The sequence below is a fragment of the Bradyrhizobium sp. SZCCHNS3016 genome (genome assembly GCF_032484535.1).
Lineage (GTDB): Bacteria > Pseudomonadota > Alphaproteobacteria > Rhizobiales > Xanthobacteraceae > Bradyrhizobium.
This window is the reverse complement of the sequence record NZ_JAUETE010000008.1, coordinates 56,839-167,460: the sequence shown is the minus strand read 5'-3', so window position 1 is coordinate 167,460 and position 110,622 is coordinate 56,839. Positions and strand designations below refer to the sequence as shown.

The 110,622-nt window shown below is 65.1% G+C and carries 116 protein-coding genes (2 of these 116 cut by a window edge); 64 read left to right on the top strand and 52 right to left on the bottom strand.

From position 1 onward, the window contains the following. Positions 1-519: the 5' portion of an AraC family transcriptional regulator gene (locus QW881_RS17180; RefSeq protein ID WP_315755629.1), read on the bottom strand. The gene continues 276 nt to the left of window position 1, outside the view; the window shows 519 of its 795 coding nt (coding positions 1-519); its start codon is at positions 517-519; its stop codon lies off the left edge, out of view. A gap of 186 nt (positions 520-705) precedes the next feature. On the opposite strand from QW881_RS17180, the gene QW881_RS17175 reads away from it, so the two are divergent. The 6 genes from QW881_RS17175 (at position 706) to QW881_RS17150 (ending at position 6,478) form a co-directional block, all read left to right on the top strand. Further along, positions 706-1,062, top strand: a complete 357-nt coding sequence (locus tag QW881_RS17175; protein ID WP_315755630.1) for a cupin domain-containing protein — start codon at positions 706-708, stop codon at positions 1,060-1,062. Positions 1,063-1,219: 157 nt separating this feature from the next. Then, positions 1,220-2,386, top strand: coding sequence for an amino acid aminotransferase (locus tag QW881_RS17170; protein ID WP_315755631.1), 1,167 nt, complete (start codon positions 1,220-1,222; stop codon positions 2,384-2,386). A 25-nt stretch (positions 2,387-2,411) separates the two neighbouring features. Then, entirely contained in the window at positions 2,412-3,023 is a 612-nt protein-coding gene (locus tag QW881_RS17165) for a YitT family protein (protein WP_315755632.1), read from the top strand. 262 nt (positions 3,024-3,285) lie between these two features. Continuing rightward, positions 3,286-4,350, top strand: coding sequence for a ketopantoate reductase family protein (locus QW881_RS17160; RefSeq protein WP_315755634.1), 1,065 nt, complete (start codon positions 3,286-3,288; stop codon positions 4,348-4,350). Between the two features lie 102 nt (positions 4,351-4,452). Continuing rightward, a complete protein-coding gene (locus tag QW881_RS17155) occupies positions 4,453-5,466 on the top strand; it encodes a Na+-dependent transporter (RefSeq protein ID WP_315755809.1) in 1,014 nt (337 codons plus the stop codon). 133 nt (positions 5,467-5,599) lie between these two features. Beyond that, positions 5,600-6,478, top strand: coding sequence for a transporter substrate-binding domain-containing protein (locus QW881_RS17150; RefSeq protein ID WP_315737759.1), 879 nt, complete (start codon positions 5,600-5,602; stop codon positions 6,476-6,478). Positions 6,479-6,612: 134 nt separating this feature from the next. On the opposite strand, the gene QW881_RS17145 is transcribed toward QW881_RS17150, so the two are convergent. From QW881_RS17145 to QW881_RS17125, 5 genes are all read right to left on the bottom strand, one after another. Continuing rightward, positions 6,613-7,281 (bottom strand): amino acid ABC transporter permease, encoded by a 669-nt coding sequence (locus QW881_RS17145; RefSeq protein WP_315755635.1) that lies wholly within the window; start codon positions 7,279-7,281, stop codon positions 6,613-6,615. Positions 7,282-7,312: 31 nt separating this feature from the next. Beyond that, positions 7,313-8,563, bottom strand: a complete 1,251-nt coding sequence (locus QW881_RS17140; protein WP_315755636.1) for an FAD-dependent oxidoreductase — start codon at positions 8,561-8,563, stop codon at positions 7,313-7,315. Between the two features lie 22 nt (positions 8,564-8,585). After that, a complete protein-coding gene (locus tag QW881_RS17135; RefSeq protein ID WP_315755637.1) occupies positions 8,586-9,344 on the bottom strand; it encodes an SDR family NAD(P)-dependent oxidoreductase in 759 nt (252 codons plus the stop codon). A gap of 158 nt (positions 9,345-9,502) precedes the next feature. Beyond that, positions 9,503-9,832: a hypothetical protein gene (locus QW881_RS17130; protein WP_315755638.1), complete on the bottom strand. Its 330-nt coding sequence runs from the start codon at positions 9,830-9,832 to the stop codon at positions 9,503-9,505. Positions 9,833-9,904: 72 nt separating this feature from the next. Beyond that, on the bottom strand, positions 9,905-10,846 hold the full coding sequence (locus tag QW881_RS17125; RefSeq protein WP_315755639.1) for a GlxA family transcriptional regulator: 942 nt from the start codon (positions 10,844-10,846) through the stop codon (positions 9,905-9,907). A 144-nt stretch (positions 10,847-10,990) separates the two neighbouring features. Here QW881_RS17125 and QW881_RS17120 point away from each other — a divergent pair, with 144 nt between their 5' ends. After that, on the top strand, positions 10,991-11,689 hold the full coding sequence (locus QW881_RS17120; RefSeq protein WP_315755640.1) for a DJ-1/PfpI family protein: 699 nt from the start codon (positions 10,991-10,993) through the stop codon (positions 11,687-11,689). A gap of 88 nt (positions 11,690-11,777) precedes the next feature. Here QW881_RS17120 and QW881_RS17115 read toward each other — a convergent pair whose 3' ends face one another. Continuing rightward, entirely contained in the window at positions 11,778-12,188 is a 411-nt protein-coding gene (locus QW881_RS17115) for an NADH:ubiquinone oxidoreductase subunit NDUFA12 (RefSeq protein WP_315755810.1), read from the bottom strand. 162 nt (positions 12,189-12,350) lie between these two features. Between QW881_RS17115 and QW881_RS17110 the strand changes: the two genes are divergently transcribed. The 10 genes from QW881_RS17110 to QW881_RS17065 all read left to right on the top strand — a co-directional run bounded on the left by QW881_RS17110 (position 12,351) and on the right by QW881_RS17065 (position 23,957). Continuing rightward, positions 12,351-13,025, top strand: a complete 675-nt coding sequence (locus QW881_RS17110) for a BA14K family protein (RefSeq protein ID WP_315737752.1) — start codon at positions 12,351-12,353, stop codon at positions 13,023-13,025. A 451-nt stretch (positions 13,026-13,476) separates the two neighbouring features. Further along, complete coding sequence (locus tag QW881_RS17105) at positions 13,477-15,810, top strand: CHASE3 domain-containing protein (protein ID WP_315755641.1); 2,334 nt, start codon at positions 13,477-13,479, stop codon at positions 15,808-15,810. A 214-nt stretch (positions 15,811-16,024) separates the two neighbouring features. Then, positions 16,025-18,277: a CHASE3 domain-containing protein gene (locus tag QW881_RS17100; RefSeq protein WP_315755642.1), complete on the top strand. Its 2,253-nt coding sequence runs from the start codon at positions 16,025-16,027 to the stop codon at positions 18,275-18,277. 418 nt (positions 18,278-18,695) lie between these two features. Further along, complete coding sequence (locus QW881_RS17095; protein ID WP_315755643.1) at positions 18,696-19,685, top strand: methyltransferase; 990 nt, start codon at positions 18,696-18,698, stop codon at positions 19,683-19,685. Between the two features lie 49 nt (positions 19,686-19,734). Further along, complete coding sequence (locus QW881_RS17090; protein ID WP_315755644.1) at positions 19,735-20,007, top strand: hypothetical protein; 273 nt, start codon at positions 19,735-19,737, stop codon at positions 20,005-20,007. 49 nt (positions 20,008-20,056) lie between these two features. Beyond that, a complete protein-coding gene (locus tag QW881_RS17085) occupies positions 20,057-20,953 on the top strand; it encodes a diiron oxygenase (protein ID WP_315755645.1) in 897 nt (298 codons plus the stop codon). A gap of 31 nt (positions 20,954-20,984) precedes the next feature. Next, the gene (locus QW881_RS17080) at positions 20,985-21,938 is read left to right on the top strand and encodes a nitronate monooxygenase (RefSeq protein ID WP_315755646.1); all 954 of its coding nucleotides are present in this window, start codon (positions 20,985-20,987) and stop codon (positions 21,936-21,938) included. Positions 21,939-21,969: 31 nt separating this feature from the next. Then, complete coding sequence (locus tag QW881_RS17075; protein WP_315755647.1) at positions 21,970-22,809, top strand: hypothetical protein; 840 nt, start codon at positions 21,970-21,972, stop codon at positions 22,807-22,809. A gap of 76 nt (positions 22,810-22,885) precedes the next feature. After that, positions 22,886-23,302 (top strand): thioesterase family protein, encoded by a 417-nt coding sequence (locus QW881_RS17070; RefSeq protein WP_315755648.1) that lies wholly within the window; start codon positions 22,886-22,888, stop codon positions 23,300-23,302. After that, a complete protein-coding gene (locus QW881_RS17065) occupies positions 23,259-23,957 on the top strand; it encodes a 4'-phosphopantetheinyl transferase superfamily protein (RefSeq protein ID WP_315755649.1) in 699 nt (232 codons plus the stop codon). The genes QW881_RS17070 and QW881_RS17065 overlap by 44 nt, the downstream gene beginning before the upstream one ends. Here QW881_RS17065 and QW881_RS17060 read toward each other — a convergent pair. Next, positions 23,912-24,808 (bottom strand): IclR family transcriptional regulator, encoded by an 897-nt coding sequence (locus tag QW881_RS17060; protein WP_315755650.1) that lies wholly within the window; start codon positions 24,806-24,808, stop codon positions 23,912-23,914. The two genes, QW881_RS17065 and QW881_RS17060, sit on opposite strands and share 46 nt — an antisense overlap. A gap of 283 nt (positions 24,809-25,091) precedes the next feature. Here QW881_RS17060 and QW881_RS17055 point away from each other — a divergent pair, with 283 nt between their 5' ends. Further along, positions 25,092-25,856: a sulfite exporter TauE/SafE family protein gene (locus QW881_RS17055; protein ID WP_315755651.1), complete on the top strand. Its 765-nt coding sequence runs from the start codon at positions 25,092-25,094 to the stop codon at positions 25,854-25,856. A gap of 13 nt (positions 25,857-25,869) precedes the next feature. Here the strand turns inward: QW881_RS17055 and QW881_RS17050 are convergent, their stop codons facing one another. Next, on the bottom strand, positions 25,870-26,763 hold the full coding sequence (locus QW881_RS17050; RefSeq protein ID WP_315755652.1) for a DMT family transporter: 894 nt from the start codon (positions 26,761-26,763) through the stop codon (positions 25,870-25,872). Positions 26,764-27,596: 833 nt separating this feature from the next. Between QW881_RS17050 and QW881_RS17045 the strand changes: the two genes are divergently transcribed. The 3 genes from QW881_RS17045 to QW881_RS17035 all read left to right on the top strand — a co-directional run bounded on the left by QW881_RS17045 (position 27,597) and on the right by QW881_RS17035 (position 32,904). Next, on the top strand, positions 27,597-31,370 hold the full coding sequence (locus QW881_RS17045; protein WP_315755653.1) for a vitamin B12-dependent ribonucleotide reductase: 3,774 nt from the start codon (positions 27,597-27,599) through the stop codon (positions 31,368-31,370). Positions 31,371-31,474: 104 nt separating this feature from the next. Beyond that, a complete protein-coding gene (locus tag QW881_RS17040) occupies positions 31,475-32,491 on the top strand; it encodes an SDH family Clp fold serine proteinase (RefSeq protein ID WP_315755654.1) in 1,017 nt (338 codons plus the stop codon). A 140-nt stretch (positions 32,492-32,631) separates the two neighbouring features. Beyond that, positions 32,632-32,904 (top strand): hypothetical protein, encoded by a 273-nt coding sequence (locus QW881_RS17035; RefSeq protein WP_315755655.1) that lies wholly within the window; start codon positions 32,632-32,634, stop codon positions 32,902-32,904. 44 nt (positions 32,905-32,948) lie between these two features. On the opposite strand, the gene QW881_RS17030 is transcribed toward QW881_RS17035, so the two are convergent. Further along, positions 32,949-33,338 (bottom strand): protein-tyrosine phosphatase family protein, encoded by a 390-nt coding sequence (locus QW881_RS17030; RefSeq protein WP_410052595.1) that lies wholly within the window; start codon positions 33,336-33,338, stop codon positions 32,949-32,951. Further along, positions 33,325-33,474: a hypothetical protein gene (locus QW881_RS17025; RefSeq protein ID WP_315755825.1), complete on the bottom strand. Its 150-nt coding sequence runs from the start codon at positions 33,472-33,474 to the stop codon at positions 33,325-33,327. Before QW881_RS17025 ends, QW881_RS17030 begins: the two co-directional genes overlap by 14 nt. Positions 33,475-33,681: 207 nt before the next feature. Between QW881_RS17025 and QW881_RS17020 the strand changes: the two genes are divergently transcribed. After that, a complete protein-coding gene (locus tag QW881_RS17020) occupies positions 33,682-33,939 on the top strand; it encodes a hypothetical protein (RefSeq protein WP_315755656.1) in 258 nt (85 codons plus the stop codon). A gap of 530 nt (positions 33,940-34,469) precedes the next feature. On the opposite strand, the gene QW881_RS17015 is transcribed toward QW881_RS17020, so the two are convergent. From QW881_RS17015 to QW881_RS17005, 3 genes are all read right to left on the bottom strand, one after another. Further along, positions 34,470-34,598 (bottom strand): hypothetical protein, encoded by a 129-nt coding sequence (locus tag QW881_RS17015; RefSeq protein WP_015666732.1) that lies wholly within the window; start codon positions 34,596-34,598, stop codon positions 34,470-34,472. Between the two features lie 413 nt (positions 34,599-35,011). Continuing rightward, positions 35,012-36,553: a hypothetical protein gene (locus QW881_RS17010; RefSeq protein WP_315755657.1), complete on the bottom strand. Its 1,542-nt coding sequence runs from the start codon at positions 36,551-36,553 to the stop codon at positions 35,012-35,014. Between the two features lie 413 nt (positions 36,554-36,966). After that, entirely contained in the window at positions 36,967-37,719 is a 753-nt protein-coding gene (locus QW881_RS17005; protein WP_315755658.1) for a glucose 1-dehydrogenase, read from the bottom strand. A 90-nt stretch (positions 37,720-37,809) separates the two neighbouring features. On the opposite strand from QW881_RS17005, the gene QW881_RS17000 reads away from it, so the two are divergent. Next, on the top strand, positions 37,810-38,121 hold the full coding sequence (locus QW881_RS17000; RefSeq protein WP_315755659.1) for a helix-turn-helix domain-containing protein: 312 nt from the start codon (positions 37,810-37,812) through the stop codon (positions 38,119-38,121). Positions 38,122-38,279: 158 nt separating this feature from the next. Here QW881_RS17000 and QW881_RS16995 read toward each other — a convergent pair whose 3' ends face one another. Both QW881_RS16995 and QW881_RS16990 read right to left on the bottom strand, forming a co-directional pair. Continuing rightward, positions 38,280-38,513, bottom strand: a complete 234-nt coding sequence (locus QW881_RS16995; protein ID WP_315755660.1) for a DUF2171 domain-containing protein — start codon at positions 38,511-38,513, stop codon at positions 38,280-38,282. A gap of 802 nt (positions 38,514-39,315) precedes the next feature. Next, positions 39,316-41,385 carry a methyl-accepting chemotaxis protein gene (locus QW881_RS16990; RefSeq protein ID WP_315755662.1) on the bottom strand — a complete coding sequence of 690 codons (2,070 nt, stop codon included), beginning with the start codon at positions 41,383-41,385 and terminating at the stop codon, positions 39,316-39,318. Between the two features lie 128 nt (positions 41,386-41,513). Here QW881_RS16990 and QW881_RS16985 point away from each other — a divergent pair, with 128 nt between their 5' ends. The 6 genes from QW881_RS16985 (at position 41,514) to QW881_RS16960 (ending at position 44,642) form a co-directional block, all read left to right on the top strand. After that, positions 41,514-42,329, top strand: a complete 816-nt coding sequence (locus QW881_RS16985; protein ID WP_409998968.1) for a transglycosylase SLT domain-containing protein — start codon at positions 41,514-41,516, stop codon at positions 42,327-42,329. Positions 42,330-42,476: 147 nt separating this feature from the next. Beyond that, a complete protein-coding gene (locus QW881_RS16980; protein WP_315712263.1) occupies positions 42,477-42,761 on the top strand; it encodes a DUF2312 domain-containing protein in 285 nt (94 codons plus the stop codon). Positions 42,762-42,893: 132 nt separating this feature from the next. Further along, entirely contained in the window at positions 42,894-43,244 is a 351-nt protein-coding gene (locus QW881_RS16975) for a zinc ribbon domain-containing protein YjdM (RefSeq protein ID WP_315755663.1), read from the top strand. Between the two features lie 63 nt (positions 43,245-43,307). After that, positions 43,308-43,499, top strand: a complete 192-nt coding sequence (locus QW881_RS16970) for a hypothetical protein (protein WP_315755664.1) — start codon at positions 43,308-43,310, stop codon at positions 43,497-43,499. A 467-nt stretch (positions 43,500-43,966) separates the two neighbouring features. Then, positions 43,967-44,182, top strand: a complete 216-nt coding sequence (locus QW881_RS16965; protein WP_315741157.1) for a hypothetical protein — start codon at positions 43,967-43,969, stop codon at positions 44,180-44,182. Between the two features lie 229 nt (positions 44,183-44,411). Continuing rightward, the gene (locus QW881_RS16960; RefSeq protein ID WP_315755665.1) at positions 44,412-44,642 is read left to right on the top strand and encodes a zinc ribbon domain-containing protein; all 231 of its coding nucleotides are present in this window, start codon (positions 44,412-44,414) and stop codon (positions 44,640-44,642) included. 27 nt (positions 44,643-44,669) lie between these two features. Here the strand turns inward: QW881_RS16960 and QW881_RS16955 are convergent, their stop codons facing one another. From QW881_RS16955 to QW881_RS16930, 6 genes are all read right to left on the bottom strand, one after another. Further along, positions 44,670-45,104, bottom strand: a complete 435-nt coding sequence (locus QW881_RS16955; protein WP_315755666.1) for a Rieske (2Fe-2S) protein — start codon at positions 45,102-45,104, stop codon at positions 44,670-44,672. Between the two features lie 116 nt (positions 45,105-45,220). Then, positions 45,221-45,943, bottom strand: coding sequence for a DUF3750 domain-containing protein (locus QW881_RS16950; protein ID WP_315755668.1), 723 nt, complete (start codon positions 45,941-45,943; stop codon positions 45,221-45,223). A 132-nt stretch (positions 45,944-46,075) separates the two neighbouring features. After that, on the bottom strand, positions 46,076-46,909 hold the full coding sequence (locus tag QW881_RS16945) for an SH3 domain-containing protein (RefSeq protein WP_315755670.1): 834 nt from the start codon (positions 46,907-46,909) through the stop codon (positions 46,076-46,078). 111 nt (positions 46,910-47,020) lie between these two features. After that, a complete protein-coding gene (locus QW881_RS16940) occupies positions 47,021-47,854 on the bottom strand; it encodes a DUF2066 domain-containing protein (RefSeq protein ID WP_315755671.1) in 834 nt (277 codons plus the stop codon). A gap of 25 nt (positions 47,855-47,879) precedes the next feature. Continuing rightward, entirely contained in the window at positions 47,880-48,176 is a 297-nt protein-coding gene (locus tag QW881_RS16935) for a copper-binding protein (protein WP_315741151.1), read from the bottom strand. A gap of 899 nt (positions 48,177-49,075) precedes the next feature. Continuing rightward, positions 49,076-49,927 carry a 3-hydroxybutyryl-CoA dehydrogenase gene (locus tag QW881_RS16930; protein ID WP_315741150.1) on the bottom strand — a complete coding sequence of 284 codons (852 nt, stop codon included), beginning with the start codon at positions 49,925-49,927 and terminating at the stop codon, positions 49,076-49,078. Between the two features lie 488 nt (positions 49,928-50,415). Between QW881_RS16930 and QW881_RS16925 the strand changes: the two genes are divergently transcribed. The 10 genes from QW881_RS16925 (at position 50,416) to QW881_RS16880 (ending at position 58,891) form a co-directional block, all read left to right on the top strand. Then, a complete protein-coding gene (locus tag QW881_RS16925; protein WP_409998970.1) occupies positions 50,416-50,637 on the top strand; it encodes a DUF2231 domain-containing protein in 222 nt (73 codons plus the stop codon). Continuing rightward, positions 50,610-50,807: a hypothetical protein gene (locus QW881_RS16920; RefSeq protein WP_315755672.1), complete on the top strand. Its 198-nt coding sequence runs from the start codon at positions 50,610-50,612 to the stop codon at positions 50,805-50,807. The genes QW881_RS16925 and QW881_RS16920 overlap by 28 nt, the downstream gene beginning before the upstream one ends. A 129-nt stretch (positions 50,808-50,936) precedes the next feature. Continuing rightward, positions 50,937-51,143, top strand: coding sequence for a hypothetical protein (locus QW881_RS16915; protein WP_315755673.1), 207 nt, complete (start codon positions 50,937-50,939; stop codon positions 51,141-51,143). Between the two features lie 95 nt (positions 51,144-51,238). Then, complete coding sequence (locus QW881_RS16910) at positions 51,239-52,033, top strand: DUF72 domain-containing protein (RefSeq protein ID WP_315755813.1); 795 nt, start codon at positions 51,239-51,241, stop codon at positions 52,031-52,033. 846 nt (positions 52,034-52,879) lie between these two features. Continuing rightward, positions 52,880-53,617 (top strand): Crp/Fnr family transcriptional regulator, encoded by a 738-nt coding sequence (locus QW881_RS16905; RefSeq protein WP_315712288.1) that lies wholly within the window; start codon positions 52,880-52,882, stop codon positions 53,615-53,617. Between the two features lie 61 nt (positions 53,618-53,678). Next, entirely contained in the window at positions 53,679-55,745 is a 2,067-nt protein-coding gene (locus QW881_RS16900; protein WP_316158548.1) for a PAS domain S-box protein, read from the top strand. A gap of 522 nt (positions 55,746-56,267) precedes the next feature. Beyond that, the gene (locus tag QW881_RS16895; RefSeq protein ID WP_315755675.1) at positions 56,268-57,158 is read left to right on the top strand and encodes a hypothetical protein; all 891 of its coding nucleotides are present in this window, start codon (positions 56,268-56,270) and stop codon (positions 57,156-57,158) included. A gap of 133 nt (positions 57,159-57,291) precedes the next feature. Further along, positions 57,292-57,498, top strand: a complete 207-nt coding sequence (locus QW881_RS16890; protein ID WP_315712292.1) for a hypothetical protein — start codon at positions 57,292-57,294, stop codon at positions 57,496-57,498. Positions 57,499-57,605: 107 nt separating this feature from the next. Next, the gene (locus tag QW881_RS16885; protein WP_315741145.1) at positions 57,606-58,013 is read left to right on the top strand and encodes a hypothetical protein; all 408 of its coding nucleotides are present in this window, start codon (positions 57,606-57,608) and stop codon (positions 58,011-58,013) included. A 203-nt stretch (positions 58,014-58,216) separates the two neighbouring features. After that, positions 58,217-58,891, top strand: coding sequence for an HAD family hydrolase (locus QW881_RS16880; protein WP_315755676.1), 675 nt, complete (start codon positions 58,217-58,219; stop codon positions 58,889-58,891). Between the two features lie 4 nt (positions 58,892-58,895). Here QW881_RS16880 and QW881_RS16875 read toward each other — a convergent pair whose 3' ends face one another. The 4 genes from QW881_RS16875 to QW881_RS16860 form a co-directional block, all read right to left on the bottom strand. Then, entirely contained in the window at positions 58,896-59,732 is an 837-nt protein-coding gene (locus QW881_RS16875) for an HD domain-containing protein (protein WP_315741143.1), read from the bottom strand. A gap of 282 nt (positions 59,733-60,014) precedes the next feature. Then, positions 60,015-60,392: a cytochrome C gene (locus QW881_RS16870; RefSeq protein ID WP_315755677.1), complete on the bottom strand. Its 378-nt coding sequence runs from the start codon at positions 60,390-60,392 to the stop codon at positions 60,015-60,017. Then, complete coding sequence (locus tag QW881_RS16865; protein WP_315755678.1) at positions 60,382-61,266, bottom strand: hypothetical protein; 885 nt, start codon at positions 61,264-61,266, stop codon at positions 60,382-60,384. Before QW881_RS16865 ends, QW881_RS16870 begins: the two co-directional genes overlap by 11 nt. Positions 61,267-61,488: 222 nt before the next feature. Continuing rightward, positions 61,489-61,671, bottom strand: coding sequence for a hypothetical protein (locus tag QW881_RS16860; RefSeq protein WP_315741166.1), 183 nt, complete (start codon positions 61,669-61,671; stop codon positions 61,489-61,491). A 208-nt stretch (positions 61,672-61,879) separates the two neighbouring features. Here QW881_RS16860 and QW881_RS16855 point away from each other — a divergent pair, with 208 nt between their 5' ends. Together QW881_RS16855 and QW881_RS16850 are read left to right on the top strand one after the other, a co-directional pair. Continuing rightward, positions 61,880-62,113 carry a DUF6894 family protein gene (locus QW881_RS16855; protein ID WP_315755679.1) on the top strand — a complete coding sequence of 78 codons (234 nt, stop codon included), beginning with the start codon at positions 61,880-61,882 and terminating at the stop codon, positions 62,111-62,113. A 141-nt stretch (positions 62,114-62,254) separates the two neighbouring features. Next, positions 62,255-62,638, top strand: a complete 384-nt coding sequence (locus QW881_RS16850; protein ID WP_315755680.1) for a hypothetical protein — start codon at positions 62,255-62,257, stop codon at positions 62,636-62,638. 13 nt (positions 62,639-62,651) lie between these two features. On the opposite strand, the gene QW881_RS16845 is transcribed toward QW881_RS16850, so the two are convergent. From QW881_RS16845 to QW881_RS16830, 4 genes are all read right to left on the bottom strand, one after another. Beyond that, on the bottom strand, positions 62,652-63,578 hold the full coding sequence (locus tag QW881_RS16845) for a glyoxylate/hydroxypyruvate reductase A (RefSeq protein ID WP_315755815.1): 927 nt from the start codon (positions 63,576-63,578) through the stop codon (positions 62,652-62,654). Continuing rightward, positions 63,575-64,873: an ArgE/DapE family deacylase gene (locus tag QW881_RS16840; RefSeq protein WP_315755681.1), complete on the bottom strand. Its 1,299-nt coding sequence runs from the start codon at positions 64,871-64,873 to the stop codon at positions 63,575-63,577. The genes QW881_RS16845 and QW881_RS16840 overlap by 4 nt, the downstream gene beginning before the upstream one ends. 40 nt (positions 64,874-64,913) lie before the next feature. After that, a complete protein-coding gene (gene gabT / locus QW881_RS16835; protein ID WP_315755682.1) occupies positions 64,914-66,203 on the bottom strand; it encodes a 4-aminobutyrate--2-oxoglutarate transaminase in 1,290 nt (429 codons plus the stop codon). Positions 66,204-66,324: 121 nt separating this feature from the next. After that, positions 66,325-67,212 carry a LysR substrate-binding domain-containing protein gene (locus QW881_RS16830; RefSeq protein ID WP_315755683.1) on the bottom strand — a complete coding sequence of 296 codons (888 nt, stop codon included), beginning with the start codon at positions 67,210-67,212 and terminating at the stop codon, positions 66,325-66,327. Between the two features lie 362 nt (positions 67,213-67,574). Between QW881_RS16830 and QW881_RS16825 the strand changes: the two genes are divergently transcribed. Continuing rightward, positions 67,575-67,823: a hypothetical protein gene (locus QW881_RS16825; RefSeq protein ID WP_315741135.1), complete on the top strand. Its 249-nt coding sequence runs from the start codon at positions 67,575-67,577 to the stop codon at positions 67,821-67,823. A 96-nt stretch (positions 67,824-67,919) separates the two neighbouring features. Here the strand turns inward: QW881_RS16825 and QW881_RS16820 are convergent, their stop codons facing one another. Together QW881_RS16820 and QW881_RS16815 are read right to left on the bottom strand one after the other, a co-directional pair. Then, positions 67,920-68,510, bottom strand: coding sequence for an NAD(P)H-dependent oxidoreductase (locus QW881_RS16820; RefSeq protein WP_315755684.1), 591 nt, complete (start codon positions 68,508-68,510; stop codon positions 67,920-67,922). Positions 68,511-68,639: 129 nt separating this feature from the next. Then, the gene (locus QW881_RS16815) at positions 68,640-68,876 is read right to left on the bottom strand and encodes a hypothetical protein (protein ID WP_315755685.1); all 237 of its coding nucleotides are present in this window, start codon (positions 68,874-68,876) and stop codon (positions 68,640-68,642) included. A gap of 363 nt (positions 68,877-69,239) precedes the next feature. Here QW881_RS16815 and QW881_RS16810 point away from each other — a divergent pair, with 363 nt between their 5' ends. Further along, positions 69,240-69,698 carry a hypothetical protein gene (locus tag QW881_RS16810; RefSeq protein WP_315755686.1) on the top strand — a complete coding sequence of 153 codons (459 nt, stop codon included), beginning with the start codon at positions 69,240-69,242 and terminating at the stop codon, positions 69,696-69,698. Between the two features lie 1,365 nt (positions 69,699-71,063). Here the strand turns inward: QW881_RS16810 and QW881_RS16805 are convergent. Both QW881_RS16805 and QW881_RS16800 read right to left on the bottom strand, forming a co-directional pair. Further along, on the bottom strand, positions 71,064-71,321 hold the full coding sequence (locus QW881_RS16805) for a hypothetical protein (protein WP_315712312.1): 258 nt from the start codon (positions 71,319-71,321) through the stop codon (positions 71,064-71,066). A gap of 66 nt (positions 71,322-71,387) precedes the next feature. After that, on the bottom strand, positions 71,388-72,431 hold the full coding sequence (locus QW881_RS16800; RefSeq protein ID WP_315755816.1) for a DUF2778 domain-containing protein: 1,044 nt from the start codon (positions 72,429-72,431) through the stop codon (positions 71,388-71,390). Between the two features lie 225 nt (positions 72,432-72,656). Here QW881_RS16800 and QW881_RS16795 point away from each other — a divergent pair, with 225 nt between their 5' ends. The 3 genes from QW881_RS16795 to QW881_RS16785 all read left to right on the top strand — a co-directional run bounded on the left by QW881_RS16795 (position 72,657) and on the right by QW881_RS16785 (position 74,919). Then, on the top strand, positions 72,657-73,091 hold the full coding sequence (locus QW881_RS16795; RefSeq protein WP_315755687.1) for a DUF1810 domain-containing protein: 435 nt from the start codon (positions 72,657-72,659) through the stop codon (positions 73,089-73,091). A 168-nt stretch (positions 73,092-73,259) separates the two neighbouring features. Then, positions 73,260-73,505 (top strand): hypothetical protein, encoded by a 246-nt coding sequence (locus QW881_RS16790; protein WP_315741131.1) that lies wholly within the window; start codon positions 73,260-73,262, stop codon positions 73,503-73,505. A gap of 232 nt (positions 73,506-73,737) precedes the next feature. Then, positions 73,738-74,919 (top strand): DUF3592 domain-containing protein, encoded by a 1,182-nt coding sequence (locus tag QW881_RS16785; protein ID WP_316172684.1) that lies wholly within the window; start codon positions 73,738-73,740, stop codon positions 74,917-74,919. 58 nt (positions 74,920-74,977) lie between these two features. On the opposite strand, the gene QW881_RS16780 is transcribed toward QW881_RS16785, so the two are convergent. The 3 genes from QW881_RS16780 to QW881_RS16770 all read right to left on the bottom strand — a co-directional run bounded on the left by QW881_RS16780 (position 74,978) and on the right by QW881_RS16770 (position 78,386). After that, on the bottom strand, positions 74,978-76,600 hold the full coding sequence (locus tag QW881_RS16780; RefSeq protein WP_315755689.1) for an ABC-F family ATP-binding cassette domain-containing protein: 1,623 nt from the start codon (positions 76,598-76,600) through the stop codon (positions 74,978-74,980). 104 nt (positions 76,601-76,704) lie between these two features. Continuing rightward, a complete protein-coding gene (locus QW881_RS16775; protein WP_315755690.1) occupies positions 76,705-77,163 on the bottom strand; it encodes a hypothetical protein in 459 nt (152 codons plus the stop codon). Positions 77,164-77,351: 188 nt separating this feature from the next. Next, on the bottom strand, positions 77,352-78,386 hold the full coding sequence (locus QW881_RS16770) for a glutamine synthetase beta-grasp domain-containing protein (RefSeq protein WP_315712320.1): 1,035 nt from the start codon (positions 78,384-78,386) through the stop codon (positions 77,352-77,354). A 544-nt stretch (positions 78,387-78,930) separates the two neighbouring features. Here QW881_RS16770 and QW881_RS16765 point away from each other — a divergent pair. Then, positions 78,931-79,125 (top strand): DUF2735 domain-containing protein, encoded by a 195-nt coding sequence (locus QW881_RS16765; protein WP_315755691.1) that lies wholly within the window; start codon positions 78,931-78,933, stop codon positions 79,123-79,125. Positions 79,126-79,388: 263 nt separating this feature from the next. Then, positions 79,389-80,132, top strand: a complete 744-nt coding sequence (locus tag QW881_RS16760) for a tyrosine-protein phosphatase (RefSeq protein WP_315755692.1) — start codon at positions 79,389-79,391, stop codon at positions 80,130-80,132. 31 nt (positions 80,133-80,163) lie between these two features. Here QW881_RS16760 and QW881_RS16755 read toward each other — a convergent pair whose 3' ends face one another. Further along, entirely contained in the window at positions 80,164-80,382 is a 219-nt protein-coding gene (locus tag QW881_RS16755) for a hypothetical protein (protein WP_012044361.1), read from the bottom strand. Between the two features lie 91 nt (positions 80,383-80,473). Beyond that, the gene (locus QW881_RS16750) at positions 80,474-81,232 is read right to left on the bottom strand and encodes an SGNH/GDSL hydrolase family protein (RefSeq protein WP_315755693.1); all 759 of its coding nucleotides are present in this window, start codon (positions 81,230-81,232) and stop codon (positions 80,474-80,476) included. 71 nt (positions 81,233-81,303) lie between these two features. Between QW881_RS16750 and QW881_RS16745 the strand changes: the two genes are divergently transcribed. The 3 genes from QW881_RS16745 to QW881_RS16735 all read left to right on the top strand — a co-directional run bounded on the left by QW881_RS16745 (position 81,304) and on the right by QW881_RS16735 (position 83,161). Then, the gene (locus QW881_RS16745) at positions 81,304-81,984 is read left to right on the top strand and encodes an SDR family oxidoreductase (RefSeq protein ID WP_315755694.1); all 681 of its coding nucleotides are present in this window, start codon (positions 81,304-81,306) and stop codon (positions 81,982-81,984) included. Between the two features lie 95 nt (positions 81,985-82,079). Then, positions 82,080-82,778: a DUF2161 domain-containing phosphodiesterase gene (locus tag QW881_RS16740; RefSeq protein WP_315755695.1), complete on the top strand. Its 699-nt coding sequence runs from the start codon at positions 82,080-82,082 to the stop codon at positions 82,776-82,778. Positions 82,779-82,855: 77 nt separating this feature from the next. After that, positions 82,856-83,161: a hypothetical protein gene (locus QW881_RS16735; RefSeq protein WP_172109527.1), complete on the top strand. Its 306-nt coding sequence runs from the start codon at positions 82,856-82,858 to the stop codon at positions 83,159-83,161. Between the two features lie 95 nt (positions 83,162-83,256). Here the strand turns inward: QW881_RS16735 and QW881_RS16730 are convergent, their stop codons facing one another. The 3 genes from QW881_RS16730 to QW881_RS16720 form a co-directional block, all read right to left on the bottom strand. Beyond that, a complete protein-coding gene (locus tag QW881_RS16730; protein ID WP_409998061.1) occupies positions 83,257-83,913 on the bottom strand; it encodes an N-acetyltransferase family protein in 657 nt (218 codons plus the stop codon). A gap of 126 nt (positions 83,914-84,039) precedes the next feature. After that, positions 84,040-84,438 carry a PaaI family thioesterase gene (locus QW881_RS16725; RefSeq protein WP_315755696.1) on the bottom strand — a complete coding sequence of 133 codons (399 nt, stop codon included), beginning with the start codon at positions 84,436-84,438 and terminating at the stop codon, positions 84,040-84,042. A gap of 131 nt (positions 84,439-84,569) precedes the next feature. Further along, positions 84,570-85,850 carry an ArgE/DapE family deacylase gene (locus QW881_RS16720; protein WP_315755697.1) on the bottom strand — a complete coding sequence of 427 codons (1,281 nt, stop codon included), beginning with the start codon at positions 85,848-85,850 and terminating at the stop codon, positions 84,570-84,572. Between the two features lie 147 nt (positions 85,851-85,997). Here QW881_RS16720 and QW881_RS16715 point away from each other — a divergent pair, with 147 nt between their 5' ends. The 3 genes from QW881_RS16715 to QW881_RS16705 all read left to right on the top strand — a co-directional run bounded on the left by QW881_RS16715 (position 85,998) and on the right by QW881_RS16705 (position 87,878). Further along, complete coding sequence (locus QW881_RS16715) at positions 85,998-86,150, top strand: hypothetical protein (protein WP_315712328.1); 153 nt, start codon at positions 85,998-86,000, stop codon at positions 86,148-86,150. Further along, positions 86,150-86,419 carry a DUF6719 family protein gene (locus tag QW881_RS16710; RefSeq protein ID WP_315755699.1) on the top strand — a complete coding sequence of 90 codons (270 nt, stop codon included), beginning with the start codon at positions 86,150-86,152 and terminating at the stop codon, positions 86,417-86,419. Before QW881_RS16715 ends, QW881_RS16710 begins: the two co-directional genes overlap by 1 nt. A 112-nt stretch (positions 86,420-86,531) precedes the next feature. Beyond that, a complete protein-coding gene (locus tag QW881_RS16705) occupies positions 86,532-87,878 on the top strand; it encodes an HlyD family type I secretion periplasmic adaptor subunit (RefSeq protein WP_315741120.1) in 1,347 nt (448 codons plus the stop codon). A gap of 11 nt (positions 87,879-87,889) precedes the next feature. Here the strand turns inward: QW881_RS16705 and QW881_RS16700 are convergent, their stop codons facing one another. After that, a complete protein-coding gene (locus QW881_RS16700) occupies positions 87,890-89,575 on the bottom strand; it encodes an adenylate/guanylate cyclase domain-containing protein (protein ID WP_316172677.1) in 1,686 nt (561 codons plus the stop codon). Between the two features lie 177 nt (positions 89,576-89,752). Between QW881_RS16700 and QW881_RS16695 the strand changes: the two genes are divergently transcribed. Together QW881_RS16695 and QW881_RS16690 are read left to right on the top strand one after the other, a co-directional pair. Continuing rightward, positions 89,753-91,474: a type I secretion system permease/ATPase gene (locus tag QW881_RS16695; protein ID WP_315755702.1), complete on the top strand. Its 1,722-nt coding sequence runs from the start codon at positions 89,753-89,755 to the stop codon at positions 91,472-91,474. Positions 91,475-91,514: 40 nt separating this feature from the next. Continuing rightward, positions 91,515-92,288, top strand: coding sequence for a hypothetical protein (locus QW881_RS16690; RefSeq protein WP_315755703.1), 774 nt, complete (start codon positions 91,515-91,517; stop codon positions 92,286-92,288). Between the two features lie 52 nt (positions 92,289-92,340). Here the strand turns inward: QW881_RS16690 and QW881_RS16685 are convergent, their stop codons facing one another. Beyond that, a complete protein-coding gene (locus QW881_RS16685; RefSeq protein WP_409998969.1) occupies positions 92,341-92,733 on the bottom strand; it encodes a hypothetical protein in 393 nt (130 codons plus the stop codon). A gap of 439 nt (positions 92,734-93,172) precedes the next feature. Between QW881_RS16685 and QW881_RS16680 the strand changes: the two genes are divergently transcribed. Then, complete coding sequence (locus QW881_RS16680; protein ID WP_315755704.1) at positions 93,173-93,319, top strand: hypothetical protein; 147 nt, start codon at positions 93,173-93,175, stop codon at positions 93,317-93,319. Here QW881_RS16680 and QW881_RS16675 read toward each other — a convergent pair. After that, positions 93,309-93,860 (bottom strand): CreA family protein, encoded by a 552-nt coding sequence (locus QW881_RS16675; RefSeq protein ID WP_315755819.1) that lies wholly within the window; start codon positions 93,858-93,860, stop codon positions 93,309-93,311. The two genes, QW881_RS16680 and QW881_RS16675, sit on opposite strands and share 11 nt — an antisense overlap. 225 nt (positions 93,861-94,085) lie before the next feature. Between QW881_RS16675 and QW881_RS16670 the strand changes: the two genes are divergently transcribed. The 4 genes from QW881_RS16670 to QW881_RS16655 all read left to right on the top strand — a co-directional run bounded on the left by QW881_RS16670 (position 94,086) and on the right by QW881_RS16655 (position 98,308). After that, complete coding sequence (locus QW881_RS16670) at positions 94,086-95,873, top strand: L,D-transpeptidase (RefSeq protein WP_315755705.1); 1,788 nt, start codon at positions 94,086-94,088, stop codon at positions 95,871-95,873. 155 nt (positions 95,874-96,028) lie between these two features. Next, positions 96,029-96,604, top strand: coding sequence for a glutathione peroxidase (locus QW881_RS16665; RefSeq protein ID WP_315755706.1), 576 nt, complete (start codon positions 96,029-96,031; stop codon positions 96,602-96,604). 161 nt (positions 96,605-96,765) lie between these two features. Continuing rightward, positions 96,766-97,728 carry a polysaccharide deacetylase family protein gene (locus QW881_RS16660; protein ID WP_315755707.1) on the top strand — a complete coding sequence of 321 codons (963 nt, stop codon included), beginning with the start codon at positions 96,766-96,768 and terminating at the stop codon, positions 97,726-97,728. A 19-nt stretch (positions 97,729-97,747) separates the two neighbouring features. Next, complete coding sequence (locus QW881_RS16655; RefSeq protein ID WP_315755708.1) at positions 97,748-98,308, top strand: dihydrofolate reductase; 561 nt, start codon at positions 97,748-97,750, stop codon at positions 98,306-98,308. Between the two features lie 9 nt (positions 98,309-98,317). On the opposite strand, the gene QW881_RS16650 is transcribed toward QW881_RS16655, so the two are convergent. Continuing rightward, entirely contained in the window at positions 98,318-98,773 is a 456-nt protein-coding gene (locus QW881_RS16650; protein ID WP_315755709.1) for a DoxX family protein, read from the bottom strand. A 148-nt stretch (positions 98,774-98,921) separates the two neighbouring features. Beyond that, a complete protein-coding gene (locus tag QW881_RS16645; protein ID WP_315755711.1) occupies positions 98,922-101,234 on the bottom strand; it encodes an NADP-dependent malic enzyme in 2,313 nt (770 codons plus the stop codon). A 240-nt stretch (positions 101,235-101,474) separates the two neighbouring features. Here QW881_RS16645 and QW881_RS16640 point away from each other — a divergent pair, with 240 nt between their 5' ends. Next, a complete protein-coding gene (locus QW881_RS16640) occupies positions 101,475-103,451 on the top strand; it encodes a hypothetical protein (protein ID WP_316158549.1) in 1,977 nt (658 codons plus the stop codon). 657 nt (positions 103,452-104,108) lie between these two features. Here QW881_RS16640 and QW881_RS16635 read toward each other — a convergent pair. After that, complete coding sequence (locus QW881_RS16635) at positions 104,109-104,357, bottom strand: hypothetical protein (protein ID WP_316158550.1); 249 nt, start codon at positions 104,355-104,357, stop codon at positions 104,109-104,111. A 184-nt stretch (positions 104,358-104,541) separates the two neighbouring features. Here QW881_RS16635 and QW881_RS16630 point away from each other — a divergent pair, with 184 nt between their 5' ends. Next, positions 104,542-105,045: a hypothetical protein gene (locus QW881_RS16630; protein WP_316158551.1), complete on the top strand. Its 504-nt coding sequence runs from the start codon at positions 104,542-104,544 to the stop codon at positions 105,043-105,045. Between the two features lie 356 nt (positions 105,046-105,401). On the opposite strand, the gene QW881_RS16625 is transcribed toward QW881_RS16630, so the two are convergent. The 3 genes from QW881_RS16625 to QW881_RS16615 all read right to left on the bottom strand — a co-directional run bounded on the left by QW881_RS16625 (position 105,402) and on the right by QW881_RS16615 (position 108,002). Further along, entirely contained in the window at positions 105,402-105,863 is a 462-nt protein-coding gene (locus QW881_RS16625) for a hypothetical protein (RefSeq protein ID WP_315755715.1), read from the bottom strand. Positions 105,864-106,019: 156 nt separating this feature from the next. Further along, positions 106,020-106,259, bottom strand: coding sequence for a hypothetical protein (locus QW881_RS16620; protein ID WP_315755716.1), 240 nt, complete (start codon positions 106,257-106,259; stop codon positions 106,020-106,022). Positions 106,260-106,445: 186 nt separating this feature from the next. After that, positions 106,446-108,002 carry an ABC transporter substrate-binding protein gene (locus tag QW881_RS16615; protein ID WP_315755717.1) on the bottom strand — a complete coding sequence of 519 codons (1,557 nt, stop codon included), beginning with the start codon at positions 108,000-108,002 and terminating at the stop codon, positions 106,446-106,448. A gap of 575 nt (positions 108,003-108,577) precedes the next feature. Here QW881_RS16615 and QW881_RS16610 point away from each other — a divergent pair. Beyond that, positions 108,578-109,165, top strand: coding sequence for a cytochrome b (locus tag QW881_RS16610; protein WP_315712351.1), 588 nt, complete (start codon positions 108,578-108,580; stop codon positions 109,163-109,165). A gap of 158 nt (positions 109,166-109,323) precedes the next feature. On the opposite strand, the gene aspS is transcribed toward QW881_RS16610, so the two are convergent. Then, a protein-coding gene (gene aspS / locus QW881_RS16605) for an aspartate--tRNA ligase (protein ID WP_315712352.1) crosses the window boundary here: on the bottom strand, positions 109,324-110,622 show its 3' portion. The gene runs 489 nt beyond the window's last position; the window shows 1,299 of its 1,788 coding nt (coding positions 490-1,788); its start codon lies off the right edge, out of view; its stop codon occupies positions 109,324-109,326.

Sequence of the window (110,622 nt, the reverse complement as noted above, 5' to 3'; positions counted from 1 at the left end):
ACGTCCGAGATTGGCATCAAGATGAGCGCGGGCGCGTTCGAGGGCTCGCGCATCTATCAACGCACTTTCGAATCGCCGAATGGACGCATTGTTGGCCAGCAGGCCGTCGGCCAGAAGGACTGCGATCTCGTCCAGCGCAGTCGGCTCCAGCACGCGCTCCATATCGGTGCATGCGGCGTGGACGGCATGCAACAGGCTCGGGTCCTCAAAGACCGCGTTCTTCACGAACGGAAGCGTCGAGGCCCGCGGGCCAAGCGCGTCGCGCACGATCGACGGCTCGATATAGATCATCCGATAGTGGAAGCCGTCCTCGGTGCCTGCTTCCCCGGTGTGAATCTCGTCGGGATGCAACACGATGACCTGCCCCGGCGTGCTGTCGGCGCGCGCGCCGCGGTAATCAAAGCTCTGCACGCCGTGAATCGTGTAACCGATCGAATAGGTATCGTGCCGGTGCGGGGCATAGGCTTGGCCAGAAAAGAAGGCTTCGATGCGCGCAATGCCCTGTTGCCACGGCGCCATCCGCACCCAATCCCGCGCGCACGAACGTTCAAGACCGGGGAGAACACCCCGTGCTGTCTTGCCTGCGGATTTTCGCGCGCGTGCGATTGGTATTGCTCCGAGCCGTCGCGCTGAAACCTATATCGCAGGCGAGCCAACCGGAAGACCGGCCACCTCACATGTGTTCACGGAAGCAGGAGAACCGGCATGAAGACAGTGAACCTCTCCGAAAAGCTGAGCCAATTCTCGAGCCATTGGGACCCTCACGTGGTCGCGGACTACAACGAGAATGACGTGATGGTCGTGAAGTTCATGGGAGAATATCCGTTCCACAAGCATGACACGACGGATGACTTCTTCTTCGTGCTCGAAGGCGAGATGGAGATGGACATCGAGGGCGAGCGCTCTCGAACGGTCAGGGCTGGCGAATTGTTCATCGTGCCCAAAGGCGTCGTTCATCGGCCGCGGGCTGAGAAGGAGGTCAAGGTCCTCTTGATCGAACCCATGGGTGAGCCCAACTCCGGCGACTCCGACCGGGCGCCCGCCCCGAAGCCGCGCATCTGAGGGGGAGACACGCCCCTTCGCTGGCAAAACTCGCTGAAACCAGGAAGTCCGGCAAAATTCTCTCTGATTTTGCGCCGCAACCAAGGTAGTTTGGCCGTGCACGCCCCCTTCGAAGACCAAGCCGCGGCATCCAGCCGCGTCAACAGGAATGACCGTGATGTTCGAGCGACTGAGCCGCCAACCCGATGACCCCCTCCTTGCCCTGATCGGCATCTTCAAAGCCGATCCGAGGCCGGACAAGGTCGATCTCGGCGTCGGCGTCTATCGCGACGAGGCCGGCAATTCGCCGGTCTTCCGCGCCGTGAAGGCGGCCGAGCGCGTCATCTGGGAGAGCCAGGACAGCAAGAGCTATGTAGCGCCGGAAGGCGACCAGCGCTTCCTCGACCTGTTGTGGTCGCTCGTCGGCGGCCCCGCGCCATCGGTCCATGCCGCAGGCGTGCAGACTCCGGGCGGCTCGGGCGCGCTCCGCCTCGCCGCCGATCTGATCCGGCAGGCCGGCACCGGCAAGATCTGGCTCGGCCTGCCGAGCTGGCCCAACCACGCCGGCATCTTCGCCGCGGCGGGGCTCGAGGTCGAGACCTATCCATACTTCGACGTGCCATCGCAGACCCTGCAGCTCGACAGCATGCTCGACGCGCTGAGGCGCGCTCAGCCGGGCGATGCCGTTCTGATCCATGCCTGCTGCCATAACCCGAGCGGCGCTCCCCTCAGCGCCGACGACTGGACGCGGATCACCGCCATGATCACCGCGCGCGGCCTCGTGCCGCTGATCGATTCCGCCTATCAGGGCTTCGGCGCCGGCCTCGACGGCGATGCGGCCGGTCTGCGGATGCTGATCGCGGCCGTCCCCGAGGCGCTCGTCGCAGTGTCCTGCTCGAAATCGTTCGGACTCTATCGTGAGCGCACCGGCGCGCTCTATGCCATCGCAGCGTCGCAGGCGGCAGCCGACACCGCGCGCTCCAACCTCGTCGCGATCGCGCGCACCAGCTACTCGATGCCGCCGGACCACGGCTCGGCGATCGTGAAGACCATTCTCGGCAGCCCCGATCTGCGGCGCGACTGGAGCGAAGAGTTGGAATCGATGCGCCTTCGCCTTGCGACGCTGCGCCGTGCCTTTGCCGAGGCGCTCGGTGGCCGCTGGTCGAACACCGTCGCCATCGGCGTCCAGGAAGGCATGTTCTCGCTGCTGCCACTTACCCCGGCGGAGGTGCTGACCCTGCGCGAGAAGAGCGGCGTCTACATGCCGACCTCGGGCCGCATCAATGTCGCCGGCCTGAAGCTGTCAGACGTGACGCGCGTCGCCGGCCTGTTCAAGTCGCTTTGAGCGAGCGCGGGCGAGGAATGACAGCTTGACCGAGATCGTCCAGGAACGGCACAAGCTCTACGAAGACGCAATGGCCCTGACGCTCGGCACGCTGTTCGTCTCGCTGGGCATGCTCATCTACAGCAAGACGGTGCTGCTGGTCGGCAGCACCGCCGGCCTGTCGTTGCTGTTGAGCTATATCAGCGGCTACGGCTTCGGCTTGAGCTTCTTCCTGCTCAACCTGCCCTTCTACGTGCTGGCCGTGAAGCGCATGGGCTGGCCGTTCACGATCCGCACCTTCCTGGCGGTCGGGCTTGTGGCGCTGTTCTCGCGCCTGACGACGTCCTGGGTGGAGATTGCGTGGATCGAGCCGATCTATGCCACCATCATCGGCGCCGGCCTGACCGGCACAGGGCTGCTGATGCTGTTCCGCCATCGCACGGGCCTCGGCGGCATCAACATCCTGGCGCTGTATCTGCAGGAGCACTGGAAGATCAGGGCCGGCTACTTCCAGCTCGCGGTCGACGTCCTGATCATGATCGCCGCCTTTTTCGTCATCCCCGTGAACCGGCTGGCGCTGTCGATCATCGGCATCGTGATCGTCAACGTCATCATCGCGATCAACCACAAGCCGGGGCGCTACATGGCGCTGAGCTGAACGGCCGAGCTCCAACCGCAAGATCGATCTGCGCTCGGATAGCCCCCACCGTGACACGCGCCGGATGCCGCATGGGTGCACTGCACCTTGCCAGACGGCGCATTCCGTGGGATGAAAGCTCTGGTATGCCAGCAACCGAGGCAATGGGTTACCGCCTCCGTCCGCCCCTGCGGGGCGCCTGACGGACTCTTCGGCGCGGCTGGATCGCCAACAAGAAACGCGAACGCAAAATCTCGAACCGATCTCTGGGGACGACCAAGGTATGGCACGCAACATTCTGATTCTCGGGGCTTCCTACGGCTCCCTCCTCGGCACCAAGCTGCTGATGGCCGGCCACAACGTGACGCTGGTCTGCCGCAAGAAGACCGCCGAGCTGATCAACCGCGACGGCACGGAAGTCCGCATCAAGCTGCGCGACGAGCCGGCGCATCGCTCGATCTTCTCGCGCGACCTGCCCGGCAAGCTCGACGCCGCCACGCCGGATAGCGTCGACCTGTCGCGCTACGACCTGGTTGGTCTTGCGATGCAGGAGCCGCAATACACCAACCACACCATTCGAGTGCTGATGGTGAAGATCGCCGAGGCCAGGCTTCCGTGCCTGTCGATCATGAACATGCCGCCGCTGCCCTATCTCAAGCGCATCCCGGCGCTCGCCAACGTCGACCTCGACGAGGCCTACACCAACCCCGCGGTGTGGGAACGCTTCACGCCCGGGCTCGTCACGCTGTGCTCGCCGGATCCGCAGGCCTTCCGTCCCCCGGAGGAAGCCGCCAATGTGCTGCATGTCGGCCTGCCGACCAACTTCAAGGCCGCCGCCTTCGAGGACGAAAAGCACAATGCGCTGCTGCGTGAGCTGGAGCGCGACATCGACGCAGTCAGGCTCGACGGCCAGGACGTCCCCGTGAAGCTGAAGGTGTTCGACTCGCTGTTCGTGCCGCTGGCGAAGTGGTCGATGCTGCTTACCGGCAACTATCGCTGCATCACGCGCGGCGAGCCGCAGGCGATCCGCGATGCCGTTCATGGCAATCTCGCCCAGTCGAAATCGATCTACGAGCACGTCGATGCCATCGCGCGCAAGCTCGGCGCAGATCCGAGCGACCAGGTGCCGTTCGAAAAATACGCCAAGGCGGCCGAGAGCCTGCTCAAGCCGTCGTCGGCCGCGCGGGCCGTCGCCGCGGGCGCGCCGTTCATCGAGCGCGTCGACCTTCTGGTGAAGCTGATCTCGCAGCAGCTCGGCATGCCCAATGCCGAGATCGACCAGACGGTGCAGACCGTCGACTTCAAGCTCAACGAGAAGATCGTGGTCGGCGGCTCCAGCGCGCAGTGATGAGCAGGCGCCGACATCGTCCGTAACCAGATGTGACTTTGCATGAACGCGCGGCCAACGCATGGTTCGCGCGTTCATTGATTCACAGCGTTCGGAATGAAGATGCCGTCCTTCGGGCCTCTCGCTTTTCCTCTGCAGGCCCTGAGCTGGCTCGGCAATCAGGGCACCCGCGCCATCGTCGCGGTGCTGCTGGCGGCGATCGCCGTGCCGCCGCTCGGCGAGCTGGCGCGCCCCTACGTCACGCACGCGATCTTCCTGCTGCTCTGCATCTCGTTCATGCGCGTCGACGTCGCGATGCTAACAGCGCACCTGCGCCGCCCGCTGCTGGTGGTGGCCGCGACGGCCTGGACCACGATCGCCGTGCCGGCGCTGGTCGGCTCGATCGGGCGCATCACGGGCGTCGATGCCACAGCACCCGACCTGTATCTCGCGCTGATGCTGCAGGGGACGGCCTCGCCGATGATGGCCTCGCCCGCGCTCGCCGCGCTGATGGGGCTCGACGCGACGCTCGTTCTCATCACGCTGGTGACCTCGACCGCGCTGGTGCCGCTGACGGCGCCGCTGTTCGCCTATATGTTTTTGGGCGAGACATTGTCACTGTCTCCGGCCGCGCTAGGGCTGAAGCTCGCCGCCATCCTTGCGGGCGCGCTGGCTGCGGCCGCCGCGATCCGCCTTGCCTTCGGCATCGATACGATCCGCCGCCATCGCGCGCCGATCGATGGCTTCAACGTCCTCATCCTGTTCGTGTTCGCCTCCGCCATCATGGCTCATTTCCTGGCCGACCTGACCGCGAGCCCGTTCCGCATGCTGGGACTGGCACTGCTCGCCTTCACCGTGTTCTTGCTGTTGCTTGGTACCACGATGCTGCTGTTTCGCGGCGCGGGCCGCGAACGCGCCATGGCGCTCGGCATGATGGTGTCGCTGCGCAACATGGGGCTGATGCTGGCGGCGACCGAGGGCGCGATCCCGGGCACCACCTGGCTGTATTTCGCGATGAGCCAGTTCCCGATTCACCTTGCCCCGCAGTTGCTGCGGCCGCTCGCCGAGCGCTTGCGTCCCAAGGCGCTTCCATCTGGCGGGACCGATCACAGCTTGATCAGCCCTGCATCGGAATGAGGCAGAGCAGCAACGGCCTGCGGCCGCTTCGGCATGACGCGACGGCCAGCCGCTTACTATCAAGGCCGACATGGTTGTTGCTGGCGTGCAAGGCCGGCGCTACGCTCCGTGCCTGTTGGTGCAGGAGGATTATGTGACCACGTCAGACGATCAGAAAATTTCCGAAGACCGCCGCGATGCGCTGCGCTACGCGCTCGCCATCGGATCCGGTGCCGCGCTCGCGTCCGCCATGACGACGACGCCCGCCTCGGCGCAAGCGGCCGACAACACGCTCGACCGGGTCCGCGCCAACAAGGTGCTGCGCATCGCCGTGCTGCCGGGCGAGCTGCCCTATTTCAACAAGGACCTCGCCTCCGGAACGTGGTCGGGCTTCTCGATCGAGATGGCCAACGACATCGCCAAGCTGCTCGACGTGAAGCTCGAATATGTCGAGTCGACCTACGGCAATTCGGTGCTCGACCTGCAGGCCGGCAAGATCGATCTTGGCTTCGCGCTCAACCCGACGCCGCAGCGCGCGCTGGTCATCGACTTCTGCGGCACGGTGTTTCCGCATCCGTTCGGCGCGATGCTGAAGAAGGGGATGGAGGCCAAGACCTGGGCCGACATCAACAAGCCGGAAGTGAAGATCGCCGTCGACGTCGGCTCGGCCAACGAGGCGGTGGCGCGCCGTTTTGCGCCGAACGCGACCATCAAGTCGCTGAAGTCGCGCGACGAGGTGATGCTGGAGATGGCATCGGGCCGCGTCGACGTCGTCGTCAACGCGCTGATCCTGGGCCTCACCGCGATCGCCAAGAACCCCAATCTCGGCACCTACAAGATCCTGCAGTCGCCCTCGGTCGCGATCCCCTCCAGCATGGGCGTGCGCCGCGAGGCCGACAAGCGCTGGCGCGACTTCCTCGCGGTGTGGATCGACTACAACCGCGGCATCGGCCAGATGCGCGAATGGTTCGTCAAGGGCCTGGGGCTGGCCGGCGTCAAGGCCGAGGACGTGCCGGTCGAAGTGAATATCTAATATCTAAGCGAAGCCACGCTCTCTCCTACCGTCATTGCGAGGAGCGCAGCGACGAAGCAATCCAGGACCGCGCGTGCCGCCCTGGATTGCTACGCTTCGCTCGCAACGACGGAGGCATTCGATGATGTATCGCCTCACGCCTTGTCGTAGGTCATGCCGCGCTCGAAGCGGCGGCCGAGCAGCGTCGCCGGAAACAGGATCGCGAAATAGATCAGCGCGATGATGGTGTAAACCTCGAGCGGCCGATACGTGTCGGCGTTGATCAGCGTCGCGTTGTAGACGAGATCCGGCACCGCGATCACCGACACCAGCGAGGTGTTCTTCAACTGCGTCACCGACTGGTTGACGTAAGGCGCCAGCATCGGCTTCAGCGCCTGCGGCAGGATCACGAGCCGCATCATCCGCCACGGACGCAGACCCAGCGCGCGCGCCGCATCCCACTGCCCGCGCGGCACGCTCTCGATGCTGCCGCGCACGATCTCGGCATAGAACGCCCCGGCATAGAGCGACAGCACGGTGACGGCGGCGACATGCGCCGGAATGTTGATGCCGATCACCACCGGGAACGCGTAGTAGAACCAGATGATCTGCACCAGCAGCGGCGTGCAGCGGAACAGCTCGATATAGCCGATCAGCAGCCAGTCGATCACCACCGGGCGGCGCAGCCTGACGATGCCGACGACGAGCCCGATCACCGAGCCGAGCAGGATGGTGCCGAGCGTGTACGCCATCGTCCAGCCGAGCCCCACCCAGAACAGATGGCTGTACTTGGCGAGGATGGCGAAATCCCAGGTATAGTTCATCGCAGCTCCGGCGTGACGCGGTCGCGGCCCCTCACAGATACCGGCTCGGAGCAAAGGCGGAGGCGTCGAACGGCGGCGCCTCGCCCGCGATCATCGCGGCGATCGCCGCGCCCGTGGCCGGCCCCGTGGTGAAGCCGATGTGCTGATTGCCGAATGCAAGCCACAGGCCGGAATGGCGCGGCGCCGGCCCGATCATCGGCAGCGAATCCGGCAAGGTCGGCCGCGCGCCGCGCCAGGGCTGGGCCACGGCCTCGCCGAACTCGACCACGCCGCGCGCCAGCGGCACCACCTGCTCGAGCTGGGCGAAATTCGACGGCGCATCGCGATCGGTCAGCTCGACGCCGGAGGTGACGCGCACGCCGTTCTCCATCGGCGTCATCAGGAAGCTGCCCTCGGCGTCGTGGATCGGACGGTGCAGCATGCGCGCCGGATTGGGTGTGAACTCCTGGTGATAGCCGCGCTCGAACGCCATCGGCACGCGGTAGCCGAGCGACCTGAGAATGTCCGGCGACCACGGCCCGAGCGCGACCACGACCTGGCGGGCGCGGATCTCGCCGTCGCCGAGCACGACGCGCCAGCCATCGCCGTCGGCCAGCAAGGCCCTGATCTCGGACTGGCGCAGCACGCCGCCCGCGCCCTCGAACATGCGCGCATAGGCCTTGGTGACGTTGCCGGGCGAATCGACCGACGCCGTCTGGCTATGCAGCAGGCCGACCTTGTAGACCGGCAGCAAATTCGGCTCGAGCGCCGAGATGCCCTGGCGGTCGAGCAGCTCGCTCTTGATGCCATATTCGGCCAGGAACGCCTGCTCGGCCTTGGCAGCTGCGACCGCATCGCTGCGCCACGCCTTGAGCCAGCCAGTCTCGCGGATGCGCTGCGGCTCGCCAGATCGGACGATCCAGTCGCGATGCAGCGTCAGCGAAGCGCCGATCAGGCCATGCAGCGCGGTCGCGCGCGGCTTGACGCGGGACTCCACGGCATTGGCGAGGAAGCGCAGCACCCATTCGAGGTTGCGCAGAGTCCACGATGGATCCCAGCGCACGGCCGCACTCCGATTGCGGAGATAGGACGGCAGCGCCGAGAACAGCGAGGGCTTGTTGAGCGGCAGGATCGAGCCGGAGGAGAGAATGCCGGCATTGCCATACGATGTCTCCTCGCCCGGCGCCTTGCGGTCGACCAGCACCACCGAGAACCCACGCTCCCGGATGGCGTAGGCGGAGGAGACGCCGACGATCCCCGCTCCCAGCACGACCACGTCGGCTGTCTGCTGCATACGCTCCATCGTCTCTCGATCCATCCGCCGTTTACATCAGGGTCAGGCCGCCATCGACCGGCAGCACCGCGCCGGTGACGTGGCCGGCATCTTTCGACAGCAAGAAGGCGACAGCCGCGGCGATGTCGTCGGACTCGGCAAGGCGCTGTTGCGGATTGGCAGACGCCGCCGTCTGCCACGCGGCCGGATCGAGCGAGCCGAGCCGTCCCGCATCCTTGCGCGTATAGCCGGGCACGACGACATTCGCCGTGCCGCCGCACGCAGCCAGCTCGATGGCCAGACATTTCACCAGCGCCTCCAGCGCCGCCTTGGCGGCGGCCGAGGCCGGGAAGGTGCCGCCCGGCACGAAGCGGTGCGCGACGAAGCTGGAGATCGCGACCACGCGCGCATGGGTGCTCTGCACGAGGTCAGGGAGCGCGGCGCTGGCGAGTTCATGAAAGGCCGCCGGCATCACTGCGAGTGAGCGGTCGAGCCCGTCGCGCGGCAGATCGCGAAAGCTGCGGCGGTCGGCAAAGCCAGCGGCATGCACCACCGCGTCGATCCGGCCGAAACGCGTTCGTGCCGCAGCCGCCAAACCGGTGGCAACGCCCTGCCTGGCCAGGTCACCGCAATGAAACTCGGCTTCGGCGCCGGCCTCCCGGCACGCCGCGGCGACGTCCCGCAGACGCGCGAGACCCGGTTCGTCAGCCCCCTGCCCGTGCAGCATCACGGCCTGCCCCGGCGCGGCCAGGCGGCGCGCCACGGCAGCGCCGATGCCGGCCCCGCTGCCGGTGATGATGGTGACACGCATCGCGCCCTGGTCTGCCCCTCGTTTCGCGGGGCGGACTATAGGTCCCGGACCTGCCGATGCCAACACGCGGACGGACATGCGCCGATGTCCGCCGCGCGGGACTGCCTGTTACCTCAGACGTTCGGAACCGTCCGAGCGAAGCTGATAAAATCAGTTGCTCAGCATTTGGCGCCGACGCTGCACGTCTTGGTCGACTGGGAGATCGTGCCGCCGGCCGTGCGGCATGCGGCGGCATTGGCGTTCACGCAGGCCACCTTCACCGACGTGCAGCCCGCATGATCGTTCTTCACACATTGCGTCTCGCTATAGGTGCTCAGCACGCTGCCGCCCTTCTTGCAGACGCACATTCCGGTGAGTTCGGCCTTCGCCGCAAAAGCGCTGTCGAGACCGCCGACCGCGGCAGCAACGAATAAAATCAGGTAAAGCAATACGCGCATCGTATCCTCCATGAACAGTGGCAATGCGCTCACTATGAGCGCATCCTGCATATTATACAACTTTAAATTGCTTCAATTGCCGACGAGGATCTCTGCCCGCGGCTCCTCGTCCACTGATGCAGGTCAGGTGGTGACGCGTGCCGCGCGCCGCAGGGCCTGCGGCGGCTGGCCGAAGGCGCGAATGAAGGCGCGACGCATCCGCTCAGGATCGCGAAAGCCGGTCGCTTCCGCCACCAGCTCGATCGGCTGATGCGAGGCCTGCACCCGATCGCGCGCCACTTCCAGCCGCAGACGCTCGATCGCCTTCGACGGCGTGGTGCCGGTCTCGGCGACGAAGGCGCGGGTGAAATGCCGCGTGCTCATGCCGGCACGCTCGGCGAGATCGTCGACGGTCAGCGGGGCATCGAGGTGCTCCCGCGCCCAGGTGAGCAGATCCGCAAAGCGGCCGCTCGGCGCCTTCAGCTCCAGCAGCGAGGAGAACTGCGACTGCCCGCCGCTGCGGCGATGATACAGCACGAGCTGCCGTGCCGTCTTTTGCGCGATCTCCTCGCCGTGATCGTCGGCGACCATGGCAAGCGCGAGATCGATGCCGGCAGTGATCCCAGCCGAGCTCCAGACATTGCCGTCGCGGACATAGATGCTGTCAGGCTCGAGCTTCACATGGGGGTAGGCGCGCAGGAACTGCCGCGTGCGCTGCCAATGCGTCGTCGCGCGCCGCCCGTCCAGCAGGCCCGCTTCGGCCAGCACGAAGGCGCCGGAGCAGATGCTGGCAAGACGGGTGCCGCGCTGCGCGACCTTACGGACGAAGTTCAGCGTGCATGCGTTGCGGCTCGCCGCTTCCACGCCCTCGCCACCGGCGATCAGCAGCGTGGTCAGCGCCGACACCGGACCGAATTTGCGCGCCAACATCTCAGCCCCCGACGACGACCGCACGGGTCCGGGCGTGGCGGCGACGACCCTGATCGATGGCGCGGCGCGCGCATAGCGCGAAGCGATCTCGAACACCGAGATCGGCCCGGCGGCGTCGAGCAACTGAAAATCGGGATAGATGAGCACGCCGATCATGGTGGATGGCTCCGTGATCTCAAGTCCGCGATCCCAGGTGTGAAATCCAAGTCTGTCCGGAAACGAGGGAACTTTGGCATATCAGCCATCCAGCGGACCATGCAGAATGACGGCCGTCAAGCACCAGACCCTGCGAGCACCGCCATGGCCCAACCGCTCTCGATCGCTCTCGTCCTGTTTCCACATCTGACCCAGCTCGATCTCACCGGTCCAGTGCAGGTGTTCTCCAGCGTGCCCGGCGCGACGCTGCATCTGGCGTGGAAGAGGATCGAGCCCATTCCGACAGACTCGGTTCTCACTCTGATGCCGACCACAACCTTCGCCGCCTGTCCGCAGGCGGACGTCATCTGCGTTCCCGGCGGCTTCGGCGTCGACGCCATCCTCGATGATGCTGAGGTCATCGGCTTCATCCGCCGCCAGGCCGAAGGGGCCAGGTACGTCACGTCGGTCTGCACAGGCTCGCTCGCGCTCGGCGCCGCCGGCCTGCTGGATGGCTATCGCGCGGCGACCCATTGGAGCGCGCGCGAGTGCCTGCCGCTGTTCGGCGCGACCGTCAGCACCGAGCGCGTCTGCATCGACCGCAACCGGATCACCGGCGGCGGCGTCACGGCCGGCATCGACTTCGCGCTGACCCTGGTGGCGCAGTTGGTCGGTCGTCAGACGGCGGAGGCGATCCAGCTCCGGCTCGAATATAATCCGGCGCCCCCTTTCACCGCCGGTTCCCCCGACACGGCGCCGCCCGAAGTGGTGTCACGCATGCTGGAGCGGATCGCACCTTCCCGGAAGCGGCGGATTGCGGCGGCGGAGCATGCGGCGGCCGCCCTCAGGACCAACCCGACGTAGCGCAGGCTTGGCAGGCTCCCGAAAGCAAAGAGGCCGCCCGGAGCTGGGGGCGGCCTCTTCCGATCGGATCATCTTGAGCGAAATCGAATCAGCTGCCGGGAGTCCAGGGCTGATAATCACCGGTGGCCTTTGGCCTGCGACCGCTGGCCAAGGTCGAGCCGGCCGGGCGATACGCCAGTGCAGTCCCCGTCAGGTTCGGCTGATGCGGCTTTTCCCACTCGCGCGGCTTGTAGCCGTCCTGAGTCGGCGGCACGTCGACCATATGATGCATCCAGGCGTGCCATTCGGGCGGAATGCGGCTGGCTTCGGCCAGGCCGTTGTAGATCACCCACCTGCGCTCGAAATGCAGCACCGGATCGATCTTGCCGCCGGCGGTCCGGTAATAGCGGTTGCCTTGTGCATCCTGCCCCACGAGCTCGCCGAACCGCCAGGTCCACAATTGCGTGCCGAAAGTCTGGCCGTTCCACCACGTGAAGAGCTTGAGAAAGAACTGTTTCATGGGCTTGGGGCCGGTTCTGTGAAGGTCCCGGCTCTGATGCCACCCCGCCCGCATCTTGTCCAGTGTTGCACCGCCTCCGCCCGCGACGATGTATCGGTTCGCGGCGGGGAACGACATCCGCGGCCTGCGGTTAGGTCATTTTCCCCTGATGGAGCGATAGCGATGACCAGACTGAAGACATGGAGCACTGCGGCGGCAGTGGCGCTGATTCTGCCGCTGGCGGCAGCGACGACGAGCTTTGCCCAGGGTCCCGGCGGCGGCGGTCGTGGTCCGGGCGGTGGTGGTGCCGCCATCGGCGGTGGCGGGGGCGGTGGCGGTGGCGCGGCTATCGGTGGTGGCGGCGGCGGCGCGATCGGCGCCGGCGGACGCGGCGGCTTTGCGGCCGGCCCGGGTGGCGGCGGCATGAGCGGCGGCAGCTTCGCCGGACGCGCAGCCGTTGGCGGCGCAGCCCTGGCGGGTCGCGGCCCGGCGGCCGGCGCCAACGTCGCCGTCAACACTGGTGGCGGCCGCGGCAACTGGAGCGGCGGCAATTGGAGTGGCGGCGGCTGGCAGGGCGGTCACCGTGGCGGCTGGCATCGCCGCGGCGGCGGCTTCTGGCCGGGTGTCGGCGTTGGCGTCGGGATCGGATTGGGTAGCAGCTATGCCTACTACAATGATCCGTATTATTACGGGCCCGACTATTACTCCGACTACTCGTACTATGACGACTCTGCGCCTGTCGCCGTCATCGGAACCGAAGGCGTCGACCCGAGCTATTGCGCACGCCGGTACCGCTCGTATGATCCGGCTTCGGGAACCTATCTGGGCTATGACGGTTTTCGCCATCCATGCCCGTAAGAATCTGACGTAGTAGCTGCGACAATAAGGCGGCGAGGCTATGCTCGCCGCCTTTTTCGCGCCGCATTGTTGTTTGTTCTGTGTCTGAAGCGCCACGTTGCAGGCTGATTTTCGCCCATATTCCAAAATGTGCCCCGCGACATGCAGATGATCCGCCCGTTCCGGTCCAATATCGTTTGAGCTCGTGATTCTGCCCGTACGGGCCGTTTCGCAGGCTGGGTTGATATCTCTCGATGGGCACATGGATTTTCGCGGGACTCGCGCAGTGCAAACGCCGCGGGTGAGCGGCTTGGGCCTGCCGCCCGCGAACGCGCCAGGAACTTCGAACAAGGAGGCGCGCCTTGCCGACATATCTTCACTGCTTGGACGCAGATCGCAACTCGGATGCATGTGGCTGGCCGCGGTGATCCCCGGCCCAGCTGGCGGACATGTCGATGATTGAGAAACGCAGATGACCTATCAGCGCCTCGCATTGGGGCTCGGTCTTGGAACGCTGCTGGCGATCGGCGCTGCGTCCACGGCGCTCGACATCAAGTCGCGCCACGACGCGGCCTGGGTGAATTCCTCGCTCGACATCCTGCAGAAGACCTCCGATCTGCGCCTGCTGCTCCGCGAAGCGGAAGCGACCTCTCGCGGCTACGCGCTCGTCGCTGACGATCAGTTCAGGACGGAGTTTGCCGATGTCAGCACGAGAATCCCGGTCGCCGTGGCCGAGCTGCGGCGCGCCGTGGCCGACAATCCCGAACCGCTGGAGCTTCTGACCGAGACCGAAGCCCTGATTGCCCGCAGGGTCGAGCTCGCTGCGGAGCTGATCCGGTTGCGCGCCGCCTCGGATCGTGAGGGGCTCGAAGCGCTCAGAAGCCGCGCCGAAGGCCCGGCGACCATGAGCGAGATCACGGCCCATCTCGACCGTTTCGTTGCCGATCAGCGCAAGCTGCTGACGCAGCGTTCGATGACGTCGAAGGCCACCGGATCGCTGCTGCTCACGATCGACCTGTGCGGCCTGGCGCTGCTGCTGATCATCGCCTTCTATCTCATCCGGCGGACGTATCTGCACGATCGTGCGCTGCGCGCGTCCCTGGTCCGCTCCGAAGCCGAGGCCATCTCGCTGGCGGAAAAGGCCGAGCAGCAGCATCTCGACTTGATCGCCGCCCATGAGAGGCTGCGCCATTCCGCCGACATCCTGCAGAGCACGTTCAACAGCATGGCAGAGGGCGTGCTCGTCATCGATGCCGCGGACACCGTGGTATTCTCGAACCCCGCGGTCGAACATCTGCTCGGCTACAGCCCGGGAAAGAATCTGACCGACGTCCGCGCGCACCTCCGCGTCTACGAAAGCGACGGCGTGACGCCGGTCGCAGCGCACGACCTGCCGACGCCGCGAGCCTTGCGGGGCGAGAGCTTCGACCGCCGCGAGCTGATCGTCTACCGGCCCGACCGGGACGAGACGCTGCGGCTGATGATCTCCGGCCGCCCGCTGCGCGACGCCGCCGGCGGCATTACCGGCGCGGCGATGGTCTATCACGACATCACTACGGCGCACGAGACCGAGCGGCTGCTGCAGCAGGCGCAGAAGTTGGATGCAATCGGCAAGCTCACCGGCGGCGTCGCACACGACTTCAATAACATGCTGACGATCATTACCGGCACCATCGAGACGCTGGCCGACGAGGTGAAAGACCGCCCCGCCGCCGCGGCGACCGCCGCGCTGATCGGACAGGCGGCAGACCGCTGCACCGAGCTGATCCGGCATCTGCTCGCCTTCGCCCGCAAGCAGCCGCTGCATCCGCGCGACAGCGACGTCAACAGCACGATCCTCGACATCGCAAAGCTGCTGCGTCCGACGCTTGGCGAGCAGATCGAGATCAACTCGATCCTCGAAGAGGAGACGCTGATCACGCATATCGATTCGGCGCAGCTCGCCAACTCGTTGGTCAACATGGCGATCAACGCCCGCGACGCGATGCCCAATGGCGGCAAGCTGCTGCTGGAATCGCGCCGGGTGGAGCTCGATGAGGCCTATGCCTCAGCCAACGCCGGCGTGACTCCCGGATCCTATGTCATGGTCGCCGTCAGCGACACGGGTACTGGCATGTCGCCGGAGGTCCGCGACCGCGCCTTCGAGCCCTTCTTCACGACGAAGGAAGCCAGCAAGGGCTCCGGCCTCGGCCTCAGCATGGTCTATGGCTTCGTCAAGCAATCCGGCGGCCACATCAAGATCTACAGCGAGGAAGGACGGGGCACCACGATCCGGCTCTACATCCCTACACCCAAGGGACAGGCTGCGAGCCCCGCTCCGCCCGAGCCGCCGCCGCCGCGCGGCGAGGAGACGATCTTCATCGTCGAGGACGATCCACTGGTGCAGGATTTCGTCGTCACGCAGTTGCAGAGCCTCGGCTACAAGACTATCACCGCATCGACCGGAGTCGAGGCGCTGGCCAAGATCCACTCCGGCCAAAGCTTCGATCTCCTCTTCACCGACGTCATCATGCCCGGCGGCGTCAACGGCAAGGAGCTCGCCGAGGAGGCGCTGCGGCAGCGGCCCGGCACCAAGGTGCTGTACACGTCCGGCTATACCGACAATGCGATGGTCGAGCACGGCCGCCTCGACCAGGCGGCGCTGCTGCTCACCAAGCCCTATCGCAAGTCGGAGCTCGCCAAGATGGTGCGGCTCGCGCTGGCCGGCGCCGCCGCGGACGCCTTGGCCGATGACGCCTTGGCCGATGATGCCTTGGCCGAGAACGCCTTTTCCGAGGAGGCGCCGACGCGCGCTCACTTCTCCTGACTTGACCATCGCGCGGATTGGAACTGCAATCATCACGGAGCTCGGCGCCACAAATTCCGATGGAAACCTACCCCATGCAATTGGCAGGACGCGACGCGCTGCTTACAACTCACAACATTGGCTGACCGAACTATTCGCCATACACGATAGGGCAAGTCATAGTCACGATGCTGCTTGATCGACCGAGCGCATCCCGCGCCATTGGAAGCCACCGATGATCCGCCAGCGCGTGGTCATCAGGCTCGGCCTTGGAACTCTGCTCGCGATCGGCGCCGCGTCGACGGGGCTGGACATCAAGGCGCGCAACGATACCGCCCTGGTCGAGCACACGATGGAGGTGCTGGAGAAATCCTCCGAGCTCCGCGTCCTGCTGCGGCAGGCAGAAGCGGCCTCGCGCGGCTTCGCATTGTCCGGAGCCGACCGGTTCATCACCGAGCTTCGGGAGACGAGCGGACTTATCCCTGCGGCCTGGGCGGACCTGCAGGGGCTCGTCCGGGATAATTCCTCGCAGCGCGAGCGGCTGCGATCGATTGACGGCATCGTGCAGCGGCGCATCCAGCTTGCCGGCGAGCTGATCCGTCGTCACGCGGCGAACGATCGCGACGGCCTGCAGGCGCTGGCGGCGAGCGCGGCCGGTCCGGCGGCGATGACGACGATCAACCGGGCGCTCGACGCCTTCACCGACGACGAGCGCCGGCTGCTGGCGGACCGCGCCACGATCTCGCGACGGACCGGATCCTGGCTGCTGGCGATCGACCTCGCCGGTGTCGGCCTGCTGCTCCTGATGTCGGCCTATCTCGTCCGGCGCGCTCATCTTTCCGACCGGGCGCTGCGCTCGTCCCTCACCCGGTCGCAGGAGACCGCGACCTCGCTGGAAGCCCAGGCCATGCAGCAGCGCGGCGATCTCGCCGCCGCCTATGACGAGCTGCGCCGCTTCTCCGCCATTCTCACAAACACCTTCAACAGCATGGCCGAGGGCGTCCTCGTCGTCGATTCCGAAGGCACGATCATGCTGTCGAACCAGGCGGTGGGACGTTTCTTGGGAACGAATGTGGGCGAGACCTTCGCCGAGATGCTGGCCGCAAACCAATTCTACGAGAGCGACGCCGTCACCCGCATCGTCGACGAGGAGCTCCCGATCGCGTGGGCCTTGCGCGGGCTGTCGTTCGACCGCCGCGAGGTCGTGGTCAAGCCGACCGACGGCCGGCCGCAGTTTCGCCTGATGGTCAGCGGGCGGCCGCTGCGCAATTCCGCGGGCGCGATCAGCGGCGCGGCGCTGGTGTATCACGACGTCACCGACGTGCATGAGACCGAGCGCCTGCTGGAGCAGGCGCAGAAGCTCGATGCCATCGGCAAGCTCACCGGCGGCGTCGCGCACGACTTCAACAACATGCTGACGATCATCACCGGGTCGATCGAGGTCCTGATCGACGCGGTGCAGGACCGGCCGGCGGCGGCCGAGTTCGCGGCCCTGATCGGCAGGGCCACCGATCGCTGCACCGAGCTCATCCGGCATCTGCTCGCCTTCGCCCGCAAGCAGCCGCTACGTCCGCGCGACATCGACGTCAACGCCACGGTGGAGGACATCGCCAAGCTGCTGCGGCCGACCCTCGGCGAGCAGGTCGAGATCAGGACCGTTCTTGCCGACGAGGATCTCATCGCTCATGTCGATTCCGCGCAGCTCGCGAACGCGCTGGTCAACATGGCGATCAACGCGCGCGATGCGATGCCCGACGGCGGCAGGCTGCGCCTGGAGACGATGAAGACCGCGCTCGACGAGGCCGACGCAGCCGCCAATCCCGGCATCGTGCCCGGCTCCTACGTCATGGTCGCGGTCAGCGACACCGGCAGCGGCATGCCGCGGGAGGTGAGGGATCGCGCCTTCGAGCCGTTCTTCACCACCAAGGATGCCGGCAAGGGCTCCGGTCTCGGCCTCAGCATGGTCTATGGCTTCGTCAGGCAGTCCGGCGGCCACCTCAAGCTTCAGAGCGAGCAGAACCGCGGCACGACGATCCGGCTCTATCTGCCGGCGGCGCAGGCGGTGCAGCAGATCGAGCCGGAGCACGAGCAGGCGCTGCCGCATGGCCGCGAGACGATCCTGGTGGTCGAGGACGATCCGCTGGTGCGCAACTTCGTGCTCGCCCAGTTGCAGGGCCTCGGCTACACCACCCTCGTCGCCGTGCAGGCGGCTGACGCGCTGGCCATCGTCGATCAGGGCCGGGCGTTCGATCTGCTGTTCACCGACATCATCATGCCCGGGGGCGTCAACGGACGGCAGCTTGCCGACACCATCTTGGCCACGCGGCCCTCGCTGCGCGTGCTCTACACCTCCGGCTATACGGACGATGCGATCATCGAGAACCGGCAGCACGTGCCCGACGCGCTGCTGCTGACGAAACCCTATCGCCGCGCCGAGCTGGCGCAGATGGTCCGGCGGGCACTCGACGGTGCGCCAGCAGGCGACTGACGCCAGCTCACTCGCCCTCCAGCCGGCTCCAATGCACGAGGTCGGAGCACGTACTCCCTGAGGGAGCCGGCGGAAGAGCTCGATGACGACATCACGATCGACTTGCGACGGTCAGCAGGACCGCCCTGCCCCTGATTGCAGCTGTCCTTTCCAACTCGTCAAAACGTTGCGGTCGGGCCCATCCCGGCCGTCCCTGCCCCAATGTACGCGCATTGGTCCATATTGTAGACCACATGCAATCTATGGTATTGACCTTTGGCTTCACAGCCGGTATTGTTCAACCTATACGCACTGCCTTCGGCAGCTAAATCATCGCAATTTGAACCTTGCCCGAATGCTTTTGGATTTCCGGCGATAGGTCCACCTTATGGACCTTCCGTGTCGTTCCAGCCGGCACGGCGAACGAAGAGGAGAAACAATGGATCTCGGCTTTATTGCCCTGTCGCGATTCGCGTTCGGGTATTGGGAGGCGCAGACCCTTTTCAGTCTCGTCGAATTTGGCGTCCCGGAGCGGCTTGGAACGCGGGCGCTCACGACAGCCGAGTTGTCAGGCGAACTCGATCTTCCCGAGCAGACCATCGAACGCCTCCTCAATGCGTCCGTGGCTCTGAAGCTGCTCGATCACAGCGAGGGCCGATACAGCAACAGCCCGATGTCTCAGCGTTTCCTGGTGCCCGGAACGAGCGAGACGCTGCTGAACTGGGTTCGCGTTATGGGGAGGTGGGCACCGCCATGGACGAAGTTGTCCGACGCGATCCGGACCGGCTCTCCCGTCGAATCGCAAGATGCGCGCCTCGGCGCCGATCCGGACTACATGCGCGACTTCATTCTTGGGATGCACGAATTTGCGCGGCGTTCGAGCGCGCTCCTGGCTCCTTTCGTCGACCGTCACGCCCGCGCATTGATCGATGTCGGTGGTGGCGCCGGTACCTATTCGATCGCGCTGTGCAAGGACCTGCCTGAACTCCGTGCAACCGTGCTGGACCTCGCGCCGGTGTTGGCCGTGACGCGGCAGACCGCCGCGTCGGAAGGGGTGGCCGACCGACTTGGAACGGCGATAGCGGACTACCGAACCGATCCGTTCGGCAGCAACGCAGACATCGTGCTGATGTCGAACGTTCTGCACCAGGAAACGACGGAGATCTGCCGCTCCATGCTGCACCGGGCCCATGATGCGCTTCGCCCCGGCGGACAGGTTTTGGTGCAAGGCTACTTTCTCAGCGCCGACAGAGTTTCGCCGACGTTTGTCACCCTGCACAATTTGTCGGCGTTGGCGCTTTGGGCCGGGGGCAGCAGCCGCACCGTTGCCGAGATGGTCGAAATGCTCCGCGAAGCCGGGTTTTCCGGCATCGACGCAGCCGCACTCGGCAGCAGCGGCTTGAGCCTGATCAGGGGCCGAAGGGAATAGCGCCGATCGCGGAACGGCCTGCCTTCGAAACGAGAATGGAGATCTCGACATGGTGACGCAAACGAACGAAGCGATCGAGGAAAGAATCGTCGCATGGTTGCAGGCCGTGAAGCCCAAGGCAACCGTAGCGGACATCCTCTCTTCGGACCTCATTGAGACACGCATTCTGGACAGCATGCAGTTTCTCGACTTCGTCTTCTTTCTGAACGAGCTGTGCGAGACCGATGTTTCGCGGCGCGTAACCGTCGACAATATGCGGAGCTTGCGAAAGATCGTCGCCTTCGTCGAAGGGCAGATGTCGGAGAAAGCACCCGCCTCCTAGGCGGCGCTCCACACCAGTCTTCATGTCAAGTCATAAATGGTGGTGTGCGATGCTTCAGATCGAAGTCAACCGTGAGCAGATCGGGCGTCTCCTGGCCCTCTCCAAGGCCGGCGCCTACAATCCATATGAGCGCTTTTCTTGGCCCGACCACGTCGCACTCGACCGCTTATGGTGCGACGAAGATCTGCTTACAACTTATGGGACGGAGCTGCACGAGCAGCTCACGCCGGAGCAGAAGATCACGCTCAGCAAATGGGAGGCGATCAACTTCTTCAGCCTCAACGTTCACGGAATAAAGGGGGTTCTCGAGTTCGTCAGCCAGATCATTCATGAAGAGATGTACGACGACATCGTGTCGGACTACATGCACATCTTCATCTCGGAAGAGAACGCACACATGTGGTTCTTTGCCCATTTCTGCAAATGCTATGCGGGCAAGATATATTCATCGACCGGCTTCCCCAGCAGCAAGATCGAAGACCGGCTGGAGCGCGATCTGTATATGTTCGCAAGCACCTTGATCTTCGAGGAGTTCGTGGATTTCTACAATCACAAGGTCGGCGCCAATGAAACGGTTCCGGCCATCGTCAGGGACATCAACCGGCAGCACCACATCGACGAATCACGGCACGTGTCTTTCGGACGCGAGATCGTAAGGCAATTGTTCCACATGCTCGTCGAAAACGACAAGTCCGGAGAGAAGCGAGCACGCATCTCCGGCACCCTGAAGGACATGATCCGCTACTTCGTCGGCCTGATGTATCGGCCTGAGGTCTATGCGGACGCGGGAGTCGTCACGGAACGGTTCTCCTCCCCCAGTGCTCTGCGCAACTGGCTGCGCAACAGTCCCGACCGGAAAAAGTTTCATGGAATCTGGTTTCGGCGGACTGCGGATTTCTTTCAGCGTGCCGGCATGATCGACGACGCGGCCTTTCTGACTCAATAGGTCCGACGCCTTAATCAAAGGGATTGCCGGCATGTCGCCGCACAAGGAGTTCCTGTCGATGACGGGGGCCTCAATCGCCCTCGTTCAGTCGGGCATGGGCGGGGTGGCCCAGGCACAGCTCGCAGCCGCTGTCGCGGAAGCTGGTGCCATCGGAATGATCGGGCTCTACCGGCATCTGCCCGACGAGATCGAGCAGATGCTCGCAGAAACGGCGGCGCTGACGACGCGACGTTTCGGTGTCAATTTCGTCTCGTTCGTTCTGTCCGAGGAAGAACTGAGCGAGCGACTGGACGTCGTTCTGGCACACGAGGCATGTCCGCTGGTCACGTTCTTCGGCCTCCCATGGGCGAGTTGCTTGCGCCGAGCGGCGCGCCATACGATTTGCGGCGTCCAGGTCGGCAGCACGGCGGATTGCGAGGCAGCGTTCGAAGCTGGCGCTCATTTCGTCGTCCTGCAGACGCCTGCGGCTGGAGGACACCATCTTGGCCATTCGCACCAGGATGATCTCCTTCGCGAGCTCCACGAGACACGGCTGCGTCATCGTCCGATACTGCTGGCGGGCGGACTGAGCTCGCCCCAGGCGGTCGCCAATGCCATGGATGCGGGTTTCGCCGGGGTCTTGTGCGGCACCATATTTGCTGCGTCCGCCGAGTCATCGGCCCACGCGGAATACAAGCACATGATCGTGTCGGCGAGCTCCGGGGACACGATCACAACTGACGCGTTTTCGATCGGATGGCACACGCATCTGCATCGGGTCATTCGCAATCAGTCGTGCTCCAAGCGCGAGCCCGCAGGGATCATCGGGTCCACAACATACTTTGGAAAGCGATATCCGATCTTGCGCTACAGCGTGGCAGTGCCGGTATCGACGACGGAAGGAGCCATCTCGCAGATGGCACTCTATTGCGGAACATCGTGCGACGGAGTTTCCGCAGTCGAACCGGCGCGAGACATTGTGCAGCGCATGGCTGAGGGATTCTAGCAAAAAAAAGCAAGCGACACGGAGGATAGTAATGAAGCTGGATCACGGCTGGTACCAGGTAAGGATCGATCTGGAGCGGCTTCTCAACCGGACGTTCGGTTTCGACGATACGGACATCGTCGAGTTCGACAGCATCCTGAGCTTCGAGGACATGAACGCTTTGGGCTATGCGCGGAACTTCCCTCACCTGACCTGCGTCATGTGCGCTCTTCCGAAGGAGCGCCTTGCATCGTTCTCCTGCGACGAATCCACTCTGTCGCGAGACGATCGAACATTCGACGGCAAGCTCGCGCTGCTGCCAGCGACTTGTTACAAACATTACCTGTCTCTTCGCAATCAGAACCTGACCGCAGAGCAGGTGTGCGGCTGCATCGCCCGCTGCTTTCGCAATGAGGACAAGCCACTCGACGCGTACCGCGGGATCAATTTCACCATGAAGGAATTCGTCTATGTCGGGACGGCGAACGGCGCCGCAGCCCACCTCGAAAAAGGCGCTGAGACAATCGGCGCGATATGGCAGCGTCTCGATCTCGACTACGATATCGAGGTCGCGACGGACCCCTTCTTCGACACATCCAGCTCCGTGGCCGTGATGTCAAGGCTGCTTCCAACCAAGCGTGAGTTCGTGTTCGAGGGGCATGCTTTGAGCTCTTTGAACTATCATCGCAATTATTTCGGTGAGAAATTCGGCATCTCTCTGCACGGAGATCCGGTTCATACCAGCTGCGTTGCCTTCGGCCTCGAGCGATGGATCTCCATGCTCCGGCAGCGCTTCCCCTCCCCTCACGAAGCCAGAGCTGCGCTCGCCGCAGTCGACAGGTCGGCCGGCTGGAGAGAGCTTGCCGGCGGGCTCGAAATGGAGCGAGGGTAGCGGCGGTGGCGGACCACACCATTGTCCCCATGCGCATCGGCCGGGCATCTATGGGCCGCATCGTGCGGATGGCAGGATGACCCCGCCATCTGAAACGGTTGCCCCGTCTGGCGCGGAACGTCGCCTTGTGCGGGGAGCGACGCGCACGCACGACTTTTCGGTCGGAGAGTCGGAGACGGCGCGATTCATTGGTGGCGACGTCGACGCATTGAGCACGCCCGTGCTGATGTATTGGGTGGAACTCGTCGCATCGCAGCTGATCCGATCTGAATCGGAGGGCGAATGCGGGTCTGTAGGCGTACGCGTCGACGTCCAGCACACCGGCGCCGCGCATCCCGGTGATCGCGTCACCGTGACCGTCACGGTGGCCGCGATCATTTGGGGAATGGTTCGGTTCACCGTTCGCGTCACAGATGAAACAGGGTCCGTAACTCTCATGGAGGGTCGGCATGATCGGGCGCTGGTGCGGAACGACGCCAGCCATCGTCGTTGAAATCGTCCAACGAGATGCCCCCCTGGTCGATGCGCGCCGACAATGGCTGACCGCGATCCATCGGGCAACGCGCCGGACACGCAGCGGAAAACCCTACCTCGCGGGTGTCGGATCGTTCAGCGTATCCGACACGGAGACGTGCACGGCCTACGCATTCGCAGATCGAAAATATGTCGGCATAGACCTGGAAGCATATGACAGACCCGATTTGCGGAACATCAGTCGCCGGCTCGGCCACGTCGTGGCAGGATCGGACGAGGTCGTGGTCGACTTCCTGACCAGATGGGTCGTCAAGGAGGCCTGTCTCAAGGCGCTCGGTCTCGGATTGTGGCCATGGATCCGCAATGTGCGGCTGCTGTCCCGGACAGCCATGGAGGCATCCGTCAGCATGGGGACGTTCGAGGCACAGGTCGGGCGCATCCCGATGAGAGCCATCACAATCAGCCTCGGTCAGAACCTGCTAGGGATTGCCGTCCCCCGTCACAACGACGGCGGTGAGATACGAGTCCATCATGGTGATGCGATCCTCGCTATCGGAAGCGCAAGACCGGATCTGCGGGACCAGCGCGTTCACCGCGTAGCACTGACCGGAACGACGGGCAGCAATATTCAAGTCTTCCTGCCCCCACGTCGCGGCGACGTACTCTCCGCCTGAGGGGATCGTCTCGCCTTCTCCTTGAGCGAGCCGCCGATCGGTGCCGGCCGGGCACCCGAAGCTCCGGACTGCGACAGCAGCTCTTCGAGCCGTTTCGCTTCAACCTGCAAGGACGGGACGAGAGCGCGCTGCCGCGTGCTGTCCAGCCGCTGCTCGACTGCGGCAAGGGACAGGGCCCCCACCACCTGGCCCTCGCCGTCTCGCACTGGCACCCCGATGCCCCACGACCCCGTCATCAGGAGCCCGGAATTCACCGCGTAGCCCCGCTTCCTGGTTTGCTGAACGAGAGTAAGCAGAAGACCCGACGAGAACTTCGGATACTGCTTGGTAACGGCACCGGCGTTTGCGCGAACGACGGCATCGACCTCTTCGTCACCCAGTGCGGACAACATGGCGAGACTGCCGGCCCCGATGCCGAGCGGATGACGGTCGCCGGCCTGAAGAACGTGGGTGCGGATTGGATAAGACCCTTCCTCGCGGTGAAGGCACACAGAGAACGTGCCGCGCCTGACCGAAAGAAACGTCGTATCGCCCGTCGAGCGGCTGAGGCGCTCGAGCCCATCAAGTGCAAGCGCGTGAATGCCAAATCGATCGCTCGCCAACTTGCCGATGACATAGCTTTCCGGTCCGAGATGATAGAGTCGTGAGCTCTCGTCCTGGTCGAGCAGACCGGAGCGAACCAATGCGAGAAGAACGCGGCGAACGGTCGGCTTTGGCAGGCCCGACTGAGCGACCAGCTCCGACAAGCGACTTCCCTGCGGAGAAGCACGTCCAACCAGGAGCAGCAGATCGATCGCGCGATCGATGCTTTGAGTGCCAGCGACGGGCTCGGAGCGGGAGTGGGCATCCATCAGGTCACCTAAGGTCTACATTGTGGACTAAACTGATATAATTCAGAGGATTATGAAAGGCAAGATTTGGTCTGTATCGTTGACTCTAATGGAAAAAATTGGCAGTCTGGACGTCGGCAATGTGATCCACATCATGGACCATCTGGCTGCCCTCAGGTCAGGAATGAGAGGTCGTTCAGCTGTCCGAAGATTGCGCTGCCGAGAGATCCCAGCCTGGATCTCGATCTCGATTTTCCGCCAAAGGCCCTCTGTTCTGAATCAACCGATGCGCGATAGGTGAGCGATGGATACGGCCGCGATGGCGCTTCTCGCGAGTGCTGGTCTGATGGCAGGAGCGGTCAACGCGATCGCAGGCGGAGGTACGTTGTTTGCCTTTCCGGCGCTGATCTCCGTGGGCCTGCCTCCCGTCGTGGCGAATGCCTCCTGCGCACTTGCAGTCTGGCCGGGCCACGCTGCGGCAATCCCCGTATCCTGGAAGCAGATCTCGAACGCCAGGCAAGGCCTGGTTCGGCGCAGCATCGTCGCCCTGTTGGGTGGATTGGCTGGCTCGGGGCTGCTTCTCATGACCGGCGAGCGGGCATTTGCGGCTGTCATCCCCTGGCTTCTGCTGTTCGCGACATTGCTGTTCGCTTTGGGACCGCAGCTGCGACGCCTGATGGCGGCAAGAAAGTTGGCGGACGGTCCATCTGCGCCGGATTCGCTCCTCATGCTCGGCATCGAGTTTGTGTTCGCGGTTTACGGTGGCTATTTTGGAGCGGGTCTCGGGGTGTTGCTGATGGCCGGCCTTACGCTCGCCGGGCACGGCGATTTCCACGAAACGGCCGGAATGAAGAACTATCTGGCGTCGTTGACGACCAGCATCGCAGTGATCGTTTTCATCGTATCGGGAACGATCGCCTGGCCGCAGACGCTGTGCGTGCTCGTCGGGGCGATTGCCGGCGGCATGATCGGGACGACGGTCTCGCGGCGAATTTCACCGAACCTGTTGAGAGCTGCGGTCGTGTTGGTCGGCTCGATCTTGACCGTTCACTATTTCGGCCTGTTCTGACGGAATTGCCAAGCTAGCCCCGCGTCGCCATCGCCACCGCGGCCAGCGTGAAGACCAACGCGGCAAGCTGCCCTGCCCCGAGCGGCTCGCGCAGCGCGATCGCGGAGGCCAAGACACCGATCACCGGCACCGCCATGGTGCCGATCGCCGCGACGGAAGCCGGCAGCCGCGACAGCGCCGCGAACCACGCGACATAGGCGACGCAGAACTGGATCACGGTGGAATAGAACATCAGCGCCCAGTCGAGCTGGTCGAGCTTCGTCCAGTCGGAGTGCTCGACCGCGAATCCGACGATCACGATCGGCACGCAGCCGATGCCGATCTGCCAGGCCGCCGCCGACAGCGGCGGCAGCCTGATCGGGAGCTTCTTGGCCATGACCGTGCCGAGCGCGAAGCCGAACGCGCCGCCGAGCACCATCAGGATGCCCGGCAGCTTGTCGCGGCTGGCGGTGAGCCCGTTGCTGCCCATGATCGAGGCCAGCCCCGCGAAGGCCAGCACCAGCGCGAGCACGCGCAAGAGCGTCGGCCGCTCGCCCAGGATCGGCCACGCCAGCAGCGAGGCCCACACCGGCATGGTGTAGGCGATCAGCGCCGCCTCGCTGGCCGGCAGCCACAGCAGCGCCAGCCCCATCAGCACCATCCAGGCGGTGACGTTGAGCATCCCGGCCAGGATGAGCCGCGGCCAGACCTCGCGCGGCACGTCAAGGCTCTGGCTGCGGATGACGGCCAGCAGCGCCAACAGCAGCGCGCCGACCACCCCGGTGGTGCCGCGCAGGGTCAGGGGCGGCAGCACGCCGACCAGGTGCTTGGTGACCGGCCAGTTGAAGCCCCAGCCAAGCGAGGTGATGGCGAGGAACATCAGCCCGGCGGGCGTGATCCGCCCGCTGGCCACTGGCTTGTCTGTCATGGAATCACCGGCACCGTCCGTTGGACGATGAGCTTGCCGGCGTTTTTCCGGCCACACCAGGGATTGTGGGGCATGCCTGCCCCGCGAACGCTCCGTAGGCGCCCGTGAGTCCCGCCGATGCAAGCGAAACACGTCGTCCGCACGCGAATAAATCTGCCCCTGTGAACAGCGGGACGAAGCCCTGTGGACAGCGCTCCGGGCAAATTTTTTCGGTTTCGAATCCGCGAGGACTCGCCGATAGTTACGGCCATCACGGTACCGGCACGCGCCCTGGTTTTCCCGTACTTTCCCCCATATTTAGTGTTTGGTTAGGGAACCCCCACTAGTCCTTGACGTGGGAAGCGGAGTCGTCCTAGCTTCCGGCCCGGTTCGGCGCACAGTCAGTTTCGGGTCTGGCCGGCCGCTTCCCAGCAGGGTTCGAGGACAATCACGCTCTTTGGCCAGTCGGCCCGGCGTGCGGGGCCTCGTCTGTCCCAGGCTGGGACGGTGGCAGCCGGTGTCCCCTTAAGGGAACCCCACTAGATGTGGGGGCTCCCCTGCGGTGACGACGGAGCCGGATGGCGGGCGTGATGCGTTGAGAGCGTGATGCGTTGAGACGTCGGCGCGGGCAGCGGACGGGCTGCACGGGCCGGCGAGGAAAGACGGGGCGAGACGCCGGTCAACGGCGCAAGGCCTTCGCCTTCGAGGCTGAACAGATGCGGACCGGGCAACCGGTTGAACTGCGGCGGCAGACGAATTTTCCGGCAGCGTCCGGGGACTTCCAGCCGTCGCCCTTGGATGCAATGATCCCGGCCGCCAATAACGCGGTCCGGCAAGAACTATTGGGGCTCGCGATGCGGATTGAACGGCGCAACACCACCGAAGGACAGTCGCCCTATGCAGGGATCGACTTCCGCCTGACCACGTCCGAGATCAAGAATCCGGATGGCTCCGTGGTGTTCCGGCTCGAGAATGTCGAGGTGCCCGAGTTCTGGTCGCAGGTCGCCTCCGACGTGCTGGCGCAGAAGTATTTCCGCAAAGCGGGCGTCGCCGCGCGCCTGAAGAAGGTCGAGGAAGAGACCGTGCCGTCCTGGCTGTGGCGCTCGGTGCCGGACACCGAGGCGCTGGCTGCGCTGCCCGAGAACGAGCGCTACGGCAGCGAGCGCTCGGCCAAGCAGGTGTTCGACCGCCTCGCCGGCTGCTGGACCTATTGGGGCTGGAAGGGCAACTACTTCTCGTCGGAGGAGGACGCGGTGGCGTTCTACGACGAGCTGCGCTTCATGCTCGCCAAGCAGATGGTCGCGCCGAACTCGCCGCAATGGTTCAACACCGGTCTCCATTGGGCCTACGGCATCGACGGCCCCGGCCAGGGCCACTATTACGTCGACTACAAGACCGGCAAGCTGACCAAGTCGAAATCCTCCTACGAGCATCCGCAGCCGCACGCCTGCTTCATCCAGGGCGTCGAGGACGACCTCGTCAATGACGGCGGCATCATGGACCTGTGGGTGCGCGAGGCGCGCCTGTTCAAATACGGCTCCGGCACCGGCTCCAACTTCTCCCGGCTGCGCGGCGAAGGCGAGCGGCTGTCGGGCGGCGGCCGCTCGTCCGGCCTGATGAGCTTCCTCAAGATCGGCGACCGCGCCGCCGGTGCCATCAAGTCGGGCGGCACCACCCGCCGCGCCGCCAAGATGGTGGTGGTCGACGCCGACCATCCGGACATCGAGGCCTATATCGACTGGAAGGTGAAGGAGGAGCAGAAGGTCGCAGCCCTCGTCACCGGCTCCAAGATCAACCAGAAGCACCTCAAGGCCGTGATGAAGGCCTGCGTCAATTGCGAGGGCTCCGGCGACGACTGCTTCGATCCTGAGAAGAACCCTGCCCTGCGCCGCGAGATCAAGCTCGCGCGCCGCGCGCTGGTGCCCGACAACTACATCAAGCGGGTCATCCAGTTCGCCAAGCAGGGCTACAAGGACATCGACTTCCCGATCTACGACACGGACTGGGATTCGGAAGCGTATCTGACCGTCTCCGGCCAGAACTCCAACAACTCGGTGTCGCTGAAGGACGACTTCCTGCGCGCGGTCGAGACCGACGGCGACTGGAACCTGATCGGCCGCACCAACAAGAAGGTCGTCAAGACGCTGAAGGCGCGCGACCTCTGGGAGAAGATCGGCCACGCCGCCTGGGCCAGCGCCGATCCGGGCCTGCACTTCAACACCACGATGAACGACTGGCACACCTGCAAGGCGTCCGGCGACATCCGCGCGTCCAATCCGTGCTCGGAATACATGTTCCTGGACGACACGGCGTGCAACCTGGCCTCGGCCAATCTGCTGACGTTCTACAACACGGAAACGAAGCACTTCGACGTCGGCGCCTATGAGCATCTCTGCCGGCTCTGGACGGTCGTGCTCGAGATCTCCGTGCTGATGGCGCAGTTCCCGTCGAAGGCGATCGCCGAGCTGTCCTACGAGTTCCGCACGCTCGGCCTCGGCTATGCCAATATCGGCGGCCTGTTGATGACCATGGGCCTGCCCTACGACTCCAAGGAAGGCCGCGCGCTGTGCGGCGCGCTGTCGGCGATCATGACCGGCATTGCGTATAAGACCTCGGCGGAGATGGCCGGCGAGCTCGGCCCCTTCCCCGGCTACAAGAAGAACGCCATGCACATGCTGCGCGTCATCAAGAACCATCGCCGCGCCGCGCGCGGCGAGGCGACCGGCTATGAGGCGCTCTCGGTCGCGCCCGTGCCGCTCGACCACGCCCACTGCCCGCAGGTCTCGCTGGTCAGCCACGCCATCCAGGCCTGGGACGACGCGCTCGCGCTCGGCGAGACCAACGGCTATCGCAACGCCCAGGTCACCGTGGTCGCCCCCACCGGCACCATCGGCCTGGTGATGGATTGCGACACCACCGGCATCGAGCCTGATTTCGCGCTGGTGAAGTTCAAGAAGCTGGCCGGCGGCGGCTACTTCAAGATCATCAACCGCGCCGTTCCCGCAGCCCTGCGCGTGCTCGGCTATCGCGAGAGCGAGATCGCCGAGATCGAGGCCTATGCGGTCGGCCACGGCTCGCTGTCGAACGCCCCCGGCGTCAACGCCACGACCCTGAGGGCCAAGGGCTTTACGGACGAAGCCATCGCCAAGGTCGAGAAGGCGCTGCCGACCGCCTTCGACATCAAGTTCGTGTTCAACAAGTGGACGCTCGGCGAGGACTTCATCGTCAAGCAGCTCGGCGTCACCACTGATGCGATCGTCGCCCCCACCTTCGACCTGCTCACGGCGATCGGCTTCACCAAGCGCGAGATCGAGGCCGCCAACGTGCACATCTGCGGCGCGATGACGGTCGAGGGCGCCCCGCATTTGAAGGCCGAGCACTACGCGGTGTTCGATTGCGCCAATCCCTGCGGCAAGATCGGCAAGCGCTATCTCTCGGTCGAGAGCCACATCCGCATGATGGCGGCGGCGCAGCCGTTCATCTCGGGCGCGATCTCCAAGACCATCAACATGCCGAACGACGCCACGGTCGAGGACTGCAAGGCGGCGTATCTGTTGTCCTGGAAGCTCGCGCTGAAGGCCAACGCGCTCTACCGCGACGGCTCGAAACTGTCGCAGCCGCTCAACTCGCAGCTCATCGCCGACGATGAGGATGAGGACGATGCGGTCGAGTCCTTCTACGAGAAGCCGCTGGCCGCGCGCGCCACGCAGGTTTCGGAGAAGATCGTCGAGAAGCTGGTCGAGCGCATCGTCGTGATGCGCGAGCGCGAGAAGATGCCGGATCGCCGCAAGGGCTACACCCAGAAGGCGGTCGTCGGCGGCCACAAGGTGTACTTGCGCACCGGCGAGTATGACGACGGCCGTCTCGGCGAGATCTTCATCGACATGCACAAGGAGGGCGCGGCACTTCGCTCCTTCATCAACAACTTCGCCATCGCGGTGTCGCTGGGCCTCCAGTACGGCGTGCCGCTGGAGGAGTATGTCGACGCCTTCACCTTCACCCGCTTCGAGCCGGCGGGCCCGGTGCAGGGCAACGACTCGATCAAATACGCGACGTCGATCCTCGACTACGTGTTCCGCGAGCTCGCCGTCAGCTACATGTCGCGCTTCGACCTCGCCCATGTCGACCCCTCCGAGAGCAACTTTGACGCGCTCGGCCGCGGCGTCGACGAAGGCAAGCCGTCGGAGGACGGGAGCCAGCAGGCCGCGAAGTACGTGTCGCGCGGCCTGACCCGCTCCCGCACCGACAATCTCGTCGTGATGCGCGGCGGCTCCTCGTCACCCTCCCCTGCAGGGGGAGGGTCGATCGGAAGCGTAGCTTCCGATCGGGGTGGGGTGACTGTCACCGCCCTCTCCCATGCCCGCGCCGGCGACGCCATCGAAGGCGCCGTCGCCCTGAAGCAGGAGCCGCAACACGACCTCTCGCCCACCGAGAAGCTCGAAGCGCTGCAATGGAGCAAGGCCGGCACCGCCAACACCCAGGTCGCCTCCAAGGCCGAACGCCGCGCCGAGGCCAAGGCCAAGGGCTACGAAGGCGAGATGTGCTCGGAGTGCGGCAATTTCACGCTGGTCCGGAACGGCACCTGCATGAAGTGCGATACGTGCGGAAGCACGACGGGGTGTTCGTAAGAAACTCACCAGGGGAGGACGAATGCCCAACTTTATGTTGTAGGTCGGGCATTCGTCCATTGGCACAATATCGATCTAGGTCCCAAAACTCTTCGGACGACCCGATGTCCAAATCGCCTGTTCAGACTGAACAAATTAGGATGCCTAGCGTCGGTTCCGGCGAAATTCCGCAGGCGCCGAAACCCGAGGAAGGCCCGGAGGGCACTCCGCAGCCAAAGCCGCTGCGAAAGATGTTTCCGAAGATCCCTTCACCGCCTAAAGCTGTTGATTGGTATGACGCACTACAGGCCGGTGACGACGAAGCATTCAAACAGGACATCAAAAGAAAACTCGAAGAGATTATCAAGAAGCACTCAAGCCTATCGGAATACGAGGTACTTTTTCTGTTCGACGACGACTCGATAGGCACATTCCATTCCGATCGCCTCTACTCGGCGGCATCCTCTCTTATAGGGAAGAACAAAAACATTCTACTTGTCGTCGACAGCCCGGGCGGCCGAGTGGAGCCCGCGTACCTTATAAGCAAGTCACTGAAGCGTATCGCTTACAACAATTTTTCAGTAGCTGTTCCGCGCAGAGCAAAATCTGCTGCGACTCTGCTCGCACTGGGCGCCGACCGGATTCACATGGGCATGATTAGCCAACTTGGCCCCATCGATCCTCAGGTCAGGGGATTGCCTGTTTTAGCCCTGGGCAACGCCCTCGATCACGTAGCGGATACCGCCTGCAAGTTTCCCGGCGCATCGGAGATGCTGACAAAGTATCTTATTGACCAGGCCCCAATACAAGTGCTCGGCCATTACGAGAGGGTAAGCCAGAGCGCCGCCCAATACGCCGAACGTCTACTCATGGGCAAGAAGCTTCCGATCGGGAATGACGCAGCGAAAGTCGCTAGGCATTTAGTGCATCACTACAAAGACCACAGTTTTGTCATCGATACCGAAGAGGCACTACAACTCCTCGGCCCAGATCTCATTAAGGAGCAGACGCCGGAATACATACTTGCTGACGAGCTCTACACGTTGCTCGAGATCGCACAGCTATTGGCGAGCGCTAAGGGCAAGAATTTTTGGGTAGTCGGCTCGACCAACGACGGAATAAGCATAAGAAAGCAACCGTAGGGTAGATTTGCCAGCGTGGAGCGGGCGGATTAGCTGAGCGTAATCCGTCGCTTGACCGGATCGGCGCGTTACGCTTCGCTAAGCTAACTCGCCCTACTCCCTGGTTAGATAGCGCGCGTTGATCTGAATAGGAGATGCCGGTGGGCACCCTCGAAGATATCAGAAATTGGCTTAAAGAAATCCCTCTTTGGCAAGAACTAGGCAAGGTTCCAGACAGGCTCACCGCGATCGAAAAGCGGATATCCGACTTGGAAGCTCAGCTAAAGCCAGCACCAGGCGAACGATGCGATGGATGCGGCGAGCTCGGATTGCGCCTTCAAAGCTCTCGCATCGTTGGCGAATCAACTCACAAATACACAAAGCTCAAATGGAAATGTGAGAAGTGCGGGCTTATTTTTGAGGAGATTGAATAGCAAGCGTAGGGCGGATTAGCGCAGCGTAATCCGCCGCTTCGCTTTCAAATCTTCGGCGCGTTACGCTTCGCTTCGCTAACGCGGCCTATTCCCTGTATTCCCACCACCCACGCCCGCTGCTCATCCGTGTCCGGCACGCGTACGCTGCGCGCGGCAGCGATCCGACCGAGCGCCTCGGTGGCATCGACACCGAGCCTGATCATCACGCCGGCCGTGATGACGGCGGAGCGGCCGATGCCGGCGCGGCAATGGATCAGGACCGTCTGGCCGTCCGTCAGCCGCGCGGCGAGGTCGTGCGCGAGCCGCAACGCTACGCTGCGGCTCTCAGGAAGACCCCGGTCGGGGACCGGGAACGACAGGAAGGCCATGCCGTGTGACTGGCACAGCGCGGCCTCGCGCTGAAGGCCGAGGTCATGAACCTCAGCCGGCTCCAGCAGGCTGACGACGACGGCGATGCCCTCGCCCCACCCAGGCCGCGATGTCGTCTGCCAGCCAGTCTTCCGCCCGCGGCCGCGCCGCGATGGCGAGCCGGCCGGCGATGGGCAAGTCGATCCAGTGCAGGCGGGACATGGTGATGGTCCTGTCATGAATGAGCGTTCGTAACCCGGACGAGCGAGAGCGACATCCGGGATCGCGGCTGCCGAGACGGATGCACTCTCAGGCCGCCCGAACATCATACCGCGTCCGCTACACGATCCCCAGGATTTCCCGGAGCAGCGGAACGATCGCCGTCAAACGGAGGTTTGCTACGAACCCAACAACGAAGGAGGTTCGTTCATGAAGATGGCAATCGTTTTGACGGCGGCTCTGTTCGCCGCTTCGCCGGCGTTCGCCGCAGAGACCGGCGCAAGTTCGCACGGCGCGTCGAAGAAGGCGCCCGGTCAGCAGATGCAGCGTAGCAAGACGTCGACGGCGCCCGGCGCTTCGGAGTACGCGCCCGGTCATCAGAGCAACACCGCCGCCGGCCCGGGGCATTCCGAGAGCGCTCCCGGCCAGCGCATGACGACCACCGGCTCCAGCACGCATAGGAAGTAATGGGCGCGCGAACGGGATACGATCCCGCTTCTCGGCACCCTTTCGCTTGAAGACACAGAAAAGCCGTAAGCCTCTCAGTTCATCTTCCAGACATCCGAGGAGTCACATGCGCAAAGCGATCTTCATCTTGGCAACATCGATTTCAACCGCGCTCGTCGTGCCCGCCAGCGCGTTGCCTCGCGCTCCCCTTCAGGTCGATCGCGGCGCATCTGATCTCATCGAGGTGAGAGGCGGTCATGGCCATGGCCATGGTCACGGTCACGGCTGGGGCCGCGGCGGCGGTCACCGGGCCTTCGGCTGGAGTCGCGGCCGAAAGGTGGGTTGGCGCGGTCATCACTGTCCGCCGGGCCACTGGAAGAAGGGATGGTGCTGATCGGCCGACCACGCCACGCGCGCGGATGAGCGGATCGTGCTCGACCGCCCGGCGACGCTGCGTTACGGTGACAGTGCACTTTACTGTACGGGCTGTTCATCAGTGGGCATCATCGCCGTTTGGCCCGCGCGTGAGCCGGCGCCTCGCGCACCCTGGTCTAGCGCAATCCTGTTCCGTGGCAGCGCTGGCATTTCAACACCTTGTCGCCCTTCTTGACCAAGCCCTTGCCTTCGCAATTCTTGCACTTGGCCTTTTTCTTGATGTTCGGGCCTTTTTCGTTGGCCATGATGGTCTCCAAGATGGGGTTCGTCCGATGACTGGGCGTTTAGCGGTTATCCCGCTCACAAACAATGGCATGGCGGCTCAGCCGCCGCGTCGCATCGTCACCACCGCGGCGCGGATTGCTGGCGATGGTGGGCACGCGTCGCCTTGCGGCGGCGCTTTGCCCACCCTACGGCAGCGGAGTTGCCGGAGCGACTCTCTCCTTCGCTATTCCGGAGCGCACGAAGGGCGAGCCCGGAATCCATAACCACGACCGGCTATGAGTTGAGAGATGCAGGCCACGACGATGCGTGCCCACCACGACGGCATGTCGGTATGGATTCTCCGATGCGCAATTGCGCATCGGAGCTCGCGCTACGCGCGCCACGGAATGACGTGGAGAGAGATGGCGCTGTCACGCCGGCTCAGCGCGCAGCCCTATTTGAAACACACCGACGTATCGCCCGCCACGAACGAATTGCCCGGCATCGGCCGCAGCGGGGTCAGCTTGGGGTTGGCATTCGTCAGCCGCTTCGAATAGGAGCCCAGCGCGGCGTTCATCGTGTTGAGCCGGTCCTGGGCGTCGGTGCGCTGCAGCGGCAGTGTCACGACGCCGGACGCGTAGACCTCGGCGCGGGACCATTGCTGGCCCTGCACGATGCGGCCGACGAGGCGCGACTTCAAATCGGCGGCGCTGTCGCCGGCAGCGCTCTTAGCCCCGACGACGTTCGGCGGCAGCAGGCTGGGGTTGACGATCCAGCCGCGCGGCTTGGCGACGTTGTTGCCGAACAGGATCAGCTCGTCGAGCGTGTTGTTCAGCGCCACATAGTCGCGCAGCGGCAGGCTGGCGTCGCCGGTGCCGGTCTCCTGGACGTGGCTCGCCAGATGCGGGCCGGTGGCGCAATAGGTGCCGAACGCGAGCTTCACGCTGCCGGAGCTCATGGCCATGTAGCTGCCGACATCCGAGCCGCCCGGCGGCGACGGCGCGTCGTCGCCGCAGAAGGTGCCGTGCGAGGAGGCATCCTGCAAGGAGTGCAGATAGAGCCCGATCCGGGCGATCTGCACCGGCACCGGCGGCTTCCTGGGGTCGTCGAACAGCACGCCGGTGGTCCGGCTCTTGTCGTCCAGCCAGGACTTGAGCTGGGTGTAGTCGACGACGCCGTTGCTGTTGTCGAGCACCTTCGGTCCCGAGGTGATGTTGATGGCCGGTCCGATCGCGTAGTTCTCCAGCAGCGGCACGTTGCCGCTGATCGGCACGTTCGCCAGACATTGCGGGCCGCTGAAGTTCGATGACCCGTTCGGCGTCGTGAATCCGGCGGTGCACAGCAGACCCGGGGCCTCGTCGCCCTTCATGGCCCATTGCCGGAGATCGTACAGCGTGCCCTGATAGACGCTGTCGATGGTCACGGGATAGCCGGGCGGCGGATAGTGGAACGGATACACCGCCTGCACGCCGCTGGCGCCGTGCACGTCGGTGCCCTGCCCGTTCGGCGAGAAGTTCAGCAGATAGTGATAGAGCGGCCCGTCGGTGGTGTTGTTGGTGCGCTGGAAGCCGTTGAACTTGGCGGTGATGTAGCTGGCGCCCGAATTGGTCGATGTCGCCTGCCCGCCGCACTGATCGATCGGCGCATATTGCGCGTAGTCGGAATTCTCGTTGTAGGCAGCGATCCAATAGGCCACGTCGGCGCGATAGCCGAGCGCCTGGGCGATGAAATAGGTCGAGTCGGCATGGACCATGCTGCGGCCGGGCGGGATGACGGCGAACTGCACCGCCTCGAGCAGGCAGCCGCGGTTGAGCGCTTCCGCCGGATTGCGGCACGCGCTGGCCGGCGCGAGACAATTCCTCAGCCCGCCCTTCACGCGCGGGACGCAGATGTCCTCCAGGAACGCGTACGCGGTGCGCGGCGCGGTCAGCCCCCAGCCGAGGACCGCCGATCCCACGACGACGGAGAGGGTCGAAAGTGCAATGCCAATGCGCATGGAAACTCCTTGGTCATCCGAAATGCAGCAGGCGGGGAGGTGAATAGATGGCAAAACGCCATCGTCCGGCCGGCCGGAGGTTGAAACGCTGATCTTGTCCGCGATGCGCGCATCACGGATTCGGCAGGCCAGATTTGATCCGATCTCAAATAGATAATCAACCTATAGTTGTTTACGTCATTCGTCTTGGACCGCACTGGCGGAGGCATGATGGCCCATTCGCCAGAGCCGGTCTCCGGCGCTTAGGGTGGGCAAAGGCGCGCCCCGCACGACGTTGGTGGGCCCGATCTCTCACGCGCCGTGCCCACCGTCCACACTCGCCGCCACCGATGGTGGGCACGCGCCGCCTTGCGGCGGCGCTTTGCCCACCCTACGGTTCGCCGGCCGTTGTTACGAGCGGAGCGACGTGACGCTCAGCGCAGACCGCCGGTGACGTGCAGCGTCTCGCCGGTGACGTAGGACGCGTCATCCGAGGCGAAGAAGGCCACCGCGGCGGCGATCTCCTCGGCCTTGCCGACACGCGCGAGCGGCGTAGTCGTTTCGATCCAGTTGCGCATGTCGCCCTCGTGCAGGCCGGCGGCGACGACGCCCTCGGTCACGATCATGCCGGGATTGACGGTGTTGACGCGGATCTTGCGCGGCGCCAGCTCCTTCGACAGCACCGACGAGATGGCATCGACGGCGGCCTTGGTCGCGGTGTAGACGGCGGTGTTCGGCGGCGTCAGGGTCGACACGCCGGAGGAGATGTTGACGATGCTGCCGCCGGCCGGATTGAAATGCCGCGCGGCCTCCTGCGACACCAGGAGCAGGCCGAGGACGTTGACGTCGAACTGGCTGTGGAAGTGCTCCGGCGTGATGCCGTCGAGCGGCGCGAACGCGTAGACACCGGCATTGTTGACGAGGATGTCGATCGGGCCCAGCGCCTTGACGGTCTCGGCGACGACGGTCTTGACGTCACCGGGATTGGCGAGATTGCCGCGCACGGCCACCGCCTTGCCGCCCTTGCCGGTGATCGCGGCCACGACGCGGTCGGCGCCCTCGCGGCTGGAACTGTAGTTGACGGCGACCGCGGCGCCTTCCGCGGCAAGTCTGGCGGCGATCTCCGCGCCGATCCCCTTGGATGCGCCGGTCACCAGCGCCACCTTGCCTTCGAATCTCCTGCTCATCCTGCTCTCCTTGCGCCGCGGCGCTCCGTTCAATAGTTCAGAACTAGTGAACTATTGAACGGGCGCAAGGCCGTCGCTATATGTTTTTTCATGGCGCCATTGTTTCACCCGTCGCGGGAGGACATCACGTTGGCCGGCGTGCTCTCGGCGCTCGCCGACCCGATGCGGCTGCGCATCGTCAAGAGCCTGATGCAGCAGAACGACTGCATGTCCTGCTCCGCGGCCGCGCCCTGCCCCGACATGGCCAAATCGACGCTCTCGAACCATTTCCGGATCCTGCGCGAGGCCGGCCTGATCCAGACCACGAAAAAGGGCGTCGAGCACCGCAACGTCGTGCGCGAGGCCGACCTCAACGCAAGGTTCCCGAAGCTGCTGAAGACGATCGTCGGCTACGCGGACTAATGGAAACGTAGGGTGGGCAAAGGCGCGCCCCTCACGTTGATATGGGACATGATGTATTCCGCGCCGTGCCACCGGCCGCACCCGCCCGCCCTGATGGTGGGCACGCGCCGCCCGACGGCGCCGCTTTGCCCACCCTACGAGCCAGGAATGGCCCAGCCCTACTTCTCCTCCTCCATCGTCACCGCGACGGCGCCGATGGCCGACAGCCGCACCTTGTCGCCTTCGACCTCGGCGACGAGGCCCTTGTCGATGAAGTGATGATGCCCCTTGTGGCTGCCCTCGCCGCTGTCCTTCTTCGTCAGCTTGATGCGATTACCTTCGACGTGATCGACGGTGCCGACATGCACGCCGTCGGCGCCGATGATCTCCATGTGTTCCTTGATGTCCTGCATGATGAAGGGCTCCGTGTCCGATGTGGAAGCATTTTCAACCTGTGGCTCGGGGAAGTGTTCCGGAACGTACCTCCACGCAGACGCTGTCGTAGGGTGGGAAAGCGACGCCGCGAGGCGGCGCGTGCCCACCATCGGTACCGGCGGATGCGGACGGTGGGCGCGGCGCGCGAAACATGCCGTCAGACAATGTCCAGCCGGGCGCCTTTGCCCACCCGACCGCCTCATCTGCCGTCATCGCGAGCGCAATGACGCCGGGAGAGGCCCGTGCGCGTCACCAGCCAATTCGTGTTTGTTCTCAAGCTGATTTGGCCTGTCCAGTCCTTCGGTGAAAAATAAATCACTTTCGCTTTTTCAAAAATAATGATTGTCTACGCCCATCCCGGCCCGCCGAGAGGGGCGCATCGCGATCGTCACGAGACGTGGGCCGGAGATGCGGTGGCTGTGAGTGTGCCGCAGCGGGCTTGATGCCCGCCGACGAACGGCACGCTTGCGGACGTGAAGACGCGTGGTCCTGGCGCCCCGATGCTGGCGCCAAGTCCGAGGGGCTGATGATCCCGAGGGCGACGGTGGCTAAAAAGCCGGACACCGAGGAGATCGCGACATAAGCGTGAAAACCATCGCGCGGGGAATGCCGGGATGTCTCGGCTGAACCTGTGGTTCCTGCCGCCTGCATTTCTTTCGCAGGCGGGCCATGGGTGCGGCCAGCGCCCGGCATTCCCCGCGCCCTCTCTGCTTCGGAGGGCAAACCAAGAGCAAGACTCGGGCGCAATCTGCGTCGCGGGATCGCGCCCGCTTGGCGATGCTACGCCTTGCGCACGGTGCCGAGGAAGCCCTCCACCGCCACGCGGAAACGATCGGCGTCGGTCGACATGCGGCGGACGGAGTCGACCATCGCCGCGCCCGCATTGCCGGTCTGGCGGTTGAGGGCTGCGACCGAGCCGATCGTGTCGGTCACGGCGCGGGTGCCCTGCGCGGCGTGCTGGAAGTTGCGCGAAATCTCGGTGGTGGCGGCGCGCTGCTCTTCGACCGCCGCGGCGATCGCCGTCATCTTCTCGTCGATGCTGGAGATGTTGTGGCTGATGGCGTGGATCGCCTCGACCGACTCGCCGGTGGCGGCCTGGATCTCGGCGATCTGCCGGGTGATGTCGTCGGTCGCGGTCGCCGTCTGCGCCGCGAGATTCTTAACCTCGCCGGCGACGACAGCGAAGCCGCGGCCGGCATCGCCGGCGCGCGCGGCCTCGATGGTCGCGTTGAGCGCCAGCAGGTTGGTCTGCGCGGCGATCGCGGTGATCATCTTGACCACCTCGCCGATGCGGTTGGCGGCGCGGTCGAGCATCTCGACGGTGGCGTTGGTCTGCGCCGCCTTCTCCACCGCCTGGCGGGCATCGGCCGCCGAGGCCTGCACCTGCGCCGCGATCTCGGAGACCGAGGCGGTCAGCTCCTCGGTGGCGGCGGCGATGGTCTCGAGATTGGTGGTCGCGGTCTCCGCGGCGCTGGCGACCGCGGCCGTCTGCTCGGTGGACTCATCGACCAGCTTGCGGACGTCGCCGGCACTGGAATCGAGCTGGCCGGTCGAGTTGCCCATGCTGACGATGACCGCCTGCACGGTGTCGTCGAAGCTCCTGCAGGCGCTGTCGATCGCCTGCGAGCGCTCCAGCCGGCGGCCCTGGTCGAGCTCGCGCTCGCGCGACAGCTGCTCGGCGGTGGCGGCGCTCTCGCGCAGGCCCTCGAGGGCGGCAGCCATGGCGCCGAACTCGTCGGCATGAGCGAACTGCGGCACCGGCGTCTGGTAGTCGCGCTGGCCGATGCGCTGGATCGCCTGCATCAGGATGCCGACCGGGCGCATCAGGCGGACGCGCACCGCGCGCAGCGCCAGGCCGGCCACCACGAGCGCGGCGATGAAGGCGAGCGACTGTACGATCAGGCTGCTCAGCGCCGCGGTCTTGATCTCCTCGGCACGGGCGATCGAGCCGTCGAGCGCGGTCATGCCGATCGCGATGATGCCGGCGAACGGGCCCTGGCAGAACGCGTTCCATTCCGGCGCCGGCATCGCCGGCTTGCCGCTGCCGTCAAACCCCTTGGCGAGCTGGTCCATGCGCTGATGGGCGGCCTCGACCTCGGCGCGCGAGGTCTTCACGGCACCGGCGAGCGCGGTGCTGCCGGCGCCCACCAGGAGGTCGTCGAGCCCGGACCAGCCGGCCGCGACGGTGCCGCGCCATTGCGCGATCGCGCCCTTCTGGGTGTCGTCGAGCGGCTTGGAGGTGTTGATGTTGGGACGCAGCGCCGAGCATTGCAGGCCGTAGCGGTCGCGAACCTGCCAGGCCAGCCGCCGCGCCTGCACCATCTTGGCGATCGCCGGATCGGTCATCCAGGCGCGGTTGGAGACGGCGAGCGAGGCGGCGTTGGCGACGTCCAGCGTCTTGGTCATTGCCTGGTACCAGGCCTGCGTACGCGCCAGTACGCGTTCGGAGCGCGGCTTCGCGGCTTCATCGAACAGCAGCTTGAACTGCGGAACCGTGGCGTCCCAGCTCGATTTCAACCCGGCCATGAGGTCGTCGCGCTCGGCCATGTCGACGCCGGCGAGCGCTGTGACGATGCCGTCATAGCCCTTGGCCTCGATGCCCTGATATTCGGTGAGCTTGGCGCGCGGATCGTCCTCGCTCAGCAGCACGCTCTGGATGTCGCCGCGGTGGGCGCGCATGACGAGGACGTTCTGGAAGATCGCCTTGTCGGCCGCGGTCAGTTGCTCGGTCGCGACGCTCTCGCGATAGCGGCCCGCGGCACCGCTCATCAGGATCGCCGTGGACACCAGGATGCCCGCCGCCAGCACCGACAGCAGCACCATCAGCAGAGTACTGACCGATTTCCTCATCACGCACCGCCCCACACCAGAAAGTGGCAGGATGACGCCATTGCACAAATTCTTCCTTAACCATGGACCGGCACACCGGCGGCCGAGGTAATCAGTTGCCGAATTCCCCCGCTCCACGACAACAAAAAATGCGCAAGCCGCAACGCGGCAGCCGTTGGCGCGCGCTGCGGCGCGATGCGAAGCGAATCGCAGGGCGTGGTGCGCAGTGGCTGGGCCGGACGGTGGGCGCGGCGCCGCGGTGGATCAAGATCACCTGCGGCGCCTTGGTGCTGCTCGTGACCTTCGCGCTGGTCAATCTGGCCTATCATGTCGTGCGCAAGCCGACCGAGCTGTTCGTGGTGACGGGTCATTCGCTAGACAAGGAGCCGGAGGAGACTTGGCGTCAATATGGCGCGCTGTTCCGTGAGAGCGCGACGCGATCGATCACGCCGGAGCTGCTCGCCGCCTTGGCGCAGACCGAGAGCTCGGGCAATCCCGTGGCGCGCACCTATTGGCGCTGGCGGTTCGCGTGGAATCCGTTCGCGCTCTATCAGCCGGCTTCCAGCGCCGTCGGCCTGTTCCAGATGACCGACGGCGCCTTTGCCGACGCCGCACGGTTCTGCATTCGGGATCACGAGGTGGTCAGCGACGGCTGCGGCTCGCCGAGCCTGTACGTTCGCGCCTGGCCGGCGCACGCGGTGGCGCTCACGGTGATCTCGCTCGACCGCCAAGTCGCCGCCGCGCTCGCACGGCAGCCCTCCGGCAAGCCGACCGCGCAGCAGAGGCAGGATCTCGCGGCCGTCATTCATCTGTGCGGCGCCGGTCCGGCGGCCGGATTCGTGCGGCGCGGCTTCAAGCCGGCGGATGGCGAGCGCTGCGGCGACCATTCGGTCGCCGGCTATCTCGGCCGCGTCAATGCGATGAAGAAGCAGTTCCAGAAGCTCTCGGCAGCGGAGCGAAGTTAGCGCATGGCGCCCGCTCGGCAACATCGGCAGCCCGCCCGGTTCCGCGTTAAGCACGTCGGATTTGCGGGTGTGTGCAAGGCGCGCGCGTTAAGACATTGGCAACGAACTGCCGCGCATTTTCTCCATCCCATTAGTACAGGAGTCACCATGTCAGAGATCGGCATTCCCGGCGCGCGCATCCGGTCCTTCATCGAGCGGATCGAGCACCTCGATGGCGAATTGGCGGAGCTGAACGAGCAGAAGAAAGAAGTGTTCGCCGAGGCCAAGGGCGAAGGCTTCGACGTCAAGATCCTGAAGGAGATCATCAAGCTCAGGAAGCAGGACCAGGACGAGCGGGACGAGCACGAGACGCTGCTCGATACCTACCTCCGGGCGATGGAAGCGGCCGAGACCGGGCCGGCCAGCAAAACCCCCGAGCGCAAGGCGGCGTGACACGGCGCCGACCGACGATGGCGGCGCGCTGCCGATCTGTGCCGCGCGCTGCCCTCCCCGGGGATTTTTCTTGCCCGGTTCCGTCCGAGCCTCTAACGCTGCGCTACACTCCTGCCCGCGCCCGAGGATGAGATGACCGACGCAATGACCTGCCCGCAATGCCGCTCCGAGCACGCCTATCAGGACGGCGCGCTATGGGTCTGTCCGGAATGCGGCCATGAATGGAGCGGCGACGCCGCCCTTGCGGCAGCGGCCGGCGACGATGCCAGCATCCGCGACGCCAACGGCAACGTTCTGGCCGACGGTGACAGCGTCATCGTCATCAAGGACCTGAAAGTGAAGGGATCGTCCTCGGTGGTGAAGGGCGGCACCAAGGTGCGCAACATCCGCCTGCAAGAAGCGAGCGACGGCCACAACATCGCCTGCAAGATCGACGGCATCGGCCAGATGAACCTGAAGTCGGAGTTCGTGCGCAAGGCGTAGGACCGAGTGCTCCCGGAACATTCGCGACGCCATGGCGTTCGGATCAACAACGGGAGGACGGCCATGCTGACGGACGACCAGATCGCGACGCTTTCGGATATCGGCCAGGCGATCGCCTTCTCGCCCGACCGGCAGAACGAACTCGATGGACTGATCCGCGAAGGCTATGTCGCCAAGGACGGCGACATCTACGAGCTGACGGCGAAGGGGCAGAAGATCCTGACCGATCGAGGTGCCGGATTGAACGAGGCCTGACGCCACGGACGACCGAAGGGCCCCGGCATCTGCATCAAGGCGTTGATATCAGCCCGCCAAATGAGACGGGCTTCCGACTGATTCTCGTGTCCTGGGCATCGGATATTGGTCGCGCAAGTCTACGTGTTCGGCCCCGGCGTTCATCAAGAGACCCGGCCGTTCAATGGCCGCGAGCGCCGCAGGACTGCGCAGGCGGTGCCTGTTGTTTGGCACGGCAAACCCGAGCCAGCCTCGACCATCAGGCCGAAGGCTCCGCACACAAGCAAATCCCGAATTCATCGGCCAGCCCGCGCGGGTCCGTTGCCGAACGCTGCGTGATCCAAGCAGTGAATCCATCACGCTTCTGTAGCCGTGAAGTGACACCCGTAGCAATCCGTTCCGTAGGAGCACGGCCCAGATTCATAACTTGGCATGAACTCTGCTTTCTCGATCCTGACCGGGTCCCACTCTATGGAGGCAGAATCAACGTGCTCGTCACTCTCGTCGCAATGCTATGCAACGGCCAGCTCTGCATGGAGAAGGTCGTCACCAACAGCGAGATGTCCGGCATCACGATGACATCCTGCGCCGTCAGCGCGCAGATCGGAATCGCAGACTGGATGTCCAAGGGTCCCTATCACGAGTGGCGTCTGCAGAGTTACAAGTGTGTCGCCGGCAAGTACGTGCCGAAGACCAACGCCTGATCCGCTTTGCCCGTCCGGCTGGCGCCCGGGTATCCGGGACCGGCCGGCCGGGCGCAGGACCTCTGCGCTGCTGTCGAATGTTCGACCCCAGCCGCGTCGCATTCGGGACACGCGCAGCAAAGAGAATGCTGCCGTTAGCGTGCCAACGAGCCCCGAATCGGCGAATTCGACCCGCAATGGCGCTGGCCCGCTTCGTGCAATGCCCCTCGCGACAATGGGGGATGACGTCATGCCGTTCTACAGCTTCCATTGCGCAGCTTGCGCAGAGGATTTCGAGTTGCTGATCGGGATTTCTGAAAGGCCGGTCTGTCCGACCTGCGGCAGTCGCAAGCTGACCCGCCTGCCCTCGCTGCCGGCGCCGCCGGCGCGCAGCCCCGGCCTGATCAAGGCCGCGCGCAGCCAGGCAGCGCGCGAGGGGCATTTCAGCAACTACAGCCGCGCCGAACGGAAGAAACGCTAACCCGGCAGCGGCGGCCGGCCCTCAGCCTCAGTCCGATGTGATCTGCACCTCGGGCACGTCATCCTCGGGATCGTCGATGTCGAGGCCGTCCTCCTCATCCAGATCGATCCCGGAGAGGCAGATGTCGCCGTCATCGATCACGAGCTCGACCGGAGACAGCGTCCGGCCCTGGCAGGGCCCGATGAAGCATTGTCCGGTATCGAGGTCGAACTGCGCGCCATGCTCGCCACAGAGGAGGAAATTGCCTTCCTCATCCATGAACTCGCCCGGATGCTTGTCGAGGCGAGCGCCCTGATGCGGGCAGGCATTCTCGAAGCCGTAGAAATTGTTGCCCTTGCGCGTGACCAGGATCGGCCAGGGCTTGGCGCTCCCGTCGGGCTCGCGGCGCTGGAGAACGAAGCCCCGCGCCGCGCCATCGTCCACCTCATAGGTCGCGCAGATCGCAAACAGCGTGCTCATCATCCGCCTCTTTTCGCCTCGCCCGGCGTTTGGCGCATCCGCGACATCGCAGGCGCGCTGAAGAGGCGCGCAGCAAGCAGCATGCCAGCCAGTAGTGCCCGACAGGCAGATCGCGGGCCTCAGGCTGGTGGCATGCCCAGGCGGCCGATCCCGGGAAATTTCAGCGCCGGCCGTCGCAGATCGACGCCGAAAACTCCCCCGAAGAAGTTCAGCTCGACGCCCTCGATCCACCCGACGGTGAGGCCTAGATAGCCGCCGAGCGATACGAACAGACCGGTCCCGGAGGCCGTGCGCCCCCACCAGCCGTCAAAGGGAAAGTCCTTGCCGATTGCGGTCGGCGGGAGCACGGCGTTCAGCTCAGGAACCGCGTTCAACGCCGCCTGCACGAAGGTGTTCGAATTGGGCCCCGGCCAGGCGTTGTAGTCGCCATAGGCGCGGAAGCGGTAGTTCTCGATCACGCTGCGGATCCTCGGGATCACCCGCTCGGCTTCTTCGCCGTCGACGGCCAGCACTGTCTCCGGCGATGCACCGAACCAGCGACCATCGGGCGCGAAGCCATCGACACGGATCGGCTCACCCCAGGCGGTGTAGTCGTAGCGGGTGTAGCGCGGGCCGCCCTTCTCCTTGACGACGATCCAGGTGTGGACCGCGAAAATGCCACGCCAACGCACCGTGCGCGCAGCGAACACGCGCACCATCGCGTCGGCATGTTGCGCCGGCGATGGCAGCAGGCCCGCGCTCGAACGGTCCGCGGTCTGCCAGCTGCCGCGGCGATCGCCGCGCAGATAGTTCGCGGCCGACAGCGTGATGGGCATGATGATGAGCAGCAGGAAGGTGAGCACAGGCTTTATCACGATAGGCGAGGACAATGGAGGCACTGAGGAATGACATCCATGTAGTCATCGCGCCGGCCGTCGCCAGCACCGGCCGGCACGCCACCTTCACAATCCGGACACCACGCCAGCGCTGAAGACTCAGTGCCGGCGGAAACCACCGCCCGGACCGGAACGCCCGCCGCCGCCGCCGCGAGGGCCGCTGACGCCGACACGCGCAGCACCCATGGCGGGGCCACCCCCGATATGCGCCAAGCCGATTTGCGGCGAAGTTCCGACCATGCGCATGCCGCCCATCTGCGCGCGGGCGCCCTGCGGCGCACCGCTGCTTCGGCTCATCAGAGGCTGCATCATGGGTGGTGTTCCAGCTCGAGCAGGAGCACCAGCCACGACCGGAGGTGCGGCGGGGCCGGTGGCAGTCGCAGGCGGCACACGACCTTGCATGCCCGAAGGCGGTCCGGATTGTTGGCCTGTGCCGGCGGCCGCGCCAGGCTGGATCGTTCCGCCGGGACCACGACCCGGCATCCCCGGGGTCATGCCAGGCGGAGGCGGGTTTTGCGCCATGACCGGCGGATGGCGATGCCAGTAGCGGTTCCAGAACGCGTGCCGATGATACCAGGGCCGTCCGAAATAGAAGCTGCTCCAATAGGTGGTCAGCGTGAAGCCGACAGTCGGCACGTACTCGACATATTCGGGCAGGTAGACGTACTGCTCACGGTACAGATAGGCGAGCGTCCGCGCCGCGACCCAGCCGCGTTCGCCTCCGAAGCTGACATCGCACCACGCGCCGCCTTGAATGCAGCCATGGATGGTGATCCGGGCCCCGGCCGGAATGCGCTCGACGATGGGAAAACCCGGGCCAGGTCCTGCGCGCATGGCGGCCGCGGTGCGCACCAGGCCCGGCGCAGCCACCGCCAGCGAGGCGGGCGTGGCAATCAACAGCGCAGCAACGAGACACGTTCTGAGTTTCACCACGGACACCCTCCTGTCTGTTTGCCGGAGCGAGCTCGGGCGCGAGACTCTCGCGCCCGCAGCGCGGCTCCGGCATGCACTCGACAGGGATGGTGGCAGACTATCGCGGCAACCTCACGGCGCTCCGTTGTCGGAGAGAAGCTGCGCTGCTCCACCGAGAGCGCGGCGAAATGCTTCGTCGAACGTCACGCCACGGAATTGCCACCGATATTGCTTGCCCGCGCGATCGAGGCGCCATCGCGTGACCCACCCCAGTTCGGCGTCGTCCCAGGTGAGATCGCCGAAGAGCATGACATCAGCTCCGGGAAACCATGACGCGACGGCCACGGGCTGGACACCGTTCAGCTTGGTCTTCTCAATAGCGGCCTTCGAGATCTCGGCGGCGCTTGGCAGAGCGATCTCGAGTCCACGCTTGACGGCAGCCGCGCGCAATGCGTCGCGCTGCAGATCGGACGTCTGGTCGTCGGATGCAACGAGGAACGTGCGGCCGCCTGACGTCATCGCCACGATCACGGCAATCGACGGGCGAGACCCCGGCCACGGCTTGACGTTCAAGCTCGCCAGCAACTGATCGATCCGCGCGCGATCGAATGACACAGTCAGGTCATACGGCCGGTCGCGCGTGCCCTGCTCGTCGTGCTTCGGCTTGCCCGACATCTGATCGTGATAGTCGAAACCGGTGACGAACTCCGCCGCCCGCGCCTCGAGTGGCGCGAGCCTTGCGTCGTTCCTAAGCTGAAATGCACCGGATACCTTGATCAGCACGTCCTCCAGACATGCTGCAAAGGCTGCCCGGCGATTGTCCTCGCCCTGACCGGTCACGACCGTCTGCGCCTGGTACAGGTCGGTCGAGGCCGCATTCGCAACAGTGCAGGCCCCGACCGTCATCATCACCCAGAGCCCGAGACGCCAAGCGCCCAGCCCGCGGAGAACACCGTACTGCTGCATCGCGCCCTCGATCCGGCGATGTCGGCTATTTCTGCCGATCGAGCTTGATGATCGTCGGTGTGGCGGCGTCGGACGTCGAGAACGTCACCCGATCGCCGGCGTGGATGTTCTCGATCATGGCGCTGTCCTTGATCTTGAACTCCTGGTCCGCTCCCGCCGTGTTGGCGCCGACGGTCCCGTTGGGAACGCGCTTGATCGCGATCGTGCCGTTGAGACGGTTGATCCCCGTGACCATGCCCGCCGTGCCCTGCTCCGCCGCGAGAGCGGGCAGAGTCCCCGCAAACAGGGCGACCGTCGCCAGAGTAATGCCAACTGCTCTCATCGCTGTTCTCCTGCCTTGCTTTTCGCGGCAAACAAAACACCACGAATTCTTTGGTTCCCGGAACCTTCAGCTTCGTCGCTGACGACCTTGGGCCGTTTGACGCACCGCAATCAATGTCGCTGCGCCGTGCAGCCTTTTTTGTTGCCCCCAAGCACTACGCCTACATACAAGATGCTGATCGTCTCCGCCGCCGCGGACGACGCGCGCTCGACCGGGCGCAAACGCGAACCTTCTTCGACCGACACGGCTCGGCCACCCTCATGTAGTGATTTGCACAGATTTGTCATCAGACCAGCGCGTGATCAAAGTTTTCCTGCCCTCGCAGTATCGACGCCCTGTAACGCCGAATTCATCAATGCGTCAGGATGCACCTTGACAGCACAGACAGCCGGGAGGACGATCACCCCGTCGTCCATTTCCGGTGGCCGCTCACCACGGTGCCGGTGATGTCCGAACGACAACAACCCATCTGATTGCAGGGAGGTTCTATGACTCCACCTCCGTACCAGATCCGCTGAGTGCGACGGGACTCGCTTCGGACCATCGCATGGCGGCAAATCACGAACGGCACGCCGGGTCGCGGCTTAGTGGGCTGCATCAGCGAGGCATGGCCCCTTGCCCGCCCGGCGCTGTGCCGTCCATTTGGATCCCTTCAGCGCGAGCTTGGTAGCTATCATTCGGGAGCTGCGGCTCGAGACCTAGCGCTCGGGCTGATACTGCGCAACGCGAACATTGGAACGTGTGATCAGCCGATCGCGTGCAGCGATCAGGTGACCAATGCCAGCCGAGATATCGGCTCGCGGCATCGCCGCATTCCCAATGTCCCCGAAACGAAATCCATCATCGGCTGATGCGCGGCGGGCGCAGGCGTCACCCGCCGCCGAAGCAATCTGCCACAGCTACTTGCTGTAGTCGTAGAAGCCCTTGCCGGTCTTGCGGCCAAGCTGGCCTGCAGCCACCATTTCCTTCAGCAACGGCGCCGGACGATACTTCGGATCGTTGAAGCCATTGTAGAACACCTCCATCACCGACAGCATCGTGTCGAGACCGATCAGATCCGCCAGCGCCAGCGGACCGATGGGGTGATTGCAGCCGAGCTTCATGCCCTCGTCGATGTCGGCGGCGGTCGCGATGCCTTCCGAATATGCGAAGATCGCCTCGTTGATCATCGGGCACAGGATGCGGTTCACGGCAAAGCCCGGGCTGTTCTTCGCGGTGATCGCAACCTTGCCGATCCGCTTGGCGAATTCGGCGGCGGCCGCATGGGTCGCATCCGAGGTCTGCAGGCCGCGGATCAGTTCGAGCAGCGCCATCATCGGCACCGGATTGAAGAAGTGCATGCCGATGAAGCGGTCGGGCCGATCGGTGGCGGTGGCGAGCTTGGTGATCGAGATGGAGGAGGTGTTGGTCGCGATCAGCGCCTCGGGCTTCAGGCCGGCACAGAGGTCCTTGAGGATCTTGAGCTTCAGCTCCTCGTTCTCCGTCGCGGCCTCGATGACCAGGTCACAGCTCGCCAGCTTCGCCTTGTCGGCAGTGCCGGTGATGAGCGACAGCGCCCTGTCCTTGTCGGCGGCCGTCATCTTCTCCTTCTTGACCAGGCGGTCGAGGCTGGAGCCTACGGTCGCGAGCCCGCGTGCCACCGCCTGCTCCGAGATGTCGACCATGACGACCGGAACGCCCGCGGCGGCGCAAACCTGCGCGATGCCGTTGCCCATGGTGCCTGCTCCGATGATGCCGACCGTCTGAATCATTGCCGCTTCCTCTCAGTCTCGTATCCGCGGGGACCTCCCCGTCCTGCGCCGTTGCTTAACAGGCTATCGCCCGGCCGGGTAGACCCAACACGACGAGCCAGACCTGGCCGGTTGCCCCACGGCTCGCCGGCGTCTGGAAGCGGACGCGTCACCCGAGGTTCGTCCGCATGCGCAGGAACGGATGCAACTTGCTCTGGTTGGTCTCGTGCTCGGCGAGACGAACCGCGCCGGGCGCGGCAGCGGACTGCTGAACAGGAGCCACTGACCGATACGCAGGCACGGGTGACCGGGCGGTCGACCCGCCGTCTCGGGGCACGCGTGAGCGCCACGCCAAATCCGTCGTCGTCATCGGAACGCCCGGTCAGTCCGACGGTTCTCCACGCAGCAACTGGCCGTGCCCAATCGAGGAGACCCCCGTGGCGACCGCCGAAACCACCCGACCTTCCCTGCAGCCGACGGCGCAGATCGCACGGCGTTCGATCCAACCGATGCTGGTGCCATTCCCTATCGTCTGCTTCATCGGAGCGCTCGTCACCGACATCGCCTATTGGCGGACCGCTGAAATCATGTGGGCGGATATCTCCGCCTGGCTGCTGCTGGCCGGACTGATCATGGGCGTGCTGGCCGGCATCGCCGGCCTCATCGACTTCCTCGAATTGGACGCGGAGAAACGGAGGACGACATGGGACTGGCTCAATACGCCATCGTAGCAGTGGACGATCATTGGAGCGTGCTGCACGACGGCAACGCGCACGGCGACTATGCCACCAAGGAAGCAGCGTTCGAATCGGCGGCATCAGCCGCGACGCTTGCCATCAAGCAGGGTCATGAGGTGCATCTCAGCGTTCCGGGTAACGACCCCGATCGATCAAATAACTAATCAGCACGGCATCCTTGTTGTTGGTTCCAAAATGACCTCCAGTGATAGTGAATTGCACGGTAACGTGTGTTAGCGACGTCACAGGCTCGGCGCCGCACACTTCTGTTCAAAAGGAACAGGAGTTTCGCCATGAAGGTCAACCGGAACCGGCGCAAGCAGACAGCGTCGTTCGGCCAGCGGCTGCAGCAGGCTGCAACCGCTGCCCGCGAGGCCGCAGCGCGTCTTCCCGTGGGCCCCGAACGCGACATCATGCTGAAGAAGGCGATGCAGGCCGAAACGGCGGCGCATATCAACGAGCTGTTGAGTGCGCCCGTGCTGCACGCCGCGGGACGTTAGGACACTCGCCTCGTCATCTGCCGCGACTGTGAAAGGAACCCGAACGCCGGCACGACGCTTTGCTCTCGAGTTCTTGTCTCGGCGAGAGGACGATGATGGCCCGGGTCGTGGTCGGCACATCGGGATGGCATTACGGGTCCTGGCGCGGCGCCTTCTTTCCGCAGGGCCTTCTGATCAGGCACCAGCTGCCCTACTACGCCAGCCAGTTCGAGACCACCGAGCTGAATGGCGTGTTCTACCGGACGCCGACGGAAGCCGCCGTCCGCGGCTGGCGCGATCAGACCGGCCCCGATTTCGTTTTTGCCTGGAAGGCCTCCAAGTTCATCACGCATTGGAAGCGCCTGTCCGCGCGCTCGGTCAACAGCATTGCGCTGATGGAGAGCCGGCTGTCGCTGCTCGGCGACAAGGCCGGCCCCGTGCTGTTCCAGCTGCCGCCGCAATTCGAAGCGAATCCCGAGCGCCTCGAGTCCTTTCTGCCGCTGCTGCCGAGGCACCGGCGCTACAGTTTCGAATTCCGTCACCCGAGCTGGTACACGCCGGCCATCATGCGCCTGCTGAGGGACGCGAACATCTCGCTCTGCCTGTCGGACCATCACGACGCCCCGGCGCCGTGGAAGCGCACGGCCGATTTCGTCTATGTGCGCGGACACGGCCCCGGCGGCCGCTACAAGGACAACTATACCGACGCAACGCTCGCGACCTGGGCCAAGCGCATTCGCGCCTGGGCGACGCACGGGATCGACGTCTACGTCTATTTCGACAACGACCAGAAGAGCGCGGCGCCCGCCGACGCTTTGCGGCTGCGCCGGTTGCTCGCGGCGTCCCCTCACCGGACACACGGCGCGGCGCGCGCGAGGTCGACAGAACATCGTGGACATCTCTCGGTTTAGGCCGCAACCAACGAGAGGAACAACCCATGCGACGCACACTCAGCACGCTTGGCTGCCTGGTACTCGCCGGCCCTGCCCTCGCCCAATCAGTCTGCGAAAAGACCGGGTGAATTCGGCGCTCGGCATTGCGCCGAGCACGGAGGACTTCGTCATCAGCCGGCATTGCTGCGCGACACCACGGTCTCCTTCTCGATCAGTCCCGCTGCATTGGTGAAATACGCCTCGACCGCCTCAGACATCGCCTGCGCGACTTTCGGAGGATTGCCGAGTTGATCAATGCTCGATTCGATCGCGTTCGCGATCGACCTCGATCCGGCCTTGCGCGCGATCGATGCTGGATTACTCGGCCGCAGCCAGCGGGCGCTTGGCGCCGATCGCCGGGGCCCCGAGAATACAAGCAAGCGCCGTGACCGAGAGCATCGACACCGCAAAGAGCTGACCGACTCGCATGATGCATTTCCAGTTGATTGTTTTGATCAACTTAGGAAGCGGAGCCTGAGGGGGTCTTAAGTCCGCGGACCTGGCGTGGCGCCAGATCGTCGCCACCACGCGTCGATTCCCGTAAATCAACGGGCTTCGACGGTGGTCCTCATCAGTTTTCATGAGAGTTCCACGACAGAGGCGCGAAAGGTTGGTCGGGATCGCGCGATGTTGCTCGTGCTTCGAGCATCGCTTGGGAGCACGGGCATCGCAAGAAGCCGCGGCAATCTCTCCGACTCCGGGCCCCGCGCTGATTCCTCATGCAAGTGTAGAAAGATCCAGCGGCCAACGCGGTATGATGCTAACATAAGTTATTGAAGTCGCACCACATGGAACCCCAATAAACTAACTCGGGGGAACCGCTCTTTGAGTCATCTGGTACGCAAGCTCGAGAATTTCGTCCGCCTCTCTGCGGCCGACCGCCTGATGCTCAACCGCGCTGCGGCTCAGCGGGTAAGGACCTTCGCGCCACGCACCGACATCGCGCGCGAAGGCGAGAAGCCCAAGGACGTGCATCTGATCCTGAATGGCTGGGCCTGCCGCTACAAGCAGCTCGAGGACGGCCGCCGCCAGATCGTCTCGTTCTTCCTGCCTGGCGATATCTGCGATCTCAACATCTTCATTCTGCGCGAGATGGACCATTCGATCGGCACCATCACGCCGGTGTCGATCGCCGATCTGCCGCGCGAGTTCTTCGACGAGATCAGTGCCGGTTATCCGCGCATTGCGACCGCATTCTGGTGGGAGACGCTGGTCAATGCCGCGATCCAGCGCGAATGGACCATGAATCTCGGGCAGCGCACCGCGTCCGAACGCATGGCGCACCTGTTGTGCGAACTGTTCTTCCGGCTGCGCCTGGCGGGTCTCGCCGACGACAGCAGCTGCAGCTTCCCGCTCACCCAGGCCGATCTCGCCGAGGCGACCGGCCTGTCGAAGGTCCACGTCAACCGCACGCTGCAGGAACTGCGCGCCAGCAACCTGATCGTGCTCAAGGGCAAGATGCTGGTACTTCCGGACCTCGAGCGCCTGATGAGCGCAGGCCTGTTCAACGCGAATTACTTGCATTTGGACCGCGAAGGCCGTCAGCTCGACGCGAATGAGTGAGAGGTTCGGAGCGGCACTTGCGCTATGCTGACCGGCTCGGCACTCTGCCGGGGAAACGGCGATGGTCGAACAGCGCATGGTTGACGGACCCTTCGAGCAGGAGATCGTGCAGCGCCTCGGGCTGATGCCCAACCTGTTCAGGTCGGCGCCGTCAGCGCCTGAGGCGACCCGACAGCTCTGGCAGTTCGCCAAATCCGCCTATCTCGACACCCCGCTGCCGGCCCTGTTCAAGGAGCGGCTCGCCGTCCATCTGTCGCGCCTCAACCATTCGCCTTATTGTCTGACCCGGCATTTCGGTTTTCTGGTCGGATTGGGCAAGCCCGCGGGCGACTCGGCATCCCGCCCCGAGACGATCGATCGGGCGCGTCAACTGCTCGCGCGGCCGCTCGCGGATCCCGTGCGCACCGCGGCGGCGCTCGACCGGCTCGAACTCATCCAGCCCCCGCTCGACATCCCGGAGCCGGGCAGCGACGGCGAGGCGGACCTGTTCGAGGCCGCGTCGGTGCTGTTCATGCAAAGTGCTGATTCCGACCGCTCGCGGCGCGCGATCCGACACGCCTTCGGCAACACCAGGTTCGATCTGCTGGCGGCCTTCCTCGCCTATCTGCGCACAGCGCATTTCTGGGCCGATGCTCACCTGCTCACGATCGATGCGGACGTGCTTGCCCTCGCACAGGCCGATCCTGAGCTCGCCGTCTGCCTCGGCTGCAGCGAGCTGCCGGACGCTGGGCCGCCCGCACAGCAGCCGCATTCGAATGGCGGCGATGCCAGCGATCATCGACTGCGCCGCCTCCTCGAGATCGATTCGGTCGGCGTGCTGTTCTTCGATCATGCAGCCGGCACCCTGATCGACGCCAACGAGGCCTTCTTGGCGATGACAGGCTATTCGCGCCAGGAGATCAACAGCGGCCAGCTGACCTGGGAGAGCCTGCCCCCCCCGGAATGGATGCGCACTTCGAGCGACCAGATCGAGCTGCTGCGGCAGACCGGCCGGCTCGGTCCCTATGAGAAGCAGTATTTTCGCAAGAACGGCGAACGCGCCTGGATGATGTTCGCCGGCCGTGACCTCGGCGACGGCACCCTCGTCGAGCTCGTGATGAACATCGACGACCGCAAGCGTACCGAGGCCGCGCTGCGCGACAGCGAGGCGCGCTTCCGCCAATTCGGCGAAGCGTCCTCCGACGTGGTGTGGATCCGCGATGCCGAGACCCTGCAATGGGAATATCTCAGCCCCGCATTCGAGACGATCTATGGCGTCCCGCGCACCGCCGTGCTCCGCGGCGACCATCTCGCATCGTGGACCGAACTCATGCTGCCGGAGGACCGGCCCCGCGCCCTCGAGAGCCTGGAGCGCGCCCGGCGCGGCCAGCGCGACAGCCTGGACGTCCGTATCGTCAGGCAGCCGGACGGCGTCACGCGCTGGCTGCGCATCCGGAGTTTTCCCATGGTTGACGAGGTGGGGCAGGTGCAGCGCATCGGCGGCATCACCCAGGACATCACGGCGCTGGTCTCGGCCTCCGAGCACCAGAAGCTGCTGCTCGCCGAGTTGCAGCACCGCGTCCGCAACATGCTCGCCGTGATCCGCTCGATCATCCGCCGCACGGGCGACTCGAGCGACAGTGTCGAGGATTTCGCCAGTCACCTCGAAGGCCGCATCACGGCGCTGTCGCGCATCCAGGCGGTCGTCACGCGCGATCCCCTCGCCGGTTTCGATCTGGCCGAGCTGATCGCCGATGAGCTGCGCGCCGGAGCCGCGCGCGAGGACAGGCAATTCTCGCTGTTGGGCCCCCAGGTGCGGCTGAAGCCGAAGGCGGCCGAGAGCATCGGGCTTGCCATGCACGAGCTCGCGACCAATGCGCTGAAATATGGCGCGCTGACGGTGCCGCGGGGCTTCATCAGGATCGAATGGCGGCTCGACAAGCACGACGCGGCCGACTGGCTGGTCATCGACTGGACCGAGACCGGCATGTCCGGACGCACGCTGAGTGCGCAGCGCCAGGGCTTTGGAACCGTGCTGCTGGAACAGATGCTGCCGTACGAGGTCGGTGCCCGCGTCGTGCGGCGCTTCGAGCCGAGCGGCCTCTGCTGCGAGATCCGGCTGCCCACCGACGACATTCTCAAGCGTTGACGGGCCGATCGAAGCTTCATTTCGCGGCACCGGTCGGCAACAATGGCCGGGATCTCGTCGGCGCGGAGAAACGCTGTCGGCATAGCCTTCGCGGTGCATTCGGGGTATGCTCCGCCTGCGGCCAGAGGTGGAGGTCGCATGGGTCGCGCAACCGCCATGTCTTCGCCTTGGTTTGGGCGGATATAACCAAGTGTCGATGAGATTGGGAATCGGCCGAGCGTCGACGCGACGGAACGATGATGGGATGTTCCTGAGCATGCGGCTCTGGCCAAGATGAATCACCGTGAACATGCAGGTGCGTGGGCACGAGGGACAACCGGTATCCAGGTTCTGTGCTGATGCGGCCGAGAGGCCGAGCGTCCTGTGGCGCGGTCGTCATCCGACGTTGGTGTCACGAAGCGTAGGTACGATGCAGCGTGAGTACGCGGAGCATTGGTGCACGAGGGCGTTGGTTAGGACGACACATCGGTACAGAGCCGAGCGCCGCCTGCGAGGCGGACGACAACGGAGGACGGAGCGTCAATGCTTGCAACGACGACCAAAGACGGCGATCAGCAGCCTCATGCCATGATCGATCCCGAGATCGTGCTGGCGGCCCGCGCGGATCGCACCGCCGCCGAAGCGGACAGGCGCAGCTCGCAACGGCCGCCGGATGTCCCCTTGCCGAAGATCGACCCTGACTACAGGACGCAGGCGACGAGCGACCTCGCGGTCACCGGAGAGCGCAGCACGTTCGCCACCTGGGCCGTGCGCACCATTCTGGCGGTGCTGTTCGCCGTCGGCAGCGCGGTCGCCGCGGCCGCCTGGCAGAGCTACGGAGACCAAGCCCAGGAGATGATCGCGCATTGGATGCCGCGGATCACGCTGGCATCGAACGCCGACAAGGACGCCGCGGCACAGCCAGCCGCGACCGCGCCCCAGCAGACGGCCGCCGAAGCGCCGGCTGAGGCGCAGGAGCACGCAACGAGCGCGGTTGGCGCGACCGCGTCGCAGGAGCAGTTGCTGCAATCGATGGCCCACGACCTCGCTGCCTTGGGCCAGCAGATCGGCGAGCTGAAGACGAGCCTCGCACAGTTGAAGGCCGGGCAGGAGCAGATGGTCCGCGACATGGCGCGGGTCGCCGAGGCCAAGCCCAGCGACAGGCCCGCCGAGCGGCCGAGCGAGCGGACTGCGGAAGCACGGTCGTTCGATCCGCGCGCCATCGAGCAGACGATCCGGCCGCGCCCGGCCCCACGCCCTGCGACCGCGGCCGTGACCCCGGCACAGCCTGGTGCAGCAGCAGTGCACCGGCCGCGCACGCCGCCGCCGGCCGCCGCCGGCATGGCTCCTCCGCCGCCTGCTCCGATGCCGCTGCCGTCGGCGCCGGTCGATCCGGACCAGCCCGTGGTGCGTCCGCCAATGCCGGTGCGCTGAGGGATCCGCACAGGCGCCGGCGCTGGTCTGCGCCGATCGACACGGCGGTGATCGATGTCGTCGATCCACTTGTCGCGACGCGGCTTTCCGAGCTAAGGAACTGCGCCTGACAATGCGCATCGCCGAGGGGTTCATGAGCCTGACCGATCCGACCGTCCTGTCCGCCTCCGACCTCGCAGACCGCATCGCGATCCTGCGCGACAACATCCGCCAGATCACCGAGCAGGCCGCTTCGCAGTCGGGTGCGGCCGACGAGGAGCGCAACGCCGACCGCCTCGCGCAGCAGAGCGAGGAGCTCGACGTTCTGCTCAAGGAGCAGGAGCGGCGGCTGAACAAATAGCCGGCCGGCCCCTTCGATCATTTCGCGCGTGCTGCACTGCGCTCGTTGTTGCCCGCGCGTCGCCCACAGGCTAGCCTCGCCGAAAACAAGCGGGAGGTAGCCAGAGGATGCGAAACGGTCTGCTTTACACGTCAACCCTTGCGGCATTGACCACTGCGGCATTGCTGGCGGCCCTGACACCGGGCAGCGCCGAGCCACGCCATATGTATACAACCATGGTGCTGGAGGCGTTCGCCACCAAGGTCGAATGTCCCGGCGTCGATGTCGTCTATCAGGATCTGGTCCAGAAGGCGCAGGACATGAAGATGCCTGACGGCACGACCGAGAAGGTGCGCAAGGCGATCGCCTACATGCACACCGGCGGCAAGATGGGCGAGAAGCAGGACGACGATCTGATGGCGGAGGTGGCCGTCGCCACGCAGGCCATCGACATGGATCAGCGCCGCCTCGGCATGACGAACTGGTGCGAGGAGCAGAAGAAGACGCTGGCCGGCTTCATCCGTCCCAAGGGCTGACCCCGGAGCGGCCTCGGGGCTGCCGACGGAGTGGAAAGACCGCACGGCACGTTTGCCGGCCATGGCCGAACGACGCGCCGTTCGTCGGTCTGCGCACCGCCATAGCGGGCACGGCACAGCCCCGCGGCGGGCAGGAACCCGGATGACCGCTGCCGCTTGGCCTTGCAGCTGCTACGCAGCAGACATCCAGCCCGGAGCGAGCCATGCGCATCGAAACCGCTTTCCTGTTCGACCTCGACGGCACGCTGGTCGACAGCGTCTATCAGCATGTGCTCGCCTGGAAGACGGCGCTGGATGCCGAGAACATCGAGCTCTCGGTCTGGCGCATCCACCGCAAGATCGGCATGAGCGGCGGCCTGTTCACCAATCAGTTGCTGCGCGAGACAGGTTTTGCCATCGAGCCCGAGCGGATCGAGCGGCTGCGGAATGCGCATGCGGCGGCCTATCAGAAGCTCGGAGGCCAGGTCCGGCCCCTGCCCGGCGCCCGTGAGCTGCTCGGTTTCCTGACCGATGCCGGCATCCCCTGGGCGATCGCGACCAGCGGCAGAATGGAAACGGCGGCCGTCAATCTCGCCGCGCTCGGCGTCGATCCCAAGACCAACGCTGTCGTGACACGCGACGAGGTCCGCTACGCCAAGCCTGATCCCGATCTGTTTCTCGCCGCCGCCGCCCGCCTCGACGCGCCGGTCGAGCGCGCGGTCGTGATCGGCGACAGCATCTGGGACATGCTCGCCGCAACCCGCTGCCGGGCGCTCGGCGTCGGCCTGTTGAGCGGCGGCTATGGTTCGGAGGAACTGCGCCAGTCCGGCGCCATCCGCGTCTACGAGGATCCGGCCGACCTGCTCGGCCACATCGACGAGGTCGGTGGCCGGCGTTAGCCGGTCAACTCTGCGGGCCCGACAGCGAGATGTCGCGTTCGGCGCGGAACACGTTGGCATAGAGGTTGGCGATCCACTGGCGCCCCGTCGATGTCATGTTGAGATAGCGGATCTCGGTCTGGATGTGCGGGGCGACGCTGTTCCAATAGAACTGCGGATAGCGGTTGACGATATCGGCCGGTGACTCATAGCCGAGCTGCCGGTTGATGCCGACCTCCTCGAACTCGTAATACAGCGCGTTGGCCTTGCGGATGTAGTTGGGGTCGCCGAGCTGTCCGATCAGGTCGGCGGCGCGCACGATCGACTGCTCCTCGTCGAACTGCTGGCCGGCGAGCGGCGGAAAGCGGGTGCCCTCGATGGCGCGGGCGATGCGATCCTTGTCCAGCGGCGCCATGCCTTCGATGCGGTTGATCACGTACAGCTTCGAGCGGTCGACGTGATACGGCATCAGGCTGGCGTCGGAGGCACCGCGCGGCAGGCAGATCTTGCGGCCGCCGCGATCGATGACGAAGCCGTCGACGTCGTCTTCCCTGAACAGGCCGCGGACATAACCGATGTCGTGGAGCAGGCAGGCCAGGATGACGTGGACGTAGTCGTCCGCCGTCATGTGGCTGTGCAGCGCGCGGCCGCGCAGGATCTCGTGGCCGGCCAGCGTGACCAGCAAGGTGTGCTCGACGTTGTGATACAGCGCATCGCTGTTGCCGATGCATTCCAGCGCGATGCGCGCAGCCGCCGGAAGCATCTCCGTCAACTGGGTATGAGACGATCCGAAACGGCGTCGCATATAGGAGCTGAGGAAACGCTCCAACGCCGCTGCCGCGAGCTCCGGTAAGGTCATCATCGCCGCTGCCCCGCCTCAGACAGCCCAAACACAACGTCAAAAGACATAACGCCCGAAAACACAATCACGATAACGCGGCTCGCGGCACGACTGAGACGTCAGGACGACACGGCTCAGGACGGCCAGCTTCGCACGGACACGCGCGAGATCGGCCCCCCGGAGCGTTCGAGCAGCTTGGCCGGCGAGCATAGCCCAGGTTGCGGATATCGGCCACACCCGGACGAGCACACACCGGAAAACTGCGGGCCAAGCGACTGAATCTGACGCGATCGAGGTCGATCGCTAACGTCCCCGCACCGGCAGCGGCGGCCGCGGCGGTCGTGTCTCACCGCGATAGGCCGGTCGCCGCGAAGGAGAACGGCGGGCCGGCGCGGCCGCCGGCGCATCGACCGACTGCAGATAGGTGCTCAAGGCCGACGCGGAGTCGTCGCTGCTGGTGTAGTGCTTCTGCAGGAACAAATAGAGCGTCAGGCGAAAGCGCCCCTTGGCGAGCCCACGTGCCGAGCGATGACAGGTGGCGCAGCTGTCCGCAAACAGCCGCGCGCCGGATTTGCCGGCATCGAGATCTTCCGCCTGTGCACTGCTGATGACAATCAGCAGCAGCGCGGCCGATCCAACAAACCCCAGCCGCGCCCCGACGCGCCCGCGCTCAGGCGACATCAGCCCGCGGGCTTTCCTCCGCCTGCACACCCAGCGCATCGAGATCGACCAGCGCCGGATCGTCCGGCATCGGCTCGCTCTGCTGCTGTCCGCCGCCATGGACGTGCATCAGCGTCTGCACCCGGCGCGCGTTGAGATAGTCGACGTGCTGATGCGCCAGCGCCAGCGGCAGCAGGGCCTTCGGCAGCGCGGTCATGGTGAACGCGGCGACGCGCTTCACCTCCTCACCCTCACGCCAGGTCAGCGGACTCAGCGTGTAGATCATCTGACGGTCGGTCTCGGGCGCAGGCAGTTGCCTCACCTCGGGCGCCGCCAGCAGGGCCACATTGATGTTGCCGGCCCGCGTGCGGCTCGCGGCCGCGCGCAGCTCCCAGCAGATCAGCTCCGCGGCGGACAGCACCTCGCGCCGGATGTCATCGACATCGGACGCGAAGCGGCTGGCCTCGCTCAGCGCCGCACGGCCGCGCGTGACCGCATCGACGAGCGCCGCCGCACCGATCTCGAAGCGAGGAACCGCCTGCTCGATTGCGGTGGCGACGGCCTCGATGTCGTTGGCGGCACGGTCGCGGTCGCGCTGTGCCACCGCGTCGGCGAAGGCGCGCTCCGCCAGGATGATCTGCTCGTCGCATTCGGCGACCGATGCGCGCAGCGCCTTGGCCTTCTGCTCGACCGCCTGCATCCTCGATTCGGCACGATCGAGCTGCCCGTTGCTGGCGCCGGCCTTGGCGAGCCGCTCCGCGGCGACGCGCTTCTCGTCCAGCGCCGCCTCGGCCACCCGGAGACGATCCGTCAGCCGCCGCCGCGCGGCCTGCTTGTCCTTCAGCGCACGCTCGAAGATCTCGACGGGGCTCAGCTCACGCTTGAAAAAGACCATGGCAATAATCCCTGGACGGCGGGCGCGCCGGCAACGTTGGTCAGCGGCGAATCCACTGCCGAATCATGTTGCCCGATTCTTGCGTGGAAAATGGGTCGGAAACCAGGATGAGATGCGGCACACGTTCCCCTTGACGAAACGTATCCACCGCCGGCTGCGGCCGGGCAGAGTCGAGCGAGGCCGCCGGAACGCGCGGCATATTCTGAAAATTGGAATCCGATGTCAGCTCTGATGGGGACCGCGCATCATCCTCATGGCGTCCGAGATGTGGCGCCATTCGCGGGCCTCCTCGGCCTCGCCACTGGCCTCGCATTGCTGCGCCTTCTGCGCAGCTTGTGCGACAGCCGAGGCGCCGTGCATCTCGAGCATCTGCCGGGCGATCGCGTGGATCTGGACTTCAGACATCATGTCGAGCTCCTGTCGCCGGATCGAATGGTCCGCGACAACTTTCTCTACACCGATGCGTTCCGTGAGCTGGATCACTGCACGTCCGGTTCCACCGGTTCAAACTGCGCCCCGTAATTTACCTTACGTGATCAATCCGATTTCGCGCACGCCGCCGCACTGTTACTTCTGACTGAGATTCGCCGGATGGCGATTTGAGGAGACGGACATGACGCAGGTCTTCTTCCACTGCTCCAATCCCGATGAGTTCCTCGTCGATCGGCGTGGAACCGCGGTCATCGATCTCGCCGAGGCCTGTGATCACGCCGAGCGCGTCATGCATTCGCTGATTTCCTCCGAAAGCGACGAGGATTGGCGCGACTGGGTGCTGCACATTTCCGACGATCTCGGCGAGGAAATCATCGCCATGCCGTTCACGTCGGTGCTCGGCCCGATGCATTGAACGGAGCTGCGCGCCCTGCCGCGGCGCTGAGACATTGTGTCCGCATTAGGGTTACTGGCTCCCTTACAGGTTCCGCTCCTCGCATTCTTATCGCCACATTTGTCCGCCATTTCGGCGCTGATGCGACGGAGGGGACATCTCATGACCAGACTGCTGACGACCGCGGCCTTGGCGCTGACACTGACGGCATCGGCGGCGATGGCCGACGAGCACCGCGGCGGCGATGCCGCGCTGGGCGCCTTGTCGGGCGCCGTCGTATTCGGGCCGGTGGGAGCCGTTGCCGGCGCCGTCGTCGGCTATACCGCAGGTCCTTCGATCGCGCGCTCCTGGGGCTTCCGCCGCTCGCGTGCGGCCCGGTCGCAGCAGGTCCGGCGTCCAGTCAGGGACAGCCAGGCTGCGATGACCGAGCCTCAGCAGCAGCCGCAGGCTGCGCCGCGCAGCGCACCACCGCCTGCACGGACCATCGCTGTCGCTCCGCCGGCGCCGCGCGGCCCGGTGGCGCCGCCGGTGCAGACACTCGAGTAGATGCGCTGGTAAATCAGTAGCCGCGGGCGCGATCGACGACGTTCAGCAACGTCTCTCCGCGCAGCAGACGCCGCGCATTCTCCGCCACCTGCTGCGCGATCACCTGCCAGGAGGCGATCGCCGCCATGTGCGGCGTCACCAGCACGCCCGGCTCGCGCCACAGCGCATGGTCCGCGGGCAATGGCTCATGCTCGAAGACGTCGAGCACGGCGCCGCGCAGATGGCCGCTGCGGAGCAGCGCGACCAGATCCTCCGTCACCAGGTGCTCGCCGCGGCTGCACAGGATCAGCGCGGCACCCTTGGGCAGCCGGCCCAGACGCTCGGCGTTGAGCAGGCCCACGGTCGAGGCCGTCAGCGGCAGCAGCGAGACCAGGATCTCCGCCTCACCCAGGAAGTCGTCGAGCGCATCGGCGCCGCTGTAGGTCCGCACACCGGCGAGCGCCTTGGGCGAGCGCGACCACGCGCTCACCGCGAAGCCCAGCTCGACCAGACGGATCGCCGCCGCGGAGCCGAGTTCGCCGAGCCCGAGAATGCCGACCCGACGGTCCTTCGCGGCACGCTGCTCGTACCGACGCCACACGCCGTTGCGCGCATTGCTGACCACGCGATCGAAGTCGCGGTGGAAATACAGCGTCCCCCACAGCACGAACTCGGTCATGGCCGCGGAGATATCGGGATCGACGATCCGGCACAGCGGCACATCCGGCACGGTCGGATCGGACAGGATGTTGTCGACGCCCGCCGCGATCGAATGGATCAGCTTCAGCTTCGGCATCGTCGCGAGCGCGCCGGGCTCCGGCTTCCAGCACACCGCAAGCTCGGCGTCGCGTGCCGCCGACTCCGGCCATGACGCGACGGTCACGCCCGGCAGCTCGCGCGCGAGCAGCGCCTGCATCGGATCCATCAGTCCGGGACGGCTGAGAAGCGCGATGCTGATCATGCCGGCCGCAGTCCGCACCATTGCGCGACGAACATCGCGATCGACAGCGTCGTCTTGCGCACGCTGTCGAGATCGACACGCTCGTCGAACGCGTGCGGACCGATGCCATACGGCCCGTAGCACAGCGCCGGGATGCCATAGTCGACCTGATAGTAGCGGGTGTCGTTGACCGCCGTAGAGAGCCGCACGTCGAGCGGCTTCTCGAATACCCGTGCATGTACCTCGGCCAGCGCCGCCTCGGCGGCGCTGCCGGGCTCGCACACCGCAGGATCGGCCTGGAAGCCGCTCCACACCAGCTCGACCGGATTCTCCGACAGGAAGCTGTCTGCGGCCTGCGCCTTCGCGAGACACTGCTCGATGCCGGCCATGGCCTGCGCCGGCATCTCGCCCGGCAGCACGCCGAGCCGGCAATCGAGGTCGCACCAGGCCGGCGTCGAGCTCGCCCAGTCGCCGCCCTTGATGATGCCGACGTTGAACTTGATCGGATCCTTGACCGCAGCGAACCAGGCGTTCGACTTGGCACGCGCGTTGATCTCTTTCGTGTGCTCCTGGAAGGCGCGGATCAGATGCATCGCCGAGAGGATCGCATTGGAGCCGGTCTCGGCATAGGCGACGTGCACCGGCGTGCCGCGCACGCGCAGCCGGAACCAGATCGCGCCGACCTGCGCGCGGGTCAGCGTGTGGCCGGTCGGCTCCGGGATCAGGCAGGCGTCGGCCATATAGCCGCGCATCAGAGTCGAGAGCGCGCCGTTGCCCGTGCTCTCCTCCTCGGTCACGGTCTCCAGATGGATGCGCCCGTCCGGCACGAAGCCGGCGGCCTTGATGGCATCAAGCGCGAAGATCATCGCGGAGACACCGGCCTTCATGTCCTGCGCGCCGCGGCCGATCATCCAGCCGTCGCGCACGATCCCCTCATAGGGCGGATCGTTCCAGAGATCGGTCGGGCCCTCGGGCACGACGTCGATGTGGCCCTGCAGGATCAGGCTGCGTCCCTTGCCCGCGCCGTCCAGCGTCGCCACCACCTGCTCGGAGCCGTCGAGTGCGATACTGTCCATCGGCGCCGCCTTGGGATGGCGCATCAGGTCGACGTCTTCAAGGCTGAAGCGGTCGACCTGATAGCCGCGGGTCTCGAACTCGCCGGCCAGCCAGTCCTGCACCGGCGCCTCTTCGCCGCGCAGGCTGCGGAACTGGACGAGTTGCTGCAGGAAGGCGACCTGCTTGGCGAAGTTGGCATCAACAGCGGCGGCGAGCCGCTCCATCACGTCATTCGGCACAGCCGCCGCAGCTTCAGTCACGTCTCAAACCTCCAGCCTTCCCATTCACCTCGGCCGCGCGTCAGGCGGCCAGGCACTTCTCCAGGATCGCGAGCCCTTCGTCCACGATCTCGTCGGACGCGGTCAGCGGCACCAGAATGCGGATGGTGCTCGCGGTGACGCCGCAGGACAACAGGATCAGTCCGTTCTCGTGCGCGACGCGGGTCACGCGCTTGGTCATCTCGGAATCCGGCTCGTCGCTGCCGCGCTGCTTCAGGATATCGAATGCAACCATCGCGCCAGGACCGCGCGGCTCGGAAACCGGAACCAGGTTGTTGGCGCGCGAGAAGCGCTCGATCGCCGCGCGCAATCGGTCGCCGATCGCATTGGCGCGGTCGAGCAGCTTCTCCTGCTCGAACACGTCGAGCACGGCGAGCGCCGCCGCGCAGGCCAGCGGATTGCCGCCATAGGTGCCGCCGAGGCCGCCCGGCTCCGCGGCGTCCATGATCGCGGCACGTCCGATCACGCCGGACAGCGGCATGCCGCCGGCGAGACTCTTGGCGACGCAGATCACGTCCGGCTGCACGTCGTAGTGCTCCATCGCGAACATCTTGCCGGTGCGGCCGAAGCCGGTCTGCACCTCGTCGGCGATCAGCACGATGCCGTTGCTGTCGCAGATCCGGCGCAAGCCCCGCATCAGCTCCGGCGGCGCCTGGTGGAAGCCGCCCTCGCCCTGCACCGGCTCGATGATGATGGCCGCGACCTGCGAGGCGTCGATGTCAGCCTTGAAGATGAAGTTGATGTAGGACAGCGTATCCTCGACCGACACGCTGCTGCCGGCGATCGGGAACGGCGCGTGCCAGACGCCGGGCAGCGGCGGCCCGAAATGCTTCTTGTACGGCATCACCTTGCCGGTCATCGCATTGGCGAGCGCGGTGCGGCCGTGGAACGCGCCGGTGAAGGCGATGATGCCGCTGCGCCCCGTGGCGGCGCGCGCGATCTTGATGGCGTTCTCGGTCGCCTCCGCGCCGGTCGTCAGCAGGATCGACTTGGCCGGCCCCGAAATCGGCGCCAGCGCGTTGAGCCGCTCGCTCAGCCGCACATACGGCTCGTATTGCAGCACCTGGAAGCAGGTGTGGGTGAAGCGGTCGAGCTGCGCCCGGATCGCGGCAACGACATGCGGATGGCAGTGGCCGGTGTTGAGCACCGCGATGCCGCCGGCAAAGTCGACATAGCGCTTGCCCTCGACGTCCCACACCTCGCTGTTGAGGGCGCGGTCAGCAAACAGCGGTGTCGCATAGCTCACGCCCCTGACGACGGCCTCATGTCGTCGCGCCAGCAGGTCTTCGTTCGCAGCCGAAATTGCAGCCATGGCTCAACTCCTCGTGGGAAAAATCGAGCAGAAGGCTACGCCGAGAGCCGTCGCGATCAATCAGCTTGTTCCCGATGACAGGTGCCTGCAATGCACCAGACCCAGCGGGATGAGCGCGCGGCTACGCGGCGAGCACCTGCTTCAGCCACGCCCGCAGCGCCACGATCGCGGGCTCGTCCCAGCGCTCCCGGAGCGCGACGAGCTGATAGGCTCCCATGTGGAGTGCCGAGGGGATCACCTCGACCAGCGCACCGCCGCGCAGATCATCGGCGACCAGCACCTCGTTGGCGAGCGCGACGCCCTGGCCGAAGCGGGCGGCTTCGATGGCGAGATGCGCGTGCCACAGCCGCTGCCCGCGCAACGTGACCGGCTCCCGATACCCCGCCAGCTCGAACCATTGCTCCCATTGCGCGGTGGACTCCTCGTGGATCAGCGAGGCCCTGGCGAGGCCGGCGAGCGTCGCGATCGCCGGGAATCGCGCCAGATAGGCCGGGCTTGCGACCGGGAATACACGTGGGCGCACCAGCTCCTCGGCGACCACGCCGCCGCCCCGGTCGATCGCCTCGGCATAGACAATCTCCGCATCCGCTTCGCCGCGCTGCAGGTCGGGGTGCGCCAGCGTCGGCTGCAAATTGATGTCCCAGTTGCGCGGCGGGCCGCTCAGCTCGGGCAGCCGCGCCAGCAGGCGGCGATTGGCGAGGCCTGGAATGCACCAGATGTTCAGGGTCGGACGCGCTGCCGGCCGCACCGAAATTGTCGCGCGGGCGATGATGTCGAAGGCCTGGCTGACCTCGGCATGAAACTGGCGCCCGGCCTCGGTCAGCGCGAGGCCCCGCCCCTCGGCACGCACCAGCGCCACGCCCAGGCTGCGTTGCAGATTCTGCAGATGACGCGAGACCACGGTGTGGCTGACGGCGAGTTCGTCGCCTGCGGCGCGCACGCTGCCCTTGCGGCCGACGGCCTCGAAGGCACGCAGCGCGATCAGGGAGGGCAATCGAGGTCTCGTCATGCTCGCACGGTTCTCAGCCTGCGCGATCCCCCTCCCCGCCCTCAAGCGGTAACCGCCACGATTGTCGGAGCGCCGGCTGCCTTGGTGGCGTCCGTTGACCGCACGAGGCGTTCCGGGCGGAGCGCCGCATCGCGGTCACGAGGGCGCTTGCGCGCGTCATGCCGCTCTTACCGTCAGCATCGGCGCAACGCCAGCCCAGAGAAAGCCACACTCGCGGGAGCGACCTCCCGCGGACGTCTTAACGTGGCAGGCCGCGTCGCAAACGATCCTTAAGCCTGCGGCCATGGCAGTCCGCCATTTGCCAAAAAGTTTCCACAATTCGACTTTGAATCGGCAGTGCTTCGAGCAGGAGAACCCCCAAGATGCGGATCAGCCAAATGATCTCCGTCGGTTCGTTGGCAGCCCTCGTCGCGACGGCCGCCCCCGCACTGGCGAAAAGCTCCCAGACGCCCAAACCGGATGATCAGGCCACATCGTCCCTGCCGTGCCGCGCCTACCAGCAGGCTCCCGACGGGACATGGATGGAGCGGCCCTGTCAGGGCCAGGGCGCGAGCGCGCCGGCGCGTCAGCGCGCGGTCACCAACGGGGCCGGCAGCGCGGAACAACGTTAGCGGACTTGGTTCGCGGACTTGGTTCGCGGACGTGTGGTCAGCGGACTTGGCACGAGAGCCGGAGCGCTTGCGCTCCGGCCTGCGCTGGTGCCGCGCTCAGTAGGGCGGCGCCCTGCGCGCCCGCTGCTCCCTGCCCGCCTCGACCCACCACAACAGATCGTCGGCAAAGCGCGGAAACGCGCGCTCCAGCGCCTGGCCGGAATCGCCGGTCGGCTTGCCGTCGGCAGATAGCGCCTGACCGATCGGGCCGACGGCAAGCGTGCTCGACACCACCACCATCCCCATCTCCGACAACGTGCCGTGCCACGCGGTGGCGGCGCGTGCCCCGGAGAGCCGGCCGGCGGAATAGCTCGCGATCGCCGCCGGACGCCAGAACCATTCCTCGAGAAAGTGGTCGGTGAGGTTCTTCAGTCCCGGCTGCACGCCCCAATTATATTCGCCGGTGACGAACACGAAGCCGTCGGCGGCACGGATCTTGGCCGCAAGCTCGGCCATGGCCGCTGGCGCCTGGCCGGACGGATATTCCTTGTACATGCGGTCGAGCATCGGGAGGCCGACCGCCCTGGCGTCGATCAGCTCGACGTCCTGGTCCTTGGCGCGCAACCCGTCCACGACGAATTGCGCGAGCCGGATGCCCATCCGGTCGGAGCGATAGGAGCCGTAGAGGACGAGGATGCGGAAGCTCATGGCGCGTCAACTCCTGGCCGGACGATCCGCGCCAGACTACCACGCCGCATTGCCATCGAGGTCACTATGGTCACGCCGCGGATCGATCGACCGGCGGCGCGTGGTTGGCGGAAACGAGGCGTGGCACGCTCAGCGCGTCACCGTGGCCGAAGCGGAGCGCTCGGATGGCCGGCCGAACACGCTGCGGCAGCCGTCGCTGAGGCTGGCGCGCTGCTTCATCATGCAGGCAATGATGCGCTGGCGATCGGGAATCTCCGACGAGCACAGCCGGAACACGTCGCCCGTGCACAGCCGCCGCTGGTCGTCCTCCGTGAAGGCATGGCCCGCGCGCGGGCTGGCGACCATCGCCAGCGCAAGCCCTGCCATTGCCACATTCCAATTCCGCATCCTGAACAGATGAGTTCGCATCGCCGTCCCCAATTCGCCCGCTGTTTGTCCGGTTCACCCGCTGCTTTCGCTGATGTCGCGAAGCAGTTGCCGCCGCAGAATCAAATGATGACACGTCGCGGCGCACCTTCAACAAGCGCTCTCGTTCCTGCACCACAATTTTGCGGCCTGTTGCATCTTCGACTCCTTTTGCGCTGCCGGACCCCGTGAGACGCCGCCAAATTGTCATTAGGCGAACGCAATCCGGCCCAGCCGCGCTCACACTCTCACGGCGTAGTGGCGGCGTGCTGATGGTGCTTCGGACCATCACGTGTCCCGAGTTTAGGTGTGGGAGTCAGGTTCATGGCGTACACGATGGTGGCTGAGCGGGAGCAGCAGACAATCCGCAAGCAGCGCGAAAGCGCCCTCATCGTTCTCGCCAACGCACAGGTGATGGAGGCGGAAGGCTGGCAGGTCGTCATCACCGACGAGGACGGCAACAGCCTGCCGCTCGCCGAGTTCGAAGCTGGCATCTCGCAAAAATTCTCGTCCTGGTACAAGGCCAAGCAGCGGCCGGTGGTGCCCACCACCATCCCAGCCCCCAACCTGTTCTCGACGCCGGCCAATGACGACGCCGAGCCGGAGGCCGTCGTGGCCGCCGAACTCGCCGCCGAGCAGGTCGAGACGGCCGAGGTCCAGGAGGCTCCTGTCCAGGAGATCGCCGAGGACGATTTCGAAACGGCCGAGACCGCCAACGCTCCGACAGCCGAGAAGGCCGAGCGCGAGGAGATCGCGCTCGACGCCGCCGAGATGGCCGACTGATACTGCCGCCGCGCCGCAGCATCAGCGAGAGTCACTCGCCGCCTTCGTAGAACAGCTCCAACGGCAGCCCGACCTGGGCCTCGCCGACCCATTGACGCGCAATGATGTTGGACGGCCCCGCGCGTGCACCGCGGTATACGCATGCGATCGGCCAGCGGTGTCGACCGTAGCCGCAGCGACCGCCGCATCAAAGATCAAGCCGGCCGCAGACCTTGCGCCACGATCTTGCGTCCTTGGATGGCGCGGCCTCCTTGCGCGATTGGCCTGCGCCGGGCGACTAACAAATACGTTCGCATCGCGGCACTTGGTCGAACAACGATCATCGCAACGAAGAAACCGGCTGCCCGCCGGGCAAATCAAGCCGCATTTCCATCTGACGACGTCGCTCCAGAGACTGAATGGACGAGAAGAGCGATGCGCGCAGAAGCGATTTTCAGCAGGCCCATCAAGCTGATTTGGCCTGTCCAGTCCCATCGTCAGAAATATTCCGCTTTTCCTAAATCGGATTCAGTGCTTTTGTCGTGCCATCTCTCGCTCGCAAGAGGGGCGTATCGCGGTCGTCACGGACGTGGAGCGGGAGGAGCGGTGGACGCGATGGCAGCGCAGCGCATCTTTGCGCCGACGAACGCTGATGTCGCGTACGGTCAAGTCGCGTGGTCCTGGCATCCCGACGCTGATGCCCCCGCGGTGGCGCGCCCAAGGCGCGTTGTCGTGCACGGTGACCAGAAAGCCCGGCGCACCGGGGAGCGCGCGAAGCAGCCGTTAAGATCATCGCGCGGGGAATGCCGGTTGCCCGGCTGAACCTGTGGTGACTGCCGCCTGCTTTTTTTCTGCAGGCGGGCCATGGGTTGCGGCCAGCATCCCGGCATTCCCCGCGCCCTCTGCTGTGCGGAGGGCAAGACGAATGGAATCACTCGGGCGCAGGATGCGTCGCGAGATCGCGAGATCATGCGCGCACAAGCCGAGGTCCTGAAAGAGGTAAGGTCATGTGGGGAGCGGTGCTTCCACGCTCACGCCGTCATGCCGCCGCGCAGCGCGAGCCACGATGCGCAATTGCGGATCTGAGCATCCATGCTCACATGGCTTTTGTCTTGCGCCCTGCAGCGACCGCAGTGCCACACATGATCGCCTGTGGCTGGAGATGCCAGGCTCGTGCTAGCGCGCGCTCCGGCATGACGAGAGGACGGGGTGCGTCCCATTCCCCCGCTGTCATGCGCCGCGCAGGCGGGGCATCCTGTACGCTGCGGCTTCTCGATCGATCACTGCTCCCCCGGATTACTGGCGATGACACGAAGCGGAAAGCGAGAGGATAGCCAAGCCGAACGAGACCCCGCATCGCACGCGCCCCCCCCCCCGCAATCCCCCTCACAAGAGCTTCGCGCTCACGAACAGCGTGCGCACGGCGTTGGTGGCCTGCACCGTCATGATCGCGTTGTCGGCCGCGGCCTGCAGCGCAGCCATGGCCTGGTCGTGCAGCGACTTGAACTCCATCCACTCGACGGCATTGAGGCTGGTGAGGAACTGATGGGCCTGCCCGACCGTCGAAATCACGACTGGCTTGCCGTTCACCTTGATGTTGAAGGTGGTACGCAGACGCGTTTCCGAGTTTGCGGGATCAATCATGGGGACCTTCCGGAAGAAGCGACGGGCGTCACCGCCGAGGTCGCGCCGAGGCCCAGCAACAAAACGTCACTCGGTCTTTTGCGCGGTCCGCGTCGGGGTGCCAGCCTCGAGCCCGACGACGACAACGAGTCGGTTGAACTCGCCGTCATCATACGCCTTCAGGAAGCGATCGTAATTCTTGATCGAGACGCAGCCATTCGAATCGCCCTCCGGACCCAGCATATAGCTGTGGGTCAGGAGGCCCGTCCGGCCCAGGGTCGATCCTTCCACCACGTTCATGCGCAGGGCGCGCACGCCGTGAAACGGTTTTTCGCGCGGCTTCAGGTCATAGATGGCAGGCGGGGTCGCGCCAACCATTCGCTGATCGACGTGCTCGGGGTCGTCGCGCAGGCTGCCCATGCCGGAATGGGCCTCAAGCCCGATGCCGGACGGCAGATACACCATCTTGGCCTTGATGTCGTACACGGCGGTCTTGTCATAGCCGAGCGCGCCGAGATCGATCCCGGAGCGCACGATGCCGCTATCCGGACCGAGCGAGGCGAACTTGGTCGGGCTCGGCAACAGGTCGGACAGCTTCTGCAGGATCGAGCGATCGTCGACACGTCCGACGGCTTCAGGCGCACTGGCCGAAACCAGGCTGGTCGGCAGGTTGGCGACGGACGGGCGCGGTCTCGGCAGCGGCACGCCCGGTGCAGGCATCGTGACGGTGTTGCCCTCCGTCAGCATCGGCCGCCAATCGCTGTTGCTGGGGTCGCGCGCGCCCGAATCGCGCGCTTCCATGCCCTTCACCAGCGCGGCCCGGGCATCGAGCAGTTGGCGGTCGATCGCGCCGCGAAGGGCGAAACGGTCGAGCGCGCGAACCGCGTCTTTTTCCGAATAGGCCGTGGCCGAGGCAGAGGCCGGCGCGAAACGTGTCTCGAAGGTGATGGACGGCGCGCCGGCGGCCGGCAGCGCCGCGGTCGCAAGCGACGTCTCCTCGCTGTTGGCGCCGACCCATGCAGCCGCGCCCGCCGCGATCGCAAGTGCTGCAAGCACGAATGCGATCGCTTCGGAGCGCCCGAAGCGGCCTTGCGACAACAGAACGTCTACGCTTGCTTCACTGGAAGCCATCACGTCCCCGATATACCCCCTTTTTCGGACCACCCGGGAAAGGTGCCCGACCCCAAGGGGTACGATTCGACCCGTCATGACATAGGATGGCAAGAGTGCGGCATAATCTAGACAAACGCCAGCCCGGAGTGACCCGGCATGGAGGGAGGGCCAAGTCCCGCCGGCTGAGCCGCGAACGCGCATGAAAGCCGATTACATCGAAAAATCAGCTGGTTGGAGGATTAGATGAACGCCGAATGTGATGATCTCGGCCGATTTGCCGACGCACAGAATTCGATTTATTCGCGCGTGACCGCCGAACTTGCGGCCGGCGCCAAGCAAAGCCACTGGATGTGGTTCGTGTTTCCGCAGGTCGAAGGGCTCGGCCACTCCGCCATGGCCCAGCGCTACGCGATCCGCTCCCGCGCCGAGGCCGAGGCCTATCTGACGCATCCCCTGCTCGGCCCGCGACTGCTCGAATGCACCCGTCTGGTGCTCGGCGTCCAGGGCAAGTCGCTGCGCGACATCCTGGGTGTGCCGGACGACGCTAAATTCCGCTCATGCATGACGCTGTTCGATTCGATCAGCCCGAACGGGATCTTCGCTCGGGCGCTCGATCGCTATTGCGACGGTGCACGGGACCCGGCGACGCTCGCGTTTCTGCAGCACCGCACCACATGAGCACACGGTTACCGCAGACGCGCACCTCGGCCTCATACGGCCGACACGACAATGAACCAGCTCTTCCGTGCGGCCGGATTTCGGGTGACAAGCCCGAACAGGAAACTTGATCGCGCCAAGATTTGCGGCTCCCATCCGCCGCGTTGTTTGTCCCAAGGAGACACACTCATGAAGAAGTTTTTCCTGATTGCCGCGCTCGCGACCTTCGCCGCCGGATCTGCCTTCGCCCAAGATAGCTGTGAGACCAAGGCCGTGGGCAAGGACGGCAAAGTGCTGGCCGGCGCCGCCAAGACCTCGTTCATGAAGAAGTGCATGGCCGAGACCTGCGAAACCAAGGCGGTCGGCTCCGACGGCAAGAAGCTCTCCGGCGCGGCCAAGACCAGCTTCATGAAGAAGTGCGAGGCCGGCGGCTGACGCGCTGGCGGCTGACGACACTGGCGCCCCGCCATGATGCTTGGCGGGGCAAAACCATGCCGACGGGTTCCATCAGCGCGAAGCGTATCGGCAAGCTACGACGCAGCCGGCGAGCGCCTCGATGTCGAACGGCTTGGTCAGCAGTGCGCAGCACGCCGCCATAGAGCTCGACCCAGCCCTCGGCCGGCACCATCTCGCGGACCTTCTGCCCGATCACGTTCGGGATGCCCGCATGCAGGGCGTAGGCCGGATTGGCTTCAACGTGGACGTAATCGCTCAGCGGGCCCTGCGGACGGTCGAAGAACTCGATGGGCGAGATGGTGGAGAGCTGAAGAGGACCGGCACACTGTTGAACCGAGGGGAACCCGCAGGACACCACTGCATGCCGCCCGCCCTGGCGGGCCCATGCGAGATCATCATGCTCACCGCATCCGCCCTGCTCTGGACCCGTGTCGCCGCCGGCATCTTCGGCTTTCTCGCCCTCAATTCCGGCTACGGACTCTGGCTTCAGCGCAAGAAGACCAGCGGCGGCCGCGACTGGCCGGTCGTCGAGGGGGAGATCGTGGCCTCGGCGGTGTCTGTCGCGGCGACGCATCGGTCGGCAGATGACACCGATGCCAAGCCTGACATCCGCTACCGCTACGAGGTGTTGGGCAAGAGCTACGAAGGTCGCCGCATCCGTTTCGGCAGCCCGAGCCGCGTCACGCGCCTGCAAGCCGACGAGCTCGCCGGCAAATATCCGCAAGGCGCGAAGGTCCGCGTCTTTTACGATCCGAAACGCCCCTCGCAATCGGTGCTCGAGCCCACCAATGCCAGCGGCACGGCGGCGCTTGTGGTGCTGTTCGTCGTGCTGTCGGCCGTGACCGCCGTGTTGGTGGCGCATTCGCTCGCCGGCAAGGTGCTCACGACCGAGGCTGGCGTGCCGTTGTTCGCCTTCCTGATGCCGTTCGCCGTGTTCGGCTTCGGAGCCGTCGCACTCGCCTCCTATTGGAAGCTGCGGCAGGAGCGCCTGGCGAGCCGCTCCTGGCCGACTGCGCCGGGGCGCATCACGCGCTCCGGCGTGACGATGGAGATCACACGACGTGAGGACGAACGCGGACGAGAAACGGAAGAGGAGCGTTTCCGGGTCACGATCGAATACAGCTACACGGTGGATGGTCGCTCTTTCCACAGCACGCATTGGAACTGGGGCTGGACCGCGCTGCATTCCGACAGGTCGAGCGCTGAAGCCGTCGCCGCCAAATTCCCGGTCAACACCGACGTCACCGTCTACTACGATCCGCTACAACCCGAGACGGCCGTGCTCGATCCCACAAACAAGAGCGGCGTCGCGGCGCCGCTCTGGGTCGGCATCTTCCTGATCGCGATCGGCGCGCTGTTCCTGTACGTCTTCACTCACGTCCAGATGAGCTAGCCGGGGATGATGCGAACAAAGCGCAAGCAGAGCACGAGCGACGAGTATGGCCGCGTCGTCAGCTGCGCAGGCCCGGCGCTTCGTGGCCGCTGCGGGCGACATACTCGGTATAGCCGCCGCCATACTGATGGAGGCCGTCAGGGGTCAGCTCAAGCACGCGGTTGGAGAGCGCGGCGAGGAAATGGCGGTCGTGCGAGACGAACAGCATGGTGCCCTCGAAGCTCGACAGGGCCGCGATCAGCATCTCCTTGGTCGCCATGTCCAGATGGTTGGTCGGCTCGTCCAGCACCAGGAAGTTCGGCGGATCGTAGAGCATCTTCGCCATCACCAGCCGCGCCTTCTCGCCCCCCGACAGCACCCGACATCTCTTTTCGACGTCGTCGCCGGAGAAGCCGAAGCATCCCGCCAGGGCCCTCAACGAGCCTTGACCGGCTTGCGGAAACGAATGCTCGAGCGACTCGAACACGGTCTCGTCGCCGTCCAGCAGGTCCATCGCGTGCTGCGCGAAGTAGCCCATCTTGACGCTGCCGCCGATCGTCACCGAACCGTCATCGGGCTCCGCGCTACCGGCGACGAGCTTCAACAGGGTCGACTTGCCAGCGCCATTGACACCCATCACGCACCAGCGCTCGCGGCGCCGGATCATGAAGTCCAGCCCGTCGTAGATGCGGCGGCTGCCATAGCTCTTGGACACGTTCTTCAGCGCCACCACATCCTCGCCCGAGCGCGGCGCGGGCAGAAAGTCGAACGCCACGGTCTGGCGCCGCTTCGGCGGCTCGACCCGCTCGATCTTGTCGAGCTTCTTGACCCGGCTCTGCACCTGCGCCGCGTGCGAGGCCCGCGCCTTGAAGCGCTCGATGAACTTGATCTCCTTGGCGAGCATCGCCTGCTGGCGCTCATATTGCGCCTGCTGCTGCTTCTCGTTCAGCGCCCGCTGCTGCTCGTAGAAATCGTAGTCCCCGGAATAGGTCGTGAGCTGGCCGGCGTCGATCTCGATCACCTTGTTGATGATGCGGTTGATGAACTCGCGGTCGTGCGAGGTCATCAGCAGCGCGCCCTCATAGCCCTTGAGGAAATGCTCCAGCCAGATCAGGCTCTCGAGATCGAGATGGTTGGACGGCTCGTCGAGCAGCATGACGTCGGGGCGCATCAAGAGGATGCGCGCCAGCGCGACGCGCATCTTCCAGCCGCCGGACAACAGGCCGACGTCCTTGTCCATCATCTCCTCGGAAAAGCCGAGGCCAGCCAGCGCCTCGCGGGCGCGGCTGTCGAGCGCGTAACCGTCGAGCTCCTCGAACCGCGCCAGCACCTCGCCATAGCGCGCGATGATGTCGTCCATCTCGTCGGCACGGTCCGGATCGGCCATGCCGGCCTCGAGCTCCTTGAGCTCGGCCGCCACCGACGACACCGGCCCGGCGCCGTCCATGACCTCCGCCACCGCGCTGCGGCCGGACATCTCGCCGACATCCTGGTTGAAATAGCCGATCGAGACGCCGCGATCGATCGAGACCTGCCCCTCGTCGGGCTGCTCGCGGCCTGAGATCATCCGGAACAGCGTCGTCTTGCCGGCCCCGTTCGGACCGACCAAGCCGATCTTCTCGCCGCGCTGAAGGGCGGCGGAGGCTTCGATGAAGAGAATCTGGTGGCCGACTTGCTTGGAGACGTTATCGAGGCGGATCATGAGGGCTCAGGCGGTGGACAGGTTGCCGCCGCTCTTAGTCGATGCGCGCCGCCGGTGGAAGGCGCAATTTGGGCGCCCTCCCCGCACCGTCCGCCCCGCTCCGGTCAGCGGCCTTGAGGCCGAAAATCCTGGTTGCCGAACGGCTTGTCGGTCGGAATGCGGATCGCGACGTAGCCCCGATCCATCGACGCGTGGCATGCGTTGCATCCCGACGTCAATTCGGTCACGGCGGAAGCGAAGCGCTTGCCATCCTTGGCGGCTATGGCGTCCGAGATCGACTGGATCGGCTGGCCGAGCGTGGTGACGTTGTCCACCGGCAGGCCCGAATAGAAGACCGCAGCGTCAGTCAGGCTCTGCCTCAACTGGGCGAGCTCATAGGACGCGAGATCCCAATTCTTGGACTGTCCCGCGAACCAGAGCTTCGCGTGTCTGACCTGAATCAGATTCATGATGTCGCCGAGCCGCGGCAGATATTGTTCTGCATTGGACTGCGACTGCGCTGCAGCCAGGGAGATGGCCGAACAGGCGATCAGAACGCCCGAAACCCACTTGCGATAGCTCATTCCATGCCCCGCTTCCAAACAAACCGCTACAGAAAAACATACCGCTGCGATCGAAACCGGACTTGCGATTGATCAAGGCCAAGGCCGCCTCCGATCGTTCGAGCCCGCCAAACGAATGATCCGCCGAAGCGGCTGCCTCGGCGGATCATCATATCAGCCCCCGGCCCCGGGGTGTTGTGTTCGGCGTCTTAGGCTGCGGCTTTCGCGCCGGTCGGAACCATCGCGATCGTCTTCAGGACCTGAGACGCGATCTGGTAGGGGTCGCCCTGGGAGTTCGGACGGCGGTCTTCCAGATAGCCCTTGTAGGCGTTGTTCACGAAGGAATGCGGCACGCGAATCGAGGCGCCGCGGTCGGCCACACCCCAGCTGAAGGTGTCGATCGAGGCGGTCTCGTGCTTGCCGGTCAGGCGCATGTGGTTGTCCGGACCGTACACCGCGATGTGGTCGGCACGAGCTTCCTTGAAGGCGTCCATCAGCTTCTCGAAATACTCCTTGCCGCCGACTTCGCGCATGTACTTGGTCGAGAAGTTGCAGTGCATGCCCGAACCGTTCCAGTCGGTGTCGCCGAGCGGCTTGCAGTGGAACTCGATGTCGATGCCGTACTTTTCGGTCAGGCGCAGCATCAGGTAGCGGGCCATCCACATCTGGTCGGCAGCCGTGCGCGAGCCCTTGCCGAACACCTGGAATTCCCACTGGCCCTTCGCCACCTCGGCGTTGATGCCTTCGTGGTTGATGCCGGCCGCGAGGCAGAGGTCGAGATGCTCTTCGACGATCTTGCGGGCGACGTCGCCGACGTTCTTGAAGCCGACGCCGGTGTAGTACGGGCCCTGCGGGGCCGGATAGCCGTATTCCGGGAAGCCGAGCGGACGGCCGTCCTTATAGAAGAAGTACTCCTGCTCAAAGCCGAACCACGCGTCTGGATCGTCCAGGATGGTGGCGCGGGCGTTCGACGGATGCGGGGTCTTGCCGTCCGGCATCATCACTTCGCACATCACCAGCACACCGTTGGTGCGGGCGGCGTCGGGATACACGGCAACCGGCTTCAACACGCAGTCGGAGCTATGGCCTTCGGCCTGCATCGTCGACGAGCCGTCGAAGCCCCAAAGAGGCAGCTGTTCCAGGGTCGGAAAAGAGGAAAATTCCTTGATCTGTGTCTTGCCGCGCAAATTCGGCACCGGCTTGTAGCCGTCGAGCCAGATGTACTCGAGCTTGTATTTCGTCATTGAGCCTCTCTGTCTTATCGAAAGGTGGGAGCCCAGCAATCGAAGGCTCCCCGCTTACCCGGCCACGATCGGCCAGCGCACTCTTAAGCATGGAACGTGCCAAATCCCGCGACGTCCCGTCGCATGGACGGAGACCAATCGGGGCGGAGCCGGCGGCGGATTTTGCACGTCAGGGGTGCGGCAAAGCAGCGCGACCGGGATTGCACGGAGCGCATGGCGGAGAAAAGGGCCTGTCGAAAAACCGCTTGATTCCTTAGCATTTGCGGCGATGCGCAAGAGAGGCCGAACAAGCCGTCAGCACCTCCCGGACATTTTCGAAAAGACTTGAGCTCCACTTCGCAACCTTTGGTCCAGCCCAAGTGTTGGTCAGCGGCGCGTTGCTGCGGAAGGAGCACAAGAAAAAATGCCTGCAAAACGCGCAACATTTGATTTCGTTTTGATCATGTTGCATTCCCTCCGGGCAGCGCTGATATCGAGACTGGTCACCACAAGAGAACGAGTCGGGCACAACCTGATGTGTGGCCCGCGGGAAGGAGACTGAGGAATGGACACAAATGTGGACGAGGGATCCGCCAGGATCTACCAATTTCCGCGCGGAGGGCGAGCGGGTCTTGCGCCCCGCCAATCCGGATCATCGCCTGCGCCGCTGATCGCGCCGTCGATCCAGCCGACGATCTACAACGGCAGCTGGTATCATGACGAGGCGATCCAGGAAGCCAAGCCGGCGTGGGATCGCTGATGTCAGACCGTACCGTGACGCCATCACGCCTTTGCTGAAGGGTCGGACCGACAAGGTTCCGGCCCTTTTTCTTGCGCTGCCGTCTGCATGTCTCTCGCCCCTGCTGACGGTCGCCGGCGGACTCGACCTGCCGGGTCAAACAAGCCGCCGTCGTGACCCGTTTCATGGTCTTCCCTGTCCTGTCGAAGGGCTGTGCCTGCGGCGTCACGTCCGTCGATTAAACGGCGTTTCACATCGAAGCCCGCGTCCCCTAGAACAAGATGATGTCCGCCTATCCACTCCGCCATCTCGGCCTTCACGGCGCCAGCAACTTCAGAGACCTCGGCGGATATCGCAGCAGGGATGGCCGGCACGTGCGATGGCGGCGGCTGTTTCGGTCGAACCATCTCGGACAGCTGACCGAGCCCGACGTCGCGGTCCTGCGGGAGCTCGGCATTCGCGCAGCGTTCGATTTACGCGGTCGCAACGAGCGCGCGGCCGGCGTCTGCACGATCGCCGAGATCACCGTGCACTCCGTGCCGATCGAGCCGAGCGTCGTGCCGGCGCTGCGGGCCCTGGCGACACGAGGACAGCTCACGACCGACCATGCCTTGGAGCTGATGCGCGAGTCCTACCGCAACTACATCCGCAGCTACACGCCGCGCTTCCGCGCGCTATTCCAGCATGTTCTCAATGAGGACGCCCCGTTGGTGATCCATTGCACGGCCGGCAAGGATCGCACCGGTGTGGCCTGTGCGCTGGTCTTGCACGCGCTCGAGGTTCCGGATGACGTCATCTTGGAAGATTACCTGCTCACGAACCAGCTCTATCGTCGCGAGACCGCGGCTCACCCGGATCTTCCCGCTGATGTCGTCCAGACGATCGGGACAGTCCAGGCCTCGTTCCTGGCAGCTGCGTTCGACGCCATGCGTGATGATTTCGGCGACGTCGACACCTACCTGCGCGACGGTCTCGGCATCGACGACGCAGCACGGAAGACGTTACAGGAGCGCTATCTCACGCCGTGAGCCGGTGTGGCCCGAATACGCTTGAGCCCGATCAGGCCGCTTCGATATCGGCTGTCTCGGCGGCTTCCATCGCGTCGAGATCGGCAATCACCTCCTCGAATGCGGAAATCGCCTGCTGAACCGCCGCGATCTGCATCAATTCCCAACCGGTCACCGGACCTGCCCGGTTCTGCAAGGCGACCACCAGATCCCGCCGCTGCTCCTTCAGTTGCACCAGCGGCAAACCATGGTCCGGCAGATGTCTCATCATGTCAAAGCTCCAACGCCCCTCAAGCGGCATAGCGACAGGCTAGCGGGCTGCGCTGGCAATCCACTTACGAAAGTCCGGCAAATTTTATCGATCAGGCCAGCGCGACCGGCGCCGTCAGGATGGCGCTGGCCAAAACGTCGCTGATCTTCGCGGTGGCGGCTTCGCTCACATGCAAGCGGTCACCGTGCCCGTCGTCGAGCGCCGACAACGGAATCTGGCCGGTCTCATACCAGCTCTTCATCAAATTCCAGCGCCCGAAGAGGTTGACGTTGGCCGCAGACGTGACCTTCTCGATCCGTCGCTGAATGTCCTCGGCACGCGCCAGCCTGTTCGGCACCGTCACGATCGCAGCCGTGTATTGCAGGTCGATCACGATGACGTCGATGGCCAGCGCCGCCAGCCATCGCACGCCGACGCGCAGCGCCGCCTCGACGTCATCGGGACTGTAGACCTCGGGTCTGTAGGCGGCGTTGGTGCCGACCTGCCAGATGACGAGCGAGGGCTGCTCCGCAATCACGTCGCATTCGAAGCGCGAGAGCTGGTCCGGGGATTCCTGTCCGCCCACACCCCGATTGAGGACGTCGATCATGCAGCCGAAATTGGCCTTGCGCAGCGACTGCTCGATCCGGGCCGGAAAAGCGATGATTCCGTTGGTGCCCGCGGTGGAAGATGAGCCCAGCGCCACGATCCGGGTCTTGCGCTGCGCATCCAGACTCTGTCTGAAACGTCTGATCGGACGGGGAAAACTGGTGGGGACGTCAGGAAATTCGAGAGAGCCTGTCGCGGTCATGGTCACCTCTGACGAACCACGCCTTCTGATTGCAATTCCATGCCCCGGCCGCCCGGCCATTGCAACTCATCGGCAGGATCATAGTATAGCAAGCGGCGCTGTGGGGCGCGTCAACGGAGACCAGGGACGGAATGAACGGAGCAGTGATTGTCATAACGGGTGCGCAAGGGGCGCTCGGGCGCAGCGTGGCCGATCTCGCGCTCGCACGGGGCGCACATGTGGCCGGGATCGACCATGCCCAGGCCGAAATCCCGGCGAGTGACGACCGCATCGAGCTCGGAGGCGTCGATCTCTCCGACCCCGAGCAGGCAAAGGTCGCGATCGACTCCGTCGCCGCCCACTTCGGCACTCTGGATGCGCTGATCAACATCGCCGGCGCGTTCGCGTTCGAGACGACCGCCGATGGCGACGATTCCGTCTGGGAGACGATGCATGCGCGAAACCTGATGACCGCGCTGCACGCATCGCGCGCGGCTATACCGCATCTCGTCCGCTCCAGCACGGGCCGCATCGTCAACATCGGGGCCATGGGCGCGCTCCAGGCCAGTGCCGGCATGGGCCCCTATGCGGCCTCCAAGTCGGGAGTGCATCGCCTGACGGAAGCGCTCGCGGCCGAATGGAAGGGCAAGATCACCGTCAACGCCGTCCTGCCGTCGACGATCGATACGCCGGCCAACCGCGCCAGCATGCCCAAGGCCGATTTCGACAAATGGGTGACGCCGCAGGAACTCGCAGAGGTCATTCTATTTCTAGCCAGCGACGCCGCGAGCGGTGTGACCGGCGCACTGATACCGGTTATCGGCCGGGTGTAGCGAAGCCAGCCGGTTACCCCGACTTGGCGCTGACATCACGGGACTCGGCGGGCTAGACTCGCGCGCGCTCTGAGTCGCACACATCGGACGGCCCCTTGGAAACCGCGCTCTACCTTCCCGTCAAACGCTTCCTCGAAAACCTCGGCTTCTCGGTCAAAGGGGAAGTCGGCGGCTGTGACGTGGTGGCGCTCAAGGGCGACGACCCGCCGGTGGTGGTCGTCTGCGAGCTGAAGCAGGTCTTCAACTTGGAACTGCTGCTGCAGGCGGTCGACCGGGCCGGTGCCTGCGACGAGGTCTGGATCGCGGCGAGGCTGTCGGCACGCGGCAAGGGCCGCGAGAGCGACGCACGCTATCGCAATCTGTGCCGCCGGCTCGGCTTCGGCATGCTGACCGTGACCTCAGCCGGAGACATCGAAGTGCTGGTGCAGCCGCCCACCACCGCGCCGCGCAAGAATCCCAAGAAGCGTTCGCGTCTTGTGATCGAGCATCAGCGGCGCAAGGGCGACCCCGTCGCGGGCGGCTCGACCCGCGCACCCATCATGACGGCCTATCGGCAGCAGGCGCTGGCCTGCGCTTCGGCGCTGTCGGACGGGCCGAGACGCGTCCGCGACCTCCGCGCGGACATTCCGGATGCGCCGAAGATCTTGCAGCGTAACGTCTATGGCTGGTTCGACCGCGCCGAGCGCGGCGTCTATGTCCTCACGAAAGCCGGGCTCGCGGCCTTGCACCGCTGGCCCCAGGATATCCACATGACGCAGGCAGCGTTGCCCGATCGCGACATGGTGAACGCATAGCTGGGCTGCCTCGCGGAATATATATTGCAATGCAACAATCCTGCTTCTAGGTATCCGGGACGATTCACGAGGCCCCCATGAGCGAAGATTGGAACACCAAGTACGGTCCGCGTCGCGTCAGGCGTGATCCCCCGACTCTGGAGGAGGCGATCTTCGCTGCGTCAGGGATCACCGACGACGTCCAGGCCCAGGCCGAGATCGCGTCGGCGCTGATGGGTCTGCCGCTCGAGCAGGTGTTGCCCGAGGTCAAGAAGGCAGTCCGCGTTGCCGCGCGCACCAACACGCGCGTCATCACGGCCGACCAGGGCACGCAGCAGCGCGCCGTCGTGGTCGAGCGCCGCACCGTGCGCCGCTTCAATTTCGACAAGCGCACCGGCACCTGAACGCCCTCCGGGGCGCATCGGCCAATGCAATCAAACGAAAAGGCGCGGCAGCGGTGATCGCTGTCGCGCCTTTGTCGTCGCAGCAACGGCTCGGCTCAGGCGGCGCGCTTGTCGCCGTACATCCGGGTCACGAGCTTCCAGCAGGCGCGATTGAGGGTGAAGAACGCCCGCGCTGCCGCGATGGGTGCTTCGATCACGAGCTTCGCCAGCTCATCCTGGGGCTGCTCGGTCAGATCGATCGTGCCGGTCGATTCGCCGTGACGGAACGCCAGATGCGCACCGAACTTGGCTGCCAGCGCCCGCATCGCATGGTTCTGCGATCCGGTCGTCACGCGAAGCTTGCGATAGCCCTTCCACCGCGCCTCCGAGATCACGCGCTGGAATAGCAGGCTGCCGACCCCACGGCGACGCACGCAAGCCTCCACGCTGAACGCAATCTCCGGAAGCCCGTCCTCGGACTGCTCCGGCGGATGCAACTCGGCGGCGCCGCGCACCAGGCCGTTTTCCATGTAAGCGACGACGATCGTGCCGTCGGCCGCACAGCGGGCCGCGTAGCGTTCGATGAAACTGTCATCGAGGAAGCCGTTGAATCGATCGTGCCGGCTTTCCGCATCGAGCCGCAGCAAATGATCGCGCAGCAACGGCAGTTCCTCGTGCTGGCTGAGCGTCCGCACATAGCCGAAGCCCGGCCGGGGACGAAAAGTATCTACCTGTGACACTGCCTGAGACTCCTCTCGAGAGCCCTCGCACAGACGTCTTTCCCTAGACAGGAGCTATATTGTGCATCGCAACATTCATTTCAAGCCCCATGCTCTACGGAGAGAACATGCGGCCATGCAAGGATGGCGTGAGTTAACGATTCGTTTGTGTACGAATCATCACAGCACGAGCTGAGTCTGGGTCACGATCGCGACCAGACGCCCGTCCTCGGTTTCCACCCGGGTCTGCCATACCTGGGTGCGGCGGCCGCGATGCACGGGCGTGGCGGTTGCTGTCACCACAGTCCCCTCCTTGGCGCCGCCGATGAAGTTGGTCTTGCTCTCGATCGTCGTGGTGCCCTTGGCATCCTGCGGCAGGTTGATCACGGTCGCGGCCGCGCCGACCGAATCCGCAAGCGCCATGACGGCGCCGCCATGGATGGTGTGATGCAGGGTGCAGAGATCCGGCCGCACCTGCATCTGCGCCACGACGCGATCGGCGCTGGCCTCGGTGAAGGTGACGCCTTTCAAGTCCGCGAACGGCATCTTCAGCGAATTGATCTTGTCGAGTGGCGTCATGCCTTCCCTCCCCCGTTTGATCGGACGACCCGTCTTCGCGGGTCAGCGCCGCATCTGGATGCGCCGGGCTTCGAACCCGAAGCAATGACCTGAAAGGTCATTGCTTCAGTCCGATCGTGCCGCCGCTCAGCTCAGGCCTTCTCGACCCCGCACCACTCCGCGATGAACAACGCCATGGTCTTGGTGACCTGGCGCAGCGAGTCGAGCTCGACATATTCGTTGAAGCCGTGCATCGCGGCGCCGGTCGCGCCGAAGCAGAGGCTGGGGATGTTGTAGTTGAGCCCGTAGAAGCGGGTATCCGTCAGCGCCGTGAAGACGAGATCCTGGACCTCGCCGCCGTAGACGGCGGTGAATGCCTTGCCGAACGCCGCCTCCGGCTCGGCCGAATTGGTCAACTCGTAGCCTTCGGACAGGAAGCCCGACCACTCGACGACCGGCGGATTGTTGGAGAGAAAGCGATGATCGCGCGAAGCCGCGGCGACGCAGGCGAGGATCTCGTTCTGGCAGTCCTGGACCGACCAGCCCGGCAGGATGGCGATGCGGCAATCGACGTCGCACCAGGCCGGCACGCTCGAGGCCCAGTCGCCGCCTTTGATGATGCCCGGATTGAAGTTGATCGGATGATTGAGCGTCTTGAAATGACGGTCGCTCTCGGCGCGCTTGTTCCAGTCCGCCTCGAGCTTCTCCAACGCATGGATCAGATGATAGCTCGCCTGGATCGCATTGGCGCCGACGCCGGCCTCGAACACATGCGCCGGGAAGCCGCGCACCTTCAGGCGGAACCAGATCACGCCCACCTGAGAACGCACCATCTTGCCGCTGGTCGGCTCCGGGATGAAGCAGGCATCCGCGCGGTAGCCGCGCTGCAGGGTCGACAGCGCGCCGACGCCGGTGCTCTCCTCCTCGATGACGGATTGGATGTGAATGCGCGCCGTCGGCTTGAAGCCGGCAGCCTTGATGGCATCGAGCGCATAGAGCGCGCCGATGGTGCCGGACTTCATGTCGCAGGCGCCGCGGCCATACATCCGGCCGTCGCGGATCACCGGCGAGAACGGCGGCGTCTCCCACATGTCGAGCGGACCGGCCGGCACCACGTCGCAATGCCCCTGCAGGATCAGCGACCGCCCGGCCGACGTCGCCGGCCGGTAGGTTCCGACCACGCTGCGCGCCTTCGAGAAGTCGTGCTCGATCGGGCCGTAGCCGCGCATCTCCTTGAGATCGTCCAGATCGATGTGCCAGTCGTCGACCTCGTAGCCGCGCGCGCGCAGGAGATCGCTGAACATGTCCTGGCACGGCCCTTCGGCGCCGCGGGTCGAGGGGATGGCGACGAAGTCGCTCGTGGTCGCAAGCTGCCGGTCGAAGTCGGCATCGACGGCGTCGACGATGCGCTGCGTAATGTCCTGGGTGATCATGCCTGTCGAGGTTCCAATTGCCGATGACCTGCAGCAAATCACAATCTCATGCAGAGTTGCACCGGATTCGCCGCTGCTTTCAGAATCGCAGGGCCGCCCGTACATTCGCGCATACGAAAATGACCGCAACATACTTTGGAATTTGGCATGTCGGATCACCGCAATATCCTTTATTTCCTCCTCGGCATTCTCAGCGCGGCGATCATCGTGCTCGGCTACAATTTCTATCAGGCCAAGAAGCAGCCGGAGGGTGTCCAGATCAATATCGGGCCAAACGGCCTGAAGATCGAAGGAAAGTGATGCGTTCTCAAATCTCCTCGTTCGCGAATGTCGCAGCGCGCCCTCTCGGCGTCCTCGGTCTCCTGCTCTTGGTTGCCGCACCCGCAAAGGCGCAATATGTCGGGCGCGAGCAGGACGTCACCGATCTCCGGCTTGGCCAGCGCGTGCTGGTCGATGACGGCACCTGCCCCGCCGGCCAGGTGAAGGAGGTCTCCGGCTCCAAGATGGCCGAAACCGGTATTGTCCGCACCACGAAATGCGTGCCGCGCTTCGGGCCGAAGAAGAAGTAGCTGATCTCGTTTGATGCGGCTCTCGCCGCCGACCTCCGGCGCGTGACCTTCCGCACAGTCCCGTAGCCGCGCATCGACGATGCTCCTGCCCGTGGACAAGCGGGGACGCAGCATGTCGATGTCAGCGGTGCAGGATCACGGCTTCTTCGAACCGGCCGACCGGCCGCAGCCGGTCAAGGCCGATTTCAGCCGCTACGCCCTGCTCGGCTATCTCTCGGTGGCGCTGGTGTTCGGCGGCTTCGGCGTATGGGCCGCCTACGCCCCCCTCGATCGCGCGGCGATCGCACCGGGCACCGTGTCCGTCTCCGGCGATCACAAGGTGGTTCAGCACCGTGAGGGCGGAATCATCCGGGACATCCTGGCCAAGGAGACTCACGCCGTGCATCGCGGCGACCTGCTGTTCCGGTTGCAGCCGACCGAGGCCCAGGCCAACACGGATCTCCTGCGCAAGCAAATGGATGCCGCACTCGCCGAGGAAGCGCGCCTGCTCGCCGAGCGCGGAAATGCGCGGATGATCACGTTTCCCGACGCGCTGCTCAACCGCCAGAACGTGCCGGAGGCGGCGCTTGCCATCGCCGACCAGCAGCGGCTGTTCGTCGAGCGCCGCAACGGCCTGATCAGCCAGATCAACATCCTCAACTCGCAGATCGCCCAGCAGCAGCAGGAGCTCGCCGGCCGCGACCGCCAGCGCGCCGCGCTCTCCGCGCAGCTCGCGAGCTTCGAGACGCAGATGAACAATGTGCGCCCGGCGGTCGCCGCAGGCTACTATCCGCGCAACAAGTTCCTCGAGCTGGAACGCGAGCGCGCCCGCGTCGAAGGCGATCTCGGCCAGGCGCAGGCCGACGTGGCGCGGCTGACGCAGACGGCGGCGCAAACGCGCCTGCAGATCGATCAGACGCTGCAGAAATATCTGACCGAAGTCGGCCAGCAGCTCGACGGCACCCGGGCCAAGCTGTCGGACCTGCGCGAGAAGCTCGTCATCGCCGAGGACGTGCTGCGCCGGGTCGACATCCGCGCCGAGCGCGACGGCATCGTCATGAACATGAAAGTCCACACCGTGGGCGCCGTCGTGAAGCCCGGCGATACGCTCGCCGAGATCGTCCCGGTCGGCGAAGGCGTCGACGTGATGGCGCACGTCTCGCCGCGCGACATCGAGAGCGTCGCCATCGGCCAGAGGGCCGAGGTGCGCTTCTCCAATTTCTCCTCGCGCACGACGCCGACGATCTTCGGCAAGGTCTCGAGCGTCTCGGCGGATGCGATGTCGGACGAGGCGAACAAGCAGAGCTACTACTCGGCGCGGGTCGTGATCGACTATTCGACCATCCCGCCCGAGATCGCCGAGAAGATTCTGCCGGGCATGCAGGCCGACGTCATCATCTCCACGGGAGAGCGCACCGTGCTCGAATATCTGGTCGGGCCGCTGCTCAACACGCTCGCCAAGACGTTCCGTGAGAAATGAGCCGAGAGCACCTAGGCCGACGGCACCGGTGGCGCGCCCGCGACGACAGCAAGGTCGCGGGCACGCCGCACGCCGATGGCGTCCAGCTCGCTGCCCTGCTCCGGATCGGCAAGCCTCTCACGTGTCGCTCCATCCAGATCAGCAAGGCCGGCAGCTGTCGCTAAGCCCCCGGACATCGCGAGCTGCCAACCTCTGGTCTCCGCCAATTTAGCCAGACGCGCCGGCCACTCCGTCCCGAGCCCGAGCACAGCCACCTGCGATGTGCGTCCAAGGGTCAGTTGCCCGACGACGATGTCGCCAACGTGAGCACCAATCGCCAGCTCGACGGCCCGGCCGATCTCGGCAGCGATCTTTTCGTTGACACGGTCCATGACCACGTCCATGGCGCCAATCGCCTGCAGCGCATCGCGGCAGCCTTGTTCTGCTCCCTGCTCCTCACCGAAGACGGCGAGCACGCCATTGCCGAGGAAGCGATCGATGCGCCCGGAATGGGCTTCGATCGCCCTGCCAATGGCGCCGAAGATCTCGTTCATCATGAACCCGAGGTCGGAGGGCAGCCGGTCGCGCGCAATGGTGGCAACCGGACGGACGCGGACGTGGACCAGGCATACCGCACGGCGCTCGGCGGGAAGGTGGTCGACGAGGGGCGCCCTCTCCGCTTGATCGCCGCCGAGGAGACGCGTGATCGTCAGCGGCGCCACCGGGCGAATCTGGCAGGCCAGCCGCACATTCGCCGGTGCCGCCAAGTCGGCGAGCATGACGCGCTCCGCGTGGCCGGGCGGTGCCAGCGTCTCCGCACCTTCATCAACCCGGACGCGACAAAGACCGCAGCGGGCACGGCCGCCGCAGTCGGACCGCTGCGAAAGATCGTTGCTGCCGATGATCTCCAGCAGCGTCGGACCGACCGCGGCCCGCACCGTCGCACCACCCGTGAACGCAATGACGATCTTCGGCGCCGCGAGCGACGCGACGTGACGGAACACGATGATCGTCACGCCTGCAACGAGCAGCGTGACGACCGCGATCTGCGCCGAAACCTGCAGCAGGGCGATCCACTTCCCATCGAGTTCGCTCGGCCAATGGGTGACCTGGCGCATCTGCTCGGCCATACCAGGATTGCCGAGCAACGTGGCGACGGCGCGTCCGGACACCACGAAACCCATCAGCGCCGCCATCGGCACCGCGACGGCGAGGACAAACAGCAGCGGCTGGACGAGGCGGTACCAGCTCCGGAATTTCAGCCAGTGATGCAGGCCGACGCAGCCGTGGATCCAGACCAGCAGCAGCAGAGCGGTCTGAATCCAGGCCGCCTTGGGCCACATCAACGCCAGCGCATAGAGGTAGCCATCCTGAACGCCAAACAGCGCATGAGCGATGTGGGTCTCGATGACGTGCGGCAGCAACAGCAGCGGGATCGCAAATCCCGTGGCGATCTGAACAAACTCCCAGGAGGACAGCCGCCACGTGCCGCGCTGAACCGTCTTGACGAACGCAAGCACGGCATGCGCGAGCAATGCCGCCGACAGCACGATCATCCCCGGCCACGATCGGGTGACGACCAGTCGCCATTCCTGCACCTCGTCCATCGCCTCGAGGCTAAACAGACCCACCGCATGGTTGAGAAAATGCGTCGCGGCGAACGCAAACAGGACGAGGCCCGACACGAGCCGGATGTTCTGGGACGTTACGGCAGGCATGAGCTCACTGTGATTCAGGCAAGCTGCGAAATCTGAGCACGGCTGAACCATCCGGTAGCGGCTGCCACCGGCCAACTCAAGCGCCGGCAGATCAGCCTCGAGCTATGTGAGGTCAGTCACGGTCGACGACGGGTGCCCCAGGCGAAGCTCCCCAGCACCATCGCAAGGGGATACGACATGACGAGCACCACCCGAAGCCCGCTGGGAACCGCGCTCCGCGCCTGCTTTCCCGCGCTCACCGCGACGTTCGTGCTCAGCCTCTTCATCAATGCGAGCATGCTCGCCTCGCCCCTCTATTCCATGCAGGTCTACGACCGCGTCCTCACCAGCCGCAATCTCGGCACGCTGGTCATGCTGACGCTCATCGTCGGTGTCTTCCTGGTGCTGTATGGCGTCCTCGAATTCGCCCGTTCCGGCGTTCTGGCCCGGGCCGGCGTGCAGTTCGAAGGCACGCTGCGCCACCCGCTGTTCGAGACGATGATGAAGGCGGAGCTGTCGCCGCGGCATCGCTTCGGCCAGCAGATCATCCGTGACGCCGAGACCATCCGCGACTGCATCTCCAGCGGCACCGCCGCCATCGCCTGCGATCTGCCGTGGACCCCGGTGTTCGTCGCGCTGTGCTTTCTGCAGCACGCTTATCTCGGCATCCTCTCTTTGCTCGGCGCGACAGTGCTGTTCTCGCTAGCGCTGCTCACCGAATTCTATACGCGCGATAGCGTCGAGCGCACCAACGCACTGGCCAACGAGGCCTCGCGCTTCGTCGCGGCGGCGCTGCGCAACGGCGAGGTCGTGCGCGGCCTCGGCATGGGGGACATCGTCATGGACCGCTGGAGCTGTCGGCAGTCGGCGATGGTCGATGCCCACAGCACCCTCGTCGAGCGGGGCGCGGCGATGCATTCCGTGACCAAGTTCGCGCGCATGGCGGTGCAGACCTCGCTGCTGTGCATCGGTGCGTGGCTCGCGATCGAGCAACAGATCTCGCCCGGCGCGATGATGGCGACCTCCATCATCATGGGCCGCGCGCTGGCCCCGGTCGAGCAGGTCGTCGGGCAGTGGAAGCGCATCATCGCATTCCGCTCCGCCTATCGCCGGCTGGAGGAGCTGTTCCAGGCCTTGCCGGTCACGGCTGCGCCGACGGCGCTGCCGACGCCGCGCGGCGACATCGATGTCGAGAACGCCGTGGTGTGGCCGCCGGCGGCCGGCCGCCCCTCGGTCAAGGGCGTCAGCTTTTCGCTCAAGGCCGGCGAGAGCCTCGCGATCGTCGGCGCCTCCGCCAGCGGCAAGTCGAGCATGGCGCGCGCCATGGCCGGGGTCTGGCCGCTGCGCGAAGGCGTGATCCGTATCGACGGTGCCGCCTACAGCCAGTGGGACCCAAACCGGCTTGGCAAGCATATCGGCTACCTGCCGCAGGACATCGAACTGTTCTCAGGCACCGTCGCCGACAACATCGCCCGGCTCGCGAAGGTGGATGAGGCCGCCGTCGTCGCTGCCGCCAAGGCCGCCGGCGCGCATGAGGTCATCCTGCGCCTGCCCAACGGCTACGACACTCCGATCGGCGAAGGCGGCGTGGCGTTGTCCGGAGGCATGCGACAGCGCGTCGGCCTGGCCCGCGCGCTGTACGGCGATCCGCGGCTCTTGATCCTCGACGAGCCGAACTCGAACCTCGACGAGGACGGCGAGCGGGCGCTGGCGCAGGCCATGGCTCAGGCGAAGGCCGCCGACCGAACCGTGATCGTCGTCACGCACCGTCCGCAGCTTCTGGCGCATGTTGACCGCATCATGGTGATGGCCTTCGGCAAGACGCTGGCATGCGGCCCGCGCGACGAGGTGATCGCCAAGATGCGCGGCCAGCGTGTCGTCGTCGCCCACGACCGGGCGACGGCCAGCGCCGCGGCCTGAACGGACCCCAATGCAGATCGCACACCGCAAGGAGCCAGCCATGATCAAGTTCACATCGCACGCACGGACACTCCAGCTGGCGCTCGCGACCGCCGTCCTGCTGCCGATGTCGGCTTCGGCGGAGACACCGATGACCGCGCGTCAGATGCTGGCCCACGCGCAAACCCAAGCTCTCAACGTTCCCAGCGACATCAAGAAGCCGGCGCCGGACAGCAGTGAAAGGATCGTCAGCGAGTCCGCCGCCTCGGGCGGTGCTTCGATCGCAGCCCCGTTTCCGGTAATCGAGCCGCCAACGCCGATCTCGGCGCCAGCAACGACGCTCACCGCGTTGGCCGTGCCCGTCCCGGCCCCAGAGGCAGCTTCGTCGCAGACGCGTACCAACTCGCTCACGGCCGCCGTGCCCGTTGCTGAAGCTGCCAAGACGTCGAATCCAGTGCTCGCGACACCGCCCGTGGCCGCCACCACCGAAACACGCCAGATGGCAACGGCCGCAACGCGGCCCGTCGCGGCCGCAGCTTCACCGGCCCTCGTCCCCGCGACCGCTCCTGTTGCCGCGACGCCCCAGTCCGGCCTGCCGGCCGCGGTGGCCACCCAGACCACGGGGACGCAACCGGCCGCCTCGTCGTCCGCCGAAAAGCCTGCTCCCGCGCGACGTCAGCCAACCCGTGCCAGCTCGGCAGCGGCCCGCCCTGCGCCCAAGCCTACTGCGAGATCGTCGAGACACAGCGACGAGGATGCCATCAGTACCCGGATCTCGCGCATCATGCGCCGGCCGGACGTGCAGTCATTGATGTCGCAATATGGCCTGGACTGACGACGAGCGCCGCGGACGATGGACGCTGATCGACATCGGTTCAGGCGGCCGATCAGTTGGCCGGATCGAACATGCACTGCAGGGCAGGCTTCGCGATCTTGGTGAACGTAGGACCGATCTCGGCCTGCTTCGGCGCGGGCACCCAATCGGTCTCGATGGTCGGCACGCCGGTCTCACTGATGCCGCGCAGCAGCGCCTCTCGCAAGTCGGCATCCTCCACCATCGCGGCCGCATGATCATGCAGGCAGGAGCAGACAGCTTCAGGATGCGCCCACCGGTCAAGCATATGAGGCGCACATTGCCGTACGAACTCGCTGCGCAGATCGGGCAATCGGGTCGTTATCCGCGCCTCGACGGAGGACCAGAAGAGGAACGACAGCACGGCAAGCGCCGCAGCACCCAGTCGAAAACGCATGGTGGACCGCTGGTATTTGTTTTTCGTCATGTCATCCACGCGGGCCCGGACGACACGATTCGCATGTCGCTGACGCCAGCATTGGTTTCATATCCGCTTCACGTTTCAAGCGGCCTGCGGCACAGGCCCAAAATGGTTTCATGGCCCCGCCGCTTCGTTTCATCGCGACCGACCCGATGACACAAAATACAATCAAAACGAGAGTGATCTAAAACCCCAAGCAGAAGAATGTTTCACTTGCCTTGGGCGAGCCAGCGCCCTCCGGGGCAGCCGCCATTTCTGCCCATGGCGAGCTTCTTAACGACCTTACGTTAGCTGTGGCCGGCAGGGAGAACCTCCCAGCTCACCACGGCAACCCAGCAGCGCGCGGCGCGTTGGGAGACGACGTTGCTCCCTCAGGGTCACCATGGACAAGCGCTCGCACACACCCAAACCGAGGGTATCACGCCGCAGCTCCCTGGTTGCGCCGATGGCGCAGCAGCGAACCGAGAGCTACGCCGGCTCGACGCCACAGAGCCTGGTGCGGCTGATCGGCTGCCACGATCCTGCCAAGCACAAATTGCCCGGCAAGGCTTTCGGCAGCCGATCGTCTCTTGGCAAGTCCCTTATTGAATGAAATCGCCGCACTTCTGGACGACGCCGTCGTCGGCTTTGCCCCAAGGCATGACCGGAACGGAGGAGGTCGAGTTCTTCGGCGATCCCTCGATCAGCCTGTCTGAGTAAACCATGTAGACGAGCACGTTGCGCTTGGCGTCGCAGCCGCGAACGATCTGCATCTTCTTGAAGAACAGCGACCGTCGCTGCCGGAACATGTCGTCGGCCTGTTCGAGCTTGCGTTTGAACCTGATTGGGCCGATCTGCCGGCATGCGAGCGAGATGTCGGAGACCTCCTCGGCCAGGCCCAGCCAACCGACATAGCCGCCCTTCTGCGGCACCGTGAAGTGGCAGGCGACGCCCTCTACCTCTGGATCATCAACGCCATAGGTCGCGAGCTTGTCATTCGGGCTGAGCAATTTGAACACGGTCGACCGACGGAAGATCAGATCCGGCTCGTCTGCGGCGTATGCTGAGATCACAGGCGAGGACAATCCGATAAGCAGTAGGCAAACGAGGGTTTTCAGCCACAGATCAAACCATTTGGTGGCTCTGAACGACATGTCGGTCTCCGTTGTACCGCCGATGCTCGGCATACCGCCCATGTAGGGACACAAATGCCTGCAAGGAAGGCGCTCCAGCCCCTGACCTTCCACTACCCGTTTAACGGGATGTGAGGCTTTTCTGCTACGATTGGAACGAAATCACGCAGGGCAGAAGCCCAAGCTGGTGAACGCAGACTCCGTCTGCGACACTAAAGACCAGATGGTTCTTGAGGATTTGCCGGAATGCTCTGCGTTCGTGCAGCCGCCAGGGGGCGGTTCTATTGTGCAGCAATCGTTTCAGTCCCGCTTGCCATAGCAGTGACCTCACAGGCTGGCGCAGCGTCTTATTACTACTGGAACGACGCGCAGCCCATCACCATTGCTCCGACCGTACGCCCGGCCGCTCCGCGCAAGCCCAAGGCGCGCCACCTTGAGATGCTGACCAAGACCGAGAAGGAGGCTGCCAAGCCGCAAGGGCCGGTCACGATCGCGGTGTCGATCAACAAGCAGCAGCTGAAGGTCTACGACGCAAACGGCCTGTTCGCGGAAGCACCCGTGTCGACCGGCATGAAGGGGCATTCCACGCCGATGGGCGTGTTCAGCGTCATTCAGAAGCAGAGATACCATCGCTCCAATATCTACAGCGGCGCCCCGATGCCGTTCATGCAGCGCATCACCTGGTCCGGCGTCGCGCTCCACGCGGGCGTGCTGCCGGGCTACCCGGCGTCGCATGGCTGCATCCGCATGCCGGCAAGCTTTGCAACCCGCATCTATGGCTGGACGCGGATGGGATCCCGGGTCCTGGTCACGCCGAGCGAGGTGGCTCCTGCGAGTTTCTCGCATCCGATGCTCGCTGCACTGAAGGCGCCGCAGCCGAGCGCATCGGTGCACCCCGATGCGACTGCGCCCGCAGCGATCAAGTCGGACAAGGGCACCGCCATCACCACCGCGATTACAGTCGCGACGACGGATCTGCGCGCCACGATCGGTCATGCCGAGAGCCCCCGCTTCGAAGGATCGCCCGCCGCGTCGCGCCAGGTGCGGACCGCCGATGCCAGCAACCCCAATGGGCTGCCACCGAAGATCTCGGACGCTTCGCCAAGCGCCGAACCACCGCGTTCACCCGCGGCGGAGGTTCGGAGCGATGCTGCCGATCTGAAGCCCAGTGTCGCCGAGACCAAGATTGAGCACGCGACCGCCGACGTGGAGGTCAAGCCAAGCGCTCCGGCCGCGGCCAGGATCGAGCAGCAGGACGAGGCCAAGTCTGCCCCCAGCGACGTCGCTCCGGCGGGTCAGCCCACGAATGCTGCGCAGGTGGCCGCTCCGGCCGTCGAGACGCCGGCTGAGGCCTCGGCGAACGCCGAAGCCCCCGGTTCGACCGAGCTCAAGCCTGCTAAGTCCAAGTCGGCTGAGTCCAAGCCTGCCGATGCCGCGATCGCGGACCAGCCTGCGCCGCCGCCTCCCGTGGCGGCAGAGGCACCGGCGAAGCCAGTCGACCCCAACGATCTCGCCAAGGATCAGTCGCGTGTTGCCGCACCGGACAAGCCGATTGCGCCCAAGCCCGAGTTGAAGCGCAACAGCCAGATCGCGATCTTCATCAGCCGCAAGGATTCGAAGCTGTACGTGCGGCAGAACTTCGCTCCGGTGTTCAACACCCCTGTCACGATCGCACCGGGCGACAAGCCGCTCGGCACCCACGTGTTCACCGCGACGGCTGACAAGGCCGATCCGGCGACGATGCGCTGGTCGGTCGTCTCGCTGCCCTCCTCGGCGCGGAGCGCCGCGGCGACCGATGGCGCGGCCAAGGCGGCCCGGCGCGGTAAGAGGTCCGCGGGCGCCGATGCCGAGCTGAAACAGGTCGTTCCGCTGAGCAGCGCAGCCGAGGCGCTCGATCGCATCACCATTCCCGCCGACGTCATGGCGTGGCTCGGCGAAGCCCTGTCGACCGGAAGTTCGCTGATCGTCTCCGATCAAGGCATCAACCAGGGCGAAACCGGCGAGGGCACGGAGTTCATCCTTTCGCTGCGCTGACGACCGACGACGTCCCTCTTTCCGCCCCACGGCAGGGGTATCCCGTGCCGGAACGCAGTCTGATCCAGCGCCACGTCGCGGCCGTTCAAGCAGCGGCCGGTCGAGCGCGGGCACATTCATGCTGACGGGGCTGGCTCTGCTCAGGGAGATTCACAATGATCGATCGCAGGATGGTTGTTCTCGGCATCGGCGCCTCGTTGTCGGGCGCGACGCTCACGTCGCAGGCCGCTCATGCCGACAACGCGGTGAGCAAGATGACCGCCTATCGCTTCTCCTTCCCCGCGCTGGCCGGTGAGCCGATCCGGCTCGCCGATTTCGCGGGCAAACCGGTGCTGGTGATCAACACGGCCTCCCAGTGCGGCTATACCCCGCAATACACCGGCCTCCAGAAGCTGTGGAGCGAGTTCCATGAGCGCGGGCTGACGATCATCGCGGTCCCCTCCAACGACTTCAACCAGGAGCCCGGGATCGCGGGCGACATCGCCGAGTTGGCCAACAAGGAGTACGGCGTCACCTTCCCGATGACCGCAAAAGCGGTGGTCACCGGTTCCAACGCCCACCCATTCTACCGCTGGGCCGCCGAGGCGCGGCCCAAGGAGACGCCGCGCTGGAACTTTCACAAATATCTGATCGGCCGTGACGGCTACATCGCCGACGTGTTCGCGTCCTCGGTCGAGCCGACGGATACGCGGGTCAAGACCGCGGTCGCCCGGCTGCTGGCGGACGGCTGAGCAACACTCGGCAGGAATGCGGCGGAAGCCGGCAACTTCCCCCGTGTTTTTGCCTCGTTTCCTTTTGGCGCCCATCCGGCAGCTGGGCTAGTATCCGCAACCGGATGACGGAGCGACTCTCGACGCTGGCGCTCCCGTTGCAACAACCCCGAGGAAACACGATGCGGATTGCAGCAGGATTGGTGTTCGCGAGTTCTTTGGCGGCTTCGCTGTTGACGTCTGGCGCGGCCTGGTCGCAGGCGCAGCGCACGGCGGCGGCGCCGACCCCGGCTGCTGCTGGTCCCGCACCGGCCCCTGTTCCCGCCGTGGCCGCCCAGACGCAGCCGCCGCGCGCACCCTGCATGAACCCCGAGGCGCTCGGCGTCGGCCGCACCGTCGAGATCGACACGACAGGCGGTCCGGGATTCGGCTTCGAGCACTTCAAGGACCTCGACTTCCTCAAGGATCATGAAGTGGTCCTGACGTTCGACGACGGCCCATGGCCGGAGAACACGCCCGGCGTGCTCAAGGCGCTCGCCGACCAGTGCACCACCGGCATCTTCTTCATCATCGGCAAGCATGCGACCTATTATCCGGAGATCCTGAAGCAGGTTTACAATGCCGGCCACACGGTCGGCACGCACACCTGGTCGCACGCAGCGCTGACCAACAAGAAGCTGACCGAGGATCAACGCAAGGAAGAGATCGAGCTCGGCATCAGCGCCGTGAAATGGGCGCTCGGCGGCAATTCGCCGGCGCCGTTCTTCCGCTTCCCGGCATTGCAGCATCCGCCAGAGATCGTAACCTATCTCGGCACCCGCAACATCGGCATCTTCTCCTGCGATCTCGACTCGTTCGACTTCAAGGCGCGCAATGCGCAGGCGGTGATCGACGTCACCTTCAAGAAGCTCGACAAGCTCGGCAAGGGCATCATCCTGATGCACGACTTCCACAAGCACACCGCCGAGGCCCTGCCCGAGCTGCTGCGCCGCCTGAAGGCCGGCGGCTACAAGGTGGTCGCGATGCGCGCCAAGGCGCCGGTGCAGTCGCTGCCGCAATATGACGAGCAGCTCGCCAAGGTCGCGAAGCTGCCGACGGTGAGCCAACGGCCGGTCTCGAGCGTTGTGACGACAGTGTCCGAATGAGACAGGATTCCTTTCGTCAGTGACCAAGCTTCGTCTCGAAGGTTACGTGATCGTGTCGGCCGACGGGATGTTGGCCGACGCGAGCAATGCGATGCCGCCCGCCCTGAAATTTCCCGGCGACGCCGCATTCTTTTCCCAGGCCCTCGATGGCGCCGATCTGATCATCCACGGCCGCAACTCCTATGAGGACCAGCCGAATTCGCCGAAGCGTCGGCGCATCGTGGTGACCGGCAAGGTCGCGGGGCTGGCGCCGGATCCGGAAAAGCCGCTCTCCACCCTTTGGAACCCGGCGGGTGCCTCGTTCGAAGCCGCCTGCGAGGCCGCCGGCGTCAGCAGCGGCACGGTGGCGGTGATCGGCGGTCCCGTCGTGTTCGAGATGTTCATGGACCGCTACGACACCTTCTTCCTGTCACTGGCACCCCACGTCTCCCTGCCCGGCGGCGCGCCGTGCTTTCCCGGCGTCGGTCCTGACCGTTCGCCGCAGCAGGTGCTGACGGCCCACGGCTACGCGCCCGCCAATCAGTTGATGCTCGATCCCGCCCACGACGTCAGCGTGACCGCCTGGAAACGCACCGCTTGAGGCTCCCCTCTAGATGTCTCCATAAGCGCTCTGCTCCGGTGTCTTCGGACCCTTGCCGTAGCCCAAGATCATGAACAGCGCGCCGATGATCGACAGGTTCTTCAGCGCGTCGATCAGGGTCTTGGCGTTGTCGGGCGGGGCCTGGTTCCAGAAGTCATGGAAGTAGAAGATGGTCGCGCCGACGAACACGATCATCAGAGCCGCGAAGAAACGCCCGAGAAAGTTGAGCGCGATCATCACGCCGGCAAGCACCTCGAACGCACCGGCCGCGATCGCCAGGATCTGCGGCATCGGCATCTTGGCAGCGGCCTCGAGCTGCGCCGCATAGGGCGCGAGCATCGTGGGAATCGTGACCTTGGCAGCGATGAGATCGGCGGTGGCGGGAATGCCGAACAGCTTGGTCGCGCCCGTGTAGATGAAGATCACGGCGAACAGAACGCGCCCGAATGTAATGAAACCCGGCATTCTCGCCCTCACGGATCAACTTCAAACGATGTGTCGCCGGCCCACCGAGCCGGATATGTGACGTCGCGAACGCTTTTCAACAATAAAGGCGGGCGGAATACGACCGAAACCGGACGAATTCCGCCACACTTCGATCACGCCAACAACGTCACGCAAACAGCGTCGGCTGCGCCCTCCCCGCCCGTTCCTGGGCTTCGACCGCGGCCACCGCCGTCATGTTGAGAATGCCGCGCGCCGTCACCGACGGCGTCAGGATGTGCGCCGGGCGCGCCGGGCCGATCAGGATCGGCCCCACCGGGACCGCATCCGCCAGCACCTTGATCATCTGATAGGCGACGTTGGCGGCGTCGAGATTCGGCATGATCAGGACATTGGCCGAGCCTTCGAGATCCGAATGCGGCAGGATCGCCTTGCGCGCGGTCGCCGACAGCGCGGTGTCGCCCTGCATCTCGCCGTCGGCCTCGAGGTCGGGACGATGCTGCTTCAGCAATGCCGTCGCCTGCCGCATCTTGCGCGAGGACTCGGTATCGTAGCCACCGAAATCGGAATGCGAGACGAAGGCAATCTTCGGCTTGATGTTGAATCGCGTGACGTGGTTGGCCGCGAGCGACGCCATCTCGGCGAGCTCTTCGGCCGTGGGATCCGGCCGCACCTGGGTGTCGCCGATGAAATAGGCGCCCTTGCTGGTGATGGTGAGCGCCAGCGCCGCGTAGTCGCTGACCCCCGGCATGAAGCCGATGATCTCACGGACGTGGCGCAGATGGCTCATGTAGCGGCCCTCGACGCCGCAGATCATCGCATCCGCCTCGCCCCTGACGACGGCGAGCGCCGCGATCACGGTGGCGTTGGTGCGCACCACCGTGCGCGCCGCATCCGGCGTCACGCCGCGCCGTCCCGCGATCTCGATGTAGCTCTGCACATAAGAGCGGTAGCGCGGATCGTCCTCGGGGTTGATCAGGTCGAAATCACGCCCGGCCTTGATCGACAGGCCGAAGCGCTTGATGCGGGCCTCGACCACGGAAGGACGGCCGACCAGGATCGGCCGCGCCAGCTTCTCCTCCAGCACCACCTGGGTGGCGCGCAGCACACGCTCGTCCTCGCCCTCGGCATAGATCACGCGGACCGGCTGCGTCTTCGCCTTGGCGAACACCGGCTTCATGACCAGGCCGGAGCGGAACGCAAAACGTTCCAGCAGCGCGGTGTACTCGTCGAAATTGGTGATCGGCCGCGTCGCGACGCCGGACTCCATCGCCGCCTTCGCCACCGCCGGCGCAATGCGCAGGATCAGGCGCGGATCGAATGGCGAGGGGATCAGCGAACCCGGACCAAAACCCTGCGTCTCGCCGGTGTCGAAGCCGCGGCTGACCGCGTCCGACGGCGGGTCCTGGGCAAGCTGCGCGATCGCGTCGACCGCCGCCTGCTTCATCGCCTCGTTGATCGCGGTGGCGCCGACGTCGAGCGCGCCGCGGAAGATGAACGGGAAGCACAGCACGTTGTTGACTTGGTTCGGGAAGTCCGAACGCCCGGTGCAGATCATCGCGTCCGGCCGCGCCGCGCGCGCCTCCTCCGGCATGATCTCCGGGTTGGGATTGGCCAGCGCCATGATCAGCGGCTTCTCGGCCATCTGCTTGAGCAGCTCCGGCTTCAGCACGCCGCCGGCCGAGAGACCAAGGAAGATGTCGGCGCCGCCGATCACCTCGGCCAAGGTCCGCTTGTCGGTCTTCTGCGCATAGACCGCCTTCCACGGGTCCATCAGCGTGTTGCGGCCCTCATGGACGACGCCGTCGATGTCGCAGACCCAGATGTTCTTGCGCTGCGCGCCCATCGAGACCAGCAGATTGAGGCAGGCGATCGCGGCAGCGCCGGCGCCCGACGTCACGATCTTGACCTCGGAGAGTTGCTTGCCGGCCAGCGACAGCGCATTCTTGATCGCGGCGCCGACGATGATCGCGGTGCCGTGCTGGTCGTCATGGAAGACCGGGATCTTCATGCGCTCCTTGAGCCGCGCCTCGATCTCGAAGCACTCCGGTCCCTTGATGTCCTCGAGGTTGATGCCGCCGAAGGTCGGCTCCAGCGCCGCGACCGTCTCGACCACCCGATCGATCGTGTCGGCCGCGATCTCGATGTCGAACACGTCGATGCCGGCGAATTTCTTGAACAGGACCGCCTTGCCCTCCATCACCGGCTTGGACGCCAGCGGGCCAATATTGCCGAGGCCGAGCACGGCTGTACCGTTGGAGACGACGGCGACCAGATTGGCGCGCGCGGTCAGCGTGGCGGCCTCGGCCGGGCTGTTGGCGATCTCGGTGCAGGCGGCGGCAACGCCCGGCGAATAGGCCAGCGCCAGGTCGCGCTGGTTGGCGAGCGGCTTGGTAGCCTGGATCTCCAGCTTGCCCGGCCGTGGCAGCCGGTGATAGGCCAGGGCTGCGGAACGAAGATCTTCAGAATAGGACGACGACATACGTGCTCCAGCGTTTCCGACCCGGATTTTTGGTCTCTTGAGTCTCGGTCAGACGTCGGTTTTTCCGGCCGGTGGAAGTGCATGTGATGCACGTTGGGCGGCTTTCATGCAACATCCGAAACCATGTTCGCCGGCATCCCGGGCCAGCGATTCCCCAGTTCGCAGAAGCACATCCCTACTCCATCGATTTCATTGAGACCATCATCACTTGCTGCCTAAGCCTTGGGCGGAGCACATCAAATGACCCGTATCCTGATCGGAATTCTCACGGCTGCCGCGCTGGCCGTCGCCGGCTTCGTCGGCGTGCCCTGGTACGCCCAGAGCCGCGCCGAGCGCGAGGTCGAGGCCAGCTTTGCCCAGATCCGGCAGAGCGGCGCCACGGCCACCCATGGCAAGGTCGCCTTCGAGCTGTGGAGCCGCAAGTTGACCATCGCCGACGTCAAGCTCCAATCGGCCGCGCAGCCGCCGGCCAGCGTCACGCTCGGCACCATCACCGCGACCGGGCTGAGCCAGCCTGATTCCGAGCACGTCACGGCCGCCAGCATCGAGATCAGCGACATCGCCATGGCCGGCCACATCCCCGGCCCGTCGCCGCTCCGGCTGAGCTACAAGCTGCCGCAACTGCTGGTGAAGGATTATGCCGGCCCGGCGCGGTTCGCCGCGCTCCCGGCCGGCGCCGGCATGCTCGAGACCTCCCGCGCGCTCGCCCAACAGCTCGCCACCATCAGCGCCACCTCGGCCACGGTGCCGCGGGTCACCGGCACGATGGAGGGCGGCCCCTCGGTCGGGCCGACCGAGTTCGGCTATTCCGGGCTGGTGGTGGACGACATCAAGGGCGGCCGCATCGGCAACTACAAGATCCAGGAGGTCACCTTCAGCACCGCGGCGCAACCGCCGAACGGCAAGGTCGAGACGGTGCGCGGCCGCATGCTCGACGTCGTGACCAAGGACATCGACGTCAACGCCATCGTCGCTCTGCTCGCGCCCGAGTCCGCCACCGACGATCGTGTCGTCCGCCTGAGCGGCGTCGCCGGGGCAGGCCTCTACGAGATCACGTCCGATCTCGGCATGCGCATGCACATCGACAGCCTCACGATGGACCAGTTCGGCGTGCGGCCGTCGCGCATCCAACTGCCGGCGCTGGTCGCCGCCTTGACGCCGACCTCGCCGCGAACGAGCGCCATGACGCCGGACCTCATCGACAAGGTGGCCAGCATCTATGACGGCGTCCTGTTCAAGAACGTCGAGGTCCGAGGCCTCGCGGTCGAGACTCCCGACGGCCCGGTCAAGGTCGCGCTGACGCGCTTCGACCTCGACGACGGCAAGGGCGACGTCGCGTTCGAGGGCTTCGACGGCCGGACCCCGAACGGACCGGTCAAGCTCGGCCGCTTCGCCGTGAAGCGCTTCGACATGGGCGGCCTGCTGCGCCACACCGCCAAATTCGCCGTACCGGGAGCCAAGCCAGGTCCGGCCGAAGCCCTGGCGCTGTTCAAGCTGATCGGCGGTATCGAGCTGAAGGCGCTGACGACGTCCTACAAGGCGAGCACCAAGCCGGTCCAGATCGACAATTTCAGCCTCGACTGGGGCCAGTTCGTCGGTCCCATCCCGACCCAGGCCCACCTGGTCGCCAAGATGGCAGGACCGCTCGATGCGTCCAATCCGGCGTTGCTGCCGCTTCTGGTCGCCGGCATCGACACCGCCGCCTTCGACGCCGATCTCGGCCTCGGCTGGACCGAGAGCTCGGGCGCGTTTGCGCTTCAACCGGTCAAGCTCGAGGTCAGCAACCTCATCGCAGCCTCGGCCAGCATGTCGCTGTCGCAGGTGCCGCGCGACGTATTCACCATCGACCTGCAGCAGGCCACGACGGCCGCGGCGCAGATCGAGGCCAGCGGGCTGGAATTGACCCTGCGCGATCTCGGCGCGGTCGACGTGCTCGTCGCCAATTATGCGCGCGGTCATGCGATCACGCGCGACGCTGCGCGCAAGGCGCTGGTCGACAGCATCAAGGCGATCGGCGCGCAGGTCGCGGCCGACAACGTCGATGTCGCCGGTGCCGTCGATGCCATCAGCCGCTTCGTCGAGCGTCCGCACCAGACCTTCACGCTGAAGCTCTCGCCGCGCGCCAAGGTCCCGGCCCTGCAGCTCGCCCAGCTCATCGCCATCGACCCACCGAGCGCGCTGGCGCAGTTCAAGATCGAGGCGCAGACCGCGCCGTGATCTGAAGGGAGGAGCGAGGGCCCCGCCTCTCTCCTCCATCATTCCGGCGGCACGTGGAGGGTCCGGCTACGCGATGAATGAGCACGGTCAACGCTCCGCGGCTTGGGGACGTGCGCCGACGATCCCGCGGCTCATTCGCCCGAGGTGTTCCGGTTCGTTCGGCCCTCATGTTTCGAAGAGGGCGCAGGGAATGCCGGGCGAAGGCCTCACCCATGGCCCGCCTGCGAAAAAAAATGCAGGCGGCAGGTACCACAGGTTCAGCCGATCATCCGGCATTCCCTGCGCGGTGGGCTTTTCGGCTGCTTCGCGCTCTCCTCGGGGACCGGCTTGTTTGCCCCCGTCATCCGCGCGATGCCCGAAGGCATCGACGCAAACTTGACACCAGCATCGGGGTGCCAGGACCACGCGACTTGACCGCCCGCAACCCGCCGTTCGTCCGCGCGCTCACACGCGTTGCGACAGACTGCGGCCACCGCCTCCCCGCCTCACGTCTCGTGACGACCGCGAACCGTCCCTCTTCATCGAGGCGGGATGGCCGGAAATGTGAAGGTGATTTGCCCGACGGTACAAGCGGAATGATTGCGACAAACTAACACGACGGGCAGTTTGCGCATGATGGGGTTGCAGCAATTGCCCGTCGGGCAGATATGCGACGGACTACGACGGCATGACCTTGAGCGATGTCGCCGCGTATCGCAGCAGGTAGGGTTTGCCTGCAGGTTTCCCGATGGGCTGCTCGTGTCCGAAGAAGGCGACATAGCAGTCGTAGCCGCCGATCTCCGGCTCCAGCCAGCAATGAACGACCACCCCATATTCGGGGCCGCCGTCCTGCTGACCATCGTAGCTGACCGCCGTTCCAGGCGGCAGGTACCTGTCAGGAACGGCCCGAATGCTTGATAGACTCACTTGGTCTTCCTCAAAGCTGTCACCGCGGTGAACGCGGGCTTGGCTTGCCGCGGAACGACAATGAAACTTGACGATAGAGCCTGATCTCGCAAGACTTACCAGGCATCTTCAAGATCGAGCCGGCCCCGCGCCTTCTGTTTCCGCGCGGCCCGCCGTCGATCGCTTCACAGTTCCGCCCAGCCCCATGCGCAGCCGCCAAGTCAACTTCTTTCTGACGCCGAAGGACCAGGCAGAGCTGCTGAGCAAGCTCGATCCGGCCGGTCAATTCGTCTACCTCGCTCGGCGCCGCAACGACAGCCGGATTGATATTCTGCCAACACCTGCCGTCCGGCAGATGGGGAAGGAGACGCTCACAATCTACATTGCGCGGGCAGATGATCTCGACGCGATGTCCTCCGATCACGGCGGGAACTTCTCAAGCATCGACGTGATCCAATCCCTCGTGATTGAATTCAGCCGATGCTACATGGGTGATCAGCATATCAGTGAGGGGCGCTTCTACGTCGTGAACAGCTACTTCGACCGAGACGGGCGGGTTGCGAGGAAGGACGAGGACTTTCTAACATGGTCCGCGCGGCTGGTGTCGAAGACAAGGAGATGTTTGACGAAAGATCCGGATTCGTTCTTCTATCTCGGAGCCGAGGCGCTGCAGCTCAAGAGCGTTGGCATCAAAACGCCGCCCATTTAGATCGGATGCTGCTCCGCGCCGCCTCGTCCTTGCGGGGTGTCTTCACTTTTCCCTTTCGCTGACGCTCAACACCAGCGTCGACCTGGTCGTGACGTTCTGGGCCGCCAAGGCGCGGCATCGTCTCGCCCGCCGGCCGAGCCTCGTGACGCGGATGCGGCAGGCATCAGGCGCCGTCATGTGCAGCCTGGGCGGCGCACTGTTGTTGGCGCGGCGCACGAGCTGACGCCAAGATCAGCTGGCGCGAAGTTGCGCTTCCAACACAAATTATACTTCCAAACAAACGTGCCGCAGCACGCCGGCGCTTGTGGCGCCGGCACACGCAAGCCGATGCGTCTTTGCGATCGCCCCTGCCGGAGCTAGTCGCGATAGCGGCAGAGCTCGTCGCCATTCTCGTATTCGTAGCAGATCTTGACGCGCCGGTAGGGCCGATCCCCCTCGGAGCTGCGCGCGCGACGATCCATGTCGTCATCATCGCGCTGCATTCGCGCGTTTCGGCCCGTGGTGCGATGATCCATGTCCTGATCCATCATCCGGCCCATGCGGTGCTGGCGCATCCGATCCATGTCCATGCGATCCATGCCCATGCGGTCGTCGTCGCGCTGCTGTGCCGTCCAGTCGCGGTTCACCCGCGTGTCTTCGGCACTCTGGCGCTCGCGTTCACGAGCCCGGTCCGACTGCTGGGGCGTACGTTCCGGCTGCACCGGAACGGCCTGGGTTTGGCCGGTTCCCGGCGTGCTGTCGGCCTGCTGAGCTGACGCGCCTGCTGAGAGGAGACAAGAGGATATTAACACGACGGTCACTGCTGCTGGAACGCGCATGGTTCATCCTCCAAGAGAATGCTGTCTAACCGTGCGGGTCAGCGTTGGTTCAAACGACATTGCCTGTTTCGATGCTGCGCCGCAAAGCAGATGACAGCCGGACGCAGAAGCGAGCTGAAGCGCTGAGGCAGGGCGGTCGCCGGTTGCTCTCTGGCGTCAGCCCGAGATCATATCGTGGTTGATTCCACGCCGGCGCCAATATCTCGCGCGCAGCCGCGGTGCGATCTGCCACGAGACGATGGCTGACAGCACCACGCTCAGGCCAATCATGACCGGCATTGCGAGCATCGCGTGATTGCTGAGCGGCGTGAGAAGAATCGTCAGAACTCCCGCACCGAACAGCACGGCCTGAACCATCATGAAGACCATCGCCGAAATCTGTGTTCGCATGGACATTGCGGTCGCTCACGGTTGTTGCGCCTGCAAGTCAATGAAGTATCCGTCGAACAGTTCCGGCTCACCATGGTCTCGAGGTCGGATCCGTGTCGCCCGGCCGGCCGCAAGCCGGCCGGAGGGACGTCGTTTGCACTGCGGCGCTGACGGGGGACGACAAGCTCGGCTGCGTCGTGCCGCCCCCGCCCGTCATTCCAGCTCGATCGCCTGGTAGGTGCCGGTCTCGTCGAGCGCGGTGCCCCAGATCTTGTGCGAGGCCTGGTGCTCGGCGCGTCCGAAGGAGAGCTTGCTGCCGAGCCCGAGGTCGATGCTCTGCATCGACTCCAGCGTGTCGACCAGTCGCTCGGTCTCGAGCGGCGTTGTCTGCTTCAGCGCCTGGATCAGGATGCTCGCCGAGATGAAGCCCTCGAGCGAGGTGTAATCCGGCGCCTCGCCGGGGAAGTACTTTTCCAGCGCGGTCTTGTAGTCGAGCACCAGGCTCGAATAGCCGGCGACCGATGGAACGCCCTGCGTGACGATGACGCCGTTGGTGTATTTCGAGCCGAGCAGCTTCAGCTCGGCGGCGAGCGACGACGATCCGACCGCCGAGATGTTGGCGTAGATCAGCCCCGGAACCGCCTCGTGGGTCTTCTCGATGAATTTCGCCGCCGCGCGGTCGGTCGCGATCATGATCACGGCCTTGATCGGTGGCTTGGTCTGCGCCTTCAGCTTGCCGACGGCCTCGTCGACGTCCAGCGAGCCGCGCGGGAAGCCGTAGCGGATGATCGGATCGGTGATGCCGAGCGCGCGGAATGCCTTGGCGACGCCGTTGGCGCCGTCGTCGCCATAGGCGTCGTTCTGCGCGAATACGGCGATCTGCTTCGCCGGGATGCGCTTGACCTTCATCAGGTAGCGCACGATCGCCGCGGTCTCTTCGGCATAGCTCGCACGATAGTTGAAGACGTAGCGGTCGGGCGGATCGCGGCGGACGACGGCGGAGCCGCTGTAGGGCGCGAAGAACAGCGCGCGGCGCTCCAGCGCGTAGGGGATCGCCACCGCATTGTTGGCGGTACCCATGTTGCCGATATAGCCGAACACCTGGTCCTTCTCGTAGAGTTGCGTCATCGCACCGAGCGTCCGCGTGGGATCATAGCCGTCGTCGGCAGCGATCAGCCGCAGCTTGCGGCCGTTGATCCCGCCGGCGTCGTTGGCGCGATTGAAGGCGGTCTCGATGCCGAGCTTCATCTGGCGCGCGGACTCCTTGCGGACTCCGGAGAACGGGATGACGGTGCCGAACCGGATCTCGGTGTCGCTGACGCCGTGCGGAAGCGGAGGCGGCAGGTTGGCCGTGGGCTGCGTCGACGCGGCTGCGGTCGAGGGCGCCAGCGCGAAGGACAGCGACGGAGCCGCCGACTGCTGCTGGCTGAGCGACCGCTCCAGCTCCGCCAATTGGCGTTCTGCGGTCTGACAGCTCACCTGCGAGGACGCGACCCGGCCGCGGCCCTCGGCGATGTAGCTGTTGAAGGTGCGAATGAGCCCATCGCGCTCGCCGCCGTTCGAAGAGCCCTGGCGGATCACTTCGCTGAACTGATCGATGATGGTCTGGACGCGCCCCTGGGCGATCTCGCGGCACGTCGCGGCCTGGCCGACGACCGGACCGACACGGGAGGCGAGATCACGAACGACATCGGGGGAAATGGGAGCAGCGGAGGCGGCAGGGACGAAGAAGCAGGTTCCGAGAAGGAGCGCACACCAGCGAACGGTCATTTTGAACTATCCGTCTTCTTTTGATTGGTTGGCTAAGTTCACTACATGAGTCAGACAGGCTTCCTATTAAAGACAGGTTGCATGACACCGCAATATCCATTCGGCCGATCGCGGTCGCCTGGAACTCATAGCGGGGCGCACTGCTCGATCGTGTTTCGCGCCGTGTCGCGCAACCCGCCGAACTAACAGGCGGCACGAACGATTAGTTCTCAGAATCAACAGTTTGCCGCGGGGCATGGCGACCGGCTTCACCGGCCGGTCGAAGAGCTCAGCGCGATGCGCGAGGCGCCTCCGGAGCCGCCTGGACGCCATCGGACGCCCGGATGAAGTTGTTCGCAGTCTTAACCAGCATTAACGCGAGACCATCAAATGCCGGGCGACGCCTTCAAGGCTGGGTCATCTTGCGGCAGTCTCGAGTCACCGGCGACGACATGCCGCAGCTCAGCGTCCGATAACGACGAGGTGAGACTGAATTGACGGGAGAAGCGTCCTGACCCGCCGGCCCATCGCTGGCTCGCTGCCGATTTTGGCGATAGCAGCTGATCGCAGCTCATAGCGGTGGGAAGAGGTTCGTGATGCCGTGGAAGAATACGACGATGGAGTTCGGTGCGATCGCCAAGCTCTTCCACTGGACCGGCGCCGCGGCCTTCATCGCGGCCTATGCCGTCGTGTACTATGTCATCTGGTTCATGGACGACACGTCCCCGGACGCCTTGCCCGTGCTCAACGTCCATTGGGTGCTGGGCATGATCGTCGGCCTGTCCGTCCTGCCTCGCCTGCTGTGGCGGCTCGTCAACGTTCAGCCCGATCAGCCGCATGCATCAGATGCCGAGGCGTGGCTCGCGCACGCCGCGCATTGGGGATTGTACGTGCTGCTGATCCTGATGCCGCTGACCGGCTATATCGGCACCGATGCCGCCACCGACTTCGGAGCGTTCGCGCTGCCGAACTTCCGTGAGACGGCGCTATTCGGCTGGATCGAGACGCGCTGGGGGATCACCTGGGAGGCGTTCGAGCCGCCGGTCGACGCAATCCACCATGTCGTCGGCAAATGGATCGCGTGGATCGTGGTGGCCCTGCACGTCGCGGCCGCGCTGTTTCATCACGTCGTCCGCCGCGACGGCGTCCTGACACGGATGCTGCCGGGCCGTTCGGCCGCGTGAACGATGCGCGACCCGTGACGACCGCTCTGCGATCCCCACACGATCGTCATTGCGAGGAGCCGCAGGCGACGAAGCAATCCGGAGTCCTCGTGCCACCCCGAATTGCTTCGCTGCGCTCGCAATGACGAAGATTCGAGCATCAACCTCAGTCCGCCGAACTACTTGTTCGGCAGGTTGGTCCTGATGTGCAGCTCGCGCAGCTGCTTCGTGCTGGCTTCCGACGGCGCGCCCATCAGCAGGTCCATGGCCTGCTGGTTCATCGGGAACAGCGAGATCTCGCGCAGGTTGGTGGTGCCACAAAGCAGCATCACGATGCGGTCGACACCGGCGGCCATGCCGCCATGCGGCGGGGCGCCATACTGGAAGGCGCGGTACATGCCGCCGAAGCGGTCGACCACCTCCTGCTCGCCGTAACCTGCGATCTCGAACGCCTTCACCATCGCCGCCGGCTTGTGGTTGCGGATGCCGCCGGAGGCGATCTCGTAGCCGTTGCAGGTGATGTCGTACTGGAACGCCTTGATGGTCAGCGGATCCTGCGTCTGCAGCGCCTCCAGGCCGCCCTGCGGCATGGAGAACGGGTTGTGCGAGAAGTCGACCTTCTTGTCGTCCTCGTTGTACTCGTACATCGGGAAGTCGACGATCCAGGCCAGCTTGAACTGATCCTTGTCGGACAGGTTCAGCTCATCGGCGACCTTGTTGCGGGCGAGGCCTGCGAACTTCCAGAACTTGTCGGGATCGCCGGCGACGAAGAAGGCAGCGTCGCCCTCCTTGGTGCCGAGCTGGCTGCGGATCGCAGCCGTGCGCTCCGGACCGATGTTGTTCGCCAGGGGACCTGCGCCCTCGCCGCCCTCGCGCCACATGATGTAGCCGAGGCCGGGCTGGCCCTCGCCCTGCGCCCACGAGTTCATGCGGTCGCAGAACGCGCGGCTGCCGCCGGATGGCGCCGGGATCGCCCAGACCTGGTTCTTGGGGTCCTCGAGCATGCGCGCGAACACCTTGAAGCCGGAGCCGCGGAAGTGCTCGGAAACGTCGGCCATCTCGATCGGGTTGCGCAGATCAGGCTTGTCGGAGCCGTATTTGCGGATCGCCTCGGCGAACGGGATGCGCGGCCAACCCTTGGTCACCGGCTTGCCCTTGGCGAAGTCCTCGAACACCCCGGTGATGACCGGCTCCATCGCCGCGAACACATCCTCCTGCTCGACGAAGCTCATCTCGACGTCGAGCTGGTAGAACTCGCCCGGCAGGCGGTCGGCGCGCGGATCCTCGTCGCGGAAGCACGGAGCGATCTGGAAGTAGCGGTCGAAGCCCGACATCATCAGCAGCTGCTTGTACTGCTGCGGCGCCTGCGGCAGTGCGTAGAACTTGCCGGGATGGATGCGCGACGGCACCAGGAAGTCGCGCGCGCCCTCCGGCGACGACGCGGTCAGGATCGGCGTCTGGAATTCGAAGAAGCCCTG

What these genes read in the sequence shown, in the direction of transcription:
- QW881_RS17005 (WP_315755658.1), bottom strand. Translation starts at nt 37,719, where the DNA reads ATGAGCAGGAGATTCGAAGGCAAGGTGGCGCTGGTGACCGGCGCATCC.
- gabT (WP_315755682.1), bottom strand. Translation starts at nt 66,203, where the DNA reads ATGGCTGCAATTTCGGCTGCGAACGAAGACCTGCTGGCGCGACGACAT.
- QW881_RS16720 (WP_315755697.1), bottom strand. Translation starts at nt 85,850, where the DNA reads ATGATCACCCAGGACATTACGCAGCGCATCGTCGACGCCGTCGATGCC.
- QW881_RS17145 (WP_315755635.1), bottom strand. Translation starts at nt 7,281, where the DNA reads ATGAACTATACCTGGGATTTCGCCATCCTCGCCAAGTACAGCCATCTG.
- QW881_RS16815 (WP_315755685.1), bottom strand. Translation starts at nt 68,876, where the DNA reads ATGGCAGGGCTTGCGCTGGCGATGGTCGCCAGCCCGCGCGCGGGCCAT.
- QW881_RS16715 (WP_315712328.1), top strand. Translation starts at nt 85,998, where the DNA reads ATGTCGGATCACCGCAATATCCTTTATTTCCTCCTCGGCATTCTCAGC.
- QW881_RS16620 (WP_315755716.1), bottom strand. Translation starts at nt 106,259, where the DNA reads ATGTCCATGCGAACACAGATTTCGGCGATGGTCTTCATGATGGTTCAG.
- QW881_RS16785 (WP_316172684.1), top strand. Translation starts at nt 73,738, where the DNA reads ATGCAGGGCGTAGGCCGGATTGGCTTCAACGTGGACGTAATCGCTCAG.
- QW881_RS17050 (WP_315755652.1), bottom strand. Translation starts at nt 26,763, where the DNA reads ATGACAGACAAGCCAGTGGCCAGCGGGCGGATCACGCCCGCCGGGCTG.
- QW881_RS16970 (WP_315755664.1), top strand. Translation starts at nt 43,308, where the DNA reads ATGCTGACGGACGACCAGATCGCGACGCTTTCGGATATCGGCCAGGCG.
- QW881_RS16695 (WP_315755702.1), top strand. Translation starts at nt 89,753, where the DNA reads ATGACGAGCACCACCCGAAGCCCGCTGGGAACCGCGCTCCGCGCCTGC.
- QW881_RS16955 (WP_315755666.1), bottom strand. Translation starts at nt 45,104, where the DNA reads ATGATGAGCACGCTGTTTGCGATCTGCGCGACCTATGAGGTGGACGAT.
- QW881_RS16940 (WP_315755671.1), bottom strand. Translation starts at nt 47,854, where the DNA reads ATGCAGCAGTACGGTGTTCTCCGCGGGCTGGGCGCTTGGCGTCTCGGG.
- QW881_RS17070 (WP_315755648.1), top strand. Translation starts at nt 22,886, where the DNA reads ATGACCCCGCCATCTGAAACGGTTGCCCCGTCTGGCGCGGAACGTCGC.
- QW881_RS17140 (WP_315755636.1), bottom strand. Translation starts at nt 8,563, where the DNA reads ATGGAGCGTATGCAGCAGACAGCCGACGTGGTCGTGCTGGGAGCGGGG.
- QW881_RS16630 (WP_316158551.1), top strand. Translation starts at nt 104,542, where the DNA reads ATGCGCAGCCGCCAAGTCAACTTCTTTCTGACGCCGAAGGACCAGGCA.
- QW881_RS16705 (WP_315741120.1), top strand. Translation starts at nt 86,532, where the DNA reads ATGTCGATGTCAGCGGTGCAGGATCACGGCTTCTTCGAACCGGCCGAC.
- QW881_RS17080 (WP_315755646.1), top strand. Translation starts at nt 20,985, where the DNA reads ATGTCGCCGCACAAGGAGTTCCTGTCGATGACGGGGGCCTCAATCGCC.
- QW881_RS17060 (WP_315755650.1), bottom strand. Translation starts at nt 24,808, where the DNA reads ATGGATGCCCACTCCCGCTCCGAGCCCGTCGCTGGCACTCAAAGCATC.
- QW881_RS17095 (WP_315755643.1), top strand. Translation starts at nt 18,696, where the DNA reads ATGGATCTCGGCTTTATTGCCCTGTCGCGATTCGCGTTCGGGTATTGG.
- QW881_RS17090 (WP_315755644.1), top strand. Translation starts at nt 19,735, where the DNA reads ATGGTGACGCAAACGAACGAAGCGATCGAGGAAAGAATCGTCGCATGG.
- QW881_RS16995 (WP_315755660.1), bottom strand. Translation starts at nt 38,513, where the DNA reads ATGCAGGACATCAAGGAACACATGGAGATCATCGGCGCCGACGGCGTG.
- QW881_RS16890 (WP_315712292.1), top strand. Translation starts at nt 57,292, where the DNA reads ATGAGCCTGACCGATCCGACCGTCCTGTCCGCCTCCGACCTCGCAGAC.
- QW881_RS17015 (WP_015666732.1), bottom strand. Translation starts at nt 34,598, where the DNA reads ATGGCCAACGAAAAAGGCCCGAACATCAAGAAAAAGGCCAAGTGCAAG.
- QW881_RS16920 (WP_315755672.1), top strand. Translation starts at nt 50,610, where the DNA reads ATGGGACTGGCTCAATACGCCATCGTAGCAGTGGACGATCATTGGAGC.
- QW881_RS17170 (WP_315755631.1), top strand. Translation starts at nt 1,220, where the DNA reads ATGTTCGAGCGACTGAGCCGCCAACCCGATGACCCCCTCCTTGCCCTG.
- QW881_RS16680 (WP_315755704.1), top strand. Translation starts at nt 93,173, where the DNA reads ATGGCGCAGCAGCGAACCGAGAGCTACGCCGGCTCGACGCCACAGAGC.
- QW881_RS16860 (WP_315741166.1), bottom strand. Translation starts at nt 61,671, where the DNA reads ATGTCTGAAGTCCAGATCCACGCGATCGCCCGGCAGATGCTCGAGATG.
- QW881_RS16745 (WP_315755694.1), top strand. Translation starts at nt 81,304, where the DNA reads ATGAACGGAGCAGTGATTGTCATAACGGGTGCGCAAGGGGCGCTCGGG.
- QW881_RS16880 (WP_315755676.1), top strand. Translation starts at nt 58,217, where the DNA reads ATGCGCATCGAAACCGCTTTCCTGTTCGACCTCGACGGCACGCTGGTC.
- QW881_RS17100 (WP_315755642.1), top strand. Translation starts at nt 16,025, where the DNA reads ATGATCCGCCAGCGCGTGGTCATCAGGCTCGGCCTTGGAACTCTGCTC.
- QW881_RS16725 (WP_315755696.1), bottom strand. Translation starts at nt 84,438, where the DNA reads ATGACGCCACTCGACAAGATCAATTCGCTGAAGATGCCGTTCGCGGAC.
- QW881_RS16765 (WP_315755691.1), top strand. Translation starts at nt 78,931, where the DNA reads ATGGACACAAATGTGGACGAGGGATCCGCCAGGATCTACCAATTTCCG.
- QW881_RS16800 (WP_315755816.1), bottom strand. Translation starts at nt 72,431, where the DNA reads ATGGCTTCCAGTGAAGCAAGCGTAGACGTTCTGTTGTCGCAAGGCCGC.
- QW881_RS16670 (WP_315755705.1), top strand. Translation starts at nt 94,086, where the DNA reads ATGCTCTGCGTTCGTGCAGCCGCCAGGGGGCGGTTCTATTGTGCAGCA.
- QW881_RS16875 (WP_315741143.1), bottom strand. Translation starts at nt 59,732, where the DNA reads ATGATGACCTTACCGGAGCTCGCGGCAGCGGCGTTGGAGCGTTTCCTC.
- QW881_RS16930 (WP_315741150.1), bottom strand. Translation starts at nt 49,927, where the DNA reads ATGATTCAGACGGTCGGCATCATCGGAGCAGGCACCATGGGCAACGGC.
- QW881_RS16915 (WP_315755673.1), top strand. Translation starts at nt 50,937, where the DNA reads ATGAAGGTCAACCGGAACCGGCGCAAGCAGACAGCGTCGTTCGGCCAG.
- QW881_RS16640 (WP_316158549.1), top strand. Translation starts at nt 101,475, where the DNA reads ATGACCCGTATCCTGATCGGAATTCTCACGGCTGCCGCGCTGGCCGTC.
- QW881_RS17120 (WP_315755640.1), top strand. Translation starts at nt 10,991, where the DNA reads ATGGCCCAACCGCTCTCGATCGCTCTCGTCCTGTTTCCACATCTGACC.
- QW881_RS17075 (WP_315755647.1), top strand. Translation starts at nt 21,970, where the DNA reads ATGAAGCTGGATCACGGCTGGTACCAGGTAAGGATCGATCTGGAGCGG.
- QW881_RS16750 (WP_315755693.1), bottom strand. Translation starts at nt 81,232, where the DNA reads ATGGCCGGGCGGCCGGGGCATGGAATTGCAATCAGAAGGCGTGGTTCG.
- QW881_RS16985 (WP_409998968.1), top strand. Translation starts at nt 41,514, where the DNA reads ATGCGCAAGCCGCAACGCGGCAGCCGTTGGCGCGCGCTGCGGCGCGAT.
- QW881_RS17125 (WP_315755639.1), bottom strand. Translation starts at nt 10,846, where the DNA reads ATGATCGGCGTGCTCATCTATCCCGATTTTCAGTTGCTCGACGCCGCC.
- QW881_RS16855 (WP_315755679.1), top strand. Translation starts at nt 61,880, where the DNA reads ATGACGCAGGTCTTCTTCCACTGCTCCAATCCCGATGAGTTCCTCGTC.
- QW881_RS16865 (WP_315755678.1), bottom strand. Translation starts at nt 61,266, where the DNA reads ATGGTCTTTTTCAAGCGTGAGCTGAGCCCCGTCGAGATCTTCGAGCGT.
- QW881_RS17175 (WP_315755630.1), top strand. Translation starts at nt 706, where the DNA reads ATGAAGACAGTGAACCTCTCCGAAAAGCTGAGCCAATTCTCGAGCCAT.
- QW881_RS17135 (WP_315755637.1), bottom strand. Translation starts at nt 9,344, where the DNA reads ATGCGTGTCACCATCATCACCGGCAGCGGGGCCGGCATCGGCGCTGCC.
- QW881_RS16910 (WP_315755813.1), top strand. Translation starts at nt 51,239, where the DNA reads ATGGCCCGGGTCGTGGTCGGCACATCGGGATGGCATTACGGGTCCTGG.
- QW881_RS16980 (WP_315712263.1), top strand. Translation starts at nt 42,477, where the DNA reads ATGTCAGAGATCGGCATTCCCGGCGCGCGCATCCGGTCCTTCATCGAG.
- QW881_RS17000 (WP_315755659.1), top strand. Translation starts at nt 37,810, where the DNA reads ATGGCGCCATTGTTTCACCCGTCGCGGGAGGACATCACGTTGGCCGGC.
- QW881_RS17155 (WP_315755809.1), top strand. Translation starts at nt 4,453, where the DNA reads ATGCCGTCCTTCGGGCCTCTCGCTTTTCCTCTGCAGGCCCTGAGCTGG.
- QW881_RS16850 (WP_315755680.1), top strand. Translation starts at nt 62,255, where the DNA reads ATGACCAGACTGCTGACGACCGCGGCCTTGGCGCTGACACTGACGGCA.
- QW881_RS16685 (WP_409998969.1), bottom strand. Translation starts at nt 92,733, where the DNA reads ATGACGAAAAACAAATACCAGCGGTCCACCATGCGTTTTCGACTGGGT.
- QW881_RS17160 (WP_315755634.1), top strand. Translation starts at nt 3,286, where the DNA reads ATGGCACGCAACATTCTGATTCTCGGGGCTTCCTACGGCTCCCTCCTC.
- QW881_RS16870 (WP_315755677.1), bottom strand. Translation starts at nt 60,392, where the DNA reads ATGTCGCCTGAGCGCGGGCGCGTCGGGGCGCGGCTGGGGTTTGTTGGA.
- QW881_RS17110 (WP_315737752.1), top strand. Translation starts at nt 12,351, where the DNA reads ATGACCAGACTGAAGACATGGAGCACTGCGGCGGCAGTGGCGCTGATT.
- QW881_RS16735 (WP_172109527.1), top strand. Translation starts at nt 82,856, where the DNA reads ATGAGCGAAGATTGGAACACCAAGTACGGTCCGCGTCGCGTCAGGCGT.
- QW881_RS16820 (WP_315755684.1), bottom strand. Translation starts at nt 68,510, where the DNA reads ATGAGCTTCCGCATCCTCGTCCTCTACGGCTCCTATCGCTCCGACCGG.
- QW881_RS17115 (WP_315755810.1), bottom strand. Translation starts at nt 12,188, where the DNA reads ATGAAACAGTTCTTTCTCAAGCTCTTCACGTGGTGGAACGGCCAGACT.
- QW881_RS17010 (WP_315755657.1), bottom strand. Translation starts at nt 36,553, where the DNA reads ATGCGCATTGGCATTGCACTTTCGACCCTCTCCGTCGTCGTGGGATCG.
- QW881_RS16710 (WP_315755699.1), top strand. Translation starts at nt 86,150, where the DNA reads ATGCGTTCTCAAATCTCCTCGTTCGCGAATGTCGCAGCGCGCCCTCTC.
- QW881_RS17085 (WP_315755645.1), top strand. Translation starts at nt 20,057, where the DNA reads ATGCTTCAGATCGAAGTCAACCGTGAGCAGATCGGGCGTCTCCTGGCC.
- QW881_RS17040 (WP_315755654.1), top strand. Translation starts at nt 31,475, where the DNA reads ATGTCCAAATCGCCTGTTCAGACTGAACAAATTAGGATGCCTAGCGTC.
- QW881_RS16790 (WP_315741131.1), top strand. Translation starts at nt 73,260, where the DNA reads ATGAAGAAGTTTTTCCTGATTGCCGCGCTCGCGACCTTCGCCGCCGGA.
- QW881_RS16810 (WP_315755686.1), top strand. Translation starts at nt 69,240, where the DNA reads ATGGCGTACACGATGGTGGCTGAGCGGGAGCAGCAGACAATCCGCAAG.
- QW881_RS16780 (WP_315755689.1), bottom strand. Translation starts at nt 76,600, where the DNA reads ATGATCCGCCTCGATAACGTCTCCAAGCAAGTCGGCCACCAGATTCTC.
- QW881_RS16935 (WP_315741151.1), bottom strand. Translation starts at nt 48,176, where the DNA reads ATGAGAGCAGTTGGCATTACTCTGGCGACGGTCGCCCTGTTTGCGGGG.
- QW881_RS16645 (WP_315755711.1), bottom strand. Translation starts at nt 101,234, where the DNA reads ATGTCGTCGTCCTATTCTGAAGATCTTCGTTCCGCAGCCCTGGCCTAT.
- QW881_RS16625 (WP_315755715.1), bottom strand. Translation starts at nt 105,863, where the DNA reads ATGCGCGTTCCAGCAGCAGTGACCGTCGTGTTAATATCCTCTTGTCTC.
- QW881_RS16830 (WP_315755683.1), bottom strand. Translation starts at nt 67,212, where the DNA reads ATGACGAGACCTCGATTGCCCTCCCTGATCGCGCTGCGTGCCTTCGAG.
- QW881_RS16700 (WP_316172677.1), bottom strand. Translation starts at nt 89,575, where the DNA reads ATGCCTGCCGTAACGTCCCAGAACATCCGGCTCGTGTCGGGCCTCGTC.
- QW881_RS16690 (WP_315755703.1), top strand. Translation starts at nt 91,515, where the DNA reads ATGATCAAGTTCACATCGCACGCACGGACACTCCAGCTGGCGCTCGCG.
- QW881_RS16675 (WP_315755819.1), bottom strand. Translation starts at nt 93,860, where the DNA reads ATGTCGTTCAGAGCCACCAAATGGTTTGATCTGTGGCTGAAAACCCTC.
- QW881_RS16960 (WP_315755665.1), top strand. Translation starts at nt 44,412, where the DNA reads ATGCCGTTCTACAGCTTCCATTGCGCAGCTTGCGCAGAGGATTTCGAG.
- QW881_RS16795 (WP_315755687.1), top strand. Translation starts at nt 72,657, where the DNA reads ATGAACGCCGAATGTGATGATCTCGGCCGATTTGCCGACGCACAGAAT.
- QW881_RS17055 (WP_315755651.1), top strand. Translation starts at nt 25,092, where the DNA reads ATGGATACGGCCGCGATGGCGCTTCTCGCGAGTGCTGGTCTGATGGCA.
- QW881_RS16615 (WP_315755717.1), bottom strand. Translation starts at nt 108,002, where the DNA reads ATGACCGTTCGCTGGTGTGCGCTCCTTCTCGGAACCTGCTTCTTCGTC.
- QW881_RS17065 (WP_315755649.1), top strand. Translation starts at nt 23,259, where the DNA reads ATGATCGGGCGCTGGTGCGGAACGACGCCAGCCATCGTCGTTGAAATC.
- QW881_RS16665 (WP_315755706.1), top strand. Translation starts at nt 96,029, where the DNA reads ATGATCGATCGCAGGATGGTTGTTCTCGGCATCGGCGCCTCGTTGTCG.
- QW881_RS16660 (WP_315755707.1), top strand. Translation starts at nt 96,766, where the DNA reads ATGCGGATTGCAGCAGGATTGGTGTTCGCGAGTTCTTTGGCGGCTTCG.
- QW881_RS17020 (WP_315755656.1), top strand. Translation starts at nt 33,682, where the DNA reads ATGAAGATGGCAATCGTTTTGACGGCGGCTCTGTTCGCCGCTTCGCCG.
- QW881_RS16825 (WP_315741135.1), top strand. Translation starts at nt 67,575, where the DNA reads ATGCGGATCAGCCAAATGATCTCCGTCGGTTCGTTGGCAGCCCTCGTC.
- QW881_RS16845 (WP_315755815.1), bottom strand. Translation starts at nt 63,578, where the DNA reads ATGATCAGCATCGCGCTTCTCAGCCGTCCCGGACTGATGGATCCGATG.
- QW881_RS16760 (WP_315755692.1), top strand. Translation starts at nt 79,389, where the DNA reads ATGTCCGCCTATCCACTCCGCCATCTCGGCCTTCACGGCGCCAGCAAC.
- QW881_RS17045 (WP_315755653.1), top strand. Translation starts at nt 27,597, where the DNA reads ATGCGGATTGAACGGCGCAACACCACCGAAGGACAGTCGCCCTATGCA.
- QW881_RS16770 (WP_315712320.1), bottom strand. Translation starts at nt 78,386, where the DNA reads ATGACGAAATACAAGCTCGAGTACATCTGGCTCGACGGCTACAAGCCG.
- QW881_RS16885 (WP_315741145.1), top strand. Translation starts at nt 57,606, where the DNA reads ATGCGAAACGGTCTGCTTTACACGTCAACCCTTGCGGCATTGACCACT.
- QW881_RS16975 (WP_315755663.1), top strand. Translation starts at nt 42,894, where the DNA reads ATGACCGACGCAATGACCTGCCCGCAATGCCGCTCCGAGCACGCCTAT.
- QW881_RS16900 (WP_316158548.1), top strand. Translation starts at nt 53,679, where the DNA reads ATGGTCGAACAGCGCATGGTTGACGGACCCTTCGAGCAGGAGATCGTG.
- QW881_RS16650 (WP_315755709.1), bottom strand. Translation starts at nt 98,773, where the DNA reads ATGCCGGGTTTCATTACATTCGGGCGCGTTCTGTTCGCCGTGATCTTC.
- QW881_RS16990 (WP_315755662.1), bottom strand. Translation starts at nt 41,385, where the DNA reads ATGAGGAAATCGGTCAGTACTCTGCTGATGGTGCTGCTGTCGGTGCTG.
- QW881_RS16805 (WP_315712312.1), bottom strand. Translation starts at nt 71,321, where the DNA reads ATGATTGATCCCGCAAACTCGGAAACGCGTCTGCGTACCACCTTCAAC.
- QW881_RS17025 (WP_315755825.1), bottom strand. Translation starts at nt 33,474, where the DNA reads ATGTCCCGCCTGCACTGGATCGACTTGCCCATCGCCGGCCGGCTCGCC.
- QW881_RS16775 (WP_315755690.1), bottom strand. Translation starts at nt 77,163, where the DNA reads ATGAGCTATCGCAAGTGGGTTTCGGGCGTTCTGATCGCCTGTTCGGCC.
- QW881_RS16610 (WP_315712351.1), top strand. Translation starts at nt 108,578, where the DNA reads ATGCCGTGGAAGAATACGACGATGGAGTTCGGTGCGATCGCCAAGCTC.
- QW881_RS17130 (WP_315755638.1), bottom strand. Translation starts at nt 9,832, where the DNA reads ATGCAGGATGCGCTCATAGTGAGCGCATTGCCACTGTTCATGGAGGAT.
- QW881_RS16755 (WP_012044361.1), bottom strand. Translation starts at nt 80,382, where the DNA reads ATGATGAGACATCTGCCGGACCATGGTTTGCCGCTGGTGCAACTGAAG.
- QW881_RS17105 (WP_315755641.1), top strand. Translation starts at nt 13,477, where the DNA reads ATGACCTATCAGCGCCTCGCATTGGGGCTCGGTCTTGGAACGCTGCTG.
- QW881_RS16925 (WP_409998970.1), top strand. Translation starts at nt 50,416, where the DNA reads ATGCTGGTGCCATTCCCTATCGTCTGCTTCATCGGAGCGCTCGTCACC.
- QW881_RS16895 (WP_315755675.1), top strand. Translation starts at nt 56,268, where the DNA reads ATGCTTGCAACGACGACCAAAGACGGCGATCAGCAGCCTCATGCCATG.